This window comes from Streptomyces sp. B6B3 (genome assembly GCF_039871525.1).
In the GTDB taxonomy this organism is placed as follows: Bacteria; Actinomycetota; Actinomycetes; order Streptomycetales; family Streptomycetaceae; genus Streptomyces.
The window spans coordinates 1-114769 of the sequence record NZ_JBDPLU010000010.1 but is presented as its reverse complement, the minus strand read 5'-3'; the positions used below and the strand labels follow the sequence as shown (position 1 = coordinate 114769).

Here is a 114769-nt window from a genome sequence, read left to right as displayed (position 1 = left end):
TCTGCTACCGGGTACGCCCAGTTGCGCCACGCTGATCACCAGCCGCCGGCGCATGGTGAACCTGGCCGGCGCGCACCTGGTGGACCTCGACGTGATGAGCCCGCAGGAGGCGCTCACCCTCTTCTCCAACGTCGTGGGCAAGGAACGCGTCAACGCCGAGCGCGCCGCCGCCATGGACGTGGTCGGCGCCTGCGGCTTCCTGCCCCTGGCCATCCGCATCGCCGCCTCCCGGCTGGCCGCCCGCCGCACCTGGACCGTCGCCACCCTGGCCCGCAAGCTGTCGGACCAACGCCACCGGCTTGCTGAGCTTGCCGCCGGTGACTATGCCGTCGGAGGCGCCTTCAGACTCGGTTATGACCAGCTCAACCACGAACAGGCGAGAGCCTTCCGTCTTCTTGGCCTGGTGGACGAGCCAGCTGTGACGCTGCTCGCCGGCTCAGCCGTGCTTGACCGCGATCAGGACTGGACCGAGTCCCTTCTCGAGTCGCTCGTCGATGCCTCGCTGCTTGACTCCGCCGCGCCCGGGGTCTACCGCTTCAATCCACTGACCCGTCTCTTCGCCCGCGCCTGCGTCGAACGCGACGAACCGCTGCGAGCCCGACAGGACGCGGCCGAGCGGCTGAGATCTTACCTGGACCAGGCTTCGCGCACTGTGCCCGGGTCCGTGGGCCGATGAGTCACGGTGTTCTCGCGTTGCATGGGGGATGATGAGGGGCGCTCGTGCAGGGTCGTGGAAGGGATGGCGAGATGCGTGTCGCGTTGCACTCCGTGCTTGTGGAGGGGCAGGAAGCCGGGTACGAGGAGGCGCACCGGGTCGTGCCGGAGGAGCTGATGACGGCGCTGCGGGGTGCGGGCATCCGGGAGTGGACGATCTGGCGCAGCGGGCGGCACCTGTTCCATCTCGTGGAGTGCGACGACTTCGCGGCGGCGCTGGAGCGGCTGGCGGCGGATCCGGCGGACGCGCGCTGGCAGCGGTACATCGGCGTCTACGTCGACCATTTCGAGACGACGGAGGGCTCCCCCGCCTCCGGGCCGACCATGGCGCTCGGGCAGGTGTGGGACCTGGCCGCGCAGGCGGCCGGCGCCGAGGGTGGACAAGCGGGAGCCTGAGCCGGGCCCTCTCCGCCAGACGGGACCCGTCAGGTGGGCGGGTTGCCGTAGTGCGCGCGCAGCTCGCGCAGGTTCGGCACGGCGGGGAAGCCGACGTCGCCCGCGCTGACGGCGATCGAGCCGTCCTCGTTCCGGTACTGCTGCGGCGTCGACCACCGGGGTTCGAGGCGCGGTTCGGCGGCGAAGGCCCGCAACAGCGCGTCCACGACGCGAACCGCCTCGTCGCGGGACGAGGCCCGGAGGACCACCGTGCCGCGCTGCCAGCCCCCGCCGAACATGTCGCTGCAGTCGAACTCGGCCGACACCACGCCGTCGACGGCGAGCGCCGTCTCCCGGAAGGCGTCCTCGGCGTCCGAGTTCCTCGCCCGTCCCAGGCTGAGCAGCACGGCGAACAGGCCACCGACCGGTCCGGCGCGAGACATCCGGCGCACGAGTCGCCGCCTACGGCGTTCCCAGCCCTTGCCCATCAGCGCCTCCCGCCTGGCCCGCCGAACATCACTGGCGCTCGCTTCGCTGCTGGTCGGGTCATGGCGACTCGACCCTACCCGCGCGCCGTCCGCCCACGTCGAGCACGTCGTACGCCAGCCACCGGCATGATGATCCCAACAGCATCTCCGTTCACACGGTCTCGGAACCGGTACGCGGTTCCCCGCGTCGGTGCAAGCGGCTACGGACGGAACCGCGGCGTCACGGGAATGGCTGTCGGAGCTCTGGCCCTCTTCACGCCGACGCGACACAGCACGAGGGAGCACGCAGGGTGACAACCGATCTGACCATGAGGATTCCAGCGGCCAAGCTCAAGGACATGGAGGGAGGAGATCCGCCGCCACCGGTCAGGAACGTTGTCGAGCTGGCCGACGGATCAGGCGCGCCCCGGGCCGTCGCGTACGTGGAGCGCGAACTCCCGCCCGGTGGCATACCCGCCTATCTCGCGGCTCGCGGAGCCGGTGGTCGTTCGTTCGCCCTGTGGGCCGACGAGCACCGTGGCAGCCGGGTGGCCACCCTGGTGACGCAGTCGGCGCACGGGGGGGTGGCGACGTACCAGGTGCTCGGCGCGGACGGCGAGGTCATCGGCACGCTCGTGCGCGAGAAGGCGCTCAGGGGCAGGGGCATACGGACGCGCTGGACGGTGAAGCAGCCCGGCGTCCCCGAGGCCGTGGGCTACAAGGGCCGGATCTTCTGGTGGTACTTCATGTGGCTGCTGTCTCCCCTGTTCCCGTTCGCCTTCCTCGGCGCCGTGTTCAACAACGGCGACATGCCCCGCGCCCCTCGGCGGATCAGGTGGCGCGCGGGCGGCCGACTGCTGCTGGACTTCCGGCCGTTCACGGACCGGCTACGGCTGTGCACCCCCGAGGTGGACTGGCGGCTGGGCGCGGCCCTGCTGGCGCTGCTGCGTTCCGACAGCGGCTGGACCACCGCCTGGGACGCCCGCGGGAAGTGAGACGCGGCGAACCGGCTCAGCGCCCGGCGAGGGCCATGGTGCCGGTCTCCATCGCCGCGACGATCTCGGCGAGTGGCGGCTGGTTCCGCATGTCCTGCCGCAGGTCGCCGGCCGCCTGGGCGTAACCGGGGTCGGTCAGCAGGGTGTTCAGCGCCTCGCACAATACGTCCGGGTTGTTCTGCTGCTCGGCGGTGTCGAAGGAGATCCCGGCGCCCGTCTCGCGCAGCCGGTCGCCGTGCGCGAACTGGTCCGCGAGCTGCGGGAGCACGAGCTGCGGCAGGCCGTGGGCCGTCGCGGTCATCGTGGTCCCGGCGCCGCCGTGGTGCACCACCACGTCGCACCAGTCCAGCAGCAGGTTGAGCGGCGCGGGATCGACCATCCGCACCGTGTCGGGCAGGTCTCCGATTTGCGTCCGGTGCCGCGCCGGGATCGTGGCGAGCACCTCGATGCCCGGCATCCGCCCGAAGGCGGCCAGGAAGTCGCGCACGAAGGGCACGCCGTTGAGGTCGAGCGTCCGGGCGCCGAGCGTCACCAGCACCCGGGGCCGGCTCCTTTCGGCGCGGAATCGCGCGTCCACCCAGGCCGGCAACGGGCCGTTTCCGTTGAAGGGGACGAAACGGAACGGCAGGCCCTCGTCGATATCCGGAATCTGTAGTTTCGGTGGGCACGGGTCGAGCAGTGCCGTAGGCTCGGGAAGTTTCTCCAGGCCGAGTCGCTCGCACTGTCCGCGCAACATGACGGCCGCCTCGCGGCGCACCGCACCCGACAGCGGGTCCACGCCCCAGCGATGCTGGTATACGGGGATTCCCAGCACGCCGCCGACCACCAGCGAGGTCGATTCGAGCGGGTCGGCCACCACCGCCTCGGCGCGTAACAAACGGGCCGTCTCGATATACGCCTGCCACATGTAGGTGGCGTGCATGGCGAATATCCAGCCGGGCCGCGCCGCCTCCAGCGCGTGCCGGCCGTGGGTCTCCAACGGCCGTTCCTCCGGCTGCAGTCCGCCCTGCTGACGCTCCTCCATGTGGAACCCGACGCCCACGCTCACGCCGTTCAGCCCGGCCGCCTCCACCGCCGGCAGCATGTCCGGCTGGGTGGCCACCAGAACGTCGTGTCCCGCCGCCCGCAACGCCCATCCCAGCGGAACGAGCGGCGTGAAATGGGTGGGCACCGGCGTCGGTATCATCAGGACGCGCATCGGATTCCCTCCGGGTATGTGGGGCTCGACGGTCTGCCTCGGTTTCACTGCTCATCGACGTTTTCGCGGCGGAATGCGGCTCGTGTCGCGGTCCGAATCGACGGCGCCCCACGGGCGAAGGCGCGGTTTCCGCCGGGAACGGGTCTGCCGCCAATTCGCGGCCACGGGATACCCTTACCTCACGAGGCCACCGACGTCTACCTTCGTCCCTCCGCGACCATCCGACTTCCCAGCAGCGATCCGACATCCCGCCCCGCCCGCCCCGCCTGGTGCGGCCGCCGAATACGGCGGGGTGCGGGAGGCCACGACGACGTGAATCGGGAGGACCTCTCTTGAAGGCTCTGGTGTTGGCCGGCGGATCCGGTACCCGCCTCCGTCCGCTCAGCCACTCGCTGCCCAAGCAGCTGATCCCGGTCGCCAACAGACCCGTGCTGGCGCATGTGCTCGGCAACATCAGGGAGCTGGGGGTGAGCGAGGTCGGCGTCGTGGTGGGCACCCGGGGGCCCGACTTCCGCGCCGCGCTCGGCGACGGGTCCCGGTTCGGCGTGCGCCTCACCTACCTCGCCCAGGCGGCGCCGCTCGGCCTCGCCCACACGGTGCGGGTGGCCAGGGACTTCCTCGGCGACGACGACTTCGTCATGTACCTGGGCGACAACATGCTGCCCGACGGGATCGCCGGCATCGCGGAGGAGTTGACCGCCGGCCGTCGGGACCGGCGCCCGGCCGCGCTGCTCGTGGTGCAGAAGGTGCCCGACCCGCGTTCCTTCGGCGTGGCCGAACTCGGCCCCGGCGGCCGCGTGCTGAGGCTGGTGGAGAAGCCGGAACGGCCGCGCAGCGACCTGGCCCTGGTCGGCGTGTACTTCTTCACCGCCGCCATCCACGAGGCGGTGGCGGCCGTCCGGCCCAGCGCGCGCGGCGAGCTGGAGATCACGGACGCCGTCCAGCGGCTGGTGGACGCGGGCGCGGACGTGCGCGCCCGCCAGTACCACGGCTACTGGAAGGACACCGGGAGCGTGACGGACTTACTCGACTGCAACCGCCATCTGCTGGCCCGGATGCCGACGGAGGTGCGCGGCACGGTCGACGGCGCCAGCGTGCTGACCGGCCCGGTCGTCGTCGAGCCCGGCGCCCGCGTGGTGCGGTCCCGGCTGGAGGGCCCGGTGATCGTCGGCGCCCGGACCGTCGTCGAGGACAGCCATGTGGGCCCGCACGCCGCCCTCGGCCGCGACTGCCGGGTGACGGGCAGCGGCCTGGCCAACTCCATCGCGCTCGACCGGGCGTCCGTCACCGGCGTCCGCGACCTGTGCGACTCCGTCCTCGGCCGGTCCGCGACCGTCGAAGTGACCGCCGGCGCGGCCGCCGGCGGTCGCGCCGGGGTGAGCGCCGGGGTGAGCGCTGGTGCGGCCGCCGGCGCTGGCGCCCGCCGCGGCCCCGGACGGAACGCGGACCGGTGGCGGCTGGTCATCGGGGACGACAGCCGCGTGGAGGTCTCCGCATGAGGATCCTGGTCACCGGGGCCGCCGGCTTCATCGGTTCGCACTTCGTCCGCGCCCTGCTCGACGACCGGTACGCCGGCGGCTGGCGGGACGCCGCCGTCACCGCCCTGGACAAGCTGACCTACGCCGGCGCCCGCCGCAACCTCCCGGCCGCCCACCCCCGCCTGACGTTCGTCCGCGGCGACGTCTGCGACCGCGCGCTGCTGCGCGACGTACTGCCGGGCCACGACGCCGTGGTCCACTTCGCCGCCGAGACGCACGTGGACCGCTCCCTGCAGGGCGCGGGCGAGTTCTTCCGCACCAACGTCCTGGGCACCCAGACGCTGCTCGACGCGGTGCTGGAGACCGGCGTCGAGCGGGTGGTGCACGTCTCCACCGACGAGGTGTACGGCTCCATCGCGGCCGGTTCCTGGACCGAGGACAGCCCGCTGCGGCCCAACTCGCCCTACGCCGCGTCCAAGGCGGGCGCCGACCTGGTCGCCCGCGCCTACTGGCGCACCCACCGGGTGAACGTGTCCGTCACCCGCTGCTCCAACAACTACGGCCCGTTCCAGCACCCGGAGAAGCTCATCCCGCTGTTCGTCACGAACCTGCTGGAGGGCCGGCCGGTGCCGCTGTACGGCGACGGCCGCAACGTCCGTGAATGGCTGCACGTGGACGACCACTGCCGCGGCATCCATCTCGTGCTCGACCGGGGCGAGCCCGGGGAGGTGTACCACGTCGGCGGCGGCAACGCCTGGACCAACCGCGACCTCACCCGGCGCCTGCTCGACCTGACGGGCGCGGACCCGGACCTGGTCAGGCACGTCGCGGACCGCAGGGCGCACGATCTGCGCTACGCGATCGACGACACCAGGATCCGCGAGGAGCTGGGCTACGTCCCGCGCGTCGGCTTCGACGCGGGCCTGGCCGCCACGGTCGCCTGGTACCGCGACAACCCCGACTGGTGGAAGGCCGTCAAGTACGGGGCGGAGCGGTCCGCGCCGCCTCCGGCGCCGTGACCGTGGAAGGGATGGCGGCGTGGACATCGTGGGCAACGGCTTCCTGGCGCGGCAGCTGCGCCCGCTGGCCGACCGGCACCCGGACACCGTGGCCCTCGCCGCCGGCGTCTCCCGGGCCGGCGGCGCCACGGACGCGGACTTCGCGCGCGAGGCCGCGCTGCTGCGGGACACCGCGCGGCGCTGCGCGGCCACCGGCCGCCGCCTGCTGTTCTTCTCCACCGCCGCCATCGGGATGTACGGGTCGGCCGGCGGGCCCGGCCGGGAGGACGAGCCGGTCACCCCCGGCACGCCCTACGGCGCGCACAAGCTGGCGCTGGAACGGCAGCTGCGCGACTCGGGAGCCGAGCATCTGGTCCTGCGGCTCGGCCACCTCGTCGGGCCCGGGCAGCCGGCGCACCAGCTGCTCCCCACGCTGGTGCGGCAGTTGCGCTCCGGCGTGGTGCGGATCCACCGCGGCGCGACCCGCGACCTGATCGGCGTCGGCGACGCGACGACGCTCGTCGACCTGCTGCTCGGCCTGGGCCTGCGGGCGGAGACGGTCAACGTGGCGTCCGGGTTCGACGTGCCGGTGGAGGACGTCGTCGACCATCTGAGCCGCCGGCTCGGCCTGGCCGCCCGCCGGGAGTACCAGGACACGTCCGCCGGCCGGCACGTCGTGTCCACCGAGAAGCTGCGCCGCCTGGTGCCGCGCGCCACGACGCTCGGCTTCGGCCCCGGCTACTACCGCCGGGTGCTGGACGAGTTCGCGGCATCCGCGTTCGCCTAGGCCCTGACCGGCCGAACCCGCGACCGGCTGGGCGGCCCGTCCCTCGGTGCGGACGTGGACGACGGTGCGGCGCGAGCGTCCCTGGGGCACGAGAGGGAGGCACGCCAACGCCGGTGCGAGGAGGCCGGGATGCGGGCGACCACGAAGACGGAGGCAGCGATGGCGGAGATGGAGGCAGCCCAGGAGGCGGTGGTGAAGGCGGACCCGGAGGCGGACCCGGAGGCGTCCAGGGAGGCGGCAGGACACGAGGCGATCGCGACGGAGCCGCGACGGGACGAGCCGCGGCCGGCGGCGCCTCCCGCGGAGCCGCGGCACCGCACGCCGCGCCGGACCGTGCGGCCGCGCGTGGACGCGGACGCGGCCGCGCGCGTCGCGCTGTCGGCCGGGACCACGGAGGGCGCGCAGCTCAGTACGTCGGACGTGCGCGGCTGGTTGGCCGAACGCGCCCTGGCGCACGCCTTCCGCGTGGACCGGATACCGTTCGCCGCGCTGGACGGCTGGTCGTTCCGCCCGGACACCGGGAACCTCGCACACCGCAGCGGCCGGTTCTTCACCGTCGAGGGCCTGCACGTCACGGAGGAGGCGGAACCCCACGGCGACGGGCCGTACGCCGACTGGTACCAGCCCGTCATCAGCCAGCCCGAGGTGGGCGTCCTCGGTCTGCTGGTCCGGGACGTCGGAGGCGTGCCGCACTTCCTGATGCAGGCCAAGATGGAGCCGGGCAATCCGAACCTGCTCCAGCTCGCCCCCACGGTCCAGGCCACCCGCAGCAACTACACCCGGGCGCACCGGGGCGGGCGCGTCCGCCATCTGGAGCACTTCGTCGGGCCCGGGCGGGGCCGCGTGCTCGCCGACGTGCTGCAGTCCGAGCACGGCTCGTGGTTCTTCCGGAAGTCCAACCGCAACATGGTGGTGGAGGCGGCCGGCGACGTGCCGGCGGGCGACGACTTCGTGTGGCTCACCCTGGGCCAGATCAACGAGTTGCTGCACGAGAGCAACGTGGTCAACATGGACGCCCGCACCGTGCTGTCCTGCCTGCCGCACCCCGACGACGGCGCCGGCGCGCTGCTCACGGACACCGAGTTGCTGTCCTGGATCACCGGGGAGCGCGCCCGGCATCACGTGCGGGCGGAGCGCGTTCCGCTCGGCGGCCTTCCGGGCTGGCGGCGCGGCACGCACGCGATCGAGCACGAGGCGGGCCGCTACTTCCGGGTGGTGGCGGTGTCCGTGCGGGCCGGGTCCCGCGAGGTCACCCGCTGGACCCAGCCCCTGTTCGAACCGGTCGGGCGGGGCGTCGCCGCGTTCCTGATCCGGGAGTTCGACGGCGTCCCGCACGTGCTGGCGCACGCCCGGGTCGAGGGCGGCTTCCTGGACACGGTCGAACTGGGCCCCACCGTCCAGTACACGCCGGACAACTACGCCCATCTGCCCGCGGCGGAGTGGCCGCCGTTCCTCGACTCCGTCCTGCGCGCCGTGCGCGCGGCACCCGACCGGATCCGCTACGCGGCCGTGCACGCCGAGGAGGGTGGCCGCTTCCGCAACGCCGAGAGCCACTATCTGGTGGTCGCCGCCGAGGGCACCGACGCCTCCGCGCACCCGCCACCCGGCTACGCCTGGGTCACCCCGCCCCAGCTGCGCTCCCTGGCGCGCCACGGCCACTACCTCAACGTCCAGGCCCGCACCCTGCTGGCCTGCCTCAACGCCGCGCCCGAAGCGACCGGACGAACCGATCGCGCGGATCGCGCGGATCGCGCGGATCGCGCGGATGGCGGCGGAACGCGCGCGTAACGCTCCGCGGCGCCCACTCGTCCGGGTGAACCTGGTCGACGGTGGCCGCGCCCGTCCCCGCGGCCCACCTCGGGTGACGTGCTCGTCCGGGAGCGCGGAGTGCCCGCGCCGGCGGCGACGTGGACACGAGGTGGACACGAGAATGGCCGGGGCGGCACGGCGTCCCCGTCAGCGGCCGCACCAGGACCGCGTTCCGATCCGCCCAGGGAGAGATCCGCATGTACGAGTCGGTGTTCCGGGCGCGCGACATCCCCGAGGCCGACCGGTTCGACCTGTGGCGCGCGTTCATGGCGGAGGCGGTCTGTCCGCAGGACATGAGCACCGACGACAGGAGTTCGTTCGACGCCGAGGCGCTCGTGCTGCGGCTTGGCGAGATCAACGTGTGGTTGGCCCGCAGCCAACAGGTGAGCTGGCAGCGGACCCCGAGGACGATCCGGGAGTGCGATCCCGAGTTCTACCATCTGAGCCTCACCCTGCGCGGGACGCTGTCGATCAGCCAGGCCGGGCGTTCGGCCGTGCACGGTCCGCACGACATGTACATCGTGAACACCTCGCGGCCGTGGGACTGCCACAACACCCAGGCCCGGGCGGTCTGCCTGGAGGTGCCCAGACGACTCCTGCCGTTGCCCAGCGCGAAGGTCGACCGGCTGGTCACCAGCCGGCTGTCCGGGCGGGACGGACCGGGGGCGCTGCTCGCCGGGGCGCTTCGCCGCCTCACCCGGGACACCGCCGCCTTCCGACCCGCGGACGGCCCTCGGCTGGAGACCGTGGTCCTGGACCTGTTCGCCGCGACCCTGGCGCACCGGCTCGACCTCGACGACGACCTTCCGCCCGAGACCCACAGCCGGTCCCTCGCCCTGCGCGTCCAGTCCTTCGCCAGGCATCGTCTCAGGGACCCGGACCTCACCCCCCGCGTCATCGCGGCGGCCCACCACATCTCGGTCAGCCATCTCCACCGGGTCTTCGCCGCCCTCGGCCACGCCACCACGCTCGCGGCCTGGATTCGCGAGCAGCGGCTCGAGGGCGCCCGGCGGGACCTGGCCGACCCGGTGCAGCGGCACACGACGGTGCGGCGGATCGCGGCGCGCTGGGGCTTCACCGAGGCGGCGGTCTTCAGCCGCGCCTTCCGGACGGCCTACGGCGTCTCCCCCAGGGACTACCGGCACCACGCGTTGGGTGACGGAGGCGATCCACCCGGCTGATGCGACGCAGAAACATGCGGGTGGAGACTCCACGCCGAGGACATCCCGCGCCACCCGGACCAGGCTGGTGGGTGCGCGCCGGAACGGCGCTCCCGCCGTGGCCGTGCGGCCCGACGACGAAGGAGTGGATGGAGCAGCATGAACACGCGTCACGCCCGGAGGGCATGCACCACAGAGCCGGGACGGCCGGCGTCGCCGGGCCGGCCGACGCCCGCGGTGGAACGCCACGGCGGCGCGGCGGCCGGTCGCGCACACCATCTCGCGCGGCGCGGGCGCGTCGCGGCCGACCAGTTCCTCCGCGGCGCCTGCTACTCCGCGGGCACGGCCGCGGTGGGCCTGCTCGTGCTCTGGATGCAGGCCCGCCGCTGAGCCCCTGCCCCGTCAGCCGGCCTTGGCCTGGGCGGAGATGCCGCCGTCCACGGGCATCGCGGTGCCGGTGACGAACGAGGCGCGCGGGCTGCACAGCCAGGCCGCCGCCTCGGCTATCTCCCGCGGGTCGGCCATCCGCTTCTGGACCTGCGGGGCGATGAACGCCTGCTCCAGATGCGGGTACTGCTGGACCGCGGCGTCGATCATCTCGCTCCGGGTGGTGCCGACCACCAGGGCGTTCACCCGGATGCCGCGGTCCCCGTACTCGGCCGCCGCCGCCCGGGTGAGCCCGATGATGGCGTGCTTGGCGGCGACGTACGGCGCGGAGGCGCCGGTGGCGTACCGGCCGGCCGTGCTGCTGGTGTTGACGATCGACCCGCCCCGTCCCGAGTCGAGCAGCACGGGCAGCTGGTGCTTGAGGCAGTGCCAGACGCCGCGGACGTTGACGTCCATGGTGCGCTCGTAGACGGCGTCGTCCGTCTCGTGCAGGGACGGTTCGAGGGTGGCGTAGCCCGCGTTGTTGAAGGCGCAGTCGAGTCCGCCGAAACGGGACACGGCGGCCTCCACCACGCTGCGCACGTCGTCGGAGACGGTGACGTCGCCGGGCACGGCCAGCGCGCGGCCGCCCTCCGCGGTGATCTCCGCGGTCACGGACGCCAGTTGATCCGCCCGACGGGCCATCAGCACCACCGCGGCGCCCTCCCGCGCGAACAGCCGCGCCGCCGCGGCGCCGATCCCGCTGGAGGCGCCCGTGATCATCGCGACCTGGCCCGCGAGCAGGCCGGATCCCGTCCCCGTGGTGATTCGTTCTTCGGTCATCCGCCGAGCCTACGCACCGGCGCGGGCCGGAAGAGCCGTCAGAATCCAGTGGCACGCGAATCTCGCGGTATGCAGGATCGCTGTCATGTCGATGACGCCCCTGGCCGGTCCCTTGTGTACGCGCGAATCACTCGCCGCCGAACTGCGTGAGTTGGGCGTTCTCCCCGGTGAAACCCTTCTCCTGCACTCCTCCCTCAGCTCGCTCGGCTGGGTCTGCGGCGGTCCCGAGGCCGTCGTTCGGGCGCTGCTCGACGTCCTTGGTGACGACGGGACCCTGGTGGTCCCGACGCACTCGGGGGACAACTCGGATCCGGCGAGATGGGGCCATCCGCCGGCGCCTGAGACATGGTGGGCGGATATCCGTGCATCGATGCCGCCCTATGACCCGCGCACGACACCCTCCCGCGGTGTCGGTGTCATCCCGGAAACGGTCCGTACCTGGCCGGGCGCCGTCCGCAGTGCCCATCCGCAGACCTCCTTCGCGGCCCTGGGGCCGCGCGCCACCGCGATCGTGGACGGCCACACGCTGGACTGCCAGCTCGGCGAGCGAAGCCCGCTGGCCCGCCTGGAGGAAGCGGAAGCGCGGATCCTGCTCCTGGGCGTGGGCTTCGCGACGTGCACGGCGTTCCATCTGGCCGAGTACCGGATTCCGGCGCCACAGGTCGACAACTCGTTCGCGGCCATGACCCCGCGGGGACGCCGCTGGAGTACCGTGCGTGACGTTTCGATCAGCGATGAGCGCTTCGGTGATCTGGGGGCGGCCTTCGAGAAGGAGCGGCCGGTGTTCCAGGGCAAGGTGGGCGCGGCCGAGACTCGGCTGTTTCCCCTGGCTGACGCCGTCGCGTTCGCCGAGGTCTGGCTGGCCGAGCACCGGCCGCGTGCCGCCTCGACCTGACGTGCCGCTCCGTCGCCGATGGCACGGGTGACGGGCCAGCCCTTCGGAGTTTCGAGATCACTCCATACCGTGTTCCCGGTCGGGCGGCCGGCGGCGCCGCGCCTCAGCGGGCGTCGGTGGCGCGGGCTTCTGCCGCCCGGCCGGTCCATGCGGAGTCCAGGGAGCGCGTCAGGACGCGTCGCCATCCGGGGGGCGCGGCCGCTTCGCGGTTGGCGGTGCCGGCCATCCACAGCAGGCAGAACAGGTCCTCACCGGTGAAGCCGGGGTCGAGGGAGCCTTCCCGGTGGGCCTGGGCGACCAGGTCGTTGCCGAGGGAGGAGGAGACCGCGCAGGTCTCGACCAGGGCGGTCGCGTCGGGGAAGCGCCGCATGATCGCGTCGTTGAGGGCAGGATCGTCGTGCTGGAGGTCGATCATGCCGTGCACGAAGGTCTCCAGCCGCTCCCGCGCCGTCGCCCCGGCCGCCACCCGCTCGCCCAGCTCCCTGAGCCGGCTGCCCGCGATCTCGGGGATGACCGAGTCGATCAGGGCCTCGCGGGTCCCGAAGCGGTTGTAGAGGGTGCCGACGCTCACGCCGGCGACCTTGGCGATCTCCTCCAGCGGGGCGCCGAGACCCCTGGCCGAGAAGACCTCCAGCGCGGCGGCGCGCAGCTTGGCCATGTTGTCCCGCGCGTCGCGCCGCAGCGTCCTCGCCCGTGCCGCCATGTCCACTCCCACGCATCTTGAATGCACCCTCAAGTTCAGTGTTACCGTTCATCTTGAGGCACTACTCAAATTACCGGAGGCTGACCCCTTCATGGAACCGACCACCACCCCGACCCCCACCCGCCTGACGGTCGACGTCTGGGCGGACGTGCTCTGCCCCTGGTGCTACCTGGGCGAACAGCGGCTGGGCCGAGCGATCGAGGCGTCCCCGCACGCCGAGCACATCGAGCTGAGGGTGCACACCTTCCAGCTCGACCCGCAGGCGCCGGCCACCATCGTGCCGACACTGGAGTACCTGGCCAAGAAGTACGGGGCGGCTCCCGCGCAGGCCCGCGCGATGGAACAGGCGATGGCCGACAAGGCCACGGCCGAGGGCCTGCGCTACGAGGTCGACCGCCCGGCGAGCAACACCCTCGACATGCTGCGCCTGGTCCATCTCGGCGACGAGCACGGCGTCGCCTTCGACTACCTGCGCGCCATGCAGGCGGAGGTCTTCAGCGGCAACGAAACCGCCTTCGCGCACGACACCCTGATCCGGCTCGGCGAAGGCCTCGGCATCCCCGGCGACGCCGTCCGCGAGGTGCTGGCCACCGACCGCCACGCCGACGCGGTGCGCGCCGACCACGAGCAGGCCGTGCGCCTGGGCGCCACCGGTGTCCCCTTCACCGTGCTCGGCGAGCGGCTGGGCATCCCCGGCGCCGTCAGCACCGACCAGTACACCGCCGCTCTCGACCAGGCATGGGAGCAGGTCCATGGATGACCAGGCACACGCCACACCCGTGCCCCTCCAGTTCCTGACCAGCCAGGCCGAGGGCCTGTGCGACCCGGCCACCGGCGTCTGCGCCGTCCCCGGCGCCCCGACACCCGGCACCTCCCCGACCGAGAGCGCCGGCGCCGCCGCGCACCCCGACGGAGCAACGGCCGGTCTCCCGACCGACGGCTGACCGACGCGCGGCGCGCGGCGACGCACGACGTCGCCACGGTGCCGCTGGTCTCCTCCAACGACCCCGGCCGCCTCTTCGAACAAGGAGCGGTTCGAGGCGGAGGCCCACGCCGGGGCCGACGGCGCCTTCGACCTCGTGGAGGACGCCGGGGTCACCGAGTGCTACCGGACCGACGGCGCGTGGGCGGTCCGTCGGACAACGCCTAGCCCACCGAGGGGAGGCCGCCGGTCCAGGTCAGTGGGGCCACGAACATCCCGCGCACCAACGGGTCCTGGCTGAGCACGCCGTGGAAGACGAGCCAGTCCCCTGACCCGTCGCCGACCACGTCCTGGCCGCCGGGGCCGGTGACGCCGCCGCTGGTCTCGGTGGTCAGCAGCGGCTCGGCGGACTTGGTGTAGGGCCCGGTGAGCGCGGACGAGGTGGCGTAGCCGACGAAGTAGCTGCCGTCGCCGTAGAAGCCGGCGGAGTACATCAGCACGTAGGTGCCGTCGCGCTTGACCAGCGTCGGGGCCTCGATGAGGCCCTGCTCCTCGGGCCGGTCCTGCTTCAGCAGCCGGGCCGGCTCGCCCTCCAGGGTGAGGCCGTCGGCGGAGAGCCGCTGCAGGTGCAGCCAGGTGTCCATGCCCACGGCGTTGCCGTCGTTCTTGTACAGCAGGTACGTGGCGCCGTCGTCGTCGGTGAAGGTGGCGGCGTCGATGGCCCCGCCCTCGTTCGCGGGGCAGACCAACGGCCCGTCGCCGACCGGCTGGAAGGGGCCGGCGGGCGAGTCGGACACGGCGGTGCCGATGCACTGCCGGTCCGAGGCGACGTCCCGGGCGGTGTAGTACATGACGAACGAGCCGTCGGCGCGGCGGGAGACCTCGGGCGCCCAGGTGAGGCCGGTGCGGGCCCAGGCGCCGAGGGTGGGCAGGGCGTCGCCGCCCCGGGTCCAGGTGCCGTTCACCGAACTGGCGCTGGCGGTCTGCACGTTGGCGCCGCCGGCGTTGGTGGCGTAGGCCCAGTAGGTGCCGTCCGCGGCGACGACGTCGGGATCGGGGAAGTCGGTGTCGATGACGAGCCGCGGCGCCGCCGCGCCCTGCGCGGAGGGCGCGGCGGTCAGCAGCGCGACGAGCGCGAGGGCGCCGGCGGCGATGAGCAGGCGACGGGGCTTCGAGAACGTCCTGAGCATGCGGGGCTCCAGTGCGGCCGCGGTGGGGGACGGTCACATGCCGGGATTTCTAACGATGTAAACCGTGCGGCCATCGTGTATGAGAGCACAGGCCCCCAGCACTGTCCACCCCCCTCGCACCGGCTCCGGACCGTCGCGTCCGGGAGTTTCCAAAAGGGTTTTTGCAAAAGTACTTTTGGAAACTCCCGGACGGCCCTACCCTCTCCGACATGGTCAGTGACGAGCGGGTGCGCGTACTCGATCCCGAGCGGGACGCGGCAGCCCTGAAAGCCCTCACCCACTCCCTGCGCATCCGACTGCTCGGGATGCTGCGGCAGGACGGCCCGGCCACCGCGAGTGAACTCGCGGTCAGGACCGGGGAGTCGTCTGCTTCGACCAGTTATCACCTGCGGGTGCTGGCGAAGTACGACTTCGTCGCCGAGGCCGATCACCGTGACGGGAGGGAGCGCCGCTGGCGGGCGGTGCACTCCCGGACGACCTGGAGCAACAGGGCCATGGAAGCCTCGCCGGGAAGCCGAGCCTGGGTCGGCGTGGCGCGCAGGACCCAGGTCGAGCATCTGGAGGCATCCCTCGTCCGGCACGAGGCCGACATCGCTGCCGGGCGGCTGGGCCAGGAGTGGGTGGAGCCGTCCCGGATCCGCGATCTGGTGCCCCGGCTGACCCCCGAGTCGCTCACCGAACTCTGGGAGGTGCTCGACCGGAAACTGGAGGAACTGGCCGCCCGGGACGCGGGCGATCCGCGCGCGGCGCAGGTCGTACTCGTCGCGGCCGGGCTGCCCCTGGCACCGCGCGACCCGGGTGCCGCACCGGAAACCTCCGCCTCCACCGGGGGAGCTGCCGAGGACGCCTCGTGACGGGGTGGCCCGACTCCCGCACCGCGGGCCGCCGCTACGTCACCGTCAACGTCCTGTTCTGGCTTCCGCTGGGACTGACCATCGCTCCCCTGATCCTGCTGTTCACCGAGCGCGGCATGGCCATGGCGGCCATCGCGGGCTTCTTCGCCGCGCACTCCCTCACCACCGCCGCGCTGGAACTACCCACCGGAGGGCTCTCCGACGTCCTCGGACGCCGTGTTGTCCTGGCCGCCGCCGGCCTGTTGAACCTGGCCGCCCTCACCCTCCTGGGCCTGAGCGGCACCCCCCTGCTGCTCGGCCTCGGCATGGCCCTGCTGGGCGCGGGCCGCGCCCTGTCCAGCGGGCCGGCCGAGGCCTGGTACGTCGACACCGTGCAGGCGCACCACGGCCCTGGCGCCGAACTGCGCCGCGGCCTGGCCCGCGGCTCCTCCGCGACATCCGCGGCGCTCGCGACCGGCACCCTGCTCGGCGGCGCCCTGCCCTGGGTCCTCGGGCTCGGTCCCGATCTGGGGGCCTGGCTGAGGGAGGCGACGTCCGGCCTGGTGCTGCCCCTCTCCGTCCCGCTGTTGCTGGGCGCGGCGGTCGACATCGTCCTCGTGGTGTACGCCCTGACCGCTCTGCCGGAACCGCCCCGGCCGACGGCCACCCTGCGCGAGGTACTCCGGGGCATCCCCGCCACCGTCTCGGGCGGGTTGCGCCTGGGTGGACGCGACGCGCTGGTCCGCCGGATCCTGCTCACAGCGGGCGCCACCGGCAGCGCCCTCGCCGCGATCGAACTGCTCACCCCGGGCCGTGCCGCGGCCCTCACCGGCGCATCGGAGTCAGGCGCCGTGCTGTTCGCCGCGCTCGCCTGCGCCGGTTTCGTCTGCGCCGGTGTCGGCAGCCACCTCGCTCCGCGCCTCGCCCGGCTCGCGGGCGGCGGCGAACGTGCGGTACTGGTGAGCCTCGGCACCGGCGCAGGCGGCCTGCTTCTGCTCGGCGCCACCGCGGCGTTCACGGGAGTGGGCTCCCTGGTCCTCGCCGCCGGCGGCTACGGTCTGGTCTACCTCGGTCTCGGCGCGGCGGGGCCGAACAAGAACGACCTCCTGCACCGCCGCGTGGCGAGTTCCGGCCGGGCCACCGCGCTGTCCGTGCAGTCTCTCGCCCTGCAACTGGTGGCGGCGCTCACCGGCCTGATCGTCGGCATCCTCCCGCCGGGCCCGCTGCCCTGGCTGCTGGGAGGCGCCGCGCTGTCGGCAGGAGCTCTCCTGTGGGTCCACCGGAGCGGACCCACAGCCCGGACCCCGCTGGCCGCGGCTCAGCCCCGTGCCGTGTCGGGCTCCGAGCTCCGAGAGCTCTGAGAGCTCTGACGGGCGTGGGCGCGGGGTCGGTCACCCCGCGTCGCAGGCGGGCCGGGCCGCGTCCTGGGAGTACGGGGCGCCGTGCGGCAGCACGTAGAGCGCCTGGATCACCAGGGGTTCCGTGCCCAGGTTGCGGCCGATGTGGGTGTGGTCGGGCTGCTCGGCGATCGTGGTCCCGGTGGGGTAGACGCCGTCCGACGCGCACGAGGAGTCGAAGTGGCTCAACGTGCCCCCGGTGATGAGGCCGTAGACCATCCCGTCGTGGTAGTGCCAGCCGGTGTCCTGGCCCGGCGGGATGACGATCTCCCGGAGCACGTAGTCGGTGTCCCCCACCGTCTTCTCGGCGATCACCCGGCCGGTGACGCCGGGTCCCGGGGGCGTGGCCTGGGCGACGCCGGGCGTCAGTAACGCGGCGACGAGCGCGGCCCCTGTCAGTGTCCTACGAATCTTCGTACGCATGGCGCCATTCTCCCCACCCGTTCGCGCGCGGGGTCGCCGACCGGCCACGGGCCGTCAACCGACGGGCAGCGGCAACGCCGGATCCAGGAGCGGCTCGTCGACGAGGGCGTGCCACATGGCGTCGGGAATGTCGTGGCGGAACAGCGCGGCGTTGGCCCGCACCTCCTCGGGGGTGCGGGCGCCGACCACCGCGCCGGCCACGGCCGGATGGCCGAATCCGAAGCGCAGCGCGGCGGCCGGCAGCGGCACCCCGTACCGCGCGCACACCGCGGCGATCCGCTGCGCCTTGGCGACCAGGGCCGGCGGCGCGGCGCGGTAGTCGTAGGGCGCGCCGGGCCGGGGGTCGGCGAGCAGGCCGCTGTTGTAGACGCCGCCGAGCACCACGGACGTGCCGCGCCGCTCGCAGAGCGGCAGCAGCTCGTCGTGCGCGCGGGCGTTCAGCAGCGTGTAGCGCCCGGCGCAGAGCACCACGTCGACGTCCAGGTCGGCGACGAACCGGGCCAGGGCGGCGGGGTCGTTCATGCCGAAGCCGATGGCCTTCACCACCTTCTCCTCGCGCAGCGCGGCCAGCGCGGGGAAACCGGTCTCGTACACCTCGCGGACGTGGTGCTCGACGTCGTGCAGCAGCACGATCTCGACCCGGTCGGTGCCGAGCCGGCGCAGCGACTCCTCCAGGGTGACCCGGATGCCGTCACGGCTGAGGTCCCACTCCCGGGTGCGCCGGGCGCCGTCGCCGCGCAGCCGGCGGGCCACCTTGGTGGACAGCACGTACCCGCCGCGCTCCCGCCCGGCGAGCGCCCGGCCCAGGCGCTCCTCGGAGACGCCGGTGCCGTAGTGCGGCGCGGTGTCGAGGTAGCAGCAGCCGGTCTCCAGCGCGGCGTGGACGACGGCGGTCGCCCGGCGTTCCGCGCCCGGTGTGGTGTCGTCGCCGAGTGAGGCGCAGCCGAGGCCGAGGGGCGGCACGAAGACCCCCGTGGTGCCGAGTTCCCTCGGCCCCCTCGGCGGTTGGGTCGGCGTCGCCCCCCGCCTCGTCGCCTGCTTCGTACCCTGCGTCGTTCCCTGTGTCGTCGTTCCCTGCCCGGTTCGCGGTGTCATGGGACGTCACACGATGCGGAGGACCTGGGCGTACGGCGTCGGCGGGGCGGCCGGCAGTTCGACCCGCAGCGCCTCGGCGTCGCGTTCGAAGGGCAACGGTCCGCCGGCGCCCAGCAGTTCAACGCGCCGGGGCGGGCGGACGAGATGGCCCGCTGCGGTGCCGAGGCTGGTGAGCACGGCGTGGCCGTCCTCGGGCCAGGCCATCAGGTACGCGTAGAGCGTCTCGCCGCGGCGGGTGAAGCGCACGTCCCGCGGGGTGTAGGTCAGCGCCTTCTCGCGCGCCTTGGCGCCCTCGACCCGGGTGGGGCCCTCGCCGTACACGTGCCACGGGCGGCTGTCGAAGAGCGCCTCGCCGCACACGTCGGTCCAGGCGGCGAGGCCGTCCAGCACGGCCGCCGTCTCGTCGTCGATGGTGCCGTCGGGCAGCTGCGGCACGTTGAGCAGCAGGCAGCCGTTCTTGCTGACGGTGTCGACGAGCAGGTGCACGATCTCCTCGGCGGACTTGTAGCGCTCCCCCTCGCTGTAGTACCAGTCGCCGATGCTGGTGTCGTACTGCCACGGCCGGGCGTCGGTGTCGCCCAGCTGGTGGCGCTCGACGTCGAGCAGCACCGCGTCCCGGTCCTCGTCCGGGATCGTCTTGATGCTGACCACGCCCTCCGGCACCGCGGCGTAGTAGCGGGCCAGGAACTCCAGCCCGCGCGGGCTGGGGGGCACCGCGGGGCAGACGCTGCCCTCGTCGAACGGCATCCTGGCGTCGTCGAGGTAGACCAGCTCGGGCGCGTACCGCTCGGTGACGTCGCGCAGCCGGGCGTAGAAGTCGTCGACGAAGTCCGCGCGGGGCGGATCGCCGGGGCGGCGCGGCGGGCCGTAGAGCTTCCGCGGGTCCATCCCCTCCCACCAGGTGCCGCGGCCGTCCTCGGCGGTGAGGTGCCCGTCGTACGGCTCCCCGGCGCGCGGCCCGTCGGCGTCGGCGGCGAACGCCGCGTTCAGCCACCGCCAGGTCCACGAGCCGGCGTGCATGCTGACCCCGAACCGCAGCCCGGCGCCCCGCGCGGCGGCGGCCCACCGGGCGACGATGTCGCTGCGCGGGCCGACGTTGACGGCGTTCCACGGCTGGTGGGTGGAGTCCCACAGGTCGAAGTTGTCGCAGTGCGCGGCCATGGAGACGAAGTACCGCGCCCCCGTGCGCCGGAACCGCTCCATCAGCTCCTCGGGGTCGAACTTCTCGGCGCGCCACAGCCGGCACAGGTCCTTGTGGCCGAAGTCCGCGGGGTGGCCGAAGCGTTCGCGGTGCTTGGCGGTCTGGCGCCGGGAGCGCTTCTGCTCGAAGTCCTCGGTCCCCTCGAACGGGCCGTAGAGGTGGCGGGCGTACCAGTCGCCGGACATCGCCGCCGACTGCGGACCCCAGTGCGACCAGATACCGAGCTTGGCGTCCGGGAACCAGGCCGGGATGCCGTGGCCGCGCAGGGAGTCCCAGCTCGCCGCGTACGGGCCGGTCGCGTCGTCGGTCCCGCGGGGATCGGTTATGCGGGGATCAGTCATGCGGGGATCAGTCATGCGGACATCGCCGCCCACAGCACGCGCTGGGCGGCCACCGCGTCCTGCCGCTCCTGGGCGTCGCGCAGCGCCGCCAGGTCGATGCGGTCGCACACCGCGTCCAGCCGCCTGATGGTCTCGATGCTGTGCGACAGGGCCGCGACCGGGTCCTCGCGGAACGGGAACTGGTCGAGCAGCACGGGCCGGTCCCAGCCGATCCGGCGCAGCGCGAGGAGGAACTCCACGGTCTCGAAGAGGTGCACGGAGGCGACCGGCAGGTCGTCGTCCCAGTCGCGCCAGTTGTCGTTGAGCTCGGCGGACTCCAGGCGGCCGTGCCGGTGGGCGAGTTGCAACGCCTCGGCGGGGGCCTCGCCGGCCATCAGCGAGTGGCCGAAGTCCAGCACGATGCCGATGTTGTCGACGCCGGCGGCCTGGATGGCCAGCAGGGTGCTGGCCGCGTTGCTGAGCGGGGTGATCCGGACCCGTGGCTCCTTCGGCTTGTACTCGATGGCGAACCGGGTCTGCGGGTGCTCGCTGGCCAGCTCGTGTAGGGCCTCGACGGTCAGGTCCCACAGCCGCGCGTAGTCGGCCTGCCCCGGCATGTCGTAGCCGTCCTGGCCGGGCCAGAACTTCACGTATCCGGCGTCGAGTTCGGCGGCGACCTCGACGGCGGCGCGGACCCGGTCCTTGGCGGCGCGACGCACCGCCGGATCGGGGTTGGTGAAGGCGCCGCGGACGAACTCGCGGGTGTAGATGTGCGGGGTCACGGCGCGGGCCCGCAGGCCGAGCCCGTCGAGCATGCCGGCCACCGCCTTGGGCGCCAGGTCCGGCTCGTTGAAGGGGTGGTTGATGTCGAGGTAGGTGAGGCCGTCCACCTGGGCGGCCAGTTCCAGCATCTGCGCGGTCGACCGTTCGGGCCCGTAGCCGTCGGTGGCGTACCGGTCGACGATCCGGCCGAACGCCCAGATTCCCGCTCCGAAGACGAGGTTCGCCATGGTGCCTCCTGGCTGTGTGGCTGTGTGGCTGGGTTGCTGGCTTCTTTGGGGTGGTGGGTGCTGGTGGTGGGTGCTGGTGGTGGGTGCTGGGTGGTCAGGGGTGCGCGGTGAGCCGGGAGCGGCGCACGGCGTCGTGCCAGCGGGCGAGGCGCTCGTCGCGCCAGGCGTCGTCCCGCCCGGGCTCGACCAGCGTGGTGTCCCGCTCCGCCTGGCGGCGCAGGTCCGCCTCCGTCCACAGGCCGAGCGCCATCCCGGCGAGCCGGGCGGCGCCGAGCGCGGAGTTCTCCGGGCGGGCGCTGACCCGCACCGGGCAGCCGCAGAGATCGGCCTGCAGCCGCATCAGCGCGGCGTTCGCGCTCGCCCCGCCGTCCGCGTGCAGGGCCCGCGGCGGGCCGAGGGCGCGGCGGAACAGCCGCAGCGTGTCGGCGACCTGGAGGGCCACCGAGTCGAGCGCGGCGCGGGCCAGCCCGGCGCGGGTGGTGGCCTGGGTGAAGCCGGTGAACACGGCCTGCGCCGTGCGGTCCCAGTAGGGCGCGCCCAGTCCCTCGAAGGCGGGCACCAGGACCGGCGACGGCTCCCGCGCCGCCTCCGCGCCCGCCTCCTCGGCCAGCGCGGCGAGCCCGCGTTCGTCAGTGCCCAGCAGCCGGGCGGCCCAGCTCACGGTGGTGCCGCTGGCGGCGATGTTGGCCTCCAGCGCGAGGGCGGGCCCGGCGTCCGGCAGCTGCCACGCCACCGTGCGGGCCAGGCCCTCCGGCACCGCCGCGGGTCCGCGTTCGGGCGACCGGTCGGGGGCCTCCGGGACCAGGGCCATCAGCGAGGAGCCGCTGCCGTAGGTCGCCTTGACCACGCCGGGGCGGCCGGCGCCATGCGCGAAGAGGGCCGCGTGCGAGTCGGCGAGCACCGCGGCGAGCGGCGTGCCGGGCGGTACCCCCGGCAGTCCGTCGGCGCTGCCGAAGGGCCCGGTGGAGGCGACGGGTTCGGCCAGCGCGGCGCGGTCCACGCCGAACAGCTCCAGCAGGAACGGGCTGTACCCGCCGGTGTCCAGGTCGAGCAGCTGGGTGCGGGAGGCGTTGCCGATCTCGGTGACATCGCGGCCGGTGATGCGGCGCAGCAACCAGGCGTCCACGGTGCCCACCCGGATCCGTCCGGCGCGGCTGGCGCGACGGTCCGGGTCCACCTGGTCCAGCAGCGCGGCGGCCTTGGTGGCGGAGAACATCGGATCCACGGGCAGTCCGGTCCGTGCGGTGACCTCCGCCGCCTCGTCCGACGCGGCGAGCCGGGCGCAGCGCTCCGCGCCCCGCCGGTCCTGCCAGCTCAGCAGCGGGCCCAGCGGCTCGCCGGTGTCCGCCCGCCAGGCCAGCACCGACTCGCGCTGGGTGCTGAGCGCCACGCCGGCGAGCTCGGCCCCCGGATGCTCGGCGAGCGTCGCCAGTGCCGCGCCCGCGGCGCCCACCACACTGGCCCACAGCCGCTCCGGGTCCTGTTCCACCCGCCCCGGCCCCGGATACGCCACGGCCAGCGGGTGGCTGGCCGTCGCTCGCACGGCGCCGTCCGCGTCCACCAGCAGGGCCTTCGTGCTGGACGTTCCCTGGTCGAGGGCGAGCAGCACGGGGGACCTCACGGCGCCCGCCCGAGCAGGTCGAGCGCGGCACGTTCGACGTCCGCCGCGGTCAGCCGGAAATGCTCGAAGAGGAACTCGGCGCTGCCGGTGGGGGCGAACACCCCCGGCACGCCGAGGATCCGCATGGGCACCGGACGGTGGGTGACCACCGTCTCCGCGATCGCGCCGCCGAGCCCGCCGCGCACGGTGTGCTCCTCGACGCTGACGATGCCGGCGGTCCGCTCGGCGGCGTCCCGCACGGCCGCCTCGTCCAGCGGGCTGACCGTGGACATGTTCAGCACGTGGGCGGAGACGCCCCGGGCGGCGAGCCGCTCCGCCGCCTCGACCACCACGGCCACGGTGGTGCCGGTGCCGACCAGGGTCACGTCAAGCCCTTGGCGGAGCACCGCGGCCCGGCCCGCTTCGAACGGCACGTGCGGGCTGATGCTGGGCACCGGGGTGCGGCCGATCCGCAGGAAGACCGGCCCCTCGTGCGCGTACGCCCAGCGCACCGCCTCGGCGGTCTCCGCGGGGTCCGCGGGGACCACCACGGTCAGGTCGGCCAGGGCGCGCAGCCACGCCAGGTCCTCGATGCTGTGGTGGGTGGGGCCCAGCTGCCCGTAGGCGAACCCCGGGCTCATGCCGCACAGCTTCACGTTGGCCCGGGAGTAGGCCACGTCGGCCTTGATCTGCTCCAGCGCCCGGCCGGTGAGGAACGGGGAGGCGGCGCAGACGAACGGGATCCGCCCGCCGCCGGCCAGTCCCGCGCCCACGCCGACCATGGCCTGTTCGGCGATGCCGACGTTGACCAGCCGCTCGGGGTGCAGCGCGGCGAACTCCTTGAGGTTGCTGGAGCCGACGGAGTCGTTGCACACGGCCACCACCCGGGGGTCGGCGGCGGCCAGCTCCAGCAGCGTGGCGGCGAACGCCTTCCGGCAGTCGTGCAGCGTGGTCGCGACCGCGTCCGCGGGCGGCGAGGCGGGAACGGTGGTCATCGTCGCAGCTCCTCCATGGCGCGTCCAGCCTCCTCGGCGGTGGGCACCCGGTGGTGCCATTCGACGCGGTCGGTCATGAAGGACACGCCGTTGCCCTTCCGCGTGGTGGCGATCAGGCACCGGGGCCGGCCCGGCGTCGGCGCCGTGGACAGCTCCCGGAACAGCGCCTCGTGGTCGTGTCCGTCGACGCCGCTCACCGCGAAGCCGAACGCGCGCCACTTGTCGGCCAGCGGCTCCAGCGCCGAGGTGTCCTCGGTGCGGGCGCCCTGTTGCAGCCCGTTCCGGTCCACCACGACCGTCAGGTTGTCCAGCCGGTGCTGGGCCGCGGCCAGCGCCGCCTCCCAGTTGCTGCCCTCCTGCAGCTCGCCGTCGCCGGTGAGCACGAAGGTGCGGCGCGGGCTGCGGTCCAGCTTCGCCGCGATGGCCGAGCCCACGGCCACCGGCAGGCCGTGGCCCAGCGGTCCCGTGTTGGTCTCCACGCCGGGCACCTTGCGGCAGTCCGGATGTCCGTTGAGCGGGGACAGCGGCGCCATGTAGGTGTCCAGGTCGGCGTCGGCGAAGAACCCCGCGTACGCCAGCGTGGCGTACAGCGCGCCCGAACTGTGGCCCTTGCTCTGGATGAAACGGTCCCGCTCCGGCCACCGAGGGCGCTCGGGGTCGTAGTCGAGGACCAGCAGGTACAGGACGGTGAGGATGTCGGCGGCGGAGAAGTCGCCGCCCACGTGGCCCAGCCGGGCGCGCAGGATCATCTCCAGGTTCCGGCGACGGATCCCGGCGGCGATGTCGGCGAGCCCGGCCCCGCGCTCCGCCTCCGACGCCTCGGTCAACGAGCGCCGCAGCTCACGCAGTCGGCGCGCACTGCCGGGCACGGGCGTCAGCACCATGCCGGCGCCACCTCCGCACCCGCGCGTCCCGTCGAGGACCGTCTCAACCCCGGTCTTCCCACTGCCATCTGAGGGCGCATTGAATATCCATTCGCACGTGAATGTTGATTCAACATACATCTTACCTTCCACCCCAGGCGCGTCAAGAAGGTCGACCGGACAACCCGGCCACGTGCGCGAGGACTTCGGAGGCACCCGACGGGCCTCATGCGAGAAGTGCCCGACCCCCTGAGGGGTCGGGCACTTCTCAGGCGCTGAAAATCTGCCGCGGACGGCGGACGTCAGCCCTCGATGTCGCCAGTGCGGAAGTCGGCGACGTTCAGGACCAGGTTGGCCGGCGGCTCTTCGATCTCGACCGGCTCGTTGAACTGGCTCAGCTCGATCTCGGTCTCCGTGCCGTTCTCCTGGGTGCGGATCAGCACCGGGTAGGGCTCGCCCTCGGTGGCCACGAGCATCGTCACCTCGTTGCCCTCCTCGTCGGGACCGGAGAGGGTGACGACCGGGATGCCGTTGTGCTCGGTCTCGGGGCCGACCTCGTCCGGGCCGCTGGAGCCGTCGTCGGACTCGATGTCCGACTGCAGCCCCGCCAGCGAGCACATCCCGGCCACCCCCGACATCTCCTCGTCGCTGGTGTGCCCGTACAGATGGCGGCCGTCGAGCAGGCTGATCATGCCCGCGTCCGCCCCGAGCTGCGACTGCCAGAACTGGGTGTCCGGCTTCATCCAGACCTCGTCGTCCTCGCGCACGAGGAGGTCGACCGAGCCCGCACCCGACTGGGTCATGGAGCCCGCACAGGAGCCCTGCTGGTCCATGTGGAGATCGAGACCCACACCACCAGCCGCGGGCTCCCCCACCGTCGCTATCCGCAGCGACGTGGCGGACTGCAGCGCCTGCTGGGCACGATCCGCGATCTCCTCCGCGGGGAGGCTTGCCAGAGGCTCGTCGGAGGACTCCCCGCCCCCGCCGTCCGTGCTCTCCTGGCCGTCGCCCTCTCCCTGCGAGGAGGAGTCCCCGTCGCTCTCGTCGCTGCCGCAGGCGGTGAGCGCCAGCAGCCCAGCGGCCGCCACCGCGACCATCCGCAGCCGACGCGTCCTTGTTCTCACGATGTTTCCCCTCGGATTATCTCGTTCCCCCGGAGGCTGATCATCGCACGCGGCCCCGAGGCCCCCACGCCGGCATGGAAACCGTCACAAAACCGTGCAGAGCCCGTGGCGAGGGTCGGACACCCGGGCAATCGCCGACGCCCGCGCGGCGACGACGTCTCCGCTGGCGACCTGAGGGCTACGGGTCGACCAGGCGCAGCAACGTTGGTCGGGACGAGTTCGCCGGCGCCACCAAGGGCTGTCCCGCGGTCGGCCTCTGGCCTCGGTGGGGCACCCGGCGTCTCAGGCGCCGTGGGACCGCGGCGCGCCGTATCGGGCGAGCATGGTCAGCACCGCCTGGTCGACCGCGTTGGTGAGGGCGGAGTCGTCGGGCTCCCAGCGTGCGAGCAGCATCCGCGGCCAGAACACGTAGTTGGAGATCATCCCGAGGAACTGGGTCGCCGCCATCTCCGCATCGTCGAGCCGGGCTGTACCAGCGGCGTTCTCCGCCGCCAGGTAGCGGCGGACCGATTCGAAGTAGGGCATCTTGCCGAGCTTGAACTGGGTCTCGCCGAGCTCCGGGAAGCGCGGTACCTCAGCGATGACGATGCGGAAGAGGGCTGCCATGCCGGGCTGGGTGAGAAGCGCCACGTATCGGCGTCCGATGGCCTCAAGCCCCGCACGGAGGTCCCCCGGCTCAGGGAGAGGCGCCTCCTCCTCGTCGACCTTCCAGTATTCGGTGACGATCGCCTCGAACAGGGCCGCCTTGGTGGTGAACCGCTTGAACAGAGTCGCCCTCGACACTCCGGCCGCCTCGGCGATGCGGGCCAGCGAGGTGCCGTCGTAGCCGGAGTCGAGGAACAGCTTGGTGGCCGCCTCGATGATGGACGTCCGCTTCTGCGCTGCCACGCGCCGGTGATACTCCGAAGGCTGTGCCGTCATGCCCTCCAGTATGCCTCTCGCTGCGAGGTGAGTCACTTGACTCACCCATCGCCCCGGTCTTACCTTGAGAGAGGAGGTGAGTCACTTGGCTCACCACAATGCGAGCCTGGAAGGACGCACCATGGGACGCTTCGAGGGCCAGACCGTCATCGTCACAGGCGGCAGCGGGGGCATGGGCAGCAGTCATGTGAAGGGCTACCACGCCGAGGGAGCGAACGTCGTCATTGCCGGCCGCGACGACGACGCCGGCCGCGATCTCGCTGCTCAGCTCGATCATCGGGCTCTGTCCGTTCACCTGGATGTCGCCAGCGAGGACGACTGGGCGGCATTGGTGCGAGAAGTCGAAGGCCACTTCGGGCCGATCACCATCCTGGTGAACAACGCGGGCGTCCAGAACCCGGCGGCCCCCATCGAGCACACCGAACTCCGCACCTGGGAGCACACCTTCAGCGTCAACGTCACCGGCCAGTTCCTCGGCATCAGGGCCGTGGCTCCGTCGATGCGCAGGGGCGGTGGCGGAACCATCGTCAACATCGCCTCGACCATGGCCCACGTCGGCACGGCCTTCTACGCCCCCTACACCGCCAGCAAGTGGGCCGTGCGCGGGCTGACCAAGACGGCCGCGCTGGAGCTGGGGCGGGACAACATCCGGGTCAACTCCCTCCACCCCGGCGTCGTCTCCACACCGCTGATCAACGAACCCGGCGTCGCAGGCCAGCCGGCCATCGCCGACTTCTACGCGCCCGATCCCTTCGCCATCCCCCGCCTCGCCGAACCCTCCGAGGTCACCCGCCTGTTGCTCTTCATCACCTCCCAGGACGCATCTTTCGCCACGGGCTCGGAATTCGTCCTGGACGGGGGCCTGCTCCTCGGCCCCGCACTCCAACCCGAAGCCGACATCGCGGCTTGAGCCGGCATCGCAGCACGGCGTGTGCGGTCGCGGGCGCCCATCTTGTTCAGGGCGAAGCGGTCTTGCCTTGCGATGATGCCGCGCTGTGGCAGTCGTGAGCACGGCGTCCGAGCCGTCCTGGACAGCTCCCTTCACTGGGCTGACCCCGCGCTGCTTCGGCAGGTTGAGGCCGCGTTGCGAGGGAGACGGCACCGTGGTGCCCACTCGCGATCATTCGATCCCCGAACGGTCCAAGAGCTACCGCTACTCGACTGGCCATCAGGTCGCGATCGACGCCGTCACCCGCTTGGCGCCGTGGTCGGCCGACCGCTGCCCGGCAGTCGCCATGACTCCCGCGGCTGGGAGGAATCCGGTGCCAGGACCGCCGTGGACGCCAGCAGGACGATGGTGAAAGGCTCCGCCATGGCCTCCTCGCAGATCCAGGGCGACCGCTATGACGGCGCTGCTGAGTGGTACGACGAGCGGAACGCCGCCCCGGCCGATGCCAACCGGGACACCCTCAAGGACCTCCTGGGCCCCGGTGGTGGCTTGTGCCTGGACCTTGGCTGCGGAACAGGACAGAACCTTCCCGCCCTGCGAGGTCGTGGGCGCAGGGTCATCGGCCTCGACTTCTCCGTCGACCAGCTGGGCCTGGCCCGGCAGCGGACCGTGGGTGGGGAGGCTCTCGTCCAGGCCGACGCCGCTGTGCTGCCGTTCGCCGACGCCGTGTTCGACAGTGTGGTTGCGGTGTGGCTGTCGACTGACGTCGATGACTTCGCCGCCGTACTCGGCGAGGCCAGCCGAGTGCTGCGTCCGGGCGGGGTGCTGGTCCATCTCGGAGCGCATCCGTGTTTCTGTGGGCCGCACACGGAGGGCCGTGCTGACGGCGGCCGCATCATCCATCCGACCTACCGCGGTGCCGGATGGCATCCTCCCGCCCCATGGTGGCGGGAAGGGGGCATCCGGCACCGGATCGGGATGCGGCACCTACCGCTCGCCGAACTGTTCAATGCGTTCATCGGCGCGCGGCTGACGATCACCCGGGTCGTGGAGCCCTCCGAGGAGCCGATTCCCTGGACGCTGGCCCTGCGTGCCGAGAAGCGGTGAGGGCCACCGTCGGGGAAGCGCCGTGCCCAGGCCGGAGCCGTGTTCGGTGTTGCGGCGCGCGAACAGCGGCCGGATGCCGAGTTGGCGTACCAGCCGCCGGTGAGCGGCACGGCGAGCGGGATCCGCGTCCCTTCTGTGATCAGGTGGTGCTCGCTGCCCGCCCTGCCCCGGTCCACGGGACGACGTCTGAGAGGGCGGGTGTGGGCATCGACGTCGAGATCGTCGAGCGCAACCCGCCAACGTCCTAGTCTTTGGGGGTGACGGGTGGTTTCCGCCAAGGGCGGAGCAAGGGCGCTGGGCGTTTCGTGCGGTGCGGGTCTCTTGCCCGACTGCGTGAGGGAGTCGTTCGTGATGGTGGGCTGATGGGGGGTCAGTGACATGGAGTTGGCCGGGGCGGTGCTCGCCGACCGGTACCAGTTGCTGGAGGTGACCGGCCGCGGGGGCATGGGAGAAGTCTGGCGAGGCCGGGACCGGTCGATGTTGCGTCGTGACGTCGCGGTCAAAGTACTGCCGGTCATGTCGGACACGGTCTCCGCGCAGCGATTCGAGCGGGAAGCGGCCGTGTTGGCGAAGCTCCAGCATCCCGGGATCACCGTCGTGCACGATGCCGGCCGCCACCAGGGATACGTCTTCATCGTGATGGAGCTTCTCCACGGCCAGGACCTGGCCCGGCTGCTGGCCGCCCACCCCGGCGGGCTCCCCGTGAAGCGGGTGCTGGACCTCTCCGGCCAGATCGCCGGCGCCCTTGCCACGGCCCACGCCGCCGGTGTCGTCCACCGTGACCTGAAGCCGGCCAACGTCTTCGTCCAAGCAGGCGACCGCCTCAAGATCTGCGACTTCGGCATCGCCCGAAGCGCCGACGCCTCGGATGCTCTGACCACCAGCGGTGCCGTGATAGGCACCCCGGGGTACATGTCACCCGAGCAGTGCCAGGGACAGCCCACGGAGGCGCCCACCGACCTGTACGCCCTGGGGATCGTCATCCACGAACTCCTCACCGGCAACACCCCGTTCGCGGTCAACCAGCCGCTCTACACCCTGATGCGTCAGCACGTCGAGCAGCCCCCTCCGCACCTGGACACCCTGCGGCCCGACCTCCCCGCCGCGCTCGCGGACGTGGTGACGTCCCTGCTGGCCAAGAATCCCCACGACCGGCCCGACGCCCTCGACCTGCTCCACCGCCTGGCTGCCCTTGGCGGCGACACCCCCACGGAGCCCAGCCGCCGTCAACAGACCACCCTTGCCCAGCGCCCCTCAACCACCAGCCACCGCCCCACCGAACCGGGGCACACCACGGACAGAACCCCCACCATCCCGGACACCACCTACACCCTGCGGTACACCTGTACGGTCAAAGGTGCCCTCAGATGGGGGGTCTTCAGCCCGGACAGCCGGACACTGGCCGTCGGCTGCAAGAACGGTGTTCAACTCTGGGACACCTCCACCGGCAACCAACTCCCCCAACCCCCCGAATTCCGCAAGGCGGACTCGCTGCACTACAGCACCGACGGCCGCGTCGTGGCCCTCGGCGACCGCAAGGTCATCCGCATCCTCGACGCTCATACCGGTCAGCAACTCCGCGAACTGCCCCTCCAACGCCGTGCACTCTTCAGGCTACTGACTGGCTACGCCCTGAGCTCCGACGCCCGCCTGCTGGCCGTCGCCGACGACAAGGGCATACAACTCCGGGATGTCCGGACCGGTGTGGAGAAGCACCACCTCCCACTTGAGAACGAAATCCAGCGTTCGGTCCTCCTGAGCCCCAACGGCCGGAAAGTCGCCAGCGCCGGCTGGGTGGACCGAAGGGCGACCTTGAAGGTATGGGATTGCCGTACCGGTGCAGAACTCTGCTCGGTGGTCGGAGACGCCGCGATACCGTCCGCGTTCAGCCCAGACGGCAAAGCCCTGGCCGTGACCTACGCGAACACCGCACCCGTCCGCCTGATTGACCCGCGCACCGGCGACGCCCTCCTGCAACTGTCCAAACACCCGGGAAAACGCGCCTACGTAGATGTCGCCTTCGCGCCCCATGGCGACATCCTGGCCACCGGCGCCAACGGAACGGTCCACATCTGGGACGCCCACAGCGGCGAACAACGCCACGTCCTCGCCGGGCACACCGCACGCGTCAGGTTCGTCATCTTCGCCCCGGACGGCCACACCCTCGCCAGCGGCGACGACAAGGGCACCATCCACGTGTGGAACACCGCGGCCTGACCCGACTCACCACCACCAACGCCGCCCAGGGCCCGTCCGGGCGATCAGGCGCGGAGCCAGTCCGCACGCGGTGGAGAATCCCGTCGATCACCTGGTTCTATTCGACCCGGACTTCGGTGTTCTGGCATGCGTGCAGCAGCCACCTCCCGTCATCCTGCTTGGTCATGACGTAGAGCGGAGCGCCTTCCGTGTCACCCTCTGGCGAGTGGTAGACCTGCCGAACCTTGACGGCCGCCACGTCGGGCCGCAGGAACTGCGTGTGCACTGCCTCGTAGGTGACCTCACCGTCCCAGCTGGCTGCGGGCAGCACGGCGCGGGTGAACTCGGCGATCGCGTCGAAGCCGATCAGGACCTTGCCGTGGCCGGTCGTCCAGAGGGCGTCGGGGTGGAAGAGTGCGAGGAACCCCTCGACGTCTCTGGCGCGCTGAGCGCGCTCGACGGTGGCGACGACCTGTTCGATGGCCTTGATATCTGCGGTTTCGGTATCCATGCAGACCACTCTGATACCTCAAGTCAACTTGAGGTCAAGTCCCAGCCGCGAGATCACCCGGAAGACCGTGACCGACACCGATGACCGGATCCCCGCCCAGGCCGGCTCGCCCGATCTGCCCCAGCATCCGGACTACCCGCGCATCCTCGCCGTTCGGGTGGGCCTCGCGATGAAGGCCGTGCCCCGCCGCGATGTCTGACAGCCGCCAGCGTGGTCCGTCCTCGTTGATGACACTGGCGGCATGACGATCACAACGGACTCGGTGCGTGTCCTCACCGGCATGTACGCGGCGGAGGCGGAGTATCTGGCGGCCGGAGGCCCGGGCGAGGCGTCGTTCGACCTGCTCGCCCCCTTCTTCGCGGTCGACGTCGTGCTCCATCAGGCCGACGGTCTGCCCTACGGCGGCACCTGGCGTGGCCACCCGGGCATGACGCGGTTCTTCTCCGCGATGAGTCAGGCATGGGCATCGTTCGACATGGTGGAGCAGGAGTTCCTCGCCACCGGCGAGACCGCGGTGGTGCTCACCCAGGTCCGCGCTCGCGCTCGCGCGACGGGCCGTGAACTGACCTTCCCGATCCTGCAGACGATCAGGGTCCGGGACGGCCAGATCGCCGAGGTCCGTCCCTTCTACTGGGACACCCGGGCGATAGCCGACGCCTGTGCGACGACGTCGCCGCCGGCGACCTGAGGGCTACGGCTCGACCAGGCGCAGCAACGTTGGTCGGGACGAGCTCGCCGGCTCCAGCCTGGTGTCGGCACCCCAGGTGTACCGACCGTCGGTGATGAACGGATCGGGGACCACGGACACCGCGGCGACGGGCTGGTCGTCCTTGACGAACACCAGCAGCTTTCCCGCGTCGAGGTAGCGCTCGGCGGAACCAGCGTCCGGGTCGCGGGAGGCGGTGCCCAGGGCGGGTGGGGCGGCAGTCGGGTGGAGGCGCGCCCCGGCGCCGTGGGGGCGGCGGCGGGGCGCGGTGTTGGGTTCGGCGGGTGGCTGGGTCAGAAGTTCTTGGTGGCCACCGTCCAGGGGGCCTGGGCGGCCAGGCCCGACGGGTCGAGGATGTAGTCCGTCGCCGTCTCGTTGCCGTTGAGCACCATGTCGAGGAACGAGACGACCGCCGTCATGCCGTCGACCATCTGGCTGCCGGTGATGAAGCCCCCGTGCCCGGCCTGCGGCTGCGAGGCCAGCACGGAGGGGACGGTGGTCAGGCCGTAGTTGGCCTGGGAGTTGGCGTAGGCGATGTCGGAGGGACCACCGTCCAGGAACATGGCCGGGGTGTGCAGCTTCTGCAGTTCGGAGCGGGGGTAGCCGAAGGAGCCGTCCTCGAAGAACCCGCTGTTCAGCGAGGCCACGGCGGACACCCGGTCGTCCTGGGCGGCGACGAGGGCCTCCAGTCCGCCGCAGGAGTGGCCCGCGGTGGCCACCTTCGTCAGGTCGAGTTGCCCGAACAGCGGCGAGGCGGAGCGTTCCTGCTCCTGCTCGGCCCAGGTGATCGCGTCCGTCAGCAGGGACGGGATGGGCGTGCCGCTCGGCACGCCGTTGGACGAGCCGTCGGCCGACCCGGTGTTCACCACGACGAATCCCTTCGACGCGATGAACGTCAACGCCTGGGTGACCTCGCTGTTGTTGGTGTGCGCGCACGCGCCGTTGCCGAAGGACAGCACGGGCAGGGGGTGGCCCACGGCCTGCGGGTCGGTGGGACGGAACACCGTGAAGCGGTTGTCGCCGTGCGCGCCCTCCCGGGTGACCGGGAAGTCGTTGTCCACCATGGGGGGATCCGCGGTGGGGACCGTGGCGGCGGACACCGACTGCGAACCGGTCATGATCGCGGCCGCCGCGGTCAGCAGCAGGGCGACGAGGGCCACGGCTGCCCGCCGGGCGAGGGGATCGATTCTGCGCATGTGGTCACTTCTCCTTGGACTCGGTCGGCTCCCGCCCGACGGGTGGTGACCATCACGACGCCGAGCCGGGGGGCCACGGCGAGCGCGAGGAAGCGGCTGTGTGGGGGGCGAGGTGCTGAGCGGAAACGGGCATGGGGGAACTGTGCGCCGGCTCGACCGGCGGGCCCGACCCACACGAACAGCACCGGGTGAGGGCAGGAGCTCACCGGACCGGAACGGCTGGTGCGCGTGCGAACTGCGGGGCGGTCGCAGGCCGCTCACGCCCGATGGCGTTCGCCATGACGAACGCCGACCGGGTTACCAGACGCGATGGTAGGCGACCGAGGCCGGAGCGGCCAGACCGCGACCGGGTGTCCCGGATCGGAGCCGCGCACCCCGGCCAGTAGAGTCGACGGCTGTGGCGGACACCCAGTACGAGGACCTGTTGCGGTTGGCACTCACGTCCGGGACGGCCAAGGCCGACCGGACGGGCACCGGTACCCGGAGCATCTTCGGGCACCAACTGCGCTACGACCTCTCGCGCGGGTTCCCGCTGGTCACCACCAAGCGGGTGCACCTCAAATCCATCGTGTACGAGCTGCTGTGGTTCCTGCGGGGCGACTCGAACGTCGGTTGGTTGCGGGAGCACGGCGTCACCATCTGGGACGAATGGGCCGACGCGAACGGGGATCTCGGCCCGGTCTACGGCGCGCAGTGGCGCTCCTGGCCCACTCCCCAGGGCGGGCACATCGACCAGATCAGCGAGGTCCTCGAAACGCTGCGCCGCGACCCGGACTCCCGCCGGATGGTCGTCTCGGCCTGGAACGTCGCCGAGTTGCCGACGATGGCGCTCGCGCCGTGTCACGTCCTCTTCCAGTTCCACGTCGCGGACGGCAGGCTCTCCTGCCAGTTGTACCAGCGCAGCGCGGACCTGTTTCTCGGCGTCCCGTTCAACATCGCGAGCTACGCCCTCCTCACGCACATGGTGGCGCAGCAGGTCGGCCTCGAACCGGGCGACTTCATCTGGACGGGCGGCGACTGCCACATCTACGACAACCACGTCGAGCAGGTGACCGAGCAGCTGTCGCGCACCCCGTTCGAGTTCCCCCGGTTGCGGCTGCGACGCGAGGCCGACTCGCTCTTCGACTTCGACTACGCCGACGTGGAGGTGCTCGACTACCGGCACCACCCGGCCATCAAGGCCCCGGTGGCGGTGTGAACGTCGGGCTGATCTGGGCGCAGACCCTCGACGGCGTGATCGGCGCGGACAACGCGATTCCGTGGCGGCTTCCCGAGGACATGGCGCATTTCCGGGCCATCACCCTCGGCCATCCGGTGGTGATGGGGCGCCGGACGTGGGACGCGCTGCCTCCGCGGTTCCGCCCGCTGCCCGGCAGGCGCAACGTCGTGGTGACGCGCGATCCACGCTGGGCGGCCGAAGGCGCGGAGCGTGCCGGGTCCATCGCCGAGGCCCTGGAGCTCGCGGCCAGCGCGACGGGCGCGACGGCCGCGGCCGAGCCGTTGGAACCGGCCGGCGCTGCCGCGGTGTGGGTGATCGGCGGCGGTGAGATCTACCGCGCCGCCCTGGAACACGCCACGACGCTCTGGGTGACGGAGGTCGACACGACGGTGCACGGCGACACCTACGCTCCCACGCCCGGCCCGACGTGGCGGGTCGCCGAGGACAGCGGCTGGCAGCGCTCGACGTCCGGGCTGCGCTACCGCATCCGCAGACTCACCCGGTGACGGTCGCCCCAGTAGGCGCGGGCGGCAGGGCGCTGAGGCGCAGGGTGAAGGTGGTCTCCTCGGGGAACAGCAGGTGTTCGGGGAGCGGGCCCGGGCCGCAGGAGGCGGAGCCGAGGCCGTTGTGGGCCAGGTCGAGGTTGACGTACAGGTGGTTCCGCGGCACCAGGTCCGTGGGGTGCCGGGCCGCCGTCAGGTCCGCCGAGGTCCAGCGGCGGGCGGTGAGGCCGAAGTGCGGCGCGCCCTCGATCCGCAGCCGTCCGGGCGGCCCGGCGAGTTCGGCCCACCGGACCTCGGCGCGGTGGCCGTTCTCCTGCGGGACGACGTAGGGGGTCTGGAGTTCGGCGACGGTGGCGGCGTACAGGCCCACCCGGGCGGCCTCGCGGCTGTCCGGGTACGCCTCGCCGGGGCCGAGGCCGAACCAGCGGACGGCGTCGAAGGCCGCCGGCAGGGCCAGCCGCACGCCGAGGCGCGGCAGCACCAGGTCGCCCCAGGAGCCCTCGGGGACGACGTGCACGACGAGCCGGAGCGCGGCGCCCTCGGCGGTCCAGGTGTAGCGGACGCGCAGGCCCCGTTCGAAGCCGGCCGCGGCCAGCCGGGTCTCCACCAGCAGCCTGTCCCCGCCCGGTTCGACGGCGACCGTGCGGTGTTCCATCCGGTCCAGGCCGGCGCGGAACCAGTCCTTGGCCACGGAGTTCGGGCCCATGCCGCGGTCGTTCTCGGTCGGCGCGCGCCAGACGTCGAGGCGGGGGCCGAGGAGTTCCAACGGGCCGAGGGCGCGCAGCACCCCGGTGTCGGGGTCGAACGACCCGTTTCCCAGCAGGATGTGCGCCCCCACGCGTCGCGGAACGAGATCGGGCGCCGACCCGGTCGGGGCCGGGACGGTCGGGGCCGACCCGGTCGGGGCCGGGACGGTCGGGGCCGGGACGGGGGGAGCCGGTGAGACGCGGAACTGGGCCCAGGCGACCTCGTGGCCGGCCGGGGCCCACGGCTCGTCGGCGGCGAGTGCGGCCCGCACCGTCAGCCACCCCTCCCCCGCGGTGGCGGGCAGCGCGGGCAGGTCCGCCTCGGCCGCCGCGCCGGCGGGCAGCCGTGGCGTCGGCAGCTCGCCGTCGGCGACCCGCACGCCGTCGTCCTCCAGGGTCCAGGTGAACCGCAGGTGGGAGAGGTCGCGGAAGGCGTGCTTGTTCCTGACGAGCAGCCGGTCCCCCGCCGCCTCGAGGGCCAGCGGCTGGAAGACCTTGCCGAGCTCGATCAGGCCGGGCGACGGCGTCCGGTTCGGGAAGACCAGGCCGTCGATGCAGAAGCTGCCGCCGTTGGGGTGGTCGCCGAAGTCGCCGCCGTAGCCGAAGTACTCGCGGCCGTCGTCGGTGTGACGGCGGAAGCCGTGGTCGATCCACTCCCAGACGAAGCCGCCCTGACAGCGCGGGTGCGCCTCGAAGGCCCGCTGGTAGGCGGCCAGCGAGCCCGGGCCGTTGCCCATCGCGTGCGCGTACTCGCAGAGCAGGAACGGCAGCGCGCGCCGCCGGGCCTCCAGCTCCGGGTCGTCCGCGGTCTCCGGCGGGGCGTCCTCCTCGCGCCGCCCGATCCGCTCGACCTCCGCGACGGGCGCGTACATCAGGCTGTAGAAGTCGGAGTGCCGGTAGCTGCGGTCGCGCTCGTAGTGCAGCGGCCGCTCGGGGTCGCGGGACCGGGTCCAGTCGGCGAGGACGCCGAAGTTGCGGCCGTGGTGGGACTCGTTGCCCAGCGACCAGACGACGACGCTCGGGTGGTTCTTGTCCCGCTCGACCATCCGGCGCATCCGGTCCAGCAGCATCGGCTCCCAGCACGGGTCGTCCGCCGGGTTACCGCGCCATTCGGCGTGGATGAAGCCGTGGGTCTCGATGTCGCACTCGTCGACGACCCACATCCCCAGCTCGTCGCAGAGGTCGAGGAAGGCGGGGTGCGGCGGGTAGTGGGCGGTGCGGACGGCGTTGACGTTGTGCCGCTTCATCAGCAGCAGGTCGGCGCGCATGGTGTCGAGGGACAGCGCGCGGCCGTGGTCGGGATCGTGCTCGTGCCGGTTGACGCCGCGCAGCAGCAGCGGCGTGCCGTTGACGGTGAGCAGTCCTTCGGTCATGGCGACGGTGCGGAAGCCGAGGCGCAGCGGGACGCGTTCGCCGGGGGCGGTGAGGTGGCCGCGGTACAGCCGGGGCGTCTCGGCGGTCCACGGATCCACGTCGGGTACGACGACCTCCCGCCCGGCCGGCAGTCCCTCGATGCCCAGTTCGGGAACGCTGACCACGGCCGGCGCCGAGGCGTCGGTGCGGGCGTCCACGCGGAGCGTGCCGCGTCCGGTGACGTGGTCGTAGCCGGCGTGCACGAAGACGTCGGCCACGCCGTCCGCCGGGCGCTCCAGCAGGGCCACCTCCCGGAAGATGCCGGGCAGCCACCACATGTCCTGGTCCTCCAGGTAGCTGCCGGCGGACCAGCGGTGTACCCGGACGGCCAGCACGTTGGTCCCTGGCCTGAGCGCCTCGCCGGCGTCGAACTCGGCGGGCAGCCGGCTGCCCGAGGAGGTGCCGAGGCTCCGCCCGTTGAGCCAGACCCGGAAGCAGGAGTCGACGCCGTCGAAGCGCAGCACGCTGCCGGCGGACCGCCAGCCGGCGGGCAGTTCGAAGGCGAGCCGGTGGTCGCCCGTCGGGTTGTCGTCCGGCACGTGCGGCGGGTCGATGGGGAACGGATAGGCGGTGTTGGTGTAGCGGGGCGTGCCGTGGCCGTGCAGCACCCAGTGCGACGGCACCGGGAGTTCGGAGAAGCCGGCGCCGGGCGCCTCCGGGCCCAGGAAGTCCAGCGGCGCGTCCGCGCGCTCGGACAGCCGGAACAGCCAGGTGCCGGACAGGCTCAGCCGCCCGGCGTCGGAGGCGAACGCCGCGCGGGGCGGGCACAGTCCGGTGCCGGGGACGAGGTCCTCGTAGTAGCGCGCCATCACATCTCCCCAGGAACAGCGGGACAAACAGCAGGACAAGCAGCATGACAAACACTGATAAACATGGTGAAAAGGTATTGACAGACGAAGGTCGCGGCGGCCTTGCTGATGCGATGCAACCGCCTACCGAACCCGAACTCACGGCGTTCCCCGCCGACCGCGTCCGCCTGCTGCCCGGCCTGGGCCGGATCGACTACACCGAGCTGCCGAACCCGTTCCACCAGCGGTTCGGCCTGGTGCGCGGCTACCTGACGAGCCTCGGCTCCGGGCAGCTGCTGCGCAGCTTCGTCCACGAGGCCGGGATCTTCGCGCCCGGCGCCCCCGCCGAACCAGGGTCCCGGCACCGCGGCTGGGAGGCGCTCGACTCGCAGCTGCGCGGGCACTTCCTGGGCCACTGGCTGTCCGCGGCGGCCCGGATCGTCGCCACCACCGGGGACCCCGAGCTGCGGGTCAGGGCGGAGGGCGTCGTGGCCCGACTCGCCGGGCTCCAGCGGGAGAACGGCGGCGGCTGGGTGTTCTCGATCCCGGAGAAGTACCTGCACCGCATCGCCGCCGGCAAGGCCGTCTGGGCGCCGCACTACACCGTGCACAAGACGCTGATGGGACTCCTCGACGCGCACCGGTACCTGGGCAGCGACACGGCGCTGGAGACGGCGGTGCGCGCGGCCGGCTGGTTCCACCGGTGGACCGGCGGGTTCTCCCGCGCCGAGCTCGACGACATCCTCGACGTCGAGACCGGCGGCATGCTGGAGGTGTGGGCCGATCTCTACGGCCTCACCGGCGAGCAGGAGCATCTGGAGCTGGTGCACCGCTACGACCGGCCCCGGCTGTTCGACCCGCTGCTGGCGGGCGAGGACCCGCTGACCAACCGGCACGCCAACACCACCATCCCGGAGGCGCTGGGCGCGGCCCGCGCGTACGAGGTCACCGGGGAGCGGCGCTGGCGGAACGTGGTGGAGGCGTACTGGCGGTGCGCGGTGACCGACCGGGGGCACTTCGCCACCGGCGGGCAGACCAGCAACGAGGTGTGGACCCCGCCGCACGAGTTCGCCGCCCGCCTGGGCCTGAACACCCAGGAGCACTGCGCCGTCCACAACATGATGCGGCTGGCCGACGTGCTGCTGCGCTGGACCGGTGAGCCGGAGTACGCGGACTACCTGGAGCTCAACCTCTACAACGGCGTGCTCGCGCAGCAGCATCCGCGCACCGGCATGGCCGCGTACTACCTGCCGCTGCGCCCGGGCGCGACGAAGAAGTGGGGCACCGCGACCGACTCCTTCTGGTGCTGCTACGGGACGATGGTGCAGGCCCACACGCTGCACAACGCCTACGCGTACTACCGCGACCGGGACGGCGGCGTGACGGTCGCCCAGTACATCCCGTCCACCGCCCGGTGGGACGCGGACGGGACCGAGGTGGAGCTCACCCAGCGCCCCGACCCGGAGGTGGGCACGCACATCGCGGCGGCCGGCGAACGCGGCGCGCGCTCCCGTCCCGACCGGTGGGCGATCGAGCTGACCGTGCGGGCCGCGACGCCCGTCGAGTTCGACCTGGCGCTGCGGATACCGGAGTGGGTGAGCGGGCCGGTGACCCTGACCGTGAACGGCGCGCCGCGGCCGGTGCCGCCCGGCGCCCGGCGGGTGACCGTGCGCCGGGCGTGGCGGGACGACGCCGTACGGCTCGAACTGCCCCGCGCGCTGCGCGCCGTTCCGCTGCCCGACCGGCCCGAGGCGGTGGCCTTCGTCGACGGGCCCGTGGTGCTGGCCGGCCTGTGCGACGAGGAGCGCCGGCTGGTCGGCGACCCCGCCCGCCCGGAGACGCTGCTGGTGCCCGACGAGGAGCGCGACCCGTTCGCCTGGCGCGGCTCCTGGCGGGCCCGCGGCCAGGACCGCGGGCTGCGCTTCGTGCCGCTCCACGAGGTCGAGGACGAGAGCTACGCGGTCTACTTCCCGGTCACGCCGGGACACTGAACCGCCGGGTGCCGGGCTCGGCCTCGTAGACGGCGCGCATGCCGCCGGGCCCGTCCACCACGCCGAGCGACCGTGCCCCGGCGGGAGCCGGCGGCGCGGCCGGCTCGGACCAGCCGTCCGGCAGCGGCAGCTCGACCCGGGCGGGCCGGCCCGGCGGCACGGTGACCTCGAGGGTGAGGCCGCCGGCCGCCGGGCGCCGCCAAGCGCTGCCGACCCGACCGCGCGGGGTGTCGTACCAGGCCTCGGCGTGGGTCAGGTCGCCGACCGGGGTCGGCCGGATGACGATCCGTTCGAACGCGACCGAGTCCTCGGCCTGGCGGATGCCGGCGAGCGAGGCCGTGAACCACTCCTCGATCGCCCCGAGCATGAAGTGGTTCTGCGAGGAGCCGCGGGTGGGGCCGTCCCAGCGTTCGGTGAGCGCGGTCGCGCCGTGCGTGACCTGGTAGCCGTAGCTGGGGCTGTCCGTGCGGCTGACCAGGTCGTACACGACGTCGTCGCGCCCGTGCTCGGAGAGCATCCGGAGCAGCGACGGCAGCGCGATCTCGCCGACCGTGACGTGGTTGTCCGCGGCCCGGATGGCGGCGACGAGGTGGCCGAGCACGGCGTCCCGTTCGGCCTCGGGGACGACGCCCATCTCCAGCGCCAGGGCGTCCGCGGCCTGGCTGCCGGTGGCGTAGGTGTGCCCGGCGGCGTCGAAGAAGGCGGTCTGGAAGGCGCGGGCGATCCGGTCGGCGAGCGCGGCGTGCGCCCGGGCGTCGGCGTCCTCGCCGATGACGGCGGCGATGCGGCTGAGCGTGGCGGCGATCCGGTGGTAGGCGTAGCTGGCGGTGACGGCCTTGGGGGTGGAGTCGTCGAACGCGATCCAGTCGCCGAGCCCGTGGTGCAGCAGGTCGCCCTCGGCCCGCGCGTCGAGATGGGCCAGGTAGCGCAGCATGGCCGGGTAGAACGCGCGGAGCGTCGCGGTGTCACCGTAGGCGCGGTAGCAGTACCAGGGCGCCAGGACGAGGGCGCCGCCCCAGTTCGGGTCGTCGCGGAACTTGTCCTCGAAGACCTTGTACTCGGGCGCGGTGCTGGGCACCAGGCCCGTCTCGGTCTGCTGGTCGGCCATGTCGCGCACCAGCTTGCGGTAGTACGCGGCCACGTCGTAGTTGTTGGCGACGGCCGGGAAGACCAGGTGGACCTCCTCCAGCCAGCCGAGCTTCTCCCGGTGCGGACAGTCCGTCAGGACGCTGTACATGTTGCCCTGCACGGCCCGTTCGGTGATGGTGTGGATGCCGTTGAGCAGCTCGTCGGAGCACCGGAAGCCGCCCGCGGGCGGGTTGGCGGCGCGCAGCACCTCGGCGCGCACGGTGTCGGCGGCGCAGGGCCCGGGCAGGCCCTCGACCTGGACGTAGCGGAAGCCGTGGTAGACGGTGCTCGGGTACCAGTCCTCGGGCGTCTCCGGATCGCCGCCGCGCAGCGTGTACGCGTCGAAGCAGGGGCGGCCGGTGAAGCGCTGGTTGACGGTCCCGTCGTCCTGCAGCAGTTCGGCGGGGCGGAGCAGCACGGTGCTGCCGGCGGGTCCGGCGACCCGCAGCCGCGGGCGGCCCGCGATGTTGACGCCGAAGTCGACGACGAAGACGCCGGGCTGCGGCTCGGTGACGGAGACGGCGGCGAGCTCGTCGACCACCTCGATCGGCGGGTGGGCGCGGGCGCTCAGCGCGACGTCGGGGGCCGGGGCGGGGGCGACCACCGCGGGACGCCAGCCGGCGGCGGTGAGGTCCGCGTCCGGCGTGTCCCAGCCCGGCCGCTCACGCCGGGCGTCGTACTCCTCGCCGCCGAACCAGTCGGAGAGGGTGACCGGACCCGGCGCCGTGCGCCAGTGCTCGTCGGTGACCACGGTGGTGGTGGCGCCGTCGTCCGTCTCCACCCGGAGCACGGCGAGCAGCCTAGGCAGGCCGAAGCTGATGCGCAGCTTCTGGTAGCGGCCCTTCACGTCGGGGACGTGCGCGATGCCGCCGGCGAGCTGGAAGCCGACGGTGTTGGCGCCGGCCCGCAGCGCGTCGGTGACGTCGTAGGTGGCGTACAGCAGCCGCTTGTCGTAGACGGTGTAGCCGGGTTCGAGCTCGGCGGCGGCGATCCGGCGGCCGTTGACGGTGGGCACGTAGACGCCGAGCGCGGTGGCGTACAGCCGGGCGCTGCGGACCGGCCCCGCCAGGTCGAGGTCCCGGGCCAGCAGCGGCATGGCCCGGTCCGGGTCGTGCTCCTCGGTCGTGCCGGGCGCCCACTCCGGGGCGGTCACCCAGCGCGCGCCGGCCCAGTCGGCGGGTTCCAGCAGGCCCGTCTCCCAGCTGGCCGTCTCGCTCCACGCCGAGGGCGCGTCGCCGTCCTCCCACACCCGGACCCGCCAGCAGGCGCGGCGCGCGGAGCCCAGCGGCTTGCCCGCGTACTCCACCGCGACGCCGCGCTCCCCCGCCACCCGGCCGCTGTCCCACAGGTCGGCATCGCCCGCGGCCAAGCGGTCCGGGCCGCTCGCCACCTGCACCTGGTAGGCGCGCTGGGCCCCGCCGGCGGGGCGCCAGGACAGGTCGGGACGTTCGCTGTCGATGCCGAGGGGGTCGGTCAGATAGCCGGTCCTCAGATGGGTGGGGGCCGAGAGGGCCACTGCCATGTCAGCTCTCCTGTTTGGGGGTTGTCACGCGATCACCAGCTCGACGCCGCTGTCGCGGCACAGCCGGGGGTACGGCGGCGGGGGCTCGGCGTCCGTGACCACCACGTCCACCTGCTCCAGGCGGGCGACGGAGATCGTCTCCGTGCGCCCGAACTTGGTGTGGTCCATGACGACGATCACCGACTCGGCGATGTCCAGCAGGGCGCGGCGGACCTCGGCCTCCTCGATGTCGAAGTAGGTGAAGCCGCGTTCGGCGGTCAGCCCGCCGCAGCCCAGCACGAGCTTGTTGACGTGCAGCCGGCGGATGGTCTCCACGGCCAGCGCGCCCACCAGGCACATGTCGGGGGCGATCACCCCGCCGGCCAGCAGCACCTTGGCCGAGGCGCCCGGGGTGCCCTGGGCGGGGCCCTGGAACTCGCCCGCCGCGTGGATGGAGTTGGTGACCACCACGAGGTCCCGCTTGCCGCGCAGCGCGCGGGCCACGCTGTGCGCGGTGGTGCCGGTGTCGATGCCGACGCTGTCGCCGTCCGCCACGAGTGCGGCGGCGCGGGCGGCGATCCGGCGCTTCTCCTCCGCCCTGGCCACCCGGCGGATCTCGAACGGCGAGCGCTCCCGGCGCACCGCCCCGCCGTGCACCCGGCGCAGCACGCCGTCCTGCTGCAGTTCGTCGAGGTCACGGCGGATCGTCATGCCGGAGACGCCGAGGTGCCGCGTCAGCTCCGCGACCTCCAGGCGCTCGCTCTCGCCCAGCATCCGCAGGATGACGTCCCTGCGCGCCTGTCCGCTCTTTCCCATGACCGCTCCGCTCATCTCGCGCCTGCGTGCCGGTGGCCGCGCGGCTCGCCTCCGGCACCGCCCCTGACCCGGGGGAACAGGTCGACGTCGCCGGCCTGTCCGCCCTTGAGCAGTATCTGCACGCCGTCCAGCGGCCCGTGCGGCGCACCCAGCCGACACAGGGCCGTGCCGGGGCCGAGCAGGGCGACGATCTCGGCGGTCCTGGCGCCGAGCGCGCGCACCACCTGCCCCGCGGTGTCGCCGCCGGCGACGACCACCCGGCGCACGCCGGCGTGGGCGACCGCCTCGGCGACGGCGTGCGCGAGCGCCGCGCCGACGGCGGCGAGGGGGTTGGCGTGGGAGTTGGCGCGGGTCGCCGGCCCGAGCGCGGTGTAGACGACGGCGCCGGGCGCGGCGGCCAGCGCCCGGAGTGTGGCGTCCCTGAGCCGGTCCAGCGCCGCGGGCGAGCCGGCGTCGGCCGCGTCCGGATCCACGGCCACCCCGCCCCAGCCGTGGTCCAGCGCCCACCGGATCTGCGCCGCGGTCCGCGGCGCGCAGCTCCCCGACACGACGAGCACGGGGCCCCTTGCCGGGGGGAGACCGGCGTCCGGCCCTCCGCCACGGGACGTGCGGGCGCCCCGAAACGCGGCGGGCCGCGCGCCGCCGCCCCGGGCGGAGTCCCGCAGCGTTCCCTCCGGCCCGGGTCCGACGGCCCGAGTCCCGTCCGGCCCCGTAACGCCGGAGGTCGGGCCGCCTCGCGGGTGCGCCTCCGGCGGGGCCGCCCGGGACGGGAGATCGTCGGGTCCGGGCACATCCGACGGCGGCGCGCCACCGGACCAGGAGCCGTCCGGCGGGGTGCCGGCGGACCACGCGGGGCCGGACGCCTCCGACCGAGCGACCGAGGACGCCGGCCCGGGCACATCGGACGACCCGGCGTCGCCGGACCAACCCTGGTCCGGCGGCGGGGCGCCGGGCCGGGATGTGTCCGGCCGGGGCACGCCGGCTCGCGGGGGCGCGTCCGGCAAGTGCTCCGCCAGGGCTCTCGCGAGGCCGTGGCTCAGGCCGCCGGAGCCGAGGGCGTACACCTGGTCGCCGCCGGCCAGGATCAGTTCGGCCGCGCACCGCAGATGAGCGTCCGTCACGGCGTCGAGGACCACCGCGCCCCAGTCGCCGTCGGTCAGCAGCCCTCGATAGCGGCGGTGCGCCTCGGCGGCGGGCAGCTCGTACGCCGTGAGGTCCAGCGAGCCGACCGGCAACGCGGTCTGCCGTCCGAGATGCACCCGCAGGTCCGCCTCGGTCATCGGCGTCACCGGATGCCGGGACATGGTGGGCTGCCGGTCCAGCCGGTACACCGTGCCGCCGTCCGCGGCGAAGTGGTGGCCGAACGCGGTGTAGCGGCCGAACTCCGGCTGCGCGGCGAGCACCGGCACCGGCGCCGGGCCGAACACCGCGCGGCCGATCTCGATCGCCCGGCCCAGGCTGCCGACCCGCGGCGAGGAGTCCGCGGTGGAGCACATCTTGTACTGCACCACGCGCGGCCCGGCCGCCCGCAGCGCGGCCAGCACCGGTTCGACCTCCTCGGCCATCCGCTCGGTGGGCAGCGAGCGGGCCACCCCGGCCACGCCGACCACGTCGTACGCGCCGGCCAGCGCGGCCAGTTCGCCGGGGTCCGGGCGGTCGAAGAGCAGCAGGCCGCGGAGCCCGGCGCGGTGGTACTGCGCCAGGGCGTCCGTGGAGCCGGTGACGTCGTCGCCGTAGAAGCCGGCGGCCAGCCGGCGGGCGGCGGCCTCAGCCACGGCGTGCCCCGAAGGTCTCCAACGCCCGGCGCAGCGGCCGGCTGTCGGCGGCGCACCGCTCCAGCGACTCGCCGCGCACGGCGCCGGCCCAGGCCGCGCGCATGGCCGCGACGCCCGCCCCGGCCCCGTCCGGATGGGCGTGGATGCCGCCGCCGGCGAGCACCAGCAGGTCGGTGCTGCCGATCAGTTCGTAGGCCGGGTGGGCGGTGCCCGCCCACTGTCCAGAGGAGAGCACGGGCAGCGTCGGGTAGCCGCCGGGGAAGCCCTCGGGGAACGGCCGGCGGACGGCCTCGACGGTGGCCAGCACGTCGTCGTCGCTCTCGTAGAACTTGCTCCTGATACCGCCGGCGTGCAGCTGGTCCACGCCGGCGAGCCGGGCCAGCGTGCTGAACACCGGGGCGCTGAGGCCGATGTGCGGGGAGCGGAACAGCGCGCCGCTCATGGCGCGGTGACCGTGGATCGGCAGGGTCGCGTGCTCCCGGAGATGCGCGACGGCGGCCAGGCCGACGGTCTGCACGCAGACCATGACGCAGCGGCCCCCGGCCTCGGCCACCCGGTCGTGGTTGTCGAGCATGCGACCGATGTCGTCGGTGATGTTGAACGCGTACATCGGCCGGTGCCCGGTGCGCTCGAACACCCGCTCCAGCTCGTCGGTCACCACGGCCACCCGGTCGCGCAGCGGCGCGTGCGGCGGGTCGCCGTTGAGCTCGTCGTCCTTGATGAAGTCGATGCCCGCCTCGGCCAGTTCCCTGACCATGAGGCGCAGCGCGTCCAGCGTCAGGCCGACGCCCGGCTTGACGATGGTCCCGATCAGCACGCCCTCGGGACGCCCGGCCAGCCGCCGGGTGCCGGCGACGCCGAACCGCGGTCCCGGATAGCGCTCCGCGAACGCGGGCGGCAGTTCGAGGCCGGTCAGCCGCACGGCGGCGAGCTCCCGCAGTTCGAAGAGGTTCCCGGCCACGGCGGCGAGCAGGTTGGGCAGCGAGGGGCCGAAGTTGGCCAGCGGGAAGGCGAGCCGCACGGTCGCCCGGTGCGGGTGGGCGGGGCCGCCGGCCGGCCGGGCGGCCCCGGGCAGCGGCGGCGCCGCGGGCTCGTCGGGGCGCTCCTCGACCGCGACGACGGTGGCGGCGAACCCGTTCCGCAGTTCCTCGGTCTCGCCGGGCACCCGGACGAAGGTGCCGGTGGACTGCTCGTTGGCCAGCACCTCGGCCGCCCGCTCCGGCGGCAGGTAGCTCGCGATGTCGTACGTGACCAGGACCGTGTCCGCCGGCCCGCCGCTCGCGGTGTGCGTCATGCCCGCCGCCTCCTCATTCCGCCGCCCACTCGGCCGCTCGCTCCGCCGCCCACTCCGCCGCTCGCTGGTGCTACTCACTGGGCCGGGTCGACAAGGATCTTCATCGACCCCGCGCCCCGCGCCAGATCCTCGAACGCGGCCTGGGTCTCCGCCAACGGCAGCGGCTCGCCGTCCAGCAGCGGCCGCACGTCCAGCGTTCCGTCGTTGACCGCCGCGGCGGCCGCCCGGAAGTCGTCGGGGGTGTACACCGTGGCGCCGCGCACCACGATCTCCCGCAGCACCACGGGGTTGAGGTCGGCGGCCACCGGCGCGCCGAACATCGGCAGCAGCACCACCGTGCCCCGCGGCCGGCAGAGCGCCAGCGCCTCGTCGAGGCAGGAGGGGTGGCCGGACGCGACCACGACGACGTCGAAACCGTCCGCGCCGTCCGCCCCGCACCGGGCGAGGCCGGCCGCGACCACCTCCTCGCGCCCGGCGTCGATCGTGTGGCAGCCCGCCATCCCGCGGGCCACCGCCAGACGTTGTTCGCGCAGATCGCTGACCACCAGGTCCGCGATGTGGTGCTGTTGCCGGCAGACCGCGGCGACCAGCGCGCCGATGGGCCCCGCGCCCAGCACCGCGACCCGCTGTCCCGGGCCGACGGACGCCGTGCGCGCGGTGTGGAAGGCCACCGCGGCCGGTTCGATCAGGGCGCCCTCGCCCCAGGAAAGACGCTCCGCGAGCGGGAACAGCGCCCGCTCGGGCACCGGCACGTAGCCGCCGAGCATCCCCTCCCAGCCGGCTCCCGGCACCCGCCGGTGGGCGCACAGATGGGCCAGCCCCGACTCGCAGCGCGGGCACTCCCAGCAGGACAGCAGCGGCATGATCGCCACCCGTCGCCCGTCCCCGTACCGACCGCCGGCGGCGGCGCGGGCCACCCGCCCGGCGCCCTCGTGCCCCAGCACCACCGGCGCGCTGCGGAACGGATGACGCCCGTGGAAGGCCGCGAGGTCGGAGCCGCAGAGGCCGACCGCCCGCATCTCGACGAGCGCCTCCCCGGGCCCGGGCACCGGCTCGGCGACCTCCTCGACGCCGATCCGCCCGACCCCTCGCAGCACGGCCGCCCTCATCCGTCCTCCGCTCCGCGCCCGACGCGGGCGTTGTTGGCGCATACCAGGTGACGCACACCGGAATGTGCGAATGAACAGACGGTAGGGCCGGCCTCGCCCCTCGTCAACCGTGGGACGAACCCGGACACTTGAATATCTATCCAGGTACCACCGCTCCTTGACGGTGCCTGCGGGCGCTCCTAGCCTTGCCGGGATTCGTGTTCGTTCGAACATTGAGGCGGTGTGACGCACCATGCCCAGCATTCCGGCCACGTTGCTGTTGGAGGAACGCGCGGAACAGGCGATGAACGCGGTCACCGGGCTTGAGGACCCGGACCTCGACGGCATCCCGTTCTTCAGCGCCAACCTGCTCGCCGAGCCCGCCTCGCTCCACCACGGCGACTACGACTACGGCTCCAGCCACGGCCGGCTCACCGACGCCTGCCTGCTCGCGCGGCAGATGTCCGGCGAGCACTGGTGGCACGAGACCGAGGAGCGCTACAAGTCCACCCTGCTCGCGCTGCTGGCCGAGGACGGTCTGAGCTACCGGCGCACCCACCCCAGGGGTCACTGGGAGCCCAACGCCAACCTCATCGACCAGCGCGCCACCCTGCTCGCGCTCACCACCTGGTACGTCGACAGCGGCGACGAGCACGTGCGGGCCGCCGCCGACCGGCTGGTCGCGGCGCTCAAGCGGATCGCCGTCAAGGAGCGCGACGCGTGGTACTACCCCGCGTCCGAGTACACGCCGAACGGCTGGCCCTCGGCGAACGCGATCCACCTGCGGCTGGCCCCCGACCCCGCCTCGTTCTGCGGCCGGTACATCATGCCGCTGCTGCGCTACCACCAGGCCACGGGCAACGAGGACGCCCTGGAGCTGTGCGGCTGGTTCACCCGGCTGATCACCGAACGCAGCGGGGTGTACCTGCCGGACGGCAGCTTCAACGACGCGCTGGCCTACCGCAGCGGCCACTTCCACACCCGGCTCGGCACCCTGGACGGCATCGCCAGGTACGGGGTGTTCACCGGCGACCACGCGCTGACCGAGTTCGTCCGGAAGCCGTTCGAGTGGGCGCTGACCCAGGCCACCGCCTTCGGCTGGACCCCGGGCGACCTGGCGGGGCAGCGCTTCGAGCACGAGACCTGCTCGCTGGTGGACCTCATCGGCATCGGCACCACCCTGGCCCGCGCCGGGTACACCGAGTACTGGACCGTCGTCGAGCGGTTCCTCCGCAACCACCTCACCGCCTCCCAACTCGCCGACACCGAATGGGTCCGCTCGGCGCCCGACCGCTCGCTCGACACCCCCGGGTGGGTCACCCACCACCGGGTCGGGGAGCGGGTGCGCGGCGCCTTCGCCGGCTACGGCGCGCCCAACGACTACGTCTCCGACGTGGTGTTGGGCCGCGGCCACACCAGCGACGTGCAGGCCTGCTGCGTCGGCTCCGGGGTGCGCGGCCTCTTCACCGGCTGGAACGCCGTGGTCACCGGCGACGAACAGCTCGTCCGGGTCAACCTGCTGCTCAACCGCGGCAGCGCGTTCGTCGACGTCCTCAGCCACCTGCCGTACGAGGGCCGGGTGGACCTGGACGTTCGCGCCGACTGCCGCCAGTTGCGGCTGCGGATACCGCCGTGGGCCGGCTACGCCCACGTTTCGGTCGTCCGGCACCCGGTCTCCGAACCCGCCGTCACCGCCTCCGGCCGCGATCCCGGCCTGTGGGCGCCCGACGGCTATCTCCTGCTCGACCGCCCCCGGGCGGGCGAGCGCATCACCGTCACGTTCCCCGTGGTGGAGTCACTCACCGACGAGACCGCGGCCGGCCGGGTGTTCCGCACCCGGTGGCGCGGCGACGACGTCACGGGCATCGAACCAGAAGGCAGGTCGCGGCCGATGTACAGTCCCCGCACGCTGGAAGAGAAGGCACCCGAGCGCAGCCACACGCTCCACGTCCCCACCCGGGAGTGGTCGTGGTGAGCCGCGGACCCGCCGGCGGGGACGCCGGAACCGGCCCGGGCCGGCGGGCGTTCGTGCTCGGCGCCGGCAGCACCGCGGCGCTCGTCCTCGGCGCCGGCGGCGCGGGCGCCGCCACCGGCACCTCCGGCGCGACCGCCACGACGGCTGCGACGGCTGCGACGACCGCCGCCACCGCCGTGACCGGGCGGCGGCCGTCCGACGCGCAGGCCGCCGGCATCCTGGCCGGGATCCGCGAGCCCCGGTTCCCCGACCGCACGGTGCGCGTCACCGACTACGGCGCCGTGGGCGACGGCACCACCGACTGCACCGCGGCGATCCGGGACGCCATCGAGGACTGCGCCGCGGCCGGCGGCGGCCACGTGGTGGTGCCGGCCGGCACGTACCTGACCGGCGCGGTGCACCTGCGCGACCGGATCGACCTGCACCTGGAGGCCGGCGCCACGCTGAGCTTCAGCCAGGACCCGGCCGCGTACCTGCCGGCCGTCTACACCCGCTTCGAGGGCATGGAGTGCTACAACTACTCCCCCTTCGTCTACGCCTACGGCTGCCGGAACATCGCGCTCACCGGCAGCGGCGTCATCGACGGGAACGCCGACGACACCCACTGGTGGGACTGGACCAGGGGCGTGGACGGCGGCCCGTCGCCGGAGAACCCGGAGAAGGTCGCGCTCCGCGCCTGGGCCGAGCAGGGCGTGCCCGTCGAGGAGCGGGTCTTCGGCGAGGGCCACCACCTGCGCCCGAACATGATCCAGTTCTACGAGTGCCGGGACGTGCTGATCGAGGGCGTGACCGTCAAGGACTCGCCGATGTGGAACATCCACCCGGTGCTCTGCCGGAACGTCACCGTCCGCGGCGTCACCGTGGAGAGCCCCAACGGCCCGAACAACGACGGCTGCAACCCCGAGTCCTGCGCCTACGTCCTGATCAAGGACTGCGTGTTCAACACCGGCGACGACTGCATCGCCTTCAAGGCCGGGCGGGACGCCGACGGCCGCCGGGTCGACGAGCCCTGCCACAGCGCGCTGGTGGAGGGCTGCCGGATGCAGGACGGCCACGGCGGCGTCACCATCGGCAGCGAGATGACCGGCGGGGTCAGCAACATCCTGGCCCGGGACTGCCAGATGGACAGCCCGCAGCTGGACCGGGCGTTGCGGCTGAAGTCGAACCCGAACCGCGGCGGCTACATCACCGACATCGTCTTCACCGACATCACGGTGGGCACGGTCGGCGACGCGGTGATCGAGGTCGCGCTGAACTACGAGAACATCGACACCGGCGACTACTACCCGGACGTGCACGGCATCTCCGTGCACGGCCTCACCGCCCAGTCGGGGCAGCTCGCCTGGAACCTGCTCGGCAACGACGCCAACCCGATCCGCGACGTCCGGCTGCGCGACTGCGCCTTCGACGGCATCACGGAGGGGCACTCCACCGTCAACGTGGAGGGCCTGGAACTGCGCCAGGTCACCATCAACGGCGAGCCGGTCGAGGACGTCGGGAGCAGCACGTGAGCACGTCCCAGCCATCCCCGGGGACCCCGGAAGCCCGGCCTGCCGCCGCGGACGTCGCCCGGCGGCAGGCCGACGCCATCGCCGCGCGGGTGCGGCCGCCGCGGTTCCCCGACCGGGAGTTCCCGATCACCGCGCACGGCGCGGTGGGTGACGGCCGCACCGACTGCACCGCCGCCATCCGGGCCGCCATCGAGAACTGCGCCGCGGCGGGCGGCGGCCACGTCACCGTTCCGCCCGGCCGGTACGCCACCGGCGCCATCCGGCTGCGCTCGGGCGTCGACCTGCACCTGGCGGCCGGCGCCACCCTCGCCTTCAGCCGGGACCCGGCCGCCTACCTGCCGCCCGTGCTGACCCGTTTCCAGGGCGTGGAGACCTACGGCTACTCCCCCCTCGTCTACGCCCACGGCGAGCGCGACATCGCGGTCACCGGCGAGGGCGTGCTGGACGGCCGGGCCGACGAGACCCACTGGTGGACCTGGTCGGGGCAGGAGGAGTTCGGCTGGCGGCCCGGCATGCCCCAACAGGAGGACGACTGGCCGGACCTGTGGCGGCAGGCCGAGCGCGGCGACCCCGTCGAACAGCGGGTCTACGCCACCGGCCGGCACTTCCGCCCCAACTTCCTGGAGACGTACGACTGCCGGAACGTGTTCATCGAGGGCGTCACCTTCGTCCGCTCCCCCATGTGGGTCATGCACCCGGTGCTCTGCGAGAACGTCCTCGTCCAGAACGTCACCGTGGACAGCATCGGCCCCAACAACGACGGCTGCGATCCGGAGTCCTGCCGGGACGTCGTCATCCGCGGCTGCACCTTCAACGCGGGCGACGACTGCATCGCCATCAAGTCCGGTCGGGAGGCCGACGGCCGCCGGGTGAACGTGCCCAGCGAGAACATCCTCATCGAGGACTGCGAGATGCGGCACCGCTACGGCGCCATCACCCTCGGCAGCGACATGACCGGCGGCATCCGCAACGTCTTCGCCCGCCGCTGCCGGATCGGCGGCCCCGGCCTCTACTTCGGCCTGTACATCAAGACCAACTCGGTGCGCGGCGGCTTCGCCGAGAACATCCAGCTGGACGACCTGACCGTCACCCACCTCACCAAGGAGTTCGTGACCTGTGACTTCTACCGCGGTGAGGGCGACACCGGCGGATATCCGCCCCGGGTGACGAAGATCGGCGTCCGCAACGCCACCGTGGGCCGGGCCCGCCGCGCCGTCCTCGCCCAGGGCTACCCGCACGCCCCCATCCGCGATCTGACGCTGGCCGACTGCGCCTTCGGCGAGCTGACCGAGGCGGACCGGCTGGCGCACGTCGAGGGGCTGGCGCTGGAGAACGTGGTACGGGCCGGTCAGACAGCCGGGGAGGCCGGGGCTCGATGACCTCGACGGACCACACGCCGGGGCGTCACGACTACTGCCCCTGGCTGTACTTCGGCTCCGCCACCGACGAGGAGCGCGCCTCGCAGGAGGCCTGGCAGCGGCGGCTCGTCGAGCGGCTCGCGGAACACGGCGGCGAGACGGAACTCGCGGAGGACACGTTCGTGTCACCGTGGGCCGGGATCGACACCGAACGGCTGCGGATGGGACGGCGCTCCTACATCGCCGCCCACGCCTACGTCACCCACGAGGTGACGACGGGCCGCGACTGCACGATCAACCCGTTCGCCGTCGTCCGCGGCCGGGTCGCCATGGGCGACGGCGTCCGCATCGGCGCGCACAGCTCCCTGCTCGGCTTCAACCACTCCATCGCGCCCGACCGGCCGGTGTACAAGCAGCCGCACACCTCGCGGGGCATCGAGATCGGCGACGACGTGTGGATCGGCTCGCACGTCGTCGTGCTCGACGGCGTGACCATAGGCGACCACTGCGTCATCGGCGCGGGCGCGGTGGTCACCCGGGATCTGCCGGACTGGTCGGTCGCCGCGGGCAACCCGGCCCGCCGGCTGCGCGACCGCCGGGACCCGGCGCGCGCGGCCGGCGGGGCCCCGGGCCCCGACCGGTCCGCGGCGCCGGCGTCGGCGTCGCCGCCCGACGAGGATCTGGCCGCCCGGCTGGCGCGCTTCGCGGCGCGGGCTCGGGAGCAGGCGCCCGACGTGCTGGCCCGCTGCCTGGTCCGGGACCCCGACGGCGGCCCCGCCTGGTACACGGACCGGCCCGGCGCCCCGCGCACCGTGCGGGCGGACTGCGACGCCGTCGAGATCGCCGCGCTGCTGCTCGAAGGACCGCCGCCCGGCGTCGCCGCCGACGACCTCACCGCCCGGCTGCGCGGGCTGCAGGACGAGAGGACCGGGCTGCTGCCCGAGCACGGCGCGGGACCGCCGACGCTGGACGACGACGACGCGATGTACCACATCCTCTGCGCCGGCTACGCCCTGCGGCTGCTGGGCTCCGGCCTCGCGCACCCGGTGCGCGCGGTGCACGAGCTGACGGCGGAACAGCTCACCGCCCGGCTGGACGCGCTGCCCTGGGAGCGGCAGGCGTGGCGCTCCGGACACTGGGTGGACGGCATCGGCACGGCGGTGCTGCTCAACCTGGAGGACTTCGGGCTGCGCGCGCCGGCCGCCGACACCCTGTTCGGCTGGCTGCTGACCCACGCCGATCCGTGGCACGGCCTGTGGGGCCGGCCAGGGCCGAAGGACCGCTGGCTGCAACCGGTCAACGGCCTCTACCGGCTGTCCCGGGGCACGTTCGCGCAGTTCGGGCTGCCCCTGCCGTACCCCGAGCGGGCGGTGGACACCGTCCTGACGCACAGCGCCGACCCGGCGTTCTTCGGCGCGGACCGGGGCAACGCCTGCAACGTGCTGGACGTCATCCACCCGCTGTGGCTGTGCGCCCGGCAGACCCGGCACCGGCTGGACGAGGGACGGGAGTGGGCCGAACGGCAGCTGGACCGGCTGCTCGGCGGCTGGCGGGACGGCGCGGGCTTCAGCTTCGCCCTCTCGCCCGGCGCCGGGGCGAAGCACGAACCCGGCCTGCAGGGCACGGAGATGTGGCTGACCATCGCCTGGCTGCTCGCCGACCACCTGGGCCTGTCCGACGCCCTCGGCTACCGCCCGGCCGGCATCCACCGCCCCCAGCCGGCCCGCCTGGGCCTGTAGGGGGCGTGACTAGGGCGTGTCGCCCGGCGGGAGGTCCGCGGTGAGGTGGGCCATCAGCCGGGCGGGCGCGTCCTCCTGCAGCAGGTGGCCCGCGTCGTCGATCCAGTGCAGCTCGGCGCGGGGCACGCGCTCGTGCAGCCATTCGGCGTACCGCGGCGGGAGGATGCGGTCCTCCCGGCCCCAGACCAGGCGCACGGGAATCGTGATGTCACCCAGCAGGTGCTCGTAGCCGACCGTGTCGGCCTCCCTGATCTGGCTGTACTGGCGGTAAAACGCGGCCTGCCCCGCCGCGCCCCGCCAGGGCGCCAGGAACGCCTCGAGGACCCCGGGGCGGAAGCCGACGTGCGTGGCGTTGCGCAGGTGGCTGGCCACCAGCGCCTCGTGAGCGTAGGCCGGGAGGTCGCCGAAGACGTCCGCGTGCCGGAGGATCAGCCGGAAGAGCCCCCGCTCCCATTCACCACCACTCACGGCGTCGAGGAGCGTCAGGTCCGCGTAGCTCGCCCCCTCCAGGAGCAGCGCGCGCAGCGCCACCGCTCCGCCGATATCGTGGGCGACCACGCTGGGCCGGGGAAGTCCCCAGTGTTCGAGGAGGCGGGTGAGGTGCCGCGCATGGGCCGCGAGGCTCAGGTCCTGGCCCTCGCGCTGGTCCGACTGACCGAACCCGAGGTGGTCGAAGACGAAGACCCGGCGGCGGAGGGCGAGCGCCGGTGCGATGTCCCGCCACAGGAACGACGAGTACGGGGTGCCGTGCACCAGCACCATCGGCTCCCCGCCGCCGAGCACCGACCACCGGATGGTCCCCTCGGGCGTCTCGAACTCCTCGCCAAGCTGCCAGTCCACTGTCACGCTCCCTCGTCCGCCCGTCGCGGCAGGACGCCACCGCACCGTTCGGGTTCGGGGGTACCCGCCTCGGGAAGATCATCACGCCACGCGCGACGCGGGAACGACGCCCGACGTCCCCTCGGCGCTGGCCCACTCCCCCGGGCTAGTGAGGGCGGCGCGCCGGCCGGTCGGCGCGCAGGCGCAGGGCGTGGGCGAGGACCTCGGCGACGACCCAGGACGGGTTCCAGGTGTTGCTGGTGCCGCGGACCTGCCAGTTGGTCGGGTAGAAGCCCTCGCCCTGTTCGCCCGGGCTTTCGAAGTCCCATTCGCCGGGGCGGGTGCAGACGCCCTGGCCCAGGGCGTGGATCGTCGCGTCGGCCAGGCGGGTGTACTCGGGCCGTTCGGCCAGGTCGCCGAAGCGGGCCAGCTCGTACACCGGGAAGAAGACGTCCAGGTGGTGGTTCTGCACGCTGACCCCCGGCCACCCGACGGCGGAGAAGCCGCGGTCGCGGAGCGGGGCGCCCGGCGGATACCTGGGACTCCACTGGTAGACCCAGGTGAGCAGCCAGTCGGCGGTCGCCTCGGCCCACTCCCGGTAGCGGCGCTCGCCGGTCAGCCGCAGCACTTCGTAGGCGCAGAGGAAGAAGTACATCCCGGCTTCCTTGTCCTCACAGGCCGCGTCCAGGGTGGCGTGCGAGAAGGGCGTCGCGAAGTCGTCGGCGTGGGCTCGCTGGTAGTGCTCCAGCAGTCGCACGGCGGCGTCCAGGGTCTCCGCCGCCGGCACCACGCGCTGGGCCTTCAGCAGCGCGAGGACGCAGGGCAGGCCGGCCGCGCCCGGCGGCCGGGACAGCGGAGCGCCGTCGTCCAGGGCCCAGCCGAGCGGCACCAGGCCGTCGGGCAGCAGGGCCCGGGTGACCGCGTCGAGCCCTTCCGCCAGAGCCGCGGTCCACCGTTCGGGGACGTCCCGGCCGTGCTCGCGCAGCAGCGCGACGACGTCGGCCAGATCGCCCAGGGTGTCGCCGAAGGCCCGGGCCGACACGAAGGGGCGGCCGTTCCGGGTGAACCCGGTCCACTGGCCGTCGGCGAGCCGGTAGAAGCTCGCCCGGAGGCCCGGCGGCGTGCCGCCCGTGGCGCTGCCGTCCAGGTAGAAGTCCACGGCGCGGCGGCAGCGTTCGACGCGCCACTCCTCGCCGCGCTCCAGGCCCAGGCGCGCGTCGCACCACGCCAGCCGCAGGCACTGCCCGGTCCAGCCGTACATGAAGCCGGGCTCGCGGTCGGGTCCGAAGAACTTCAGGTAGCCGGCGACGCCGCCGTCCGCCTCGTACCAGCGGCGGTCCAGGGCGGCGGTCTTCAGCTCGACGATCTCGTCCAGGGTCAGCGGCCGGGCCGGGGCCGGCCGGTACAGCCGCAGGCCCTGGTGCACCAGGGCCCGGAAGCCGTGCCCTGGGCGGTCGGGCCGGCCCCAGTGCAGGGCGTGGCGGAGGGTCAGCTCCTGGCCGGGGGCGAGATCGCGGTAGCCCTCGGGGTGCGGCGCGGTGGTCGACTTGTGGGTGTAGGCGACGTCGGGCTCGCCGTTGAACATCACCGGACCGCTCAGGGCGAGCAGCGCCGTCCGGTCCCGGGTCACCGCGCCCAGCGAGCCGTCGCCGGGGGCCAGCGAGTACAGCGTCAGGAACCGTCCGTCCGGTCCCTCGGCCCACTCAGCGTGCGCGCAGGGAACGGGCAGCCGGTGCTCCTCGACGACGAGCCCGCCGTGCGGGCCGACGCCGAGCCGCGGCACGGTGCGGTCGGGGTCGGCCGACGGATTGCCGCGGTAGAGCACCTGCGGAAGGGTCACCGACGCGGCCGACGCCTGGTCCGGAAGCGGGAACGCCAAGCCCACCGCGAGGTCCGCCCGGCGCCGCGCCGAGGGGTTGCGCCAGGTCACCTCCGTGCGCAGCGTCTCGTCGCCGAACGCGAACACCAGCTCCGTCTCCAGGCCGCCGACGGAGCCGCGCACCGCGAGCCCGTCGTCGGTGCGCCGCATCTCGGGCCCGCGCAGGCCGGGAAACGCCAGGCGCCAGGGCCGCCCGAAGGAGACGGTCAGCATCTCCCCCAGCTTCCCGGCCACGTACCACGCGTCGCCGCTCCCCAGGCGCAGCCGCACCCCGTCGCCGTGCTGGGTGAGCTCCAGGACCATGCCCGCGCTCTCCATCCGGAACGTCCGCACCGCCGTCGCATCCATGGGAACCCTCTCGGCCGACTCATCAGACATCAGACAGGTGCTGCACGGGTGTTGACGCCCCCGGGCAACCGCTTGCAGGATTATGGCATTCCTATGGTATGCCACCCCGGTGTCTCGGCGGATCCTCTCGCCACCAAGTGTGTCCCGACATGAAGGAGCAGTAACCATGAGTGAGGGCTCGAAGGCCGAACGGAACGCGCGCCGGCTGACCCGCAGAAACTTCGTCGCCGGCAGCGCCATCGCCGGCGCGGCGGCCGGTGTCGGCGTGCCGGCGCTGACGTCGGGCACGGCCGGGGCGCAGACCCCGACGCGCAACCCCAGCCGGTATGCCACCTCCTCCGGCACCGCCTGCACACCGATCCCGAACCGGTACGACGAGCCGTTCGAGGTCTGCGACGACGAGCTCTTCGTCTTCATCGCCAACTACAAGCCGACCGAGCTCGCGGGCTTCTTCGACACGGTGATCGGCGACAGCATCCGGGCCGCCTTCCCGGACATCAAGTTCAAGTTCGCCGTCTGGGACTACCCGGTCAGGTACGAGGACCTGGAAGCGGCGGGCGTGGTGCCCGACATCATCATCGACGACCCGCGGCGCCGGATCGACCGGGACCTGGAGCCCCGCGGCTGGGTGCGCGACATCTCCGCGGAGGTCGCGGACGCCGGCATCGACCTGGACTCCCTCAACCACGCCACCGTGGAGCTGGTCAGGTCCCGCTCGGACGGCGGGCTGTACGGCGTGCCGCTGCTCATCGACGACTACGTGCTGCTCTACAACAAGAAGATCTTCGACCGCTTCGGGGTGTCCTACCCGACCAACGGCATGACGTACGACCACGCCTTCCGGCTGGCCAAGCGACTGACCAGGGAGGAGGACCTGGTCGCCTACAAGGGCTACCTGCAGCACCCGGACAACTACCTGGACTACAACCAGCTCGGCCTCTACCCGCTGCTGCCGACCGGCAGCGAGAACCCGGCGCCCGAGGACGTGCTGGTGAACATCACCTCGGCCGGGTGGCAGCAGCTGGGCACCAACATGGAGCGCTTCCTCTTCATCCCGCGGAACATCTTCACCACGGTGGACGACTTCTTCCAGACGGGTCACGTGGCGATGGCCGTGGACACCCTCTGGAAGTTCAACTCCTACGCGCTGAACGAGCTCTACATCGACCCGACGGACCTGGCGTACTACCAGGAACGGGCGGAGAACGTGGACCTCGCGCTGACGTCCGTGCCCGTGCTGGGCGGCGGCGACGACTCGACGTACCAGCCCAACACCCTCGCGTGCTTCCTGCCGCCGCAGTCCACCAAGCAGCAGCAGGCGCTCCAGGTGGTGAAGTGGCTGGTCTCCGAGGAGGCGGCGGTCCAGCTCTCCTCGTACGGCATGAAGCCCACGTTCCAGAACGACGCCGTCGTGGACGCCTTCGGCAGCGCCTCCCCGGCGCTGGCCGGCATCGACACCTCCGGCGTCTTCTGGGGCGAGAACGCCGCGATCAGCAACTACCAGCAGACCGAGTACTGGGACCTGCCGATGTACATGGTGTTCCGTCAGCACGTGCTGAAGGACGGTCTGCAGGTGTCCTCCGCACTGACCATCACCGAGACCGTGGACATCCCGAACTACATCAGGAACCAGGCGGAGGCCGGCTTCGACTGGTGATCGCCGACGGGTGATCCCCCCGACCGCCCGGCGCCACAGACCTCCCTCAGGCGCCGGGCACCCGGCGGAGCCGTACCGCGTGGTACGGCTCCGCCGGAAGCTCCACCCCGAACTCCTCGGCCCCGGCGTCGGCGCGCACCGTGAAGGGCGCGCCGATCGTCATGTTCCAGGAGTCGATCACCTCGACCTGCCAGATGCCGGCGCCCGGCCGGAAGCGCCGCACCGGAAAGCGGTGCGGGCCCAGGTACTGGAGGCAGAAGGTGCCCGGCGCCTCCACCGTCGACGCGTCGTAGTACGCCGGGTTGTGCCGCAGGTCGCCCGGCGCGTCGGCCAGCACCTCCCGCAGGAACGCGATCCGCGGCGCGCTCTCGCCGCGCGGCGCTCCGCCGTGCGTCCGCCAGGGCCGCGCCCCGTACGCCTCGCCGTGGGTGACGTAGCCGCCCTGGCACACGCCCTCCCAGATCCGGGAGACGAGCTCCCGCGCGGTCAGGCTGTCCGCGGGCGCGGGGGCGTCGCCCTCGGCGCCGCAGTCGTCGAGGATCACCGGCTTGGCCAGGTCCGCGACGAGGGCGGAGACGGCCCGGGTCTCCTCGTGCCGCACGCTGGCGTGGGTGATCCACGGCGCGCCCCAGTCGGTGACGGGGGCACCTCCCAGGCCCCCAGGGCCTGGGGGAGCGTCACCGTGCACGGTCAGCAGGTGCCGCCCGTGGTCGTGCTCCCGGATCGCGGCCAGCACGTCGGGGTCGGGCGGCGCGCACCACCACACGTTGCGGTAGGCGGCGAGCCGCGGCACGGTGCCGGCGACGTCCCGGCCGAGCAGCGGCACCTCGGCCTCGATGCCCAGGTCCAGCAGGCCGCGGACCTGTTCCTCCAGGCGGCCCAGGGGCAGCTCTGGGGCGCAGCGCAGCCGGACCCGGTTGAAGGGTCCCGCGGCCAGCGCGCGCCGGGTGTCGGGGCCGGCCTCCGCCAGGGTGGTGCCGAACGGGTGGAACGGCCGGCCGTCGGCGTGGCGGAACCGCGACCCACGGGCCCGCACGGGCCCGTGGTTGCCGGCCCCCGGCGGGGTGCAGTGGAAGCCGCCGCCCGTGCCGGCGCCGTGGTAGCGCCACGGGCCCTCCGCGTCCGGCATGAAACGCACCAGTCGCCGCCCGGCGTCGTCGACGAAGGGGGTCGCGAAGAAACGGCGTTCGCCGTGCGGGCCGTGCTGGAAGACCACCTCGGCGTCCACGCCGGAGGCAGGGTCGGATGCGGGAGCGGATGCGGGAGGGAGCGGCAGCTCGAAGACCCCCCACCGCTCCACCGTCTCCACCGTCTCCGGCCCCTCCGGCGTCTCGGGCGTCTCCGGGCTCAACGACACGTCCGCGGTCATTCCGTCCTCCTGACTCGCACGGCCAGGTCGAGCCGCCCGTCCAACGCCACCCGGACCCGCTCGCGATGCACGCCGGGCAGCTCGGTGACGGTCATGTCCCAGGTGTCGATCAGCTCGACCCGGTACGCCGCGCCCGGGGGCAGCTCGACGTCCAGATGGGCGGGCTGCCGGGCACCGACGTACTCCAGCCAGTACTCCCCGCGCCGCCGCGCGCCGACGATGTCGGCCGGCCCCTCCTCCAGCAGCCGGCGCAGGAAGGCGATCCGCGGCACGCTCTCGCCGCGCAGCCGACCGCCCCGGGAGATCCAGGCGGAGTCGTCGTAGCGGCCGTCCGGGTAGCACTCGCCGTGTCCCACGAAGCCTCCGGCCGCGGCCGCGTGCCAGAACTGCCGCAACAGCGCCCGGCCGGTGATGTTCCCCCAGCGCCGCTCGACCGTGCCCTCGTAGCCGATCTCGTCGATGACCACCGGTTTGGGGCAGGCGGCCACCCAGTCGCCGGTGAGCCGGGCGTCCCAGTGCTGGATGCTCTGGTGGGTGATCCAGGGCCTGGTGAAGTCGTAGATCCGCTCGTACTCGTACATCCGGGTGCCGTTGTGGATCGATCGCAGCCGCTGGTACGGGTCGTGCCGCTGCACGAACTGACCGAGCCGCTCCCAGTCCTCCGCGGTCTTGGCGCGGTTGAAGTCGTACTCGTTGGAGATCGACCACCACACGTGCCGGAAGGCGGACAGCCGCGCCAGCGTGTAGCGCAGCAGGAAGAAGTCCTGCTCGCGGGTCATGTCGTCCACGCCCCAGTGGCCCTTGTCGTAGGGGTGGAGGAGGATGACGTCGGCCTCGATGCCGAGGGCCAGCAGATCGCGCAGCCGGCGCTCGAACCGGGCGAAGAACGCCGGTTCGAAGCGGGTCAGGTCCAGCCGCCCCGGCGTGTCACCGGGAAAGGCCAGCAGCGGCGGCACCATGTCCTTCGTGGGCAGCAGGCACATCCGCACCTTGGTGAACGGCGAGTCCGCCAGGGAGCGGAGGGTGGACTCCTCCAGCTCGTCGTCGGCGTAGTGCGTCCAGTGGTAGCAGGTGGTGCCCAACGGGAGGTAGCGGGTCCCGTCGGCGTACCCGAACGCGTGCCCGCCGCGCACCCGCACCGGGCCGTGGTTGCCGGGGCCCGGGGGTCCGCAGGCGAAGGTGCCGCGCCGGCCGTCGAGCTCGGGCGCGTTGGAGCGGGTGACGTACCGCCAGGTGCCCTCCCGGTCCGGGGAGAAGCGGACGACGTAGCGTCCGTCGCCGTCGTAGAAGCCGTCGACCTCGACGATCCGGTTGCGGTACTGGAACTCGGCGGTCAGCCGGACGTCCGCGTAGGGGTTGCCGTGCGCCGGGCCGGTCAGCTCGACCTCGTGCACGCCCCACCGCTCCACGGTCACGGTTGGTCCCCGCCGTCGCCCTCGCCCTCGGCGTCGCCGGCGGCGTCCCGGGCAGTGGTCCCCTCGGTGGTCCCCGCGGTGGTCCCGGCCCTGATCCAGTCCTCGTCGAGCGTCACGTGCTTGATCGTCTTGCGGAGGAAGGAGTAGGCCACGTGCAGCCGGCCGTCGCGGGTCTGAATGACCGTGGGGTAGGAGTAGCCGAGCTCGTTGTCCCAGTACTCCTCGTCGGCGACCTGCACGTTCCTGCGGTGCGGCCAGGTCTGGCCGCCGTCGTCGGAGAGCGCCAGGGTCAGCGGGGTGCGCAGCGCCTTCTTGCGCCGGCCCGCCCCCTTGCCGACCCAGCGGTACTGGTCGCGCTCCAGCGTGGCGTCGTTGTAGACGAGCGCGAGGGCGCCGCTCGCCAGCGCGGTGAGCTGGACGGCGGAGTTGTTGTTGGGCATCTCCGTCCGGGTGAGCCGGGTCCAGGTCCGGCCGTGGTCGAAGGACTCGCAGGCCCAGATCCGGTCGGCGGCGCGGCTGCGGAACATCGCGAACAGGCTGCCGTCGGTGCGCTCCACGGCGGTCATCTGCACCAGATGGTCGCTGTCCCGCAGGTCGTGCTCCGTCCAGGTCGCGCCGCCGTCGGCGCTGATCATGGCGGTGCTGTGCTCGCCGGCCGGGCGGCACCAGTAGGCGGGCAGCAGCCAGGAGCCGTCGGAGAGGGTCAGCGGCGGGTTGCGCACGAAGAAGCCCGGCCCCTCGAAGAGCACCCGCGGCTCGCTCCAGGTGTGGCCGCGGTCCCGCGAGGTGCGCACCACCAGCCGCGCCGTCTTCTGGTTGTGCGGGGTGTTGGAGGGGTGGAACAGCCAGACGGTGCCCTCGGCGTCCTGCGCGAGCACCGGGTTCTGCTCGGACCGTTCGGGGTCGCAGGCCAGCAGTTCGGGCTCGGTCCAGCGGTCCGCGCCGCGCGGCAGCCGGGAGACGACGACGTTGGTCTCCCGGTCGCCCTCGTCCGGACCGTTGAACCAGGCGCACAGCAGGTCACCGTCGTCCAGCTCCAGCAGGTTGGCCGCGTGGCTGTCCCCGTGGTGCAGCACGGGCAGCAACGCCTCGCGCAGCGCCGGGTCGGTCGCCGAGGCGCGGAGCACCCCGTCGAAACGCGGATCGTCCGGCTGGTTGCCGGTGCCGGTGCTGTCGGCGCTGTCTGTGCCGTCGGTCATACGGTCACTCCTCGCAGGTCGAGTTCCTCGGCGAAGTGGCAGGCGGCGGAGCGTCCTGGCCGGATCTCGCGGAGCGCCGGCACCTCGGTGGCGCAGCGGTCCTGGGCGTAGAAGCAGCGCGGATGGAACGGGCAGCCGCTGGGCACCCGGGACGGGTCGGCGACCTCGCCGCGCAGCACGATGCGCTCCCGGCGCCGGACGCCCGGCTCCGACGGGGGGTCGGGGTCCGGCACGGCGGACAGCAGCGCCTCGGTGTACGGGTGCAGCGGGGCGCCGTACAGCTCGTCGGTGGCGCCGGTCTCCACCACCTTGCCCACGTACATCACCACGACCTCGTCGGCCATGTACTCCACCACCCCGAGGTCGTGGGAGATGAAGAGGTAGGTCAGCTCCTCCTCGTCCTGCAGGTCCTTCAGCAGGTTGAGGATCTGCGCCCGCACGGAGACGTCGAGCGCGCTGACCGCCTCGTCCGCCACCACCAGGCGCGGGGAGAGCGCCAGCGCCCGCGCGATGCCGACGCGCTGGCGCTGGCCGCCGCTGAACGCGTTCGGGTAGCGCCGCATGTACTCGGGGCGCAGGCCGACCCGGCGCAGCAGCTCCGCGACGTGCTCCTCCAGCTCCGCGCCGCGCAGCCCGCGGTTGACCCGCAGCGGCTCGCCGACGATCTGGAGCAGCGTCATCCGCGGGTTCAGCGAGGAGAACGGGTCCTGGAACACCAGCCGGATCTGGCTGCGGTAGGGCTTGAGCGCCCGCTCGCCGAGCCGGGCGAGATCCACCTCCGCGCCGTCGACCGACCTGAAGAGGATCTGGCCCGAGGTCGGTTCGTACACCCGCATCAGGCAGCGGCCCAGGGTGGACTTGCCGCATCCCGACTCCCCCACCAGCGCGACGGTGCGCCCGGTCGGGATGCGCAGGTCGACCCCGTCGACGGCCCGCACCTGCCGCACGGCGCGGCCGAACAGCCCGCGTTGGATCGGGAAGTACTTGGTCAGCCCGCGGGTCTCCAGAAGTGTGGTGTCCGAACGCGGTTCGGTCGCGGTGGTCATGCCTCGGCCTCCTTGTGGGCCTCCTTGTGGGCCTCCTCATGGGCGTCCTCGGATGCGCGCTCCGTCGCTCCCGGCCCGCCGTGGTCGTCCTCGTAGAGCAGGCAGCGCACCTCGCGGCCCGGTTCGGGTCCCGGCACCGGCTGGGGGACCGTCACATCGCACCGCCCGGCCTGGAACTCGTCGCAGCGGGGGTGGAAGGGGCAGCCGGACGGGCGCTGGAAGACGTGCGGCACCATGCCGCGCACGGGCCTGAGCCGTTCCCGCGACCGGGAGCCCAGGCGCGGGATCGAGCGCAGCAGCGCCTTGGTGTAGGGATGCCCGGGCGAGCGGAACACCGAGCCGACGTCCCCCCGTTCCACGACGGTGCCGAGGTACATCACCGCCACCCGGTCGGCGACCTGCGCCGCGACCCCCAGATCGTGGGTGATCAGCATGATCGCCATGCCGAAGTCCTGTTGCAGGGACTGGAGCAGCTCCAGGATGCGGGCCTGGGTGGTGACGTCCAGCGCGGTGGTCGGCTCGTCCGCGATCAGCAGTTCCGGGTTGCAGGACAGCGCCATGGCGATCATGGCGCGTTGCAGCATGCCGCCGCTCATCTGGAACGGGTACTCGTCGACCCGGCGCCGTGGGTCCGGGATGTCGACCCGGCCCAGCAGCTCGATGGTGCGCTTGCGGGCCTCCGCCTTGGAGACGCCCTCGTGCAGCCGGATGGCCTCGCCGATCTGGTTGCCCAGCGTGTGCATGGGGCTCATGGAGGTCATGGGCTCCTGGAAGATCATGGCGATGCGCCTGCCGCGGACCGACCGCAGGGTGCGCTGGTCCGCCGACACCAGGTCGACCATTCCGACCTCGTCACGAGGGTCGTCGCCGGCGTCGCCCCGGCGGACCAGGACCTCCCCGCCCACGATGCGTCCGGGACGGTCCACCAGCCGGAGGATGGAACGGGCCATCACGCTCTTGCCGCACCCCGACTCGCCGACCACGGCCAGGGTCTCGCCGCGGCCGATCTCCAGGTCGACGCCGTCCACGGCCCTGAGCACGCCGTCGTCCAGCGCGAAGTGCGTGCGCAGGCCCCGCACGCGCAGGACGGTCTCGGTCACGGGTTCTCCTTCGGTACGCATGGGCGACTCACCACGTCCACGGCTACTTGTACGGGTCGGCGGAGTCCCGCAGACCGTCGCCCACGAAGTTCATGGCCAGCACGGTGACGAACACCGCGAGCCCGGGGAGCATCAACCACGGTGCCGTCTCGATCGTCCGCACGTTCTGTGCCTCCTGGAGCAGCACGCCCCAGCTGACCGCCGGGGACTGCAGTCCGAGGCCGAGGAAGCTCATCGCGGTCTCGCCGAGGATCATGGCCGGCACGGCCATGCTCAGCGAGGCGATGACGTGGCTGGACATGGACGGCACCATGTGCCGGAAGATGATCCGGCGTCTGCCGCAGCCGTCGAGTCGGGCGGCGATCACGAAGTCGTCCTCGCGCAGGGAGAGGAAACGACCGCGTACCACCCGGGCCAGGCCGGTCCAGCCGATCACCGACAGGATCGTGGTGATGGCGAAGTACCGCATCAACGGCCCCCAGTCGGGTGGCACCGCCGCCGAGAGCGCCAACCAGAGCGGCAACGTCGGCACCGCCATGAGGAACTCGATGATGCGTTGGATGGTGCTGTCCGCCACGCCCCCGAAGTAGCCGGAGATCCCGCCGAAGAAGAGCCCCAGCAGGAAGCTCACGGCCACCCCGATGAGCCCGATGGACAGCGACACCCGGGCGCCGTAGATCATGCGGGACAGCAGGTCCCGCCCGGATCTGTCCGCGCCGAGGAAGTAGACGCGCTGGTCCGGGTCCACCGCACCGAACAGATGTCGGTCCCAGGGGATGAAGCCCCACATGTCGTACGAGTCGCCCTTGGTGAAGAAGGTCACCGGGATCTTCTTCGACTCGTCGACGGTGTGCACCTGTTCGAAGGTCTCCGGGTCCCGACGCGTCTCGAACCCGTAGACGTACAGGTCGATGCCGTCGGAGAAGCTGAAGTCCACCTGCACCGTCTGCGGCGGCGCGTAGGTGAGCCGCTCGTTCGTGGTGCTGCTGCCCGCCGGCGCCAGGAACTCGGCGAAGACGACCACCAGGTAGACGAAGAGGACGACCACCGCGCCGCCCACGGCCAGCTTGTGCCGGCGGAACTTCCGCCAGATCAGCCGCCACTGGGAGGCGCGGCCGAGCTCCGGGTCGGCGCCCGCAGACCGCGCCGCGCTCCCCTCCGGCGCGGCCGCCGCGTCGGCGGCGTCGATGGTGTCGACGGCGCCGGCGGCGTCGGACGCGTCGGAGGTCCTGCTGCCTTCTCGTGCCAGCGCACGGGGCTTTCGCAGCATGCGCGCCTACTTTCCCTCGTAGCGGTACCGGATGCGGGGATCCCACCAGGCCAGCACGAGATCGCTGATCAACGTGCCGATCACCGTGAGGGCGCTGAGGATCAGCACGAAGCTGCCCACCAGGTACATGTCCTGGTTCTCCACCCCGCCGAGCAGCAGCGGCCCGGTGGTCGGCAGGCTCATCACGATGGAGATGATCGTCTCCCCGCTGATCAGCCCGGGCAGCAACCAGCCGACGGTGCTGAAGAACGGGCTCAGCGACATCCGGACGGGGTACTTCAGCAGCAGCTTCCACTCGGGCAGGCCCTTGGCGCGGGCCGCCACGACGTACGGCTTGTGCAGCTCGTCCAGCAGGTTCGCCCGGGTGATCCGGATGAGGCCCGCCGTCCCCGACATTCCGATGATCAGGATCGGCAGCCACATATGGGACGCCAGGTCCATCAACTTGCCGAGGTTCCAGGCCGCGTCCTGGTACTCCGGCGAGAACAACCCTCCGGGACTCTGCCCGAAGTACCGCATCCCGATGTACATGAAGACCAGCGCCAGCATGAACTCGGGGATCGCCATGCCGACGAACCCGAAGAAGGTGGCGACGTAGTCCCCCGCCGAGTACTGGCGGACGGCGGAGAGGATGCCGATCGGGAAGGCGATCGCCCACACGAACAGCAGGGTGCTGATGGACAGGAAGAACGACAGGCCCACCCGGTCCCAGATCAGGTCACCCACCGGTCTGCTGTTCCAGGCGAACGCCTGGCCGAAGTCGCCGTGCAGCAGGATGTTGGTGATCCAGGTCCAGTACTGGCTGAAGAAGGACTGGTCGAGGCCGTACCTCTCCCGGAGCGCCATGAGCTGGTCGTCGCTCATCAGCTCGCCCCTGGCCTCCGCCTGTGCCTCCAGGGTGGACACGTAGTCGCCGGGGGGCAGGCTGATGATGAAGAAGGAGGCCAACGAGATCGCCCAGAGAGTCACGACCATCAGCAGCAGGCGGCGGACGAGGAACGACAGCATGGGACCTCCCGTCAGGCCTCGTCGGAGATGAAGTACTGCTCCGGGCTGCTCGGGCCCGGCGCCTGGTAGGCGACCGCGCCCGGGAACGACCGGGGCACGTTGTGGAAGTTCGTCTTGACGATGCCGTACTCGGTGGGCGGGGTGCTGATCCCGAGGTAGTAGAGCCGGTCCTTGGTGATCTCCAGGATCTCCCTGGCCAGCGCGGTCGCCTCCTCCGCGTCGAAGGTGGCGCGCATCTCGTCGAACAGCTCCAGCTGCTCCCTGACGTCCGCCGGCGGTTCCTCGCCGTCCCGACCGCCGGCGCTGTACCACTTGGCCCAGGCGGAGCCGAAGCGCGAGGAGCCGCGCGGGTTGGACGGCAGGTAGTAGTGGTTGCCGCCACCGCCGGTGCGGATGTCGAACGAGCCGCCGGTCCAGGTGGCGGCCTCCGCCTCACCCGCCTCGACCCGCTCCCAGTAGAGGGTCTCCGCCATCCGCTGGATGGTCGCGTCGACGCCGACCTCCCGCCAGTCGGCGCGGATCAGGTCCAGGGCGTCGACGTGGTCGGGGAAGTCGGAGACCACGAGCACGTTGAACTTGATGGGCGAGCCGTCCTCGCGCAGCCGGATGCCGTCGCCGTTGCGTTCGGTGTAGCCGGCCCGGTCCAGCGCCTCGTTGGCGAGGTCGACGTCGTACTCGACGTACTGCTCGCCCAGTTCGGGGTCGTGCAGGTCGCTGCCCGGGATGGGCGCGCACTGCCACGGCTGGCCCTGCCCGCCGTAGATGGTGTCGATGATCTTCTGCCGGTTGATCGCGTACGACAGGCCGATCCGGAAGTCCTTGTTGGCGAGGACGGCACGCACGGCGGGGTCGGGGTGGGTCTGGTTGAAGCCGATGATCATCGTGTTGACGATGTCCGGCACGAAGTCGATGAGCTCGTAGCCGCCCTCCTCCTGGCTGCGGGCGATCACCGGCTTGTTGCGGATCGTGCCGAAGTGGTAGAGCTGCATGTCCAGATCGCCGTTGGAGACCTTGAGCACCTCGACCTCGACGTCCTGGACGATCTCGCAGACCATCGAGTCGATGTACGGCAGCTGGCTGCCGTCCGGATCGACCTTCCAGTAGTACGGGTTGCGCTCCGCCACCAGCGAGGTGCCCTCGCCCACCGGGTTCTGCGCCACCCACGCGTTGAGCGTGGGCATGTCGGTGTTGACCCAGGGATCGACCTTCAGTGCGATGTTGTCCACCCAGCGGCTCATGCCGGCGTCCTCGGCCAGGCGGTCCGCGTCCTCGTTGTACTTCTCGTGGAACTGCTGGAGGTAGTGCTTGGGCAGGAACATCGTCAGGCCCGAGATGCCGGCGATCTGCTCCAGGAAGCCCGCCTTCGGCTCCTCGTAGACGTACGAGACGGTGTAGTCGTCGATGGCCTCGAACCGGGCCGGCTCGCCGGACTGGGACAGCCAGAGCTCGTAGATGGCGTCCGGGTGCAGCGGCGGGTAGACGTTGTAGTCGTTGTAGGCGAAGTCGAAGTCCGCGGCGGTGACCGGCTCGCCGTCGGACCACCGCAGGCCCCTGCGCAGCTTGAACCGGTACTCCTTGCCGTCCTCCAGGACCTCGTAGCTCTCGCAGACGTTGGGCAGCATCTCGGTGCCGGCCGTGCCGCCCCATTCGCGGGCCCAGCGCACCAGCGGCTCGTAGCCCATCGAGTAGCGCAGCCAGGACATGTCCTCCTGGGTGAGCATCGCCGAGTGCCAGCTGCCGCCGTACACGCCGACCCGGTCCAGCGGCTCGACCACCAGCGGGTTGTCGGGCAGGCGCTCCGCGACCGGGGGCAGGTCACCGGCGTCGACCCGGTCCTTCAGCGACGGCGCCTCCTTGCCCTTGGGGCCCGAGGAGCCCTCCTCGCCGGAGGGGTCGGTCTCGAAGAAGCTGCAGGCGGAGGCGGTGGCCGCGACGAACAGTCCGACACCGCCCCGCAGTACGGCCCGTCTGCCCATGGGGCCGCCAAATGTCCGTTCAGGTGTCATTGTCCACGCTCCTTTGCGGGAACCGCCGTCTCCAACGCGCGGACCATCGGCACCACCGTCGAGGCGAGGCGTTGCCGCTCCTCCTCGTCGAGAGGGGCCAGGGGTTCCGCGGCGTGCTCGGCCTGAAGATGGCCGAGGGCGGTGAGTACGTACTTGTAGGTGCTGACGATCGAGGAGAGGGTCGGCGTCCGGCGGGCCCGGCGCATCGCGTCGGCGACGTCCTCCAGTTGGTTCTGCATCCGCGTCACCCGCGCCCAGTCGCCGGTCTGGGCCGCGCCGTACATGGCGACGAGGTGCCGCGGGGCCAGATTGCCGAGCGACGAGGTGACGCCGGAGGCGCCGACCAGGAACGACAGGTCGCTGACGCTGCTGCCGCCGGTGAAGCACCGCAGGTCCAGGCCGAGGTCCGCGGCCCGGCGCACCAGTTGGCGGAACCAGACCATGTCCCCGTCGCTGTCCTTGATCCCGGCGACCACGCCCTCCTTCGCGAGGTCCAGGACGCAGTCGGCGGTCAGGCTGATCTTGGTCAGCCGCGGCATGTGGTAGTGGAGGATCGGGAAGCCCACGGCCTCGGCGATCCGCCGGTAGTGGTCGCGCAGCTCCTCGCGGGTGAACTCCGCGAAGTACGGCGCGATGACGGCCACCTGGTCGGCACCCGCCGCCACCGCGGCGCGCGCGTGCCGGACGGCGAGCCGGGTCGCGGCGTCACCGACGTGCGCCACCACCGGCACCCGTCCGTCGGCGACCTCGGCCGCCACCCGGACGGCGGCGGCCCGCTCCTCGGGGTCGAGGGCGTGGAACTCCCCCGTGGTGCCGTTGATCCACAGGCCGTGGACGCCGGCGTCCACCAGGTGGCGCAGGTGGCATTCCAGCGACCGTGAATCGATCGTGTCGTCGCGCGTCATGGGTAGCACGACGGGCACGATGATGCCATGAAGCATCGGGAACGACATAGGCACCCCAGAGGCATGTCAGTGGTATGCCACGAGTGTGCAGTGCGGGTAATATGCCGTCAACCCTCATGCGACGGGATTCTGTGACGATGGCGGAACCCCGCAAAGGGACAGCGACCAGCGGCATACCATGTGCCCAGCCGGGGGAAAGGCGGAGCCGGGACCGGCCCGGAGACGCACCGGACACCCAGTTGTGGAGCGCCAGGGAGGCGGCATGATCTCACCGAGGGCGACCTCGGCCCAGGGCGGGTCGGCGTCGGGGTCCGCGTCGTCACCGGGCCCCGAGGAGAGCCTGGAGAGCCACGCGCGCCGGGCCCTGGTGGAGTGGTTGACGAAGGAACACCCCGCGCCGGGCCAGCCGGTGCCGATCCGTGAGTTCGCCCGCCGGCTCGGCATGAGCCGCACCCCGGTGCGCAGCGCGGTCGGGCGGCTGTACGAACGGGGTCTGCTGGCCTACGACCCGACGGCCGGCTTCACCGTCGCCATCCCGTCGCTGTCCAGCATCTACGAGCTCTTCGAGCTGCGGCTGATGCTGGAGTCGCACAGCCTGCGGCTCTTCGCCGAGCGCACCGACCGCGAGCCGCCGGCGCGGCTGCGCGAGCTGGTGGACGAGGCCGAGGAACTGGCCAGGCTGTCCCTTCAGGACCCGGACCGGTACATCGAGTTCCGGGAGAACGACAGCGGCTTCCATCGCGCCCTGGTGGAGCTCAGCGGCCTGCCGATGCTGCTGGAGCTGCACGACGACCTGCTGTTGAACATCCACGTCACGCGCACCGGGATGGTGGCGCCCATCACCGGCTCCCGGCTGAACGCGGCCGTCTCCGAGCACCGGGCGATCGTCGACGCGCTGGAGCGCGGCGACCGCCTGGTGGCCAGGGACCTGCTGGAGGCCCACATCCTCCGGGTGCGCGACCAGACCCTCGCCTTTCTCGCACGTCCCCGGATGGAGTAGCACCTGATGCACGGACCCGTGGTCCCCTCCCCCGACGCCCACCCGACCCTCCGGCCGCACAGCCCCACCCGCGCCGAGCTGACCGGCGGTCCCTGGCTGCGCTGGCAGCGGGTCAACCGCGAGGTCAGCCTGCCGCTCGCGCTCGGCTGGCTGGAGAAGGCCGGCAACCTGAACAACCTCCGCATCGCCGCCGGCGAGGCCGAAGGATCCTTCCGCGGCCCGGTGTACATGGACTCCGACGTGCACAAGGTGCTGGAGTCGGTGGCCTGGGAGCTGCAGCACGGCCGGCACGCCGACAGCGCCACACCGGCCGAACGGGCCGAGCTGACCGACTTCGTCGACCGCACCGCCCGGCTGCTGGAGCGGGCCCAGGCGGACGACGGCTACCTCGACTCGGCCTACCAGGTGGCCCAGCCCGACGCCCGCTACACCAAGCTGGTGGACAGTCACGAGCACTACTGCGCCGGGCATCTGATGCAGGCCGCGGTCGCCGCGCAGCGCGGCGGGGTGGACCCGGACGGCCGGCTGCTCGCGGTGGCGCGGCGCTTCGCCGACCATCTCGCCGAGGTCTTCCTGCCGGATCCCGGGCCGGGCCTGGACGGCCACCCCGAGGTGGAGACCGCGCTGGTGGAGCTCTACCGGGTGACGGGCGAGGCCCGGTACCTGGAGCTGGCCACCGCCTTCGTCGAGCGCCGCGGCCGGGGTCTGGTCGGCGACCACAAGCGCGGCGAGCGGCACCGCCAGGACCACCTGCCGGTGCGCGAGGCGCCCACGGTCACCGGCCACGCCGTGCGCGGGCTCTACCTGGAGGCCGGGATCGTCGACGTCGCGGTGGAGACGGGCGACGCGTCGCTGCTCGCCGCCTCCGTCGCCCGCTGGGAGGACATGGTGGCGTCGCGCACCTCGCTGACCGGCGGGCTCGGCTCGCGCCAGGTGGGCGAGGTCTTCGGCGAGCGGTACGAGCTCCCGCCCGACCTGTCGTACAACGAGACCTGCGCGTCGGCGGCGAGCGTTCAGTGGAGCTGGCGGCTGCTGCTGGCCACCGGCGAGGCCAGGTACGCGGACCTGATCGAGCGGACGCTCTTCAACGCCTTCGGCGCGGCCCGTTCGGCCGACGGCCGGACGTACTACAAGGGCAACCCGCTCCAGCGCCGCCCCGACCACGCGGAGGCGGTGGGCGATCCGCGGTGCCGGGACGAGTGGTTCTTCTCGGCCTGCTGCCCGCCCGCGGTCACCCGGCTCGTCGCCGCGTTGGAGCATCACGCGGCGACCTGGTCGCGGGACGCGGACGGCGCCGTTCTGCACCTCCAGCAGTACGCGCCGATGACCCTGTCCCACCCGCTGCCGGACGGCGGCGAGTTCGGGCTGCGGGTGGCGACGGACTACCCGTGGGACGGGGCCGTCGAGATCACCGTCACCCGGGCGCCGGAGCGGCCGTGCGCGCTGGCCCTGCGGATACCCCCGTGGAGCGTGCGGACCCGGCTGGCGGTCAACGGCGAGGCCGAGGCCGCCGACCCCGACGAGAAGGGCTACGCCGTGCTGCGCCGCCCCTGGCGCGTCGGCGACACGGTCGTCCTGCACCTCGACCTGACGCCCCGGCTGACCGTGCCGCATCCCCGGATCGACGCCGTGCGCGGCGCCGCGGCCGTGGAACGCGGGCCGCTGGTCTACTGCTTCGAGCAGGTGGACCAGCCGGAGGGCACCGAGGTGGACGAGCTGGCGCTGGCGCCGGACGCGACGTTCGAGGAACTGCCGCTGGCCGACCTCGACGGGGTGGGCCGCACGCTGCTGCTGCGCACCGCGGCGGTGGCCGTCACCGGCACCCACGAGGCGGGCCTGCCGTACCGGACGCACGGCGGCCCGAGCGCGGCCGCGGACACCCGCCGCCCGACGACCGCCACCGCGGTGCCCTACTACCAGTGGGACAACCGCGGTGACGGCGCGATGCGGGTGTGGGTGCCGCTCCTCTGAGCGGCCTTGGCGAAGTTGGTTGCGGTTCGCCCGCGCCCTGAAGGGGCGCGGGGCCGTGTCGATGTGCGGCTCCGCCGCGCGGCGCGACCAGCCACGACGGACCCGCGGCCGCTCGACGGCCCGCCGTGGCACTGCCAGCCGAGCGCCTAGTGGTTGATCCGCACCTGGCTGAACGTCACGGTGTTGTAGTTGGCGATGGCGTTGGACTCCTTGTTGGCGTCCACCACGAGCCCGGCGTACGGGTTCGGACCGATCGAGATCCGCTCGTACCCGATGCGCGTCCACTGGAGCGAGTCGGGTGAGATCTCGGCGCTGAACTCGTCGCCGCGGAGCGTGAGCCGCAGCCAGTAGGGCTGGTCGTCGAGGGGCTCGCCGTCGTAGGGGTAGACGCCGACGCTCATCTCCTCGCCGGTCCTGGCGATGCGCTTGGCGACGCCGACGAGGCCGTCCGAGGAGACCGCGACGGCCAGCAGGAAGAAGGCGGAGTCCTCGGTGAGGTTCTCCCGGATCATGACGCCGCCCAGCACGTCGGAGTAGACCGGGCTGACGTGGTCGACCCGGGCCATGATCTCCACGACCTCGTCGTCCGGCGCCTCGATCGGCTGGTAGACGAAGTGGCAGGAGTCGGCCCGGCCCCTGACCTTGCCCGAGCCGCGCACCGTGAACTCGCCGTCCACCAGGGCAGCCGCGCCCGGGATGGGCACCTCGCCGATGTCGACCGACGTCCAGGCGCCGAGGTCGGTGACGTGGTTGACGTGCACCGGTATGCCGGTGGAGGTGGTGGCGGTGCCGGTGCTGTCCGTGGCCAGCGCCGTGAGGTAGTGGGTGCCGGCCGGCGCGCCCGTCCAGGTCAGCCGGTACGGCGCGGCGGTCGCCTCGCCGAGCTTCTCGGCGCCGGCGTAGAACTCCACCCGGGCGATCTCCGCCCCGTCGTGCGCGGTCGCCTCGGCCTCGATGACGACGTCGTGGGTGCCAGAGTCGGTGGTGAGGACCGTGTTGCCCGCGGGCGAGGTGAGGGCGACGTCCGGGTTGGGCGCGCCGACCGGGCCGAGGGAGTTGAGGTAGAGCTCCAGGTGGCTGTAGCCGGTCTCCGGGTCGATGGTCGCCGCGTCGGCGGGGTCGGCCGGCTTCAGGCCGTGCTCCCGCTCCCACGCGTTGGGGATCCCGTCGTGGTCCCGGTCGGCCGGCGCGGCGAGGGCCGCGAGGGCCACCAGGCCGCCCACCTCCGACTGGGAGTTGATCTGCCGTCCGGTGCCGCCGCGCACGTCGGCGACCAGCCGGGCGTCGACGGCGTCCCGCCGCGGCAGAACGGCGCCGACGCCGTCGAGTACCGCCTGGTACGCCTCCTCCGGGGTCTGCTGGTCGATCGGGTAGGGCAGCGCGACGGGCTCGTCCAGCAGGGTGATGCCGCCGACCGGGATGACGACGCCGAGGGTGTTGTCCGCCGTGACCTCGGGATGGCCCTCGATGACGTTGCCGCTGACGTGCCAGCTGCCGCCGCGGTCGGGCGAGACGATCACCGGGGCGATGTCGGCGAGCGTGTCGGGGCCCGGCTTGTAGTAGTTGGCGACCATGTTGATGCCGTTCGCCCACTCGCCGCCGTAGCACGAGGTGTAGCCGTAGTTGTAGATGACGTTGTTGCGGTGGTCCACCCGCAGGTCCACGTCCTCCACGAAGCTGAACCGGGGGTTGCGGCCGCCGTTGTGCACCAGCAGGTTGTGGTGGTACGTGACGTTGTCGCCGCCCCACAGCCCGCCGTAGCCGTGCCGGCCCTTCTCGTGGGCCGACATGGTCAGCCCCTCGGAGATGATGCACCACTGCACGGTGACGTCCCGGTTCCCGTACGGGGAACACGTCTCGTCCACGCCCCAGCTGAAGGAGCAGTGGTCGATGATGACGTTCTTGCGGCCCTCCATCTTGAACGTGTCGATGGGCGTGCCCATCGCGTCGGTGCCGCGGAACCGCAGGTAGCGCAGGATGATGTTGTCCGCCTTGATCTCCGTCTCGTTGCCCGCGACGCAGATGCCGCCGCCTGGGGCGGTCTGTCCGGCGATGGTGAGGTTCGACCCGAGGACGTCCAGGCCGCCCTCCAGGTGGATGGTGCCGGACACCCGGAAGACGATGGTGCGGTCGCTCGCGGAGACCGCGTCCCGCAGGGATCCGGAGCCCGAGTCGGCGAGCGTGGTCACCTCGTAGACCGCGCCGCCGCGGCCCCCGGTGGTGTGTCTGCCGCCGCCCTCGGCGCCCGGGAAGGCGAGGACGCCTTCCGCCGCGGTGGCGCCCGTGCCGCCCGCCTCGGCCGCCGCTCCCGGTGCGGCGGCGGTCCGCGCGCCGGGCTCGGCCGCGCGGGCCACGCCGCCGAGCGCGGCCGTGCCCACGAGCGCGCCGGTCGCCGTCACGAAGGCGCGGCGGCCGAGCGGCGCGTGCCCAGGGGTCTTTCCGTTCACGTCAGTCACGTTCACTTACTCCACTTCTGTTCATGAGCAGGGGGTCCCGGGCCAGCCCGGACCCGGGAGGGTCGATGCGGGTCGCGGGTCGGGTGCTGTCGGCATCGGGCGGTGCCTGCCGGGCGGTGGCCCTGCGGGGCCCCGCCCGGGTCCGGGGAGGCTCGCGGTCGTGGGCCGCCGGGTCACCCGGCTGCCCACGACGTCGCCCGGCCGGGGCTATGCGGGAAGCAACTCGTACGCGCCGCCGCGGCGGGTGTCGAAGACGACGACGTTGTCCTCCGGCCGGTGTTCCCGGGCGCCCGTCACCGTGACGGGGTGCGGGGTGCGGACGCGGATCTCGTTGCCGAGGAGGGAGCGCACCGTGGCCCGCACGACGCGGCCCTCGGCCCACTCCAGGTCGATCTCGAAGCCGCCGCGCGCCAGCAGCCCGCGGAAGGAGCCGGCGGGCCAGGCCTCGGGCAGCGCCGGCAGCAGGTCCACCTCTCCGGCGTGGCTCTGCAACAGCATCTCGGTGATCCCGGAGACGCCGCCGAAGTTGCCGTCGATCTGGAACGGCGGGTGCAGGTCGAAGAGGTTGGGGGCGGTGCGGGCCGGGGTGAGCAGGTCGCTCAGATGGTCGTAGGCCCGGACCGGGTCGAGCAGTCGCGCCCACATGTTGATCTTCCAGGCGAGCGACCAGCCGGCCCCGGCCGTGCCGCGCAGTTCCAGCGTCTTCACCGCGGCGGCGGCGAGGTCGGGCGTCTGCCGGGGGGTGATCTGCGCGCTGGGGAACACGCCGTACATGTGGGAGACGTGCCGGCTCTTGGCCAGGGCCGCCTCCTCCCAGTCCACCAGCCACTCCTGGAGCTGGCCGAGGTAGCCGATCTGCATGGGGGCCAGCCGGTCCCTGACCTCGCCGGCCCGTTCGACGAGGCCCGGGTCCCGGTCGAGCACCCGGGCGGCCTGCCGAAAGGCGTCGAAGAGGTCGCGCAGCAGCTGCATGTCCATGGTCGGCCCGGCGCAGATGCTGACGTTCTCGCCGTCGTCCTCGTGGTGGCCGACCTCGGGCGAATGGGACGGGTTGGTCACCAGCCAGCCGGTGGCCGCGTCCTCGACGAGGAAGTCCAGGAAGAACTCCACGGCGCCCCTGATCACCGGGTAGTTGCGGCTCAGGGCGCCGGTGTCCCCGGTGAACAGGTAATGATCCCAGAGCATCACGCACAGCCAGGCCCCGCCGGTGGGCCACAGGCCGTAGAACGCGTAGTCCACGGGTGCCGTGCCGCGCCAGCCGTCCGTGTTGTGGTGCAGCACCCAGCCGGGCGCGTCGTACAGCGCCCTGGCCGTGCGGGCACCGGATTCCGCCAGTTCGTGGATCATGTCGAAGGCCGGGTCCCAGCATTCGGCGAGGTTGGTGGGGCCGGCCGGCCAGTAGTTCATCTCGAAGTTGATGTTGACCGTGTACTTGGACTCCCAGGCGGGGTTCAGGCTGTCGTTCCACAGGCCCTGGAGGTTGGCGGGCTGGCCCGGGGCGCGGGAACAGGAGGCCAGCAGGTAGCGGCCGTACTGGAAGTAGAGGGCGGCGAGCTGCGGATCGCCGCCGTCCTGGAAGAGCGGGATGCGCTCGTTGGTGGGCTGCGCGACGCGGTCCGAGGTGCCCAGGTCGAGGCCCACGCGGTCGAACAGCGGTCGGCGGTCCGCCACATGACGCTCCCGCAGCCGCCGGTACGAGATACCCGCGGCCGGCTCCAGATGGCGGCGGGCGCGCGCCTCGGGGTCGGCCCCGACATCCAGGTAGGTGCGGTAGCTGGTGGCCATCGAGACCACCAGGGTGACCGCGTCGGCGTCCGTCACGGTCAGGGCGCCCTGCGCGTCGGTGGCCACCTGGCCGCCCTCGGCGACCGCCCGGACCACGGCGCGGAAGCGGACCGCGCCGGTGATCCCGTACCAGTCGCCGCTGACGCCGTCGAGGGCGACGGTGCGGTCGTCCACGGTCGAGGCGGTGGCCCGCTGCGGGGTGGTGAACCGGGCGGTGAGGCCGACGGCGCCCGGGGTGTCCGCGGTCAGCCGCACGACGAGGACCTGGTCGGGCGCGCTGGCGAAGACCTCGCGGGTGTGCCGCACGCCGCCGCGGGTGTAACGGACCCGGGTGATGGCGGTCGCCAGGTCGAGCTCGCGTTCGTAGTCGCTCGCCTCCCCGGTGTCGGGGAAGGCGAGTTCGAGATCGCCGAGCACCTGGTAGGCGGCCTGTTCCGAGGGCGTGCCCAGGAAGTTGGCGTCGGCCAGCCGCTGCGCCTGGGCCCACTTCTCCTCGACCACCAGGCGCCGGATCTCCTCCAGGTACTCGTAGGCGTCGGGCCGGGCGTAGTCGTGCGGGCCGCCGGCCCACAGACTGTCCTCGTTGAGTTGCAGCCGCTCGGTCGCGGTGCCGCCGAAGACCATCGCCCCGAGGCGGCCGTTGCCGACGGGCAGCGCCTCCAGCCATTCGGCCGCGGGGGCGGTGTACCACAGGCGCATCGGGTTGCTTCCGTGCTCGTCCGCGCCGTCGGTCGCGCCGGCGGCGTGGGCGGTGCCGGCGGGCAGCGCGGTGACCGCCGCGCCGGCTCCGGCGGCGGCCAGGACGTGGCGTCTCGAGATCTCGGGCATGGCGCGGCTCCAACAGTCTCGGGGGGTCATCTGTCTCGGCGGCTCAGCTGTTTCGGGGGGTGGGTCTCGGAGGGTGGTCTGGCGCGGTCATCGCCGTCGGCCCGCGCGGTAGCGGGCGTCGAGCTCGTCCAGCAGCGCCCGGTGCGGTCGGTCCCCGGCCAGCCCGTCGCGCAGCAGTCGGGACGCGGCCTCCTGGAACGCGGGGTAGCCGGACCAGCGGGGACGCACCCAGGCGCCCTCGACGGTGGCGAGGGTGTCGCGGTAGAACCCGCCCCACCGCTCGTTGGTCCACGGGTCGGTCCAGGCCGCGCGGGCGGCGGGCTGCCCGCCGGTCACCGGGAACAGCTCGCGCTGCACCGGGTCGGCGAGCAGCCGGCGGAGGTGGTCGCGCACCGCGGCGCGGGCCACCGGGTCGCCGGTCCGCCGGCGCGAGACGGCGAGCCCGGCGCCGCCGAGCACGCTGCCCGTCGGGCCGCCGGGCCGCCAGACCGGGGCGTCGGAGAAGGCCAGCGGGTAGGGGCCCGAACGGGTGTAGGTGACGTAGCCGTAGACGAGGGGGCAGTACGCGGGGCCCGCGCCGGACGTCATCGCCCGCAGCACGGCGATCGGGTTGCTGGACCGCAGCCCCGGCGGGGTGCGGGCGGCCAGGGTGGCCATCACCTCCAGGGCGGCGAGGCCCTGTTCGCGGGGCACCAGGGCGTCCTCGCCGGCCCGGAACGGCTCCGCGCCCTGGGCCAGGCACAGGGCGGCGAAGGTGAGGAAGGCGTGCGGTCCGCCCAGGCAGAGCGTGACCGGCACCCGGTCGGGCAGCGCGCACGCCTCCTCCCAGGTGCGGGGCGGGGCGTGTCCCGCCATCAGGTCGGGGCGGGTGGCGGCGACCTGGGCCGCGGCGTCCAGCGGCAGCGCCCAGGTGCGGTCGTCCAGCACGTAGCTGTCGAAGCTGGCGCCGACGCCGCGTTCCCGCCAGGACGTCAGCTCCTCGGGGCCGAAGAGCACCTCCATCGCCACCAGGCAGCCGGCCTCGACGGCCCCGCCGAGCCCGGGGTGGTCGACGACGAGGATGTCGTAGTCGGCGGCGAGCGCGGCGATCGGCGCGGACTCGAAGCCGGCCAGCGACTGCCGTTCCCAGCGCAGCGGCCGGCCGACCGTCTCGCAGCCCTGCGGCAGCGAGGCGTCGATCCGGGCCAGTTCCTCCAGCGGGCCGTAGCCGCGCGGATGGTCCCAGGTGAGCCCGCGCAGCTCGTCGGTGGTCGCGGTGCGCGGTGTGGTCACGGGTGTGGTCATGACGCTTCCTCCCAGGCCCCGAGGGGTCCCTCGGCGAGCCGTGCCCGCCGCCCCGGCGGGCCGAGTTCGGTGAGGTTCTCGTGCCGCCCGTCGGTGCCGTTCGCGGCGCCGTTCGCGGCGCCGGCGGCGGTCACGGGCCGGGCCGGGATGCCGTGCCGGGCGCACCGCTCCAGCCACTCGGCGGTGGTGCGCCGCGGCAGCCGCAGCCGGACCAGGGCGGTGATCTCGTCGCGGCAGCTGTGCCCGGTCCGGTGCCCGCCCCGGCCGCCGAGTTCGGGCAGGCCGAGCGCGTCGCCCAGGGCGTCCAACGGCGGCAGCGCCAGGGCCAGCTGGCCGTCCCTGGTGGGGAACACGCCGTAGGGCCCGGCGCCGGCGGCGTCCGGGGACAGCTCCCGGGCCCGCGCCACGACGGCCTCGTCGTCGCGGCGCACCGTGACCAGCCGTCCCTCGCCGGTGCCCGCCCGGTGCAGCAGCGCGGCCAGCACCTCCTCGACGACCGCGTAGGCGGTGGCCGCGTCGTCGGGACCGGCGTCAGGACCGGCGTCGGAACCGGCGTCCGGCCCGGGCGCCGCGACGTAGACGATGCCCGGGTTGACCGCGCGCACCGCCGGATAGTCGAGTCCTGCCCGCCCGGCCCGGCCCCCGTGGTGGAGGAGCACGTCCGCGCGGCTCACCAGGTCGAGCACCAGGGCCCGGCCGCGGTCGTCCTCCGGCTGCTCCGCCCGGGCCACGTCGGCGCCCAGGGCGCCCAGACGGGCCGCCGCCAGGGGCCCGGCCCGGGTGATGGTCAGGTCGACCACCCGATAGCCGTCCAGTGTTCCCATGTTCCTTCCCTCCATCGTCCTTCGCTCCCGCGCCCCCGCGTCGGCGGTGATCCTGGCTTTCGTCGTGGTGGGCCACCGGGCCGCCCGCGGCCCCACAACCGCGGGCGGCCCTGCTCAACGGGCGGTCACTCCGTGGTCTCGGGCGCCGGGTAGGGGAAGGAGTCGGTGACGCCGATCGCGTCGTACTCCATCCGGGACGCGTCGAAACCGTCCTGCCAGTTGGCGTTCTCCACGGTGTTGCACTGGTAGCTCTGGTACTTGTCGTCGGTGACCTCGCCGACCTCGATGTCGGTGAAGCTGAAACCGCAGCCGCCGGCGTCCATGTGCACGCCGCGGGTGCCGCTGTCCGGCATGGACGCGTCGGGGATGACGTCGCCGATGACGACCTGCCGCACCTCGTTGGTGATTGGGTGCGGTTCGGCGTTGTCGACGCCGTAGGTGTAGAACGCGCCCATGTCACCGCTGTCCAGCCCGGCCTCCTCGATGTGCAGGTACTCGAAGACGTTGCCGTGGGCGTAGTTGTCCTCGGCGGCGACCTCCGGGCGGACCTCCAGGCTCACGCCGTACCGGGCGCTGTGCTCGATGTAGCTGTGACTCACCACGTTGTCGCCGGTGTTCATCAGCTCGACGCCGGCGGCGTCACCCGGCACCAGCTCGCCGTAGTGGGTGATGTAGTTGTTGGTGAAGAGGTGGCCGTGGGAGATGTCGCCCTCGCCCGGATAGCCGCCCTCGACCTTGATGCCGTCGGCGCCGATGTTCTCCAGCAGGCTGTCTCTGACGGTCAGGCCCTCGTTGGCGAAGAGGGCGTAGACGGCGTGGTAGCCGGTGTCGGAGATGCGCATCGCCGACAGCGTGATGTCCCGGCTGTTGGTCACCGTGACCGTGCCGAAGCGGTTCCGTGGCATCTCGATCTGCCGGTCGTACTCGGGGTACTCGTGCACCTCGCCGGAGTCGCCGTCGCTGATCCAGGCGAAGCGGTACCAGTCGACGAAGTCGGTCTCCGCCAGGGCGAGACCGTCGAAGGTGATGTCGTGCACCCGGTACTCGGGGGAGGTGCCGGCGATCTGCAGCAGGGTGGTGGCGACCGGCGCCGTGACGGTGACGTCCGCGATGTCGCCGCGCGGCTTGTAGTAGAGCTTCCCCTGGTCGTAGTCCTGGTAGTACTCGCCGGCCTGGTCGAGGAAGTCCAGGGAGTTCTGCAGGAAGTACCGCGATCCGCTGCGGCTGTTCATCAGCGCGTAGCGGGTCCAGTGGTCCAGGGTGATCTGGTTGTCGTCCCAGGAGGGGTTCTTGATCGGCACCGTGTCGGTGAACCAGCTCCAGCTGCCGCCCGACCAGATGACCACCTCGGCGTCGTCGAGGTCCCAGGTCGGGTCCCATTCACCGGGGCTGGAGTACAGCCACTGGTGGACGGCCTCCTTCTCCGGCTCCTTCAGCACCGAGAACAGGTAGGGCGCCCACTCGTCCTCGGTGGCGCGGTTGGGGTAGCGGGCGGTGGTGGCGCGCTGCCCGTCCTCGAAGAGGGTGTGGAACGGGTTATCGGTGCCGACGTCGGTGACGTAGATGCCGTCCTGGTACTCCTCCCAGCCGGTGACCTCCTCGGATCCGACGATCCGGGCCTCACCCGGGCCGTCGTAGCTGCGGTAGATGATCTGGTGGCCGTTCGAGCCCGAATCGCGCTCGTCGAACTCCACGGCCTCGTCGACCTGGTACTCGCCGGCCCGCAGGTTCACCACGATGTCGCAGCTCATCCCCCGGTTGAGGCGCTCCTCGCGGATGTGGTCGCGGGCGTGCTCGATGGTGCGCCAGGCGTCGGGCTTGTCGCCGTCCGCCCGGTCGCTGCCGTCGGGGGAGACGAAGAACTGCTGGGGGCGGCACGCCGAGGCGGCGGTGACGGCATCCCCCGGCAGCGCCGAGGCGGCGACCACCAGCAGGGCGCCGACCGCCATCACCGGCAGGCCGGGGCGCGGTCTACGGAAGGTGCGGAACACGGGGTCTCCTTGGCTGTCGGGTGTGTCGGGGTGATGGATGCGGCGAGGTGGGGGGTCTGAGGGCTTCGGGTCGGCCGGCTCAGGCGGTCTCCGTGCGCTGGGCGCGCCAGCGCTCGTACTCGGCCCGGGAGTCGGGGGTCAGCGGGTAGTAGTCGGCGAGGGCGCCGCCCTCCTCGATCCGGGTGCGGCTGAACTGCTCCCACTGCTCGTGCTCGCGCGCCGCGGCGACGACGTCCGCGGCGTGCCGCCGGGGCACCACCACGGGCCCGTCGTCGTCGGCGACCAGCAGGTCGCCGGGCAGCACGAGGACGCCGCCGCAGGCCACCGGCACGTCGTAGGCCCACGGGAAGAGCTCCGCCTGGGAGGCGTAGTGCGGGGTGGCGCCGGTGGACCAGATGGGGACGTCGGTCTCGCGCACCTGGGGCGAGTCCCGGACGCAGCCGTCGACCACGATCCCGGCGCCGCCCCGGCGCTGGAAGTAGCGGACCAGCATGCCGCCGAAGCAGCCGGTGTGCGTGCTGCCGTAGGCCTGCACCACCAGGATGTCGCCGGGCTCGATCGCCTCCAGCACCGCCCACAGCGCGGTGTGCCGCTCCACGTACTCGTGGCCGAGTCCGGAGGCGACGTCCTCGCGCTGCGGCATGAACTGCAGGGTGCGGACCCGTCCCGCGACCTTCTGCCCGGTCGTCAGTGGGCGGGGCCCGGCGACGAACGTGCGGCGGACGCCCTGGGCGTGCAGCTTTGCGCAGGCGGTGGCGGCCGAGATCCGGGACAGTTGGTGGACGAGCTCTGGGGCGGCGCGGTCGGGCTGGGCGCCGCGCACGGGCAGGTCCCACACGGGATGGTCCTCCACTGACGCTCTCCTCACGTGCTGGGCGTTCTGGTGGCGTACGTCTGGCGTGCTGGTGGCGTACACCTGGCATGCCAGCTCCGGCCGGGGGGTGTGCCGGGTCGGGAACGGCTGACGGGGGTGACGGCGGGCGGGACGGTGGTGCGGGCGGTGCTGGGGTGCTGCTGGGTGGTGCGGGGGTGGTGCGGGGCGGCTCTCGTGCGGTTCTGGCCTGGTTCAGGTGCGGGCGGGGTCGGGCCGGTGGTGGGCGGCCCGGTAGGCCCGCGGGGTCAGGCGCAGTTCGAGCCTGATCCGGCGGCCGGGTGGGAGCTCCACCTCGAGCCCGGGACCGCCGACGTCCAGTTCGCGGACGCCGGTGGCGGGCACGGGGGCGGTGTACGCGCGGGGGTCGCCGGGATAGCCGGGCCCCGCGGCGTCGTCGCGGACGGTGTCGGCGCGCACCGAGTCGATGCGGTGCTCGCCGAGCGATCCGGCGCGCACCACGACCCGGCGGGTCGTGGCGAGCCCGGTGTGCACCAGGTGGACGCAGACGCGGTCCGGGTGGGCCTCGTCCACGAGGGCGGCCACGTCGGGCGGCAGCCCGGGCCGGCCGCGCAGCGCGTCCGCGTAGCCGACCCGCAGCGGCAGCAGGCCGCCGTTGTAGAGGACCTGCGGGGTGCCCGCGGTCAGCTGCAACAGCGCCTCGGTGAGCACCGGGTTGTGGCGTTGCCAGTGGTGGATGTCGAGGGTGTCGGGGGTGCTGGTGTCGGCCGCGATCAGCGCCATCCGGCGTTCGACCTGGCCCAGGGCGGCTGCGAGCATGGCCTCGGGGTAGTCGGGGTTCTCGCCGCGCAGGTACGCCAGCCAGGGGGCCTCGTGGCCCGCCTCCTCCTTGTTGCGGAAGCCGCGCACCGTGCGCCAGTCGTAGCCGCTGGCCTTGTGCAGCCGGTCGAGGCGGTCCGCGTCCTCGGCCTGCCCGCCGGCCTGCCACAGCCACACCGGAAGGCCGAGCTGCGGCGGCTGGTAGTCGAACCAGCCGCCGTCCGCGTGCCGGTTGGGCACCAGCAGGGTGGGGCGGTCGGCGTCCTCGCCGAGCTCGGCGTGCCAGCGGTCGGCGATGCTCATCTCGGTGCCCGTGACCGAGCCGGTGATCGCGTGGCCGGCCACCAGGTCCAGCGGCCCGCGGCCGAGGTCGAGCCCGTCCGTCCCGCCGGTCAGCAGCACGCTGTTGACGGCGGCGATCACGGCGGCGTTGCCGACGCTGTAGAGGCCGTGCGGCCAGGTCCATCCGTAGTTGCCGCCGTACCAGCGGCCGTCGTGCAGTTCGCCGACCCGGCCGGACGGGCCGACGTTGTCCGGCAGCACGCCGCCGCACTCCGCGGCCCGGCGGCGCCAGGCGGAGAGGTAGCCGAGCGCCCAGTCGCGGTAGCGGTCGTCGTGGTCGTACAGCCAGGCGTTGGTGGCGAGGCTGGTGGCGGCGAGGTTGACCGCCGCGTCGCCGCGGCCGAGCCGTTCGCCCATGGCCGCGCCCATCCGGGCGGCGTTGGCCGGGTCCGCCAGGTCCGCCCAGGCCGAGATGCCGGGCAGGTCGCGCAGCGGCAGGCCGTAGGGCCGCATCGAGGCGAGGCCGGCCCCGTAGCTGGCCCATTCCTCGTTGACCCCGTAGCGGGGGCCGCCGGCGCCGTTGTGCGGGGCGCGGATGATCTCCGCGTCCGGGTCGTAGTTCCCGGCCGGCGAGGACGGCAGGTACAGCTCGGCGAAGCGGCGGGCGCGGGCCGCGAACTCCGCGTCGCCGGGGTCGGCGGCGCAGATGCCGTAGAACAGCAGCATCGACTCGCCCAGATGGAACCAGTCGTAGCCGCGCTCGAACTCGTCGACCACGAACCCGTGCTCGGTGAGCTGCGCGGTGACGCCGCGCCAGTGGTGCCTGGCCGCGTCCAGGAGGTCGTCCGCGCCGCCCAGCTGGTAGAGGGTGGGCCAGTTGAAGAACGCCTCGTAGAAGTCGTCGGCGCCGTCCCGGCTGGCCAGCGGACCCCGGTAGCGCAGCCGGCCGTCCGGCGCGCAGTAGCGCCGGGCGAAGGCGCGCCACGCCTCGTCCAGCGCGTCGAAGAGCCTGCGCTGGAGCACCGCCCAGGCCGGCGGCGCGCCGACCGGAACGGTGGCGGTGACGCGCGGCAGGCCGTCGTTCGGCGCCCCCGCGTCTCCCCGCCGTTCGGGCATCGCGTCCTCCTCGGTTCGTGCGCGATCACGGTTTAGTGGGTCAATGATCGAGCAACGATTAAATTGATAGATTCACGCCAACCGCGCGTCAAGCCGCCCGACAACATGCAAAAGTTGATGACGGTGGACCAGACGGCCGCATTTTCCGAGTCATAAGTTCCTGCGTCCATGGAGACTCCCGAGCCGTGACCGAAACCGAACCACCGAGATTTCCCAGGCTGAACGAGGAGGACCGCGCCACCCTGCGTGAGTGGGCCGCGCGACCGCCGGAGTCGCTGCGCATGCGCAGCCGCATGGTGCTGGCCTGTGCCGAGGGACTGACCAACGCCGAGATCGCCAGACAGCTCCAGGTGAGCCCCGCCACCGTGGCCAAATGGCGGGAGCGGTACCTGAACCACGGGCTGGCCGGGCTCAGCGACGCGCCACGGTCCGGGCGCCCGCGCAGCGGCAACCGGCAGGACGCGGAGAAGTACATCGCCGGGGTGCTGGACCAGTCCGCGCAGGGCGGGCCCGTGCCCACCACCCGGGCGCTGTCCCGGACGCTGGGCCTCTCGCAGTCCACGGTCGCCCGGATCTGGCAGGAGCAGGAGCGCCGGCGGGGCGGTGGCCGGCCGCCGCGCCCGGCGCGCCCGGCGGGCGGCGCGGGCCGTGCCGGCCGCGGGGTTCCCGCGTCGGCGCCGCTCCCCCGGCAGCTGCTCTCGGACCACGTCTACGCGCTGCTCCGCAGCTGGATACTCGGCGGCGACCTGACGCCGGGGCAGCGGCTGGTGGAGTCCGACATCGCCCGCCGGGTCGGCACCAGCCAGGCCCCGGCGCGCGAGGCGATCAAGCGGCTGGCGCACGAGGGCCTGGTGGTCTCCCAGTCGCACCGGGGCACGTACGTCCCGCAGGTCTCCGCCGGGCAGGCGCAGGAGGTCCGCGACATCCGGGTGATGTTCGAGGAGTACGCGGCGCGCCGGGCCAGCGGCCAGCTGGACGCGGAGCATCTGCGGCTGCTGACCGAGGACGTGGAGCGGCTGCGCCGGGCCGCCGAGGCCGGCGACATCGGCGACTTCCGGGACGCCGACATGTCGTTCCACCGGCACGTCTGCGAGGCCGCGGGGAACGCGGCGCTGACCCGGCTGTGGCGGATGATCGAGTCCAGCATGTGGGGGCTGCACGTTTTGGGCAACCCGCGCTACGACGGCGACTGGCGGGCCATGGCCGAGTACCACGCCGAGCTGCTCGGGGCGCTGCGGGCCGGCGATCCGGACACGGCGGGCCCGATGTTCGCCGCGCACGCCGCCGGCGAGGCCTCCCGCTACCACCGCGAGCACGCGTCGCCGGCCGGCGACGCCGTCGGCGCGCCCGGCATCCGAGCCGACGCCGGGGCCGGCCCGGCCACCGCCGCCGCGGTGCTCCCCGCACTCCTCGCCCTCGACGCGCGTTCCGACGAGTCGCCCGGCGATCCGGGCGCCTCGTCCCTCACGCTCCCCACGTCCCACCCGTCCGTCCTTTCCGTTGACCTCGCAGAGGGGCACGAACATGAGCAGTCCGGCACGTAGACAGGTCCTGCGGCTCGGCGCGTTGGCGGCCGCCGCCGTACCGTTGACCGGCGGGTCCGCCGCCGCCGACGACGGCACGCCCCGCTTTCCCCGGGCGTGGTTCCCGATCACCGACCACGGCGCCGTCGGCGACGGCGCCACCGACTGCACCGACGCCATCCGCGCCGCCGTACGGGCCTGCCACACCGCCGGCGGCGGGCACGTGCTGGTGCCGCCCGGCGACTGGGCCACCGGCGCGATCCACCTGCTGAGCGGGGTGGACCTGCACGTCGCCGAGGGCGCGACGCTGCGCTTCAGCACCGACCCGGCCGCCTATCTGCCGGCGGTGCTCACCCGCTGGCAGGGCATCGAGGTGTACAACTACTCGCCGCTGATCTACGCCTACCAGCAGCACGACATCGCCGTGACCGGCGGCGGCGTGCTCGACGCGCAGAGCGACACGGAGCACTGGTGGCCGTGGAAGGGCTCGGGCCAGTACGGCTGGGAGCAGGGCATGCCCAACGAGTTCGCCGACTGGGGCACGCTGGAGCGCTGGGGCGCGGAGGGCGTCCCGGTGGCGGAGCGGGTCCTCGGTGAGGGGCACTATCTGCGCCCCAGCTTCCTGCAGCCGCACTCCTGCCGGAACGTGCTGATCGAGGGTGTCACCCTGCGCAACTCCCCTTTCTGGAACATCCATCCGGTGCTGAGCCGGAACGTCACCGTGCGGGACGTCAGCGTCGAGTGCCAGGGCCCCAACAGCGACGGCTGCAACCCCGACTCCTGCTCCGACGTGACCATCCGCCGGGTCACCTTCGCCACCCACGACGACTGCATCGCCATCAAGTCGGGCCGCGACCGGGACGGCTGGCGGGTCGGCGTGCCCTCCCGGAACATCCTCATCGAGGACTGCCGCTACCTCACCGGCGGCTCGGCGGTGGCGATCGGCAGCGAGATGAGCGGCGGGGTGAGCGACGTGACCGCCCGCCGGCTGCACCTGCCGCGCCACCCGGAGTTCGAGGAGGACTCGGTCGCCTGGGTGCTCAACGTCAAGTCGACGCCCACCCGCGGCGGTTACGTGCGCGACGTCCGGGTGACCGACGTGCACGCGCCGGCCTGGACGTACGTGCCGTTCGAGGTGACCTTCCAGTACTCGGGCGGCACCGGCGGCGAGCACTTCGCCGACGTCTCCGGGCTCACCGCGGAACGCTGGTCCCTGGGCGGCCCCTGCGAGTACCCGGTGCGGGTGCGGGCCCGTCCCGAGGCGCCGGTGCGCGACATCCGGCTGGCCGACCTGACGTTCGCGGACGCGGCGCAGGACATCCTGCTGGAGTCGGTCACGGACGTCACGATGCGCGACGTGGTCGTGAACGGCGAGCCGCGGTGACCTGACCCCCGCCGGGCGCGTCGGCGCCCGGCGGGGCCCCTGCGTCAGATGCGTCAGGGCAGGTGCCGGCAGGCCGCGTCGAGGTCCCAGAGGATGACCGAGAGGGCGAAGGGGCTGACGGTGTGGTCGCCGTGGGTGGCGTCCTCCAGCAGCTCCCAGTGCCCGTTCCCGATCACCTGGACCCGGTGCCGCACCGCAGGCTCGTAGGAGCGGTGCCCGACGGCGTTGAAGCAGCAGTCGTCGAAGCGGTTGAGGATCTGCATCTGCCGGCGGTTCTCCCCCACGGCGGCGAGGGCGTACAGGTTCATGAAGTCGGAGATCCCGTAGAACACCGGGTGGCGGTCCAGGCGTTGCTCCCAGTCGCCGGTCGTCGGGCTCGGCTTGGGCGGGGCCGACCGCAGGAAGAACGGCAGCGAGCCGGCCGTGGGGTAGCTGCGCGTCACCCGGGGGTCGAGCGCCGGGTAGACCGTGGTGGCCCAGCCGCCGCCGGACAGCCCGATCATCTGCACGGAGGGCGGCCGGTGCGCCTCCTGCACGTGGTTCATGGCCACCGCGAGCGGCTCCAGGAAGAACCGCAGCGTCGAGAACTCCGGTGTCTCCCACGGGCCGAGGTCGTTGTGGGACTCCACGGTGACGGTACGGGACGGGTCGGCGGGGTCCTGGAGCTCCTTCGGGTTCCAGTGGTAGAGCGGCATGGCGAAGAGCAGCACGCCGTAGCCGGCGTCGAGGAGCGCCTGCGCGGTGCGCGTCATGGTGCTCGGCTCCTCGCCGTGCCCGTTGTGGTAGAACGCGAAGCGCCCGTGGTCGGCGGCCCGGCGCGGCAGCAGCAGGAAGACCACGGAGCTCAGCCCGTACGGCAGCCGCACCGTGAGCCGATCGATCCGGCGCACGCCCTCGAAGGCTGGCAACTCGGGCGCCGCCACGTCGCGTTCCACGTCCGGCAGCGCCGTGGGCAGCCGGCCGTCCGCCGACTTCCAGACCTCCGCCACCAGGTCGGCGCGCAGGGCCAGCACGTCGTCCTCGGTGTGCACCGTCATCAGTTCCTCGACGTCGACGCCGACGACCTGCTGCGGCAGCGCCTTGTAGTCGATGCTGTGCTCCGCCGCCACCTCCGCGTTCACCGGGGCCACCGGGCGCGGCGGCAGCGGCGGCGGGCTCGCGGTCCGGGAGGCCGCGGCGGCGGACGCGCCGCCGCCGGCCAGGCCCGAGCCGGCGCCGACAGCGGCCGTCGTCGCGCCGAGCGTGCCGAGGAGATTTCTGCGTGAGACCGGGGACATGGGCGATCACCTGCCGTGTTCCGTGTTCGTGGGTGTCGGGTTGCTGGGCCGGGTGCTGGTCAGTCCTGGCGCGGGTCCCAGCCGTCGAGCAGGGTCGCGGGGTCCCGCCACCGCTCGGCCTCGGCGGCGTCCAGCTGGCGGGAGCAGGGCAGCCGCTGGCTGACGTCCACCGGGTTGCCGGCCGGGTCGGTGCTGCCGTACTCCCAGTAGCGGATCTGCTCCGCGGCCTCGGCGCAGTCGGCGCCGGTGATGCCCCAGCCCACCGGCGCGATGTGCGCGTCCATGGTGGTGTCGATGAAGGCCACCTGGCTGCCGAGGAAGCGGTCGTCGATGCGGCCGAGCAGGACGGAGCCGTCCGGCACCCCCTCGGCCCGCGTCAGCTCGGTGTTGACGAAGACGTTGCCCGGGCCGTCCACGGCGTTGCGGATCTGGTTGATGTAGCCGATGTCCAGCGACTTCAGCTCGGAGTCCTGGACGAAGACGCCGCCGGTGCCCCAGACGAAGTCCACATCGCCCTCGATGTAGCTGTCGGTGACGAAGGCGCGGCCCTGGAGCCGCAGGCTGTCCTGGTAGCTGAGCACGTCGACCCGTTCCAGCACGATCTGGTCGCCGTTGCCGCGGAACGCCTCCGCCTGGGAGCCGCCGTCCGGGGTGGTGTTGTGGATGGTGACGTCCGCCAGCCGGAAGTCGTCCGCGTCCACGCCGAAGGCCGCGCGCCAGCAGTTGAACCGGTCGGGCTGCGGCAGCACCCGGCGCGGGCAGTAGCTCTGCCGGGCCGGCACGTCGGACATGGCCGCGTCCCCGTTGAGCACGCTGTTGTTCGGGTAGCCGATCACGGTGGTGCCCGCGCCCTGGCCGCTGACGGTGAGGTGCGGCTTCCACTGCGGCACGTAGACGATCTCGCGGTACGTGCCCGGACCCACCTCGATGTGGACGTCCTCCGTGTTGTCGTCGGGGACGAAGTCCACGGCGCCCTGCACCGTGCAGAAGTCGGCGCCACCGGCCTGGTCGACCGTCAGCTCGGACGAGCCTGGCTCCGGACCCTCCTGGGTGCGGAACCGCCAGGTCTCCTGGTCGGTGATGCCCGGCTGGCCGCGGAAGAAGCCCTCGTCGAGGGTGACGTAGTACTCCTGGCCCGGGTCCAGGACGTAGTGCAGGTAGATCGAGGCGGTGGCGCCGTCCAGCACCACCGGCTCGTAGTACCAGCGGTGCACCTCGCCGTAGTCGGTCAGCGCGCCGCCGATGCTCCGCTGGTAGGTGCCCTGGTCGGCGAGGTCGACCACGTCGACCAGCGTCCCGTCCGCGTGGTGCACCTGCAGCTGGCCGCTCTTGCCGAGCCGGACGGGCTGGTCGAAGGTCAGCCGCAGTGGGGTGTCCGTGCACACGGACTGGTCGAGACCCTGGGGCTCCAGGACGGGTGCCGCAAGGGTGTCCCCGGCGTCGGCGGCGGCCTGCTGGGACAGGCCGGGCAGCAGGGCCACCAGCACCGCGGCCAGGGCCAGGAGCGGGCGGAACGGTCGCATGGCACGGGCTCCTTATGTCGGGGCGCGGGGAGCGCCCGGGACCGCGTTGCGCAGTGGAGGACGCAAGGGGAAGCGGGCGGGAAACATTGGCGGGAAACATTGGCGGGAACGGGGTGGAGAACCAGGTGGGCACGCGGGTGATGCGCGTCGGACATGCGGGTGGGCATACGAGCGGCATTCCTGTGGCATACCAGTTTGTATGGAAGCACAGCGACGCCACCCTGACCACCCCCGGCGGCCACATTCCGCCGACCCGGTTCCCGTCGTGCTGGCCGGTGCCGGCGGCTACGGCCGTCATCACCTGGTCAACCTGCGGCGCCTCGCCGCCGCCGGCCGGGTGCGCCTGGTCGGGGTGTGCGAGCCGGGCCCGTTGCCCGACGACGCCCTGGCCGGCCTGGGCGAACCCGCGCGCTCGGCGGACCTGTCCGAGCTGCTGAACCGCACCCGACCCACCGTCACCATCGTCTCCACGCCGCTCCACACGCACCGGGACCTGGCGCTCGCCGCCGTCCGCGCCGGTTCGCACCTGCTGCTGGAGAAGCCGCCCACCGCGTCGCTGGCCGGTTTCCGCGAGCTGGCCGGCGCGCTGCGGGAGTCCGGGCTGGTATGCCAGGTCGGGTTCCAGTCGTTCGGTTCCCGGGCCGTCCAGGTCGTGCGGGAGCTGCTGGCGGACGGCGCGGTGGGCACGCTGCACGGCATCGGCGCGGCCGGCTCGTGGGTGCGCGACGCGCGGTACTACGCCCGCTCGCCGTGGGCCGGGCGCCGGCGCCTCGACGCGGGCCCCGAAGGCCCGGATCGCGTCGACGTGGTGGACGGGGTGCTGACCAACCCGCTCGCGCACGCCGTGGCCACCGCCCTGCGGATCGACGACAGCGACCGCGCCGAGGACGTCGCCGCGCTGGATCTCGAACTGTTCCGGGCCAACGACATCGAGGCGGACGACACCTCGTGCCTGCGGCTGCTGACCACCCGCGGCACGCCCGTCACCGTCGCCGCCACGCTGTGCGCCGAGCGCAACGAGAAGCCGTACGTCGCGGTGCACGGCGAACGCGGCCGGATCACCCTGTGGTACACGGAGGACCGGGTGCGGCTGGAGCGGCCGGGCAGCGCGCCCGAGGAGCACGCCCATCCGCGGACCGACCTGCTGGAGGACCTGCTGGACCGGGTGCGCGACGGCGGCGCGCCGCTGAGCCCGCTGGCACGCAGCGGCGCCTTCACCCGCGTCGTCGAGGCGGTCCGCACGGCGCCGGATCCGATCCGCCTCGGCCCGGGCGCCTGGCGCGAGGAGTCCGACGGCGTCGCGCCCCGCCGGGTGATCCCCGGCATCGGGGCGCTGATCGACGCGAGCGCCGCGTCGTTGTCCCTCTTCTCCGAGCTCGGCGCCCCCTGGGCCGGCCGCCGCACGCCGCCGCGCCCGCGCCCGAGCGCCGGTCCGCGGCCCCGCACGCTGCATCTCGCGGGCGACTCCACCGCGGCGGGCAAGCCGGCCTCGGTCGCCCCGATGGCCGGCTGGGGCATGGCGCTCCCATGGTTCCTCGCGCCCGGGCTCGCGGTCGCCAACCACGCCAGGGACGGCCGCAGCTCCCGCAGCTTCCTGCTGGAGGGCAGGCTGGACCCGGTCCTGCGCGCCCTCGGGCCCGACGACCTGCTGCTGATCCAGTTCGGCCACAACGACCAGAAGGCCGAGGATCCGACCCGGCGCACCGAGCCCTTCGGCGACTACCAGCGCTGCCTGCTGCGCTACGTGCTGGCGGCCCGGGAGCGCGGCGCGTGCCCGGTGCTGCTCACCCCGGTGGAGCGGCGCGGCTTCGACACCGCGGGGAACGCGGTGCCGACCCACGGTGACTACGCGGCGGCGGTACGTGACCTGGCCGCCGCCGAGGCGGTACCGCTGGTCGACGTCCAGGCCGAGAGCCTCGCGCTGTGGCAGCGGCTCGGCGCCGAGGGCAGCAAGGAGGCGTTCCTGTGGCTCGACCCCGGCGCGTATCCCGGCCATCCGCGGGGCGCCAGGGACGACACCCACCTCCAGCCCCGGGGCGCCCTGCTGGTGGCCCGCCTCGTGGCCAGGGGCCTGCGCGCCGCCGGCCTGCTCGACGCCGAGGAGCTGCGTCACCTGTCGGATCCGCTGCCCACCGGCCGGCTCACCTGGCCGGGCGCGCCGACGGACGAGCCCGCGCGGCGGGCCTGAGCCGCGCCAGCTCGGTCACGTTCCGTGCTCGCCCGATCCCGTTCGCCGAAGTCGGCGAGAGGACGCGAGGAAGAACGTTCAGCGGGTACCCGGCCCGTACCGGAAGGCATAGGAGCGCACACGTACGACGCATGGTGACAGGAGGAGGACGGTCGGTCATGTCGGACGAGACCACCAGGCGCGCGTCCGGGGACGACCCCATGGGCGACGACGTGTACCAGCCCAACGAGACGGAGCAGGAGGGCGTCACCTACACGGGGGACCTGGAGAACGCGCTCGACGAGGCGGACTACGACGACGTGCTGGACACCGGCTACTCCCCTCCGGAGAAGCCCAGGGGAGTGAACGCCCACGGCACGACGGCCCGCGAGCAGCGGGACGGCGAGACGCTGGACCAGCGGCTGGCCGAGGAGGTCCCGGACGTCGAACCGCCGCCGGGCGACGGCATCGGCGACCAGCCGGGCATGTGGGGCGAGCCGGTGGCCGACGGCCAGGCGGGCGAGGACCGGGCCGGACGCCTGGTGGCGTCCAACGACGCGGTCCCGCGCCGACTCGACGACGTGACCGCTCAGGACGTCGGCATCGACGGCGGTGCGGCCGGCGCTGAGGAGGCGTCGATGCACCTGATCACGACGGACGAGGTGGCCAGCTCGGACCAGCCGGACGAGTCAGAAGAGACGGAAGAGACCGGCGCCGCGGAGGAGCAGGGCTGAGGACGGCCCGGGTGCGGTGCCCTCCTCCCCCGCACCCGCGCCGTCCCCGGAGTGGCCGTCCGGCGCACCACGGTGTCCCGCCCTCCTCCCCCGCACCCGCGCCGTCCCCGCCCGTAGACACCAGCCGGCGGGCCGGCGGCCGTAGACCCCGGAGCGACCGGGTCGGGCGTCAGGCCGGGTACTTGCGGGCGTTGCTCACCATCTTGTCGGTCAGCGCCGCGGCCAGGTCGACGTCGAGTGTGTCGGCCAGCATGAGCAGGTACGCGAAGACGTCGGCCAGTTCGTGCCGGACCGCGGTGGCCCGCTCGGGGTCGGCCATCACCGCGGCGGACTCCTCGGGGGTCAACCACTGGAAGATCTCGACGAGCTCGCCGACCTCCCCGGTCAGCGCCATCGCGAGGTTCTTGGGCGTGTGGAACGGTCCCCAGTCGCGCTCCCGGGCGAAGGCGGCCAGCGCGTCCTGCAGCTCACGGATCTCCATGGCATCCGTCTATCATCCGGGACCGACGACCGGAGTCCCGGGACTCCGGTCGACCACCTCGCAGGTGAGCCGGGGCTCGACGATCCGATCCCCGGCCTGACGTGGGGTGAGCTCCGAGAAGGCGTCTGTGGAGTACCTCCCGGCTAGCGGTCCGCGCCCTGGGTCAGGCCCTCGGTCAGCAGGCGCTCCGTGGCGAAGAACAGCGCCACCACGGGCAGCGTGAGCACGATGGAGCCGGCCATCAGCACCGTCTTGGACACCTCGATGCCGTTGGCGAGCTGCTGGAGCCCGAGCGAGACGGTCCACTCCTCGGGTGACGCGGCGAGGAACAGCAGCGCGAAGAGGAACTCGTTCCACGCGATCATGAAGACGTAGAGCCCGGTCGCCATCAACGAGGGCAGCGCCAGTGGCAGCACCACCCGGCGGATGGTCGCGAGCCGCGAGCAGCCGTCCAGCGCCGCCGCCTCCTCCAGGCTGAACGGGATGGTGGTCAGGTAGTTGCGCAGCATGTAGATGGACACCGGCACGGTCTGCGCGATGTACACGATGGCCAGGCCCACCAGGCTGCCCTGGAGGCCCAGCCGGGCGAAGATGACGAACAGCGGGACCGCCAGCAGCGTGGCCGGAAAGAGGTACACGGCCAGGAAGAGCGCGCTGACCTGCCGCCGGCCGAAGAACCGCAGCCGGCTGATGGCGTACGCGCCGGGCACCGCCGCCAGCAGGGTGAGCACCACCGTGCCCAGCGACACGGCGGCCGAGTTGAGCAGCAGGTCGAGGAAGCCCTGCCCGCCCTCCGACGTGGGCTTCAGCACGTCCCGGTAGGTGCTGAGGGTGAACTCCTCGGCGCCGACCCACAGCTGCCCGGGATCCCGCAGCAGGGCCTCGATCGGCTTGAAGGACAGCATGAGCATGTAGAGGAACGGCAGGACGGTGATCACCGCGAGGAAGGCGATCATCACCCAGCGGAGCACGCCGAAGACCCGCTCCTCGATCCGCGCCCGACTCATCGGCGCCCGACTCGATGTCACGACTCCTCCTCCTGGACCTTCCTGCCGAGGAACGCGAAGTACACGCCCAACAGCACCGTCAGGACCCCGGCCAGCACCAGCGCCTGGGCGGCCGCGGAGCCCACGTCGTAACGGGCGGTGAGGAAGTCGTAGACCCGCACGGCGACGACGTCGGTGCCGGCACCGCCGCCGGTCAGCAGATAGACGTCGTCGAACTTGTTGAACGTCATGATGAAGCGCAGCACCGACAGCACGGCGATCACCGGCATCAGCTGCGGCAGCAGGATGTACCGGAAACGCTGGGTCAGCGTGGCGCCGTCCACGGTCGCGGCTTCCTCCAGCACCCGGGGCACCGCCTGGAGCCTGGCCATCAGGAAGAGGAAGGCGAACGGGAAGTAGCGCCAGGTCTCGAAGGCGATGACGGTCAGCAGCGCCAGCGGGACCTCGAACCCCACGCCGAGCACCTCGACGTCGTGGCTCTCGGCGGTCAGGAAGGCGATGGGCTCGTCCCAGCCGAGGAAGCGGGTGCCCCAGTCGTTGACCAGGCCGTACTGCGGGCTCAGGGCCACCTCCCAGGCGAACGCCACCGCGACCACGGGGGCGACGTACGGCAGCAGCATCGAACCGCGCAGCGCGGCCCGGCCGCGGAACGGCCGGCGCAGCGCGAGGGCCGCGGCCAGGCCCAGCGCGATGGAGCCGAACGTGGCGCCCACGGTGTACAGCAGGGTGGTCCACAGGCTGGGCCAGAAGCCGGGCGAGCCGAAGACCTCGCGGAAGTTCTCCAACGTCCAGTCGCCGAACAGGTCCATGCTCTGGATGTCGATCAACCGGGCGTCCTGGAAGGCCAGCAGCACCGTCCAGGCGATGGGCAGGACCACCACCACCGCGACCACCAGGACGGTGGGGGTGACGAAGGCCAGCCCCGCGCGGTTCTCCCGCCGGGCGTTGCCGCCGCGCCGGGCCGCCGGCCGTGGCCGCGGCTGCGATGGCTGCGGCGTCCGCCGCGTTCGCGTGCTCATCAAGGGCTACCCCTCTGCGTGTCGGCCGCGTCGGCTACTGGAGGGAGATCTGGATCTCGGAGACCGCGTCCTGCGCGCTCTCCGCGGCCTCGTCGGGGGACGAGCCCCCGGCGGTCATGTCGCTGACCACCCGCGGCACCGGGAGTTCGCCGTTGAGGGCGCCGACCAGCGCGCCGTGCCCCTCGGTGACGCCCCACCGGCGCATGTCGCTGACGCCTCCGAGGAACTGGGTCAGCAGGTCGTCGGAGAACACCTCGTTCATCGGCTTCCTGGTGTCGATCCCGAACTCGCTCTCGCGCCATGCCGTCTGGAACCGCTCGGGCTCCTCCGGGGTGCCGTTGCGGACCGGGATCTTGCCCTCGGGCGCCATGCCGAACCAGTCCTCGTAGCCGTCGGTGAGCATGAACTCCACGAAGTCACTGGCGGGTCCGGTGTTCGAGCCCGCGGTCAGCGCCCAGGAGGTGATCTCGCCGAACTGCGCCGGCTCCGCGCTGTCGGGTCCCTGGAGCGCGGTGACGATCTCGCTCCGCTCGGCGAGGAACTCCCCCTCGCATTCGGGGCAGCTGGGCAGGGCGTCGGCGCGCAGGCCGGCGAGCTCGTCGAGGATGAAGGAGGACCAGACGATCATCGCCGAGTCGCCGGCGAAGTAGGTGGCGCGGGTGGAGTCCACGGTCTGGGTGCCGGGGGCGCCGAACTCGCGGGCCAGCGCGTCGTAGACGGCGAAGACCTCGCGGCAGGCGTCCGAGTCGAGCGTCACGTCGCCCGCGTCGTCCACGAGCCGGCAGTCGTTGGCCACGGCCAGGCTCTCGAAGCTCTGCTGGGTGAACGGGTCGGCGGGGTCGGTGGCCAACGAGATGCCGTACCGGTCGTCGGTGGTGAGGGCCTGGGCCGCCGCGGTCAGCGCCTGGTAGGTGTCCGGGACGTCGAGCCCGGCCGCGTCGAGCAGATCCTGCCGGTAGACCAGGAGTTGCAGCCAGGCGTCGGAGGGGACGGCGAGGTTCCGGCCCGCGTCGGTGGTCAGGTCCAGCGCGTTGGCGTTGAACGTGCCCGGGTCGAGGTCCCGGACGATCCGGGTGGCCGCCTCGGTGTCCAGCAGCTCGTTGCCGTGCATCTGCCACAACTGCCCCATGGGCAACGCCCCGATGACGTCGGGCAGATCGCCCGCCGCCGCGGCCGACATGATCAGCTGCGGGAGCTGCGCCTCGGCCACGCCCACGAGTTCGACCTCGACGCCGCTCGCCTCCTCGAAACGGGCGATCGTCCGCTCGGTCGCCGCCATCCGCGGGGCGAGGTTCTCCAGCGACCACACGGTCAGCTCGTTCCCCGAACCGCCGGTGTCCTGGTCTCCGCAGCCGGCGAGCAACGAGCCGCCGAGCAGCACCGCCAGCCCGACGAGCCGCGGCGCGTACCTGGGTCCGGACACTGGACGCTCCCTCGCGTGGTGACCACCGATGACCTTCCGACTGATCACCTGCATCACAGCAGGGGTTTTGCGTCATGCCAAGACATAAGTCTGCGATACCTTCGTCCGAAGTGGTGATCGCATCTGTCCTACCGGAACGTGTGGATCGTTCGGAGGTCCCCGTGACTCGCGTCGTCCAGTTCACCGGCCCTCGCCGGGTCGCCGTCGCCGAGGCGGAGAGCCCTCCCCTGCTCCCGGGGCACCTGCGGATCCGCACCCGGTACTCGGGCATATCCGCCGGCACCGAACTCACCGCCTACCGCGGCAGCAACCCGTACCTGACCCGCACCTGGGACCCCGACGACCGGCTGTTCCGGGAGGGCGCCGCGGGCGTCGACTATCCGGTGACCGGCTGGGGTTACTCCGAGGTCGGCGAGGTCACGGAGGTCGCGCCCGACGTGCCGGCCGGACCCGGCGTCCCCGCCCCCGGCGACCTGGTCTGGGGCGTCTGGGGCCACCGCGACGAGGGCGTGCTCCCCGCCGAGCGAATGACCGGCCACGTCCTGCCGGCCGGCCTGGACCCGCTCGCCGGCGTCTTCGCCCGGGTCGGCGCCATCGCCCACAACGCCGTGCTGGCCGCCGACCTGCACCTCGGTGAGACGGTGGCGGTCTTCGGCCAGGGCGTCATCGGCCTGCTCGCCACCCGGCTCGCCGGGCTCAGCGGCGCCGACGCCATCGCCGTCGACCCGCTCGACGTCCGGCTGTCCACGGCCCTGACCCACGGCGCGCGCCACGCGCTCAACGCCCGCACCGACGAGGTAGCCGAGCGCGTCAGGGAGCTGACCGGCGGGCTCGGCGCCGACGTGGCCATCGAGCTCAGCGGCGCCTATCCGGCGCTGCACGAGGCGCTGCGCTCGGTCGCCGTCGGCGGCCGGGTGGTCGCCTCCGGCTTCTACCAGGGGGACGGCGTCGGCCTGCGGCTCGGCGACGAGTTCCACCACAACCGGGTCCAGCTGGTCTGCTCCCAGATCGGCGGCGTGCCCCCGCAGCTTGCCGGGCGCTGGACGGTCGAGCGGCTGCAGCGGACCTTCCTCGGGCTGGTGGCCGACGGCCGGGTGGACGTGCTGTCCCTGGTCAGCCACGTCGTCCCGGTGGCGCGCGCCGCCGAGGCGTACACCCTGCTGGACGAGCGGCCCGCCGAGGCGCTCCAGGTCGTCCTGGAGTTCTGACCCCCGAGTCCTGGTTGGAGGAACGCCGATGTCACCCACCCCCGCCCCACCCCGGATCGCCTGCCAGGAGCAGCTGCTGCCCGGCGACACCCTCCAGGAGAAGTGGGAGTTCGCGCAGGGCGCCGGCTACGACGGCATCGAGCTGCGGGCCCGGGGCGACTTCCACTTCCGCGCGCGGCTGCCCGAGCTGCGCCGGGCCAGGGCCGACGGCGTCGTGATGCCCACCGTCTGCGTCGACATGCTCCACTTCATCGGGGCGTTCGACGCCGAACGGCGGCGGGACGCCGTGGGCCAGCTGGTGTCGCAGCTCTCCGTCATCGCCGAACTGGGCGGCGTCGGCGCGCAGACCCCGGCCTCCTACGGCATGTTCTCCCGCCGGCTGCCGCCCTTCGAACCGCCGCGCGACGAGGCCGGGGACCGCGAGGTGCTGTTGGCCGCCCTGTCCGAGCTCGGCGAGCACGCCCGGCGCGAGGGCGTGTCGCTGTTCCTCGAACCGCTGAACCGCTACGAGGACCACATGGTCAACCGGCTCGACCAGGCCGTGGACCTGATCCGCGCCGTGGGCCTGGACTCGGTGCGGGTCGGCATCGACAGTTACCACATGAACATCGAGGAGGCCGATCCGGCCGCCGCCGTCGTCGCCGCCGCGCCGTACCTCGGCCATGCCCAGGTCAGCGACTCCAACCGGCTGCAACCCGGCGCCGGCCACCTGAACTGGCCCGGCTGGCTCGGCGCCCTCCGCACCGCCGGCTACGCCGGCTGGCTGGCCGTCGAATGCCGCCTCACCGGCGACCCCGCGACGGCCCTGCGCTCCGTCCCCCCGTTCCTGCGCCGGGCCGCGGGACCGGCCGCGCCGGCCGCCTGAGCGCGCGTGCGACGGCCACCACCGCGGCCGTCCACCACTGTGGGCGGCGCTCCTCGGGCTGAACGGCCCGTTCGGCGCGGGTCAACGCCGCGTGAGCTCCCGCAGCGCTTCGCGTAGCCGCACCAGCTCGCGGCGGCGGGCGCGCGCCCGGGTCAGGAGCAGCACCGCCACGGTGACCAGGGCGGTGCCGGCCAGTGCCGTGCCCAGGGTCATGGCCGGGGTGCCGCGGGCGGCGGCCAACGCGACGGCTCCGACGGCGGTCGCCGCGGTCGCGGCGACCGCGACCGACGCCCCCAGCACCCGGTCGTGCCCGTACAGGGGGCGGCGGCGGGTGAGCACCCAGGCGGCGAGGGCGGCCCAGGCGAGGCCGACGGCGACCAGACCGGCGAACGCGGCGTGGGTGCGAGCCGGGAGCGGGCCCGGTTCGGTCGCCCACAGCAGGGCGATCAGGACGGCTCCGCACCCCCCCGCCAGGCCGACCGCGACATGGCGCATCCGGGAGCGCAGCGAGATCTCGGCCGCGAGCGCGCGCTCCAGACTCGTCGGCACCGGCCATGGCTCCTCGTGATCGTGCCCGCTCATGCGTCGTGTCCCCTTTCCGTGAGGATGTCCCGCAGCATGCGACGCGCGCGGGAGAGTCGGCTCTTGACCGTGCCGGGCGGAACGTCGAGCACGTCGGCGCAGCCGGCGAGGGGCAGATCCACCAGGTAGAACAGGATCAGCACCTCACGTTCCCGCGGCGGCAGCTCGCCCAGGCCGTCCCGGATCGCCATCCGATCCAGGACCCGACCGGGGAGGTCGTCGTCGGCGGCCTCCTCAGCCGCGTCAGCCTCCGCCACGCTGATCTCCGCCGTGGAGTACGCCTGCCGGAGGTGGTTCATCACGACCCGCCGGCCGATGGTGAAAAGCCACGGGGCGAACCGGTCGGGCCGCCGCAGACGTGGCAGCCCCCGCACGACCGCGACCCACGCCTCCTGGGCGAGATCGTCCGCGACGCCCGCCGAGCCGACCATGCCCCGCAGGTACCGCCACAGCGGGCCATGCCATGCCTCCACCAACTCGGTGAAGGCCTCCCGCTCCCCGAGCTGACACCGCACCACCAGCAGCTCGCCACGCTCGTCCCCGGCCACCGCGCCTCCTCGTTCCCACACCGCACACCAGGTGAGTCGGCAGTCGTCACGGAAAGGTTCGCACCACGGACCATCCGGAGGGCCCGCTCGGACGGTGGCGCGTAGCGTCCGGTTTCGGGTGGCCAGTTCTGGCAACCGTTCATCCATGCCGAACAGCGGAGACGCCACCAGCGCACCGACCGTCGAGCCGGCCGAGGGAGGCCCGGAGCTCAAGCGGGTGATCGGGCCAGGGCTGCTCCTGCTGTTCGTGGTCGGGGACATCCTCGGCACCGGCGTGTACGCGCTCACCGGGGACGTCGCCGCCGAGGTCGGCGGCGCGGTGTGGCTGCCGTTCCTGCTCGCCTTTGTGGTGGCGATGCTGACCGCCACCAGCTACCTGGAGCTGGTCACCAAGTACCCGCGCGCGGGCGGCGCCGCCGCGTACACCAACCGGGCGTTCGGCGTGCACTTCCTGACGTTCCTCGTCACCTTCGCCGTCATGTGCTCGGGGCTGACCTCAGCGTCCAGCGCGTCCGAGGCGTTCGCCGCGAACCTTCTCTCCGCGCTCGACGTGGACGGCGACGCGGCCGTGGCCACCACGCTCATCGCGCTGGCCTTCATGACCGGCATCAGCCTGATCAACCTCCGCGGCGTCGGCGAGAGCGTCAAGGTGAACGTCGTGCTCACGCTCGTCGAGCTGACCGGGCTGACGATCGTCATCGCGGTCGGCGCCTGGGCGCTGCTCCAGGGCGAGGGCGAGTTCTCCCGGGTCGGCGACTTCGACACCACGGGCGGCGAGACGGCCTTCGGCGCGGTCTCCGCCGCTACCGCGCTGGCGTTCTTCGCCATGGTCGGCTTCGAGGACTCGGTCAACATGGCCGAGGAGACCAAGGACCCGGTGCGGATCTTCCCCCGCGTGATGCTGATCGGGCTCACCGTCACCGGCACGATCTACGTGCTCGTCGCCCTGGCCAGCGTCACCCTCGTCGCCCCCGGCGACCTGGGCGAGGGCAACACGCCGCTGCTGAACGTCGTCAGGGCCGGGGCGCCGGGCTTCCCGCTCGACCTCTTCGCCTGGATCACCATGTTCGCCGTCGCCAACTCGGCGCTCATCAACATGCTGATGGCCAGCCGCCTGCTCTACGGCATGTCGCGGGAGCGCGCGCTGCCGGCGCCGCTCGGCCGTATCCTCCCCCGGGCGCCGGACGCCGTGGGTCGCGATCGTCTTCACCACGCTGCTCGCGTTCCTGCTGATCGGCTACGCCGACCTGGCGTCGCTGGGCGGCACCACGTCGCTGCTCCTGCTGTGCGTCTTCACGGTCGTCAACATCGCCGTGCTGGTGCTGCGCCGGCATCCGGTCGAGCACCGGCACTTCCGCGCGCCGACCGCGTTGCCCGTCGCCGGCGCCGTCCTGTGCGCCTACCTGGCCAGCCCCATGTCGGGCCGCGACTCGGACGACTACCGCATCGCCGGCTGGCTGATGCTGGTGGGCCTCGGCCTGTGGGTCTGCGTCTGGCTGGCGAGGCGCCCGGCGAAACTCGGGTGACACGCGCGGCCCGCCGGGGCTAGTGTCCACCGCGTGAGGTGATCTCCCGTGGCGGCTCAGGGCCGCCACAGACGCGAACCGTCAGCAGTCCGCGCAGCCGTTGGCCGCGGACGTTCCCACCTGTTCGCAGGAGCTCACCATGACGCACGACCTCACCCCCGTCACCCCTGTCACCCCTGCTGTCACCCTCGCCGCCTCCCCCGACGCCACCCTGGCCGCGTTCGTGGCCCGGGCGCGGGCCGAACCCAGCGTGCTCGGGCTGGTCCTGAGCGGCTCCCAGGTGCACGACGGCATGCCGACCGGCCACTCCGACCACGACCTGCACGTCGTCACCCGGGACGAGGGCCCCTCCCCGTTGCACGAGCTGGACGGCTTCCGCTCGGCGCATCTCGACCTCGTGGTGCTGACGCTCGCCGAGTTCCGGGTCCGCGGGATGCCGGGTCCGGAGTCCTGGAGCCGGTACGCGTACACGCGCGCCAGGGTGCTGTTCGACCGGCTCGACGGCGGGATCGGCGAGATCCTCGACCGGAAGCGGCGGCTCGACCCCGACGAGGCGCGCCGCGCGGTCGACGGCTACCTGGACGCCTACGTCAACCAGACCTACCGCTCCCTGAAGAGCCACCGGGACGGTCGCGCCGAACTGGCCCATCTCGACGCCGCCGAGAGCGTGCCGTTCGCCCTGGAGGTGATCTTCGCCCTGCACCGGCGCGTCCGGCCCTACAACAAGTACCTCGGCTGGGAGCTGGACCGGCATCCGCTCGACGACCCCCGCTGGGCCGCCGACCGCCTGCTCCCCGTCCTCCGCCGGATCCTCGCCGACGGCGACCAGGACACCCAGCGCGCGCTCTTCACGGAGATCGAACGGACGGCCCGCGAGGCCGGCCACGACGCGGTCCTCGACTCCTGGGGCGCCGACCTGGAGCTGCTCCGCACCCGGTAGCCCGGGCCGGCCTGGTCAGGGACGCTCGGCCGCGACGAGGAACCGGTGCGCGTGCACGTCCAGCCGTCCCTCGGCGCGGATGTGCTCGTGCACCCGCCGCAACGCGGCGTCGTGGCGCCGCGGGTCGAAGTCGGGGATCTGCCAGGTCACCAGGCGGAGGTGGTAGATCAGGGCGCCGACGTCGCGGAAGGTGAGCACCGGTCGCTCCTCGCGGGCGTCGGTCAGCCGCAGCCCGGCGGCGGACAGGGCCTCGCGCGCCACGTCGAGGGTCCACGACCCCGGCGGACGTGCGGGCGGGGCGCCGAGCGTCTCGTTGAGGTCCGCGCAGTCGTCGCTGCCCACCTGTTGGGTGAGCAGCACGCCACCGGGCCGCAGCACCCGCGCCACCTCGGGCGCGGCCAGCCGACCGTGCCGGTTCAGGACCAGGTCGACCGAGGCGTCGGGCAGGGGCAGCTGTTCCCGCGCGGCGACCGGAAGGACGGTGACGCCCAACGGTTCGAGGCGGCGGCGGGCCAGCGGGATGTTGGGCGGCCAGCCCTCGGTCGCCCACACCCGCGCGGGCAGCAGCCGCCCGAACGAGGCCAGCAGCTCACCGCCGCCGGTGTCGACGTCCAGCACCCGGTCGGCACGGGCGAGGCGGTCGCGGGCCAGGTCGCGGTAGGACCACGACGGATCCGAGCCCTCCGCCCGGCCGGCCAGCCAGCCGAAGTCCCACCCCTCGACCGGCGCGGCCAGGGCGTCCGCGACCAGGGCGGCGTAGTCGGAGGCGGCCTCGGAGGTGGTCATGCCGGGAACCTAGGAGCGGCGGACGCCACGACGCAACGGCTTTACGGCTCACCTCGGACCGAGTCATTCAAATTCCAACTACCCTCTTGTGCAAGGGCTGCGGCCTGAGTGACACTCGTTGGCGTCTCCCGGTCCGCGAAATCGACCGGAAGACGCGCTTTCGTACTGCCTCATGCGCCCCCAACCAGGAGGTACGAATGAGAACTCGCCACCGCGGGGTCGGACTGCTCCTCGGCCTGTTATCGGCTCTCACCCTGTCGCTCGTCAGCACGGCACCCGCCTCGGCCTCGACCTCGACCTCGACCTCGACCTCGACATGGACGTTGGAGGCCGAGGGACAGCGGATATGCGTCGGCCCGGAGTACGGCTGGCCCAACACCTACGCCTTCGCCGCCGTGTCCGGAAGCTGGTCGACCCCGATCCAGGTCGGGGTCCGCAACCTGCCCCCCGGCTCGTCCAGCCTGGGCGGCAGCACCATCCCGCCGGGTACGAACGAACGAGACCCCGACGACGGCGGTTTGGTCGTCAACGGCTTCGTCGGACTGTCGCTCGCCCCAGCCCCGGCCGGTGAGTACCACGCCGAGATCTGGGCCACCGACGGCAAGCAGACCCAGACCGACCAGCTGCTGCTCGACTACAAGTACGGGTGCTGAGCCCCACCGACCGACCACGCGTCACGGCGCCCGGGACGAACGGCCGTCCCGGGCGCCGCGTCGTGCCACCGCCTAGGCTGGCGCACGTGAGCGCTCCCTCCTCCGACTGGCTTCCCGTGCCCTCCGGCGAGTCGGGAGCCGACGTCCTCCGTTCCCCCGACGGCACGCGGTATGTCAAGAGCGTTCCGGCGCACGACGCCGACGCGTTGGCGGCGGAACGGGACCGAATCGACTGGCTGGCCGGACAGGGCATCCCCGGCCCTCGGGTGCTGGACTGGCGCGTCACCGCCGACGCCGCCCGTCTGGAGACGAGCGCCGTCCCCGGCGTCCCCGCCGACCGGGTCCCCGCCCCGACCCTCGCCGCGGCCTGGCCCGCCATCGCGGACGCGGTGCGCCGGCTGCACGACCTGCCTCCGGCGGCGTGCCCGTTCACCCGGGACCTCGCCGGAATGTTCGCCCTGGCCCGCGACGTCGTCACCCGCGGCGCGGTCAACCCGGGCTTCCTGCCCGAGGAGCAGCAGCGCACGCCGCCCGAGGACCTGCTGGCCCGCCTCGAACCCCAGGTCGACCAACGCCTCGCCGAGGAGGCCGCCGAGACCGTCGTCTGCCACGGGGACCTGACCCTGCCCAATATCGTCCTCGACCCGGAGACCCTGGAGGTGGCCGGCTTCGTGGACCTTGGCCGCCTCGGCCGCGCCGACCCCCACGCCGACCTGGCCCTGCTGCTCGCCAACGCCCGCGAGACCTGGCCGAACGAGGCGGAGGCCCGCGCCGCGGACGACCGCTTCGCCACCCACTACGGCACCCCCCTCGACCCCGCCCGCCAGCGCTTCTACCTCCACCTCGACCCGCTCACCTGGGGGTAGGCGGTCACCGGAAGACCGCGGGGCGCCCCGACGTTGTCTCCGGACATGCGGATCGGTGAGGCGGCCAGGGCCAGCGGCGTGAGCGCCAGGTCGTTGCGGTACTACGAGGACGAGGGGTTGATCGTCCCCGGTCGGTGCGGCAACGGCTACCGCGACTACTGCGGGTTCACCGTCGACCGGGTGCTCGTCATCCGCTCGCTGCTGGAGTCCGGGCTGCCCGTGCGGCTGATCAGGGACGTTCTGCCACACCACGCCGACGGGCCGTCCGCGGAGTTGCTGGACGAGGTGCGGAGCTATCGCGATCGGCTCGCCGCCCGCATCGCCGAGCTCAGCGCTCGGCAGGCGGCACTCGACGCGTACCTGCGGACGGCTCGCCCCGCTGATCGGTGATCGCCCGCTTGACGTTGACGTCAGTGTGAGGCTTCTACGTTCGCGGGCATGGAGATCAACGAGCAGAGCATGCGGGCCCTGGTCCAGCGCTCGCACCGCGGTCCCGAGGACCTGACCCTCACGACCGATCAGCGCCGCCCCGCTCCCGGCCCGGGCGAGTACCTGGTCCGCGTGGGCGCCGCCGGGGTCAACTTCGCGGACGTCATGCAGACCCGGGGGACCTACGGCGGCGGGCCGCAGGCGCCCTACGTGGCGGGCTTCGAGGCCGCAGGCGAGATCGTCGGCGTCGGTCCCGGGATCGCGAACCCGCTCGCGGTCGGCAGCCACGTCATCGGAACCGGCCCAGGCGCCTTCGCGCAGTACATGACGATGCCGGCCGCCGGTGCGCTTCCCGTGCCGTCCGGCTGGAGCGACGCCGAGGCTCTCGGCCTCTTGCTGAACTGGGCCACCGCGTTGGCGGCGCTGAGGCCGTTGGGCGAGGTCCGGGCGGGCGACGCGGTGCTGGTCCATGCCGCGGCGGGTGGCGTGGGGCAGGCCGCGGTGCGCCTCGCCCGTCACTACGGTGCGCGGGTGATCGCCACGGCCTCCCCGGCCAAGCACGCCGCCGTCGAGGCGCTCGGCGCCCACGCGGTCCTGGACCGCACGCGCCCCGACCTGGCCGCGGAGATCACCCGCCTGACCGGCGGCGTCGACCTGGTCCTGGAATCCGTGGGACGGGCCACGTTCCGGGTCAGCCTGTCCGTCGCCAAGCCCTTCACCGGACGCGTCGTCGTCTTCGGCGCCGCCTCCGGCGACGCGAGCCTGACCACGCACGACCTGGTCTTCACCCACCGGGTCCAGGTCAAGGGCCTGCACATCGGGGCGTTGGCGACCGCGGCCCCGTCCCTCCACCGATCGCTCCTCGCCGAGCTCGACGCGCTCGTCGCCCAGGGCGTGTACCCGCCCGGCACGCCCCGGGTCCACCCCCTGGCCGAAGGGCCGGCGGTGCTTCGGGAACTGGCGGCGGGCAACACCCGTGGCAAGCACGCCCTCGACCCGTGGCGCTAGGGCAGGTTCTTCTCCAGGGCCGCGACGTAGGCGTCCAGCGAGTGGTCCCTGATGCCGTCGCTCGCCGGGGCGAACGGGTCGGAGGTCAGGCCCGCGGCCTGGTCGGCGAGGCCGCCGAGGAACGGCACCGACTCGTGGATCTTCCCCTTCGTGTCGATGTAGCGCAGCGCCTCGACATGGGCGTACGGGGGCTCCGGCGGCACCTGCGGCACGATGTCGTTGTTGTTGACGAAGCGGTACATCCGCTGCTGGAAGCTCTCGTCGACCGCCGCGGCCAGCAGCGGGTCGCAGGTGCGGGGCTGGCCGTAGGTGTAGACGCCGTCGGGGAGTTGTCGCGGGTCCTCCAGGTAGGTGTACGCGCCGGCCAGCATGGCGAGCGCGCCGCCGAGGCTGTGGCCGGTGAACCACACGCTCTGGCCGTTGTCCCGGAACTCCACCAGGGTGTTCCGCACCTCGGGGAGGACGGAGTCCAGCGCCTCCCCGAAGCCGTAGTGCACGAAGCCCGTGCCGGCGGGCCCCGGCCACGGCGGCGTGGTGGCGTCCGACAGCCAGTCCTTGATCTGGTCCGCCTCCGTGCCGCGGAAGGCGGTGATGATCATGCGGTCGCTGGCCATGGTGTACGCCTGGGTGTCCTCCAACGGGAACGGTGGCTCGTGGCGGCTCAGGTGGTGCCGCACCCGGTCGAAGCCCCAGGCCTGGGCCTGGGCAACGACCTCGGCCTCGTCCTGGTAAACGAGTTGGGAGGCCCGCGCCAGCCAGTAGGCGAGCGTGGTGCTGTAGCCGCGGGCTGCCTGGTCGATCGTCTCGGGAACGGTCACGGTGGAACACCTTTCGCATGAGTTTCGCATCGGAACGCGCACGGGAGGAGTGATCTCTGTCGTATCCGTCGCGGACTCGTTCCGACGCCGACAGCGCCGCCGCGTCACCCGGACGGGTCGGCGGGTGCCTTGACGCGATCGGGCGGCGTTGCCACACTCGGCCGCCGTACGCGCTGCGTGAATCGATTCACGGGTCAGCGAGCAGGCCAGAGAGCAGGGAGACCGCGCATGTCCCGCCGCACGACGGAGATCTCAGGGCTGCGGGCGCGGTTGCTGCGGGTGCCGCTCTCCCGCCCCTGGGGCCCGGACGTTCCCGCCGTCCACGTCATCGCCACCACGGTGACGCTCACCGACGGCGCCGAGGGGCACGGCCTGACCTGGACCCCGTCGATCGGCGCGCACGCGGCGCTCGCCCTGCTGGAGCACGACATCGCCGACGCGGCGCGCGGCCGGACGGCCGACCCGGAGGCGGTCTGGCAGCCCCTGTGGGAGCACCTGCACGAGGCCGGCGGTGGCGGCCTGACCACCATCGCGCTGGCCGGGCTCGACCTGGCGCTGTGGGACGCCGCCGCGCGGCGCGCCGGCCGGTCGGTGTCCGGGCTGCTCGGCCGCCGGCGGAGCAGCGTCGCCGCCTACGGCAGCGGCGTCAACCTGCACTACCCGCTCGCGGAGTTGTGCGCGCAGGTCGAGCGCTGGGTGGCCGCGGGCTTCGACGCGGTGAAGATCAAGGTGGGCGGTCCCGACCTGGCCGAGGACGTGCGGCGCGTCGCCGCGGTCCGGGCGATCCTCGGGCCGACCCGCCGGCTGATGCTGGACGCCAACCAGCGCTGGGACCTGGACCGCGCCACCGCCGCGCTCGACGCGTTGTCCGGCTACGCGCCGGCCTGGATCGAGGAACCGCTGCGTGCCGAGGATCTCGCGGGCCACGCGGAGCTCGCCCGGCGCACCCGGATCCCCCTCGCGGTGGGCGAGAACCTGCACACGGAGCACCGTTTCGCGGAGTACCTGCGCGCCGGGGCGGCGCACGTGGTGCAGCCCAACGTGGTGCGGGTCGGCGGGATCACGCCGTTCCGGCGGATCGCCCGGCTGGCCCGCGAGCACGGCGTGGCGCTGCACCCGCACCTGCTGCCCGAGCTCTCCGGGCAGCTCGCCCTGACCCTCGACGCCGAGGTGATGGTGGAGGACGTCGAGGACGCGGGCTTCGGCGCGCTCGGCGCGCTGCGGGAGCCCTCGCCCGTGCGGATCGACCGCGGGCGGCTGTACGAGGTCGACCATCTGGGCCTGGGGCTCCGCTTCGCCGACTGACCGCGGGCGGGCGGCGGATTGGCGCGGGGGTGGGAGGGGCAGATGACCCCTGGCGTGCAATGTCATGTGCACGCCACTCGCCCTACCATTCGGCGAACATCCGTCCCCCCACAGGAGGATCACCGTGACACTCAGAAACGCCGCGCGGGCGCTGGTCACCCTACTCGTGGTGACCCTGACCTGGACCGTCGGCCAGGCCTCCGCCGCCCCCGCGCCCCAGGCGTCCGCCGCCACGGTCGTGCTCACCTACGACACCTCGGGAGCCGAGGAGTTCGTGGACGCGGTCCACGCCGGCGCGGAGGTCTGGAACGAGAGCGTGGCCAACGTCCGGCTGGAGCCCGCGACGGGCGGTTCGGCCAACATCGAGATCGTCGCGGACGACGGCTGGCCCCGGGCCCTGACCACCAGTCTGGGCAACGGCATCGTCTGGATGGGCCGGCAGGCCGTCAACGACGGCTACGACGTCATCCGCATCGCGGCGCACGAGCTCGGGCACATCCTGGGGCTGCCCGACATCAAGCCGGGGCCCTGCAGCAGCCTGATGTCCGGATCCACGGGCGGCGTCGGCTGCACCAACCGCTACCCCAACGCCGCCGAGCGGGCCGAGGTCGAGGACAACTTCGGCGGATTCGCCACGGCCACGTTCGAACCCCGGATGTACGTGGACTGACGACCCGGGAGCCGACCGACCGGTGCCCTGCCCCGACGCGCGTCGGGGCGGGGCACCGTGCGTCAGCGGGGCACCAGCCGGAGCGTGGCGGCCTGGGCGTCGGGGGCCACCATGGGATCGACGTACGTGCCGCCGTAGCGGTGGTACTTGGTGCGGTAGGCGTCGTCGAGGGCCGGGTGCAGCGACGGGTCGGTCTCCTCGACGAAGCTGACGTCCCGGTCGACGCCGCCGGAGCTGATGTGGCCCTCGTGCCGCGCCTGGGCGGCGCGGAACCAGTGGCCGCGGCGCCCCTTGTAGGAGCGGACGTAGAGATCGTCGTCGTGTCGGACCACCCAGATCGTCGTGGGCCGCCGCAGCGTGCCGTCGCCGCGGAGCGGCGCGATCTCCAGTTCGTCCGCCGCGGCGATCCGGCTGAGTTCGTCGTCGGTCCACGTCGTCATCGGCGTGCCTGCCCTTTCGAAGTCGGCTCGGGTTCGTCTCCGGGGAACCCGTCTCGACTGTTCTCGGCGGGCGTCGCCCTCGCCAAGCCGACACACCGCGGCCACACCCGACCAGGCAGGCGGGTTCAGCCGTCCTCCCCGACGGTTCCGGCCGGATCCCCGGCTGGGTCGTGGCCGAGCCGGCGGGAGAGCCGGTCCGCCGCCTCCGTGGCGACCGGGACCATGGCCACCAGCTCCGGACGGCCGGCGCGGACGGCCGGGACGGAGACGCTGAGCGCCGCCGCGACCTCGCCCTTGTGGTCCCGCACGGGAACGGCGAGGGCCACCACGCCCTTCACCCGCTCCTCCAGCGAGATGGCGTAGCCGTCGCCCCTGACCCGGTCCAGCGCCGCCGCCACCTCGTCGGCCACGCCCGGCTCCGTCCGCGCCAGCTCCGCGACGACGTCCTGGGCGACCGTGCCCGGCGCGTACGCCAGCAGCAGCTTGCCGGGCGCGCCCTGGTGCGGCGGCCGGGCGGCACCGAGGTCGGTGTAGGTGCGGCGGAGCGGCTGCAGGGACTCGATCTGGGCGATCGTCCGGCGGCTGGGCACGGCGTCGAGGATGTGCAGCCCCACCGTCTCCCCGGTCCGGTCCCGCAACCAGGTCATCACCGGCGGCGCCTGGACGTCCAGGGAGAGCTGGTCGCGCGCCGATTCGGCGAGGCCGAGCAGCCGGGGCCCGAGCGAGTACGTGGTAGATCCTGGCACCTGGGTCAGCATGCCGTGCGCGGTCAGGGCGCTGACCAGCCGGTGCGTCGTTCCCCGGGTGAGCGCGGTGTGGCGAGCCAGCTCGCTGATCCCGAGTACCGGGCGCGCCCGGGAGAACGCCGCGAGGAGCGCGATCGCCCGGTCGATCGACTGCACTCCGGACGGTTGACCTGCCGCTTCCACAGCGTCCTCTCCCGTTGCCGCCACGGGGCCGAGCCTATCGCCCGGCCATTTCTCCCGACCGAACCCCTCGCTGAACCCCTTGCCGAACCCCTTGCCGGATGACCGGTCGCGACCTAGGGTGCCGACTGCCCACATTACGAAACATCGTACCGCCATACGGGCGCCACGGAGGAGTCATGAAGACGGAGGACCGCAGCGGCGCGGCAGCCTCGGGGACCGCAGCCTCGAAGACCGTCGACCGCCAGGAACGCTTCGACCTGATACGCGGACGCGTCGGCCTGGCCCTCGGGCCGGTCGGCTTCGCCCTCGTGCTGCTGACCGCCCTGGGGCTGCCCTGGGAGCAGCGGGCGCTCGCCGCCGTGCTCGTGCTGGTGATCGTCTGGTGGGTGACCGAGGCCATACCGCTCGCCGCCACGGCGCTGCTGGGCATCGTGCTGTGCGTCTTCCTCGGCGTGGCCGACGAGGACACCGTCTTCGGGGCGTTCGGCAACGACACGATCTTCACGTTCCTGGGCGGCTTCGTGATCGCCCGGTCCATGACGGTGCACGGTCTCGACCGGCGCCTCGCGCTGCGCGTGCTGTCCGTGGGAGGGGTGGTCCGTTCGCCGGCCCGCACGGTCGTCGCGTTCGGCGCGATGGCGATGTGTATCTCGGCCTTCATCTCCAACACGGCCACCGTGGCCATGCTGTTCCCCATCGGCATCGGCATCGTCCGCGCGGTCAGCGCGATCAGCACGGACAAGGGCGGCCAGGACCTGCACGGCTCACGGTGGTCCACCGCGCTGATGCTGATGATCGCCTACGGCGCCTCCATCGGCGGCCTGCTGACCCCGATCGGCGCCCCGCACCAGCTCATCGGCCGGGACCTCGTCGAGGAACAGACCGGGAAGACCATCAACTTCGTCGAGTGGGTCCTGCTGTTCGCCCCGATCGTGCTGGTGATGTTCGCGGCGCTGTGCGTCGTGCTGCTCCGGCTCAACCGGCCCGAGGTCTCCGAACTCCGCGGCGCGGAGGCCTACCTGGCCGAACAGCGCGCCGAGTTCGGCTCGTTCTCCCGCGGCGAGGCGAACACCTGCGTCGGGTTCGCCGTCGCCGTCGTGCTGTGGACGGCGCCCGGCATCGGCAGTCTGGTCCTCGGCGAGGAGCACGACTTCGTCGTCCTGATGCACGAGCACCTGACCGAGGGCGTGGCCGCCATCCTCGCGGCCACCGTGCTCTTCCTGCTGCCGCTCGACCGGGGCGACGCGACGGGTCGGCGCGCCCCCACCCTGACCTGGGCCGAGGCGGTGAAGATCGACTGGGGCGTCATCCTGCTGTTCGGCGCCGGCACGGTGATCGGGTCGCTGTCCTCGGAGACCGGACTCGCCGACACGCTGGGCACCTCGCTGGCCGACCATCTCGGGGTCTCGTCGCTGGTCTCGGTCACCATCCTCGCCGCGGTGGCCGGCCTGGTCATCTCCGAGACCACCAGCAACACCGCCAGCGCCGGCATCGTCGTGCCCATCGTGGTGCCGATCGCCATGGCGGTCGACGTCAACCCGCTGATCCCCGGCCTGGTCGCCACCGCCGCCGCCGGATACGGCTTCATGCTCCCGGTCTCCACTCCGGGGAACGCCATCGTCTACGGCTCGGGAATGGTGCCGATGACGAAGATGATCCGCAGCGGGTTCGTCTTCGACCTCATCGGCGTCACCATCCTGGTCGCCGGCACGCTCCTGATGGCACAGGTCGTCGGCATCTGACCACCCGCGAAACCCCATGAACTCCCACGAACCACCCGTGACCCACCCAGAGTTCCACCACCGCACGAGGAGATCCATGTCCGCCCCGCTCGACCGGCTCGCCCGTCTGGTCACCGCCCACCACGGGTCGCCGCTGCCCGCCGAGGTGCGTGACGCGGCCCGGCGCACGCTGTACAACGTGCTCGCGACGACCGTCGGCGCCGCGAGGGAGCCCGCGATGGACGTCGTCGCCGCCGCGACCGCCGGGTTCGGCGCGGGACGGGCCGTCCTGCCGGGCCGCCCGGAGCGGCTCCGGCCGCTCGACGCCGCGCTCGCGACCGGCATCGCGGCGCATCTCGACGACTACGACGACACCCACCTGCGCACGGTGATCCACCCCGGCGCGGTCTGCCTGGCCGCGCTGACCGGGCTGCAGGAGGAGATCGCCGACCGGGACGCCGAGGAGGTGCTCGCGGCGTACGCCTGGGGCGTCGAGGCCCAACTCCGGCTCGGCGTCGCGGTCTCCCCCGCGCACTACGACGCGGGCTGGCACATCACCGGCACCTGCGGCGCGGTGGGCGCGGCCGTCACCGCCGGGCTGCTGCTCGGCCTCGACGCCGGGCGGCTGCGCGCCGCCGTGGAGTGGGCGGTCGAGGGCGGGCTGGGGAACCGGGAGGGCTTCGGCTCCATGGTCAAGCCCTTCCATCCGGGCAAGGCCGCGGTCAACGGCCTGCGCGCGGCGCGGGACGCCGCGGCCGGCGTACCGGGGCCCGGCGACAGCCTCACCGGGCCCGACGGGCTGGTCCGGCGGCTGGCCGGCGGGGCGTTCGACGCCGACGCCCTGCTGAGGGGCGACATGGGTCGGCGCTGGGAGCTGCTGGACAACACCTTCAAGCCCTATCCCTGCGGCATCGTCACGCATCCGGCCATCGAGGCCGCGGAGGCGCTCCACGAGCCGCTGGCCGCGCACGGCGGCCCCGACGCGGTGCGCGCGATCCGGCTGGTCTGCCACCCGCTGGTGCCGGAGCTGACCGGCAACGTCCAACCCGTCGACGGCCTCCAGGCCCGGTTCTCCACCGCCCACGGGGTGGCCGCGGGACTGCTGCTGGGCCCGGTGGACCTCGCCGGCTACGCCACCGGGTTCGTGGTCTCCGAACCCGCAAGGCGGCTGCGTTCGCTGGTCGCCTTCGCGCCGCGGGAGGCGTGCGACCGGGACGCGGCCCGGATCGAGATAGCCCTGGCCGACGGCGGCGTCCTCGCCCACGACGTGGCGCACGCCCGCGGCAGCCTGGCCCGCCCGCTCACCGACGCGGAGCTGACGGCCAAGGCCCGCGGCCTGGTGGACCGGATACGGCCGGGCGGCGCCGACGCGCTCGACGCCGCCACCCGCACCCCGGGCCCCGGCTACCTGCGCCGGCTGCTCGCCCTGACCGAACCGGCCGGAACGGCCGAGACGGCCGAGACGGCCGAGACGGAGCCGAACGCAGCCGGTCGGGACGGGGCCGCGGCCCTCGCCACGCGCGACGGGAGCGAGGAGTCCGCGCTCGTCGAACTCCTCGCCGGCGTCGGCGACCTGCCGGCGGATCACCGGCAGGT

Annotated in this window: 96 protein-coding genes and 4 pseudogenes (1 of these 100 cut by a window edge); 46 read left to right on the top strand and 54 right to left on the bottom strand. The window is 72.9% G+C overall.

The window, feature by feature from the left end:
• Both ABGB06_RS21495 and ABGB06_RS21490 read left to right on the top strand, forming a co-directional pair.
• Positions 1-586, top strand: a pseudogene (locus ABGB06_RS21495) (BTAD domain-containing putative transcriptional regulator) (its annotated part extends 1214 nt beyond the left edge of the window); the annotation flags it as partial.
• A 161-nt stretch (positions 587-747) separates the two neighbouring features.
• On the top strand, positions 748-1110 hold the full coding sequence (locus tag ABGB06_RS21490; RefSeq protein WP_347591804.1) for an L-rhamnose mutarotase: 363 nt from the start codon (positions 748-750) through the stop codon (positions 1108-1110).
• Between the two features lie 29 nt (positions 1111-1139).
• Here ABGB06_RS21490 and ABGB06_RS21485 read toward each other — a convergent pair whose 3' ends face one another.
• Positions 1140-1532 carry a hypothetical protein gene (locus ABGB06_RS21485; protein WP_347591802.1) on the bottom strand — a complete coding sequence of 131 codons (393 nt, stop codon included), beginning with the start codon at positions 1530-1532 and terminating at the stop codon, positions 1140-1142.
• Between the two features lie 353 nt (positions 1533-1885).
• On the opposite strand from ABGB06_RS21485, the gene ABGB06_RS21480 reads away from it, so the two are divergent.
• Complete coding sequence (locus ABGB06_RS21480; protein WP_347591800.1) at positions 1886-2551, top strand: hypothetical protein; 666 nt, start codon at positions 1886-1888, stop codon at positions 2549-2551.
• A 16-nt stretch (positions 2552-2567) separates the two neighbouring features.
• Here the strand turns inward: ABGB06_RS21480 and ABGB06_RS21475 are convergent, their stop codons facing one another.
• On the bottom strand, positions 2568-3749 hold the full coding sequence (locus ABGB06_RS21475; RefSeq protein WP_347591798.1) for a nucleotide disphospho-sugar-binding domain-containing protein: 1182 nt from the start codon (positions 3747-3749) through the stop codon (positions 2568-2570).
• 332 nt (positions 3750-4081) lie between these two features.
• Between ABGB06_RS21475 and ABGB06_RS21470 the strand changes: the two genes are divergently transcribed.
• From ABGB06_RS21470 to ABGB06_RS21445, 6 genes are all read left to right on the top strand, one after another.
• On the top strand, positions 4082-5248 hold the full coding sequence (locus ABGB06_RS21470; RefSeq protein WP_347591796.1) for a glucose-1-phosphate thymidylyltransferase: 1167 nt from the start codon (positions 4082-4084) through the stop codon (positions 5246-5248).
• Positions 5245-6246: a dTDP-glucose 4,6-dehydratase gene (rfbB, locus tag ABGB06_RS21465; RefSeq protein WP_347591794.1), complete on the top strand. Its 1002-nt coding sequence runs from the start codon at positions 5245-5247 to the stop codon at positions 6244-6246. Before ABGB06_RS21470 ends, rfbB begins: the two co-directional genes overlap by 4 nt.
• A 19-nt stretch (positions 6247-6265) precedes the next feature.
• Positions 6266-7012, top strand: coding sequence for an NAD-dependent epimerase/dehydratase family protein (locus ABGB06_RS21460; protein ID WP_347591792.1), 747 nt, complete (start codon positions 6266-6268; stop codon positions 7010-7012).
• Between the two features lie 129 nt (positions 7013-7141).
• On the top strand, positions 7142-8800 hold the full coding sequence (locus ABGB06_RS21455) for an NDP-hexose 2,3-dehydratase family protein (protein WP_347591790.1): 1659 nt from the start codon (positions 7142-7144) through the stop codon (positions 8798-8800).
• A gap of 218 nt (positions 8801-9018) precedes the next feature.
• Positions 9019-10002 carry a helix-turn-helix domain-containing protein gene (locus ABGB06_RS21450; protein ID WP_347591788.1) on the top strand — a complete coding sequence of 328 codons (984 nt, stop codon included), beginning with the start codon at positions 9019-9021 and terminating at the stop codon, positions 10000-10002.
• Positions 10003-10140: 138 nt separating this feature from the next.
• Positions 10141-10371: a hypothetical protein gene (locus ABGB06_RS21445; RefSeq protein ID WP_347591786.1), complete on the top strand. Its 231-nt coding sequence runs from the start codon at positions 10141-10143 to the stop codon at positions 10369-10371.
• Positions 10372-10383: 12 nt separating this feature from the next.
• Here the strand turns inward: ABGB06_RS21445 and ABGB06_RS21440 are convergent, their stop codons facing one another.
• Complete coding sequence (locus tag ABGB06_RS21440) at positions 10384-11190, bottom strand: glucose 1-dehydrogenase (RefSeq protein ID WP_347591784.1); 807 nt, start codon at positions 11188-11190, stop codon at positions 10384-10386.
• A gap of 85 nt (positions 11191-11275) precedes the next feature.
• Here ABGB06_RS21440 and ABGB06_RS21435 point away from each other — a divergent pair, with 85 nt between their 5' ends.
• Positions 11276-12085, top strand: coding sequence for an AAC(3) family N-acetyltransferase (locus ABGB06_RS21435; RefSeq protein ID WP_347591782.1), 810 nt, complete (start codon positions 11276-11278; stop codon positions 12083-12085).
• 103 nt (positions 12086-12188) lie between these two features.
• Here the strand turns inward: ABGB06_RS21435 and ABGB06_RS21430 are convergent, their stop codons facing one another.
• Positions 12189-12788 (bottom strand): helix-turn-helix domain-containing protein, encoded by a 600-nt coding sequence (locus ABGB06_RS21430; RefSeq protein WP_347591780.1) that lies wholly within the window; start codon positions 12786-12788, stop codon positions 12189-12191.
• A gap of 91 nt (positions 12789-12879) precedes the next feature.
• On the opposite strand from ABGB06_RS21430, the gene ABGB06_RS21425 reads away from it, so the two are divergent.
• Both ABGB06_RS21425 and ABGB06_RS21420 read left to right on the top strand, forming a co-directional pair.
• Complete coding sequence (locus ABGB06_RS21425) at positions 12880-13548, top strand: DsbA family oxidoreductase (protein ID WP_347591778.1); 669 nt, start codon at positions 12880-12882, stop codon at positions 13546-13548.
• Complete coding sequence (locus tag ABGB06_RS21420; protein ID WP_347591776.1) at positions 13541-13732, top strand: hypothetical protein; 192 nt, start codon at positions 13541-13543, stop codon at positions 13730-13732. The genes ABGB06_RS21425 and ABGB06_RS21420 overlap by 8 nt, the downstream gene beginning before the upstream one ends.
• A gap of 202 nt (positions 13733-13934) precedes the next feature.
• On the opposite strand, the gene ABGB06_RS21415 is transcribed toward ABGB06_RS21420, so the two are convergent.
• A complete protein-coding gene (locus tag ABGB06_RS21415; RefSeq protein ID WP_347591774.1) occupies positions 13935-14900 on the bottom strand; it encodes a glycoside hydrolase family 43 protein in 966 nt (321 codons plus the stop codon).
• A 209-nt stretch (positions 14901-15109) separates the two neighbouring features.
• Here ABGB06_RS21415 and ABGB06_RS21410 point away from each other — a divergent pair, with 209 nt between their 5' ends.
• A complete protein-coding gene (locus ABGB06_RS21410) occupies positions 15110-15754 on the top strand; it encodes a helix-turn-helix domain-containing protein (protein ID WP_347591772.1) in 645 nt (214 codons plus the stop codon).
• On the top strand, positions 15751-17094 hold the full coding sequence (locus ABGB06_RS21405) for an MFS transporter (RefSeq protein ID WP_347591770.1): 1344 nt from the start codon (positions 15751-15753) through the stop codon (positions 17092-17094). Before ABGB06_RS21410 ends, ABGB06_RS21405 begins: the two co-directional genes overlap by 4 nt.
• Positions 17095-17124: 30 nt before the next feature.
• Here ABGB06_RS21405 and ABGB06_RS21400 read toward each other — a convergent pair whose 3' ends face one another.
• The 9 genes from ABGB06_RS21400 to ABGB06_RS21360 all read right to left on the bottom strand — a co-directional run bounded on the left by ABGB06_RS21400 (position 17125) and on the right by ABGB06_RS21360 (position 26682).
• On the bottom strand, positions 17125-17553 hold the full coding sequence (locus tag ABGB06_RS21400; RefSeq protein ID WP_347591768.1) for a cupin domain-containing protein: 429 nt from the start codon (positions 17551-17553) through the stop codon (positions 17125-17127).
• Between the two features lie 54 nt (positions 17554-17607).
• The gene (locus ABGB06_RS21395) at positions 17608-18516 is read right to left on the bottom strand and encodes an aldo/keto reductase (RefSeq protein WP_347591767.1); all 909 of its coding nucleotides are present in this window, start codon (positions 18514-18516) and stop codon (positions 17608-17610) included.
• Positions 18517-18654: 138 nt separating this feature from the next.
• Complete coding sequence (locus ABGB06_RS21390; RefSeq protein WP_347591766.1) at positions 18655-20190, bottom strand: alpha-L-fucosidase; 1536 nt, start codon at positions 20188-20190, stop codon at positions 18655-18657.
• A gap of 11 nt (positions 20191-20201) precedes the next feature.
• Positions 20202-21179, bottom strand: coding sequence for a TIM barrel protein (locus ABGB06_RS21385; RefSeq protein WP_347591765.1), 978 nt, complete (start codon positions 21177-21179; stop codon positions 20202-20204).
• A gap of 94 nt (positions 21180-21273) precedes the next feature.
• Positions 21274-22800, bottom strand: a complete 1527-nt coding sequence (locus ABGB06_RS21380) for an FGGY family carbohydrate kinase (protein ID WP_347591763.1) — start codon at positions 22798-22800, stop codon at positions 21274-21276.
• Positions 22797-23774 (bottom strand): transketolase C-terminal domain-containing protein, encoded by a 978-nt coding sequence (locus ABGB06_RS21375; protein ID WP_347591761.1) that lies wholly within the window; start codon positions 23772-23774, stop codon positions 22797-22799. Before ABGB06_RS21375 ends, ABGB06_RS21380 begins: the two co-directional genes overlap by 4 nt.
• Positions 23771-24658 (bottom strand): transketolase, encoded by an 888-nt coding sequence (locus ABGB06_RS21370; RefSeq protein ID WP_347591759.1) that lies wholly within the window; start codon positions 24656-24658, stop codon positions 23771-23773. The genes ABGB06_RS21375 and ABGB06_RS21370 overlap by 4 nt, the downstream gene beginning before the upstream one ends.
• A gap of 281 nt (positions 24659-24939) precedes the next feature.
• The gene (locus ABGB06_RS21365) at positions 24940-25761 is read right to left on the bottom strand and encodes a hypothetical protein (RefSeq protein ID WP_347591757.1); all 822 of its coding nucleotides are present in this window, start codon (positions 25759-25761) and stop codon (positions 24940-24942) included.
• 282 nt (positions 25762-26043) lie between these two features.
• On the bottom strand, positions 26044-26682 hold the full coding sequence (locus ABGB06_RS21360; RefSeq protein WP_347591755.1) for a TetR/AcrR family transcriptional regulator: 639 nt from the start codon (positions 26680-26682) through the stop codon (positions 26044-26046).
• Between the two features lie 121 nt (positions 26683-26803).
• Here ABGB06_RS21360 and ABGB06_RS21355 point away from each other — a divergent pair, with 121 nt between their 5' ends.
• The 3 genes and pseudogenes from ABGB06_RS21355 to ABGB06_RS21345 all read left to right on the top strand — a co-directional run bounded on the left by ABGB06_RS21355 (position 26804) and on the right by ABGB06_RS21345 (position 28678).
• Positions 26804-27592, top strand: a complete 789-nt coding sequence (locus ABGB06_RS21355) for an SDR family oxidoreductase (protein ID WP_347592059.1) — start codon at positions 26804-26806, stop codon at positions 27590-27592.
• 85 nt (positions 27593-27677) lie between these two features.
• Positions 27678-27979: pseudogene (locus ABGB06_RS21350) on the top strand (IS5/IS1182 family transposase); the annotation flags it as partial.
• A complete protein-coding gene (locus tag ABGB06_RS21345) occupies positions 27977-28678 on the top strand; it encodes a class I SAM-dependent methyltransferase (protein WP_347592057.1) in 702 nt (233 codons plus the stop codon). The pseudogene ABGB06_RS21350 and the gene ABGB06_RS21345, both read left to right, overlap by 3 nt.
• Before the next feature lie 92 nt (positions 28679-28770).
• Here ABGB06_RS21345 and ABGB06_RS21340 read toward each other — a convergent pair.
• Positions 28771-28857, bottom strand: a pseudogene (locus ABGB06_RS21340) (IS5/IS1182 family transposase); the annotation flags it as partial.
• Between the two features lie 199 nt (positions 28858-29056).
• Between ABGB06_RS21340 and ABGB06_RS21335 the strand changes: the two are divergent.
• Entirely contained in the window at positions 29057-30895 is a 1839-nt protein-coding gene (locus ABGB06_RS21335) for a serine/threonine-protein kinase (RefSeq protein WP_347591754.1), read from the top strand.
• Between the two features lie 97 nt (positions 30896-30992).
• Here the strand turns inward: ABGB06_RS21335 and ABGB06_RS21330 are convergent, their stop codons facing one another.
• Positions 30993-31385 (bottom strand): SgcJ/EcaC family oxidoreductase, encoded by a 393-nt coding sequence (locus tag ABGB06_RS21330; RefSeq protein WP_347591752.1) that lies wholly within the window; start codon positions 31383-31385, stop codon positions 30993-30995.
• A 67-nt stretch (positions 31386-31452) separates the two neighbouring features.
• On the opposite strand from ABGB06_RS21330, the gene ABGB06_RS21325 reads away from it, so the two are divergent.
• The gene (locus ABGB06_RS21325; RefSeq protein ID WP_347591750.1) at positions 31453-31584 is read left to right on the top strand and encodes a hypothetical protein; all 132 of its coding nucleotides are present in this window, start codon (positions 31453-31455) and stop codon (positions 31582-31584) included.
• Between the two features lie 42 nt (positions 31585-31626).
• Positions 31627-32073: a nuclear transport factor 2 family protein gene (locus tag ABGB06_RS21320; RefSeq protein WP_347591748.1), complete on the top strand. Its 447-nt coding sequence runs from the start codon at positions 31627-31629 to the stop codon at positions 32071-32073.
• 3 nt (positions 32074-32076) lie between these two features.
• Here ABGB06_RS21320 and ABGB06_RS21315 read toward each other — a convergent pair whose 3' ends face one another.
• Both ABGB06_RS21315 and ABGB06_RS21310 read right to left on the bottom strand, forming a co-directional pair.
• On the bottom strand, positions 32077-32226 hold the full coding sequence (locus ABGB06_RS21315) for a hypothetical protein (RefSeq protein WP_347591746.1): 150 nt from the start codon (positions 32224-32226) through the stop codon (positions 32077-32079).
• A gap of 158 nt (positions 32227-32384) precedes the next feature.
• Complete coding sequence (locus ABGB06_RS21310) at positions 32385-33287, bottom strand: hypothetical protein (RefSeq protein ID WP_347591744.1); 903 nt, start codon at positions 33285-33287, stop codon at positions 32385-32387.
• Between the two features lie 397 nt (positions 33288-33684).
• On the opposite strand from ABGB06_RS21310, the gene ABGB06_RS21305 reads away from it, so the two are divergent.
• On the top strand, positions 33685-34485 hold the full coding sequence (locus ABGB06_RS21305; protein WP_347591742.1) for a thymidylate synthase: 801 nt from the start codon (positions 33685-33687) through the stop codon (positions 34483-34485).
• Positions 34482-35012: a dihydrofolate reductase gene (locus ABGB06_RS21300; protein WP_347591740.1), complete on the top strand. Its 531-nt coding sequence runs from the start codon at positions 34482-34484 to the stop codon at positions 35010-35012. The genes ABGB06_RS21305 and ABGB06_RS21300 overlap by 4 nt, the downstream gene beginning before the upstream one ends.
• Here the strand turns inward: ABGB06_RS21300 and ABGB06_RS21295 are convergent.
• Entirely contained in the window at positions 35002-37977 is a 2976-nt protein-coding gene (locus ABGB06_RS21295; protein WP_347591738.1) for a glycoside hydrolase family 2 TIM barrel-domain containing protein, read from the bottom strand. The two genes, ABGB06_RS21300 and ABGB06_RS21295, sit on opposite strands and share 11 nt — an antisense overlap.
• 113 nt (positions 37978-38090) lie before the next feature.
• Between ABGB06_RS21295 and ABGB06_RS21290 the strand changes: the two genes are divergently transcribed.
• Positions 38091-39947 (top strand): beta-L-arabinofuranosidase domain-containing protein, encoded by a 1857-nt coding sequence (locus ABGB06_RS21290; RefSeq protein ID WP_347591736.1) that lies wholly within the window; start codon positions 38091-38093, stop codon positions 39945-39947.
• Here the strand turns inward: ABGB06_RS21290 and ABGB06_RS21285 are convergent.
• The 5 genes from ABGB06_RS21285 to ABGB06_RS21265 form a co-directional block, all read right to left on the bottom strand.
• Positions 39931-42597, bottom strand: coding sequence for a family 78 glycoside hydrolase catalytic domain (locus ABGB06_RS21285; protein WP_347591734.1), 2667 nt, complete (start codon positions 42595-42597; stop codon positions 39931-39933). The genes ABGB06_RS21290 and ABGB06_RS21285 overlap by 17 nt on opposite strands.
• Before the next feature lie 24 nt (positions 42598-42621).
• Positions 42622-43392 (bottom strand): DeoR/GlpR family DNA-binding transcription regulator, encoded by a 771-nt coding sequence (locus tag ABGB06_RS21280; RefSeq protein WP_347591732.1) that lies wholly within the window; start codon positions 43390-43392, stop codon positions 42622-42624.
• An 11-nt stretch (positions 43393-43403) separates the two neighbouring features.
• Positions 43404-45167, bottom strand: a complete 1764-nt coding sequence (locus tag ABGB06_RS21275; RefSeq protein ID WP_347591730.1) for a four-carbon acid sugar kinase family protein — start codon at positions 45165-45167, stop codon at positions 43404-43406.
• The gene (locus ABGB06_RS21270) at positions 45160-46461 is read right to left on the bottom strand and encodes a RuBisCO large subunit C-terminal-like domain-containing protein (protein WP_347591728.1); all 1302 of its coding nucleotides are present in this window, start codon (positions 46459-46461) and stop codon (positions 45160-45162) included. The genes ABGB06_RS21275 and ABGB06_RS21270 overlap by 8 nt, the downstream gene beginning before the upstream one ends.
• Before the next feature lie 74 nt (positions 46462-46535).
• Positions 46536-47558 carry an alcohol dehydrogenase catalytic domain-containing protein gene (locus ABGB06_RS21265; protein WP_347591727.1) on the bottom strand — a complete coding sequence of 341 codons (1023 nt, stop codon included), beginning with the start codon at positions 47556-47558 and terminating at the stop codon, positions 46536-46538.
• Positions 47559-47802: 244 nt separating this feature from the next.
• Here ABGB06_RS21265 and ABGB06_RS21260 point away from each other — a divergent pair, with 244 nt between their 5' ends.
• From ABGB06_RS21260 to ABGB06_RS21245, 4 genes are read left to right on the top strand one after another with little or no spacing between them, the layout of a single operon-like run.
• The gene (locus ABGB06_RS21260) at positions 47803-49524 is read left to right on the top strand and encodes a hypothetical protein (protein WP_347591725.1); all 1722 of its coding nucleotides are present in this window, start codon (positions 47803-47805) and stop codon (positions 49522-49524) included.
• Positions 49521-51035 carry a glycoside hydrolase family 28 protein gene (locus ABGB06_RS21255; RefSeq protein ID WP_347591723.1) on the top strand — a complete coding sequence of 505 codons (1515 nt, stop codon included), beginning with the start codon at positions 49521-49523 and terminating at the stop codon, positions 51033-51035. The genes ABGB06_RS21260 and ABGB06_RS21255 overlap by 4 nt, the downstream gene beginning before the upstream one ends.
• Entirely contained in the window at positions 51032-52414 is a 1383-nt protein-coding gene (locus tag ABGB06_RS21250) for a glycoside hydrolase family 28 protein (RefSeq protein ID WP_347591721.1), read from the top strand. The genes ABGB06_RS21255 and ABGB06_RS21250 overlap by 4 nt, the downstream gene beginning before the upstream one ends.
• On the top strand, positions 52411-54132 hold the full coding sequence (locus ABGB06_RS21245; RefSeq protein ID WP_347591719.1) for a DapH/DapD/GlmU-related protein: 1722 nt from the start codon (positions 52411-52413) through the stop codon (positions 54130-54132). The genes ABGB06_RS21250 and ABGB06_RS21245 overlap by 4 nt, the downstream gene beginning before the upstream one ends.
• Positions 54133-54141: 9 nt before the next feature.
• Here the strand turns inward: ABGB06_RS21245 and ABGB06_RS21240 are convergent, their stop codons facing one another.
• Entirely contained in the window at positions 54142-54972 is an 831-nt protein-coding gene (locus ABGB06_RS21240; RefSeq protein ID WP_347591717.1) for an alpha/beta hydrolase, read from the bottom strand.
• A gap of 145 nt (positions 54973-55117) precedes the next feature.
• On the bottom strand, positions 55118-57178 hold the full coding sequence (locus ABGB06_RS21235) for a hypothetical protein (protein WP_347591715.1): 2061 nt from the start codon (positions 57176-57178) through the stop codon (positions 55118-55120).
• A 166-nt stretch (positions 57179-57344) separates the two neighbouring features.
• Between ABGB06_RS21235 and ABGB06_RS21230 the strand changes: the two genes are divergently transcribed.
• Positions 57345-58835: an ABC transporter substrate-binding protein gene (locus ABGB06_RS21230; RefSeq protein WP_347591713.1), complete on the top strand. Its 1491-nt coding sequence runs from the start codon at positions 57345-57347 to the stop codon at positions 58833-58835.
• 46 nt (positions 58836-58881) lie between these two features.
• Here the strand turns inward: ABGB06_RS21230 and ABGB06_RS21225 are convergent, their stop codons facing one another.
• The 9 genes from ABGB06_RS21225 to ABGB06_RS21185 are packed head-to-tail and all read right to left on the bottom strand — an operon-like array spanning position 58882 to position 70189.
• Positions 58882-60204 carry a DUF5605 domain-containing protein gene (locus tag ABGB06_RS21225; protein ID WP_347591711.1) on the bottom strand — a complete coding sequence of 441 codons (1323 nt, stop codon included), beginning with the start codon at positions 60202-60204 and terminating at the stop codon, positions 58882-58884.
• Positions 60201-61619 carry a DUF5060 domain-containing protein gene (locus ABGB06_RS21220; protein WP_347591709.1) on the bottom strand — a complete coding sequence of 473 codons (1419 nt, stop codon included), beginning with the start codon at positions 61617-61619 and terminating at the stop codon, positions 60201-60203. The genes ABGB06_RS21225 and ABGB06_RS21220 overlap by 4 nt, the downstream gene beginning before the upstream one ends.
• Complete coding sequence (locus tag ABGB06_RS21215; RefSeq protein WP_347591707.1) at positions 61616-62818, bottom strand: sialidase family protein; 1203 nt, start codon at positions 62816-62818, stop codon at positions 61616-61618. Before ABGB06_RS21215 ends, ABGB06_RS21220 begins: the two co-directional genes overlap by 4 nt.
• Positions 62815-63864, bottom strand: coding sequence for an oligopeptide/dipeptide ABC transporter ATP-binding protein (locus ABGB06_RS21210; protein ID WP_347591705.1), 1050 nt, complete (start codon positions 63862-63864; stop codon positions 62815-62817). Before ABGB06_RS21210 ends, ABGB06_RS21215 begins: the two co-directional genes overlap by 4 nt.
• Positions 63861-64964 carry an ABC transporter ATP-binding protein gene (locus tag ABGB06_RS21205; protein WP_347591703.1) on the bottom strand — a complete coding sequence of 368 codons (1104 nt, stop codon included), beginning with the start codon at positions 64962-64964 and terminating at the stop codon, positions 63861-63863. The genes ABGB06_RS21210 and ABGB06_RS21205 overlap by 4 nt, the downstream gene beginning before the upstream one ends.
• A gap of 43 nt (positions 64965-65007) precedes the next feature.
• Positions 65008-66234, bottom strand: coding sequence for an ABC transporter permease (locus ABGB06_RS21200; protein WP_347591701.1), 1227 nt, complete (start codon positions 66232-66234; stop codon positions 65008-65010).
• Positions 66235-66240: 6 nt separating this feature from the next.
• The gene (locus ABGB06_RS21195; RefSeq protein WP_347591699.1) at positions 66241-67242 is read right to left on the bottom strand and encodes an ABC transporter permease; all 1002 of its coding nucleotides are present in this window, start codon (positions 67240-67242) and stop codon (positions 66241-66243) included.
• A gap of 11 nt (positions 67243-67253) precedes the next feature.
• The gene (locus ABGB06_RS21190; RefSeq protein WP_347591697.1) at positions 67254-69248 is read right to left on the bottom strand and encodes an ABC transporter substrate-binding protein; all 1995 of its coding nucleotides are present in this window, start codon (positions 69246-69248) and stop codon (positions 67254-67256) included.
• A complete protein-coding gene (locus tag ABGB06_RS21185) occupies positions 69245-70189 on the bottom strand; it encodes a dihydrodipicolinate synthase family protein (protein ID WP_347591695.1) in 945 nt (314 codons plus the stop codon). Before ABGB06_RS21185 ends, ABGB06_RS21190 begins: the two co-directional genes overlap by 4 nt.
• Before the next feature lie 226 nt (positions 70190-70415).
• Between ABGB06_RS21185 and ABGB06_RS21180 the strand changes: the two genes are divergently transcribed.
• Positions 70416-71153 carry a GntR family transcriptional regulator gene (locus ABGB06_RS21180; RefSeq protein WP_347591694.1) on the top strand — a complete coding sequence of 246 codons (738 nt, stop codon included), beginning with the start codon at positions 70416-70418 and terminating at the stop codon, positions 71151-71153.
• Positions 71154-71159: 6 nt separating this feature from the next.
• Positions 71160-73124, top strand: coding sequence for a beta-L-arabinofuranosidase domain-containing protein (locus ABGB06_RS21175; RefSeq protein WP_347591692.1), 1965 nt, complete (start codon positions 71160-71162; stop codon positions 73122-73124).
• Between the two features lie 146 nt (positions 73125-73270).
• Here the strand turns inward: ABGB06_RS21175 and ABGB06_RS21170 are convergent, their stop codons facing one another.
• The 7 genes from ABGB06_RS21170 to ABGB06_RS21140 form a co-directional block, all read right to left on the bottom strand.
• The gene (locus ABGB06_RS21170) at positions 73271-75580 is read right to left on the bottom strand and encodes an Ig-like domain-containing protein (protein ID WP_347591690.1); all 2310 of its coding nucleotides are present in this window, start codon (positions 75578-75580) and stop codon (positions 73271-73273) included.
• A gap of 207 nt (positions 75581-75787) precedes the next feature.
• Positions 75788-78193 (bottom strand): glycoside hydrolase family 95 protein, encoded by a 2406-nt coding sequence (locus ABGB06_RS21165; RefSeq protein ID WP_347591688.1) that lies wholly within the window; start codon positions 78191-78193, stop codon positions 75788-75790.
• 87 nt (positions 78194-78280) lie between these two features.
• On the bottom strand, positions 78281-79477 hold the full coding sequence (locus tag ABGB06_RS21160; protein ID WP_347591686.1) for a carbohydrate ABC transporter substrate-binding protein: 1197 nt from the start codon (positions 79475-79477) through the stop codon (positions 78281-78283).
• Positions 79474-80301 carry a CoA transferase gene (locus ABGB06_RS21155; protein WP_347591684.1) on the bottom strand — a complete coding sequence of 276 codons (828 nt, stop codon included), beginning with the start codon at positions 80299-80301 and terminating at the stop codon, positions 79474-79476. Before ABGB06_RS21155 ends, ABGB06_RS21160 begins: the two co-directional genes overlap by 4 nt.
• A gap of 125 nt (positions 80302-80426) precedes the next feature.
• Positions 80427-82292 (bottom strand): right-handed parallel beta-helix repeat-containing protein, encoded by a 1866-nt coding sequence (locus tag ABGB06_RS21150; RefSeq protein ID WP_347591682.1) that lies wholly within the window; start codon positions 82290-82292, stop codon positions 80427-80429.
• A gap of 79 nt (positions 82293-82371) precedes the next feature.
• Complete coding sequence (locus ABGB06_RS21145; RefSeq protein WP_347591680.1) at positions 82372-83145, bottom strand: ribonuclease activity regulator RraA; 774 nt, start codon at positions 83143-83145, stop codon at positions 82372-82374.
• A 213-nt stretch (positions 83146-83358) separates the two neighbouring features.
• Complete coding sequence (locus ABGB06_RS21140) at positions 83359-85341, bottom strand: hypothetical protein (RefSeq protein ID WP_347591678.1); 1983 nt, start codon at positions 85339-85341, stop codon at positions 83359-83361.
• Between the two features lie 185 nt (positions 85342-85526).
• Here ABGB06_RS21140 and ABGB06_RS21135 point away from each other — a divergent pair, with 185 nt between their 5' ends.
• Both ABGB06_RS21135 and ABGB06_RS21130 read left to right on the top strand, forming a co-directional pair.
• Positions 85527-86885, top strand: coding sequence for an FCD domain-containing protein (locus tag ABGB06_RS21135; RefSeq protein WP_347591677.1), 1359 nt, complete (start codon positions 85527-85529; stop codon positions 86883-86885).
• Positions 86866-88248 carry a glycoside hydrolase family 28 protein gene (locus ABGB06_RS21130; RefSeq protein ID WP_347591675.1) on the top strand — a complete coding sequence of 461 codons (1383 nt, stop codon included), beginning with the start codon at positions 86866-86868 and terminating at the stop codon, positions 88246-88248. Before ABGB06_RS21135 ends, ABGB06_RS21130 begins: the two co-directional genes overlap by 20 nt.
• A gap of 53 nt (positions 88249-88301) precedes the next feature.
• On the opposite strand, the gene ABGB06_RS21125 is transcribed toward ABGB06_RS21130, so the two are convergent.
• On the bottom strand, positions 88302-89525 hold the full coding sequence (locus ABGB06_RS21125; RefSeq protein ID WP_347591673.1) for a hypothetical protein: 1224 nt from the start codon (positions 89523-89525) through the stop codon (positions 88302-88304).
• Between the two features lie 59 nt (positions 89526-89584).
• A complete protein-coding gene (locus tag ABGB06_RS21120) occupies positions 89585-91048 on the bottom strand; it encodes a pectinesterase family protein (RefSeq protein WP_347591671.1) in 1464 nt (487 codons plus the stop codon).
• A gap of 265 nt (positions 91049-91313) precedes the next feature.
• On the opposite strand from ABGB06_RS21120, the gene ABGB06_RS21115 reads away from it, so the two are divergent.
• Positions 91314-93236, top strand: coding sequence for a Gfo/Idh/MocA family oxidoreductase (locus ABGB06_RS21115; RefSeq protein WP_347591669.1), 1923 nt, complete (start codon positions 91314-91316; stop codon positions 93234-93236).
• A gap of 158 nt (positions 93237-93394) precedes the next feature.
• A complete protein-coding gene (locus tag ABGB06_RS21110; protein WP_347591667.1) occupies positions 93395-93949 on the top strand; it encodes a DUF5709 domain-containing protein in 555 nt (184 codons plus the stop codon).
• 169 nt (positions 93950-94118) lie between these two features.
• Here the strand turns inward: ABGB06_RS21110 and ABGB06_RS21105 are convergent, their stop codons facing one another.
• The 4 genes from ABGB06_RS21105 to ABGB06_RS21090 form a co-directional block, all read right to left on the bottom strand.
• Entirely contained in the window at positions 94119-94430 is a 312-nt protein-coding gene (locus ABGB06_RS21105; RefSeq protein WP_347591666.1) for a nucleotide pyrophosphohydrolase, read from the bottom strand.
• Positions 94431-94573: 143 nt separating this feature from the next.
• Positions 94574-95437, bottom strand: a complete 864-nt coding sequence (locus ABGB06_RS21100; protein ID WP_347592055.1) for a carbohydrate ABC transporter permease — start codon at positions 95435-95437, stop codon at positions 94574-94576.
• A gap of 17 nt (positions 95438-95454) precedes the next feature.
• Complete coding sequence (locus ABGB06_RS21095; RefSeq protein WP_347591665.1) at positions 95455-96456, bottom strand: sugar ABC transporter permease; 1002 nt, start codon at positions 96454-96456, stop codon at positions 95455-95457.
• 34 nt (positions 96457-96490) lie between these two features.
• The gene (locus tag ABGB06_RS21090) at positions 96491-97879 is read right to left on the bottom strand and encodes an ABC transporter substrate-binding protein (RefSeq protein WP_347591664.1); all 1389 of its coding nucleotides are present in this window, start codon (positions 97877-97879) and stop codon (positions 96491-96493) included.
• Positions 97880-98040: 161 nt separating this feature from the next.
• On the opposite strand from ABGB06_RS21090, the gene ABGB06_RS21085 reads away from it, so the two are divergent.
• Together ABGB06_RS21085 and ABGB06_RS21080 are read left to right on the top strand one after the other, a co-directional pair.
• Positions 98041-99087, top strand: coding sequence for a zinc-binding alcohol dehydrogenase (locus ABGB06_RS21085; RefSeq protein WP_347591663.1), 1047 nt, complete (start codon positions 98041-98043; stop codon positions 99085-99087).
• Positions 99088-99115: 28 nt separating this feature from the next.
• The gene (locus tag ABGB06_RS21080) at positions 99116-99952 is read left to right on the top strand and encodes a sugar phosphate isomerase/epimerase family protein (protein WP_347591662.1); all 837 of its coding nucleotides are present in this window, start codon (positions 99116-99118) and stop codon (positions 99950-99952) included.
• Positions 99953-100033: 81 nt separating this feature from the next.
• On the opposite strand, the gene ABGB06_RS21075 is transcribed toward ABGB06_RS21080, so the two are convergent.
• Positions 100034-100534: a transmembrane transport protein gene (locus ABGB06_RS21075; protein WP_347591661.1), complete on the bottom strand. Its 501-nt coding sequence runs from the start codon at positions 100532-100534 to the stop codon at positions 100034-100036.
• Positions 100531-101082 carry a sigma-70 family RNA polymerase sigma factor gene (locus ABGB06_RS21070; RefSeq protein ID WP_347591660.1) on the bottom strand — a complete coding sequence of 184 codons (552 nt, stop codon included), beginning with the start codon at positions 101080-101082 and terminating at the stop codon, positions 100531-100533. Before ABGB06_RS21070 ends, ABGB06_RS21075 begins: the two co-directional genes overlap by 4 nt.
• Positions 101083-101227: 145 nt before the next feature.
• Here ABGB06_RS21070 and ABGB06_RS21065 point away from each other — a divergent pair.
• A pseudogene (locus ABGB06_RS21065) lies at positions 101228-102608 on the top strand (APC family permease).
• Positions 102609-102747: 139 nt separating this feature from the next.
• Positions 102748-103548 carry a hypothetical protein gene (locus ABGB06_RS21060; protein WP_347591659.1) on the top strand — a complete coding sequence of 267 codons (801 nt, stop codon included), beginning with the start codon at positions 102748-102750 and terminating at the stop codon, positions 103546-103548.
• A 15-nt stretch (positions 103549-103563) separates the two neighbouring features.
• On the opposite strand, the gene ABGB06_RS21055 is transcribed toward ABGB06_RS21060, so the two are convergent.
• Positions 103564-104334: a class I SAM-dependent methyltransferase gene (locus ABGB06_RS21055; protein WP_347591658.1), complete on the bottom strand. Its 771-nt coding sequence runs from the start codon at positions 104332-104334 to the stop codon at positions 103564-103566.
• Positions 104335-104531: 197 nt separating this feature from the next.
• Here ABGB06_RS21055 and ABGB06_RS21050 point away from each other — a divergent pair, with 197 nt between their 5' ends.
• From ABGB06_RS21050 to ABGB06_RS21035, 4 genes are all read left to right on the top strand, one after another.
• Positions 104532-104987 (top strand): DUF5980 family protein, encoded by a 456-nt coding sequence (locus ABGB06_RS21050; RefSeq protein ID WP_347591657.1) that lies wholly within the window; start codon positions 104532-104534, stop codon positions 104985-104987.
• 86 nt (positions 104988-105073) lie between these two features.
• Positions 105074-105853 (top strand): APH(3'') family aminoglycoside O-phosphotransferase, encoded by a 780-nt coding sequence (locus ABGB06_RS21045; RefSeq protein ID WP_347591656.1) that lies wholly within the window; start codon positions 105074-105076, stop codon positions 105851-105853.
• Between the two features lie 45 nt (positions 105854-105898).
• Positions 105899-106243 (top strand): MerR family transcriptional regulator, encoded by a 345-nt coding sequence (locus ABGB06_RS21040; RefSeq protein ID WP_347591655.1) that lies wholly within the window; start codon positions 105899-105901, stop codon positions 106241-106243.
• 48 nt (positions 106244-106291) lie between these two features.
• Positions 106292-107290, top strand: a complete 999-nt coding sequence (locus ABGB06_RS21035; protein ID WP_347591654.1) for a zinc-binding dehydrogenase — start codon at positions 106292-106294, stop codon at positions 107288-107290.
• Here ABGB06_RS21035 and ABGB06_RS21030 read toward each other — a convergent pair.
• Positions 107287-108108, bottom strand: coding sequence for a lipase family protein (locus tag ABGB06_RS21030; protein ID WP_347591653.1), 822 nt, complete (start codon positions 108106-108108; stop codon positions 107287-107289). The genes ABGB06_RS21035 and ABGB06_RS21030 overlap by 4 nt on opposite strands.
• 228 nt (positions 108109-108336) lie before the next feature.
• On the opposite strand from ABGB06_RS21030, the gene ABGB06_RS21025 reads away from it, so the two are divergent.
• Both ABGB06_RS21025 and ABGB06_RS21020 read left to right on the top strand, forming a co-directional pair.
• Entirely contained in the window at positions 108337-109413 is a 1077-nt protein-coding gene (locus ABGB06_RS21025) for a mandelate racemase/muconate lactonizing enzyme family protein (protein ID WP_347591652.1), read from the top strand.
• Positions 109414-109537: 124 nt separating this feature from the next.
• Positions 109538-110083 carry a snapalysin family zinc-dependent metalloprotease gene (locus ABGB06_RS21020; protein WP_347591651.1) on the top strand — a complete coding sequence of 182 codons (546 nt, stop codon included), beginning with the start codon at positions 109538-109540 and terminating at the stop codon, positions 110081-110083.
• Positions 110084-110145: 62 nt separating this feature from the next.
• Here the strand turns inward: ABGB06_RS21020 and ABGB06_RS21015 are convergent, their stop codons facing one another.
• Entirely contained in the window at positions 110146-110523 is a 378-nt protein-coding gene (locus tag ABGB06_RS21015; RefSeq protein WP_347591650.1) for a DUF2255 family protein, read from the bottom strand.
• 125 nt (positions 110524-110648) lie between these two features.
• On the bottom strand, positions 110649-111425 hold the full coding sequence (locus ABGB06_RS21010; RefSeq protein ID WP_347591649.1) for an IclR family transcriptional regulator: 777 nt from the start codon (positions 111423-111425) through the stop codon (positions 110649-110651).
• 203 nt (positions 111426-111628) lie between these two features.
• Here ABGB06_RS21010 and ABGB06_RS21005 point away from each other — a divergent pair, with 203 nt between their 5' ends.
• Positions 111629-113194 (top strand): DASS family sodium-coupled anion symporter, encoded by a 1566-nt coding sequence (locus ABGB06_RS21005; RefSeq protein WP_347591647.1) that lies wholly within the window; start codon positions 111629-111631, stop codon positions 113192-113194.
• 76 nt (positions 113195-113270) lie between these two features.
• Positions 113271-114769: MmgE/PrpD family protein (locus tag ABGB06_RS21000; RefSeq protein WP_347591645.1), on the top strand; the 1499-nt coding region annotated here is incomplete at its 3' end.

Coding starts and splice junctions, on each gene's coding strand:
- ABGB06_RS21490 (WP_347591804.1), top strand. CDS start 748: ATGCGTGTCGCGTTGCACTCCGTGCTTGTGGAGGGGCAGGAAGCCGGG.
- ABGB06_RS21485 (WP_347591802.1), bottom strand. CDS start 1,532: ATGTCTCGCGCCGGACCGGTCGGTGGCCTGTTCGCCGTGCTGCTCAGC.
- ABGB06_RS21480 (WP_347591800.1), top strand. CDS start 1,886: ATGAGGATTCCAGCGGCCAAGCTCAAGGACATGGAGGGAGGAGATCCG.
- ABGB06_RS21475 (WP_347591798.1), bottom strand. CDS start 3,749: ATGCGCGTCCTGATGATACCGACGCCGGTGCCCACCCATTTCACGCCG.
- rfbB (WP_347591794.1), top strand. CDS start 5,245: ATGAGGATCCTGGTCACCGGGGCCGCCGGCTTCATCGGTTCGCACTTC.
- ABGB06_RS21455 (WP_347591790.1), top strand. CDS start 7,142: ATGCGGGCGACCACGAAGACGGAGGCAGCGATGGCGGAGATGGAGGCA.
- ABGB06_RS21450 (WP_347591788.1), top strand. CDS start 9,019: ATGTACGAGTCGGTGTTCCGGGCGCGCGACATCCCCGAGGCCGACCGG.
- ABGB06_RS21445 (WP_347591786.1), top strand. CDS start 10,141: ATGAACACGCGTCACGCCCGGAGGGCATGCACCACAGAGCCGGGACGG.
- ABGB06_RS21440 (WP_347591784.1), bottom strand. CDS start 11,190: ATGACCGAAGAACGAATCACCACGGGGACGGGATCCGGCCTGCTCGCG.
- ABGB06_RS21435 (WP_347591782.1), top strand. CDS start 11,276: ATGTCGATGACGCCCCTGGCCGGTCCCTTGTGTACGCGCGAATCACTC.
- ABGB06_RS21430 (WP_347591780.1), bottom strand. CDS start 12,788: ATGGCGGCACGGGCGAGGACGCTGCGGCGCGACGCGCGGGACAACATG.
- ABGB06_RS21425 (WP_347591778.1), top strand. CDS start 12,880: ATGGAACCGACCACCACCCCGACCCCCACCCGCCTGACGGTCGACGTC.
- ABGB06_RS21420 (WP_347591776.1), top strand. CDS start 13,541: ATGGATGACCAGGCACACGCCACACCCGTGCCCCTCCAGTTCCTGACC.
- ABGB06_RS21415 (WP_347591774.1), bottom strand. CDS start 14,900: ATGCTCAGGACGTTCTCGAAGCCCCGTCGCCTGCTCATCGCCGCCGGC.
- ABGB06_RS21410 (WP_347591772.1), top strand. CDS start 15,110: ATGGTCAGTGACGAGCGGGTGCGCGTACTCGATCCCGAGCGGGACGCG.
- ABGB06_RS21400 (WP_347591768.1), bottom strand. CDS start 17,553: ATGCGTACGAAGATTCGTAGGACACTGACAGGGGCCGCGCTCGTCGCC.
- ABGB06_RS21390 (WP_347591766.1), bottom strand. CDS start 20,190: ATGACTGATCCCCGCATAACCGATCCCCGCGGGACCGACGACGCGACC.
- ABGB06_RS21385 (WP_347591765.1), bottom strand. CDS start 21,179: ATGGCGAACCTCGTCTTCGGAGCGGGAATCTGGGCGTTCGGCCGGATC.
- ABGB06_RS21375 (WP_347591761.1), bottom strand. CDS start 23,774: ATGACCACCGTTCCCGCCTCGCCGCCCGCGGACGCGGTCGCGACCACG.
- ABGB06_RS21370 (WP_347591759.1), bottom strand. CDS start 24,658: ATGGTGCTGACGCCCGTGCCCGGCAGTGCGCGCCGACTGCGTGAGCTG.
- ABGB06_RS21360 (WP_347591755.1), bottom strand. CDS start 26,682: ATGACGGCACAGCCTTCGGAGTATCACCGGCGCGTGGCAGCGCAGAAG.
- ABGB06_RS21355 (WP_347592059.1), top strand. CDS start 26,804: ATGGGACGCTTCGAGGGCCAGACCGTCATCGTCACAGGCGGCAGCGGG.
- ABGB06_RS21345 (WP_347592057.1), top strand. CDS start 27,977: ATGGTGAAAGGCTCCGCCATGGCCTCCTCGCAGATCCAGGGCGACCGC.
- ABGB06_RS21335 (WP_347591754.1), top strand. CDS start 29,057: ATGGAGTTGGCCGGGGCGGTGCTCGCCGACCGGTACCAGTTGCTGGAG.
- ABGB06_RS21330 (WP_347591752.1), bottom strand. CDS start 31,385: ATGGATACCGAAACCGCAGATATCAAGGCCATCGAACAGGTCGTCGCC.
- ABGB06_RS21320 (WP_347591748.1), top strand. CDS start 31,627: ATGACGATCACAACGGACTCGGTGCGTGTCCTCACCGGCATGTACGCG.
- ABGB06_RS21310 (WP_347591744.1), bottom strand. CDS start 33,287: ATGCGCAGAATCGATCCCCTCGCCCGGCGGGCAGCCGTGGCCCTCGTC.
- ABGB06_RS21295 (WP_347591738.1), bottom strand. CDS start 37,977: ATGGCGCGCTACTACGAGGACCTCGTCCCCGGCACCGGACTGTGCCCG.
- ABGB06_RS21290 (WP_347591736.1), top strand. CDS start 38,091: ATGCAACCGCCTACCGAACCCGAACTCACGGCGTTCCCCGCCGACCGC.
- ABGB06_RS21285 (WP_347591734.1), bottom strand. CDS start 42,597: ATGGCAGTGGCCCTCTCGGCCCCCACCCATCTGAGGACCGGCTATCTG.
- ABGB06_RS21280 (WP_347591732.1), bottom strand. CDS start 43,392: ATGGGAAAGAGCGGACAGGCGCGCAGGGACGTCATCCTGCGGATGCTG.
- ABGB06_RS21270 (WP_347591728.1), bottom strand. CDS start 46,461: ATGACGCACACCGCGAGCGGCGGGCCGGCGGACACGGTCCTGGTCACG.
- ABGB06_RS21260 (WP_347591725.1), top strand. CDS start 47,803: ATGCCCAGCATTCCGGCCACGTTGCTGTTGGAGGAACGCGCGGAACAG.
- ABGB06_RS21245 (WP_347591719.1), top strand. CDS start 52,411: ATGACCTCGACGGACCACACGCCGGGGCGTCACGACTACTGCCCCTGG.
- ABGB06_RS21235 (WP_347591715.1), bottom strand. CDS start 57,178: ATGGATGCGACGGCGGTGCGGACGTTCCGGATGGAGAGCGCGGGCATG.
- ABGB06_RS21230 (WP_347591713.1), top strand. CDS start 57,345: ATGAGTGAGGGCTCGAAGGCCGAACGGAACGCGCGCCGGCTGACCCGC.
- ABGB06_RS21225 (WP_347591711.1), bottom strand. CDS start 60,204: ATGACCGCGGACGTGTCGTTGAGCCCGGAGACGCCCGAGACGCCGGAG.
- ABGB06_RS21215 (WP_347591707.1), bottom strand. CDS start 62,818: ATGACCGACGGCACAGACAGCGCCGACAGCACCGGCACCGGCAACCAG.
- ABGB06_RS21210 (WP_347591705.1), bottom strand. CDS start 63,864: ATGACCACCGCGACCGAACCGCGTTCGGACACCACACTTCTGGAGACC.
- ABGB06_RS21200 (WP_347591701.1), bottom strand. CDS start 66,234: ATGCTGCGAAAGCCCCGTGCGCTGGCACGAGAAGGCAGCAGGACCTCC.
- ABGB06_RS21195 (WP_347591699.1), bottom strand. CDS start 67,242: ATGCTGTCGTTCCTCGTCCGCCGCCTGCTGCTGATGGTCGTGACTCTC.
- ABGB06_RS21190 (WP_347591697.1), bottom strand. CDS start 69,248: ATGACACCTGAACGGACATTTGGCGGCCCCATGGGCAGACGGGCCGTA.
- ABGB06_RS21185 (WP_347591695.1), bottom strand. CDS start 70,189: ATGCTTCATGGCATCATCGTGCCCGTCGTGCTACCCATGACGCGCGAC.
- ABGB06_RS21180 (WP_347591694.1), top strand. CDS start 70,416: ATGATCTCACCGAGGGCGACCTCGGCCCAGGGCGGGTCGGCGTCGGGG.
- ABGB06_RS21175 (WP_347591692.1), top strand. CDS start 71,160: ATGCACGGACCCGTGGTCCCCTCCCCCGACGCCCACCCGACCCTCCGG.
- ABGB06_RS21165 (WP_347591688.1), bottom strand. CDS start 78,193: ATGCCCGAGATCTCGAGACGCCACGTCCTGGCCGCCGCCGGAGCCGGC.
- ABGB06_RS21160 (WP_347591686.1), bottom strand. CDS start 79,477: ATGACCACACCCGTGACCACACCGCGCACCGCGACCACCGACGAGCTG.
- ABGB06_RS21155 (WP_347591684.1), bottom strand. CDS start 80,301: ATGGGAACACTGGACGGCTATCGGGTGGTCGACCTGACCATCACCCGG.
- ABGB06_RS21140 (WP_347591678.1), bottom strand. CDS start 85,341: ATGCCCGAACGGCGGGGAGACGCGGGGGCGCCGAACGACGGCCTGCCG.
- ABGB06_RS21130 (WP_347591675.1), top strand. CDS start 86,866: ATGAGCAGTCCGGCACGTAGACAGGTCCTGCGGCTCGGCGCGTTGGCG.
- ABGB06_RS21125 (WP_347591673.1), bottom strand. CDS start 89,525: ATGTCCCCGGTCTCACGCAGAAATCTCCTCGGCACGCTCGGCGCGACG.
- ABGB06_RS21120 (WP_347591671.1), bottom strand. CDS start 91,048: ATGCGACCGTTCCGCCCGCTCCTGGCCCTGGCCGCGGTGCTGGTGGCC.
- ABGB06_RS21110 (WP_347591667.1), top strand. CDS start 93,395: ATGTCGGACGAGACCACCAGGCGCGCGTCCGGGGACGACCCCATGGGC.
- ABGB06_RS21105 (WP_347591666.1), bottom strand. CDS start 94,430: ATGGAGATCCGTGAGCTGCAGGACGCGCTGGCCGCCTTCGCCCGGGAG.
- ABGB06_RS21100 (WP_347592055.1), bottom strand. CDS start 95,437: ATGAGTCGGGCGCGGATCGAGGAGCGGGTCTTCGGCGTGCTCCGCTGG.
- ABGB06_RS21095 (WP_347591665.1), bottom strand. CDS start 96,456: ATGAGCACGCGAACGCGGCGGACGCCGCAGCCATCGCAGCCGCGGCCA.
- ABGB06_RS21080 (WP_347591662.1), top strand. CDS start 99,116: ATGTCACCCACCCCCGCCCCACCCCGGATCGCCTGCCAGGAGCAGCTG.
- ABGB06_RS21075 (WP_347591661.1), bottom strand. CDS start 100,534: ATGAGCGGGCACGATCACGAGGAGCCATGGCCGGTGCCGACGAGTCTG.
- ABGB06_RS21060 (WP_347591659.1), top strand. CDS start 102,748: ATGACGCACGACCTCACCCCCGTCACCCCTGTCACCCCTGCTGTCACC.
- ABGB06_RS21055 (WP_347591658.1), bottom strand. CDS start 104,334: ATGACCACCTCCGAGGCCGCCTCCGACTACGCCGCCCTGGTCGCGGAC.
- ABGB06_RS21050 (WP_347591657.1), top strand. CDS start 104,532: ATGAGAACTCGCCACCGCGGGGTCGGACTGCTCCTCGGCCTGTTATCG.
- ABGB06_RS21040 (WP_347591655.1), top strand. CDS start 105,899: ATGCGGATCGGTGAGGCGGCCAGGGCCAGCGGCGTGAGCGCCAGGTCG.
- ABGB06_RS21035 (WP_347591654.1), top strand. CDS start 106,292: ATGGAGATCAACGAGCAGAGCATGCGGGCCCTGGTCCAGCGCTCGCAC.
- ABGB06_RS21025 (WP_347591652.1), top strand. CDS start 108,337: ATGTCCCGCCGCACGACGGAGATCTCAGGGCTGCGGGCGCGGTTGCTG.
- ABGB06_RS21015 (WP_347591650.1), bottom strand. CDS start 110,523: ATGACGACGTGGACCGACGACGAACTCAGCCGGATCGCCGCGGCGGAC.
- ABGB06_RS21005 (WP_347591647.1), top strand. CDS start 111,629: ATGAAGACGGAGGACCGCAGCGGCGCGGCAGCCTCGGGGACCGCAGCC.